This window comes from Micromonospora sp. NPDC005257 (assembly GCF_042872445.1).
GTDB lineage: Bacteria > Actinomycetota > Actinomycetes > Mycobacteriales > Micromonosporaceae > Micromonospora.
The window spans coordinates 169,778-277,576 of record NZ_JBIAKL010000004.1 but is presented as its reverse complement, the minus strand read 5'-3'; the positions used below and the strand labels follow the sequence as shown (position 1 = coordinate 277,576).

Here is a 107,799-nt window from a genome sequence, read left to right as displayed (position 1 = left end):
GCTGAACGGCCAGTACCCGTAGAAGTGCACGGTGGCGACCAGGTTCGGGTCGTTCAGCGTGTTGAACGTGCTGACCAGCTCGTCCACCCGGGCCTGCTCGGCGGAGGTGTGCAGGGTCGGCAGGACGAGCAGCCGGGTGGCGTTGTTGCCGCCGGACTGGCGGACGATGCGGTGGAACGAGGTGTTCAGCTCGTTGAGCAGGGTGGCGTTCTGCGCGTCGCCGGAGCTGCCGGTGAACTGCGGCTCGTTGACGCTCTCGAAGGTCAGCTTCGGCGAGGAGTCCTTGAACGCGGCCGCGATCTGGGTCCAGAGCGCGTTGTAGCGGTTCAGCACGCCTGCGCGGTCGGTGGGCATCGTGTTGATCCACTGCCACGAGTCGTGGTGGATGTTGAGCACCACGTAGAAGCCGTCGGCGAGCGCCCAGCCGACCACCTCGCGTACCCGACTCAGCCAGGCCGCGTCGATCGTGTAGTTCGGCGCGGCGCCGTGGTGGTTGCTCCAGGTCACCGGGATGCGGATGCTGTTGAAGCCCTGCGCCCGGACGTTGTCCAGCAGCGCCTCGGTGACCCGCGGGTTGCCCCAGGCGGTCTCGTCCGCGCCGACCGCGTCGAAGGAGTTGCCGAGGTTCCAGCCGGGCTGCATGGCGGCGACCGCGGCCATGGCGTTGCCGGCCGGCGGCGGGGTCGTGGGCGGTGGCGTGGTGGGCGGCGGGGTGGTCGGGGGCGGCGTGGTCGGCGGTGGCGTGGTCGGCGGTGGCGTGGTGGTCGGCGGCGGGGTGGTTCCGCCGACGCCGCCGGTGCAGGCCACGCCGTTGAGCGAGAACGCGGTGGGCGCGGTGTTGGTGCCGGTCCAGGAGCCGTTGAAGCCGAACGAGACGGTGCCGTTCGTGGCGACGGCGCCGTTGTAGCCGACGTTCGTGGCGGTCACGTCGGCGCCGGAGGAGGTGACTGTGGCGCTCCACGCCTGGGTGACCCGCTGGCCGGACGGGAACGTCCAGCGCAGGTTCCAGCCGTTTATCGGGTCACCGAGGTTTGTCACGTCGACGTTGGCGGTGAAGCCGCCGGGCCACTGGCTGGCGGTCGTGTAGGTGACGCGGCAGCCGGCCGCCGCCTGGGCGTTCGTCGCCATCAGGGCGGTGCCGGTCACGAGCGTGGCGGCGGTCGCCGCGACGAGGCCGACCCGCAATCGGGCGGTACGGGGAGAGCGGAACATGGTGGTTCCTTCGCGGTGGGTGGGCGCGTGGACGGGGAGGGCGGGGCGCGCACCCGCCCAGCGCGAGAGTAAGTTTGGATTCCAAACATTGTCAATCAACAGACGTGGATGTGGCAGGCGCGTCAGGTGGCCGGCAGCGTCTCGACGGTGAGGTGCGCCGACAGCGCGCCCAGGAAATCCGGCGCGTCGAAGATCCGGCCGGCCGAGGCGACGCCCTTCGCCCGGGTCCGCCCGGTCAGGACCCGGTGGACCGCCTCGACCGCCAGCGGCGCGCTGATCGCGTAGATGTCCTGCCCGTGGGCCACCACCCGCCGCCGGACGTCGCCCGACCGCACCACCACGTCGACGGTGAACGTCTGCGCCGACCGGCCGCGCTCGTCCACCGCCGCCGGGGCGTCCCCGGCGGCCAGGTCCAGTGCCGCGTTCGCGGTCATGTACGTGCACACCTCCGGGATGTCCAGGTGACTCGGGACGGTGACCCCGTCGGCCATGGTGAACTCGCCGAGCACCGGCCGCACACCCAGTGGCGCCGGAAACTCCCAGTCCAGCCGGGGCAGGTCGCCGTCGGCGTACACCAGGCGCCCTTCGGTGAAACGGACCCGCCGGCCGCCGCGGCGATCGCGCGAGACGACGCCGGAGGCGACCGTCCCGGCCGTCGGGTGCCAGCTGCTCAGCCCGTACGCGACGTGCGCCTCGTCGGCCGCCGTCCAGTCCCCCATCGCGGCGGTGACGAGCAGGTCACCGAGCCCGCCGAAGAACGCCATGGCCGGCACCACCGCGACTCCGGCGGCCTCGGCACGCTCGGCGTACTGGGCGAACGTGTCCCGGTTCGCCTCGATCTCGGCCGCCACGTCCACGTAGGGGATCCCGGCCCGCAGTGCGGCCTCGATCAGCGGGCCGGCGGTCGAGGCGAACGGCCCGGCGCAGTTGACCACCGCCGCCGCCCCGGCCAGCGCCCGGTCCAGCGGGGCCGGGTCGTCGACCGACGCCACCCGGTGCTCCACCCCCGGGAAGGCGGCTGACAGCTTCCCGGCGTCGCGCCCGACCGGCAGCGGCTCGTATCCCCGCTCCCGCAGCTCCGCCACCACGAACCGTCCGGTGTGCCCGTACGCCCCGAACACCGCCACCTGCATGACGCTCCCCCTCGAAGATCGATTGGAACGATCCTCGCCGGGGCGCGTGGGCCGGGCCAGTGTCGCAAACGACAATGCCCGTACAGTTTCGGACATGGCCCTGATCGCGCTCGCCGCCACCGACGGGATGCTGCACTTCGAGGTGTCGGCGGCCTGCGAGATCTTCACCCGCGACCCGACCGGCCTGGCCGACCCCTGGTACGACCTGGTGGTCTGCGGTCCCGGCCCGGTCGGCGTCGGCCGGTTCGCGATCACGCCCGACCACGGGCTGGACCACCTCGCCCGCGCCGACACGGTGATCGTCCCGGCGATCGAGGACACCGCCGCCGAGCCGCCGCCAGACCTGGTCGACGCCGTCCGCGCCGCGCACGAGGCGGGCGCCCGGATGGTCTCCTTCTGCACCGGCGCGTTCGTGCTCGCCGCCGCCGGCATCCTCGACGGGCTGCGAGCCACCACCCACTGGGCACACACCGAGGCGTTGGCCGCCCGCTACCCGAGCGTCCGTGTCGACCCGGACGTGCTCTATGTGGACAACGGCGACGTGCTCGCCTCCGCCGGCAAAGCCGCCGCCATCGACCTGTGCCTGCACCTGATCCGCCGCGACCACGGCTCGGCGGTCGCCAACGCCGTCGCCCGCCGCCTGGTGGTGCCGCCGCACCGCGCGGGCGGCCAGGCCCAGTACGTCACCACCCCCGTCCCGGCCCGCGCGGACCATCCGATCGCCGCGCTGCTGCCGTGGGCGATGGCGCGGCTGGACCGCCCGCTCACCGTCGCCGACCTCGCTCGCCAGGCGACCATGAGCACCCGCAACCTGGCCCGGCACTTCACCGCCGCGACCGGCGCCACGCCGTCGCGGTGGCTGGCGACGCAGCGCATCCGGCGGGCGCAGGAGCTGCTGGAGAACACCGACGACAGCATCGACGCCGTCGCCGAGGCATCAGGCATGGGTACGGCGACGACGCTACGCCGGCACTTCCAGCGCGCCGTCGGCGTGCCGCCGGACACCTACCGCCGCACGTTCCGCCGCGGCTGACCGGGTTGCCGCCGTCTCCCGCCGGGCGGCCTGAACGAGATGCCCGCCTGCCTGCCTTTCGGGGCCCGGGCGTTCCGGCACGAGGGCTATGGTCGGTTCGTGCCGCCCAAGGGGACGGTCGCCTGACACTCGACACGGGGGAAAATGTGTTCGACGTGATCGTGGTCGGCGGTGGGCCGACCGGCATGATGCTGGCGAGCGAGCTGCGCCTTCAGGGCGTCGGCGTGCTCGTGCTGGAACGGGACGCCGAACTGCCGCCGTACGTGCGGTCGCTCGGGCTGCACGTCCGCAGCATCGAGGTGATGGACCAGCGAGGGCTGCTGGAGCGGTTCCTGGACAACGGCGGCACGCACCCGATCCGGGGCTTCTTCGCCGGCATCGACAAGCCCGCGCCCGCCGATCTGGACACCGCCCACCCGTACGTGCTCGGCATTCCCCAGACACTCACCGACCGGCTGCTCGCCGACCACGCCGCCGAGGTCGGGGCCGAGATCCGGCGCGGCCGTGCGGTGACCGGGCTGGAGCAGGACGACGACGGCGTGACAGTCCACCTCGACGGCGAGCCCTCGGAGGCGGTGCGGGCGCGGTTCGTGGTCGGCTGCGACGGCGGGCGCAGCACCGTCCGCAAGCTGCTCGGCGTCGGCTTCCCCGGCGAGCCGTCGACAGTCGACACGCTGCTGGGCGAGATGGAAGTGACTGCCTCCCCGGATGAGATCACCACGATCATGACCGAGGTACGCCGCACCGAGAAGCGGTTCGGGCTCGGGCCGTCCGGCAGGCCCGGCGTGTTCCGGGTGGTCGTACCGGCGGCCGAGGTGGCCTCGGCGCCGCCCACGCTCGACGACGTCAAGCGGCAACTGACCGCGTACGCGGGCACCGACTTCGGCGTGCACTCCCCCCGCTGGCTGTCCCGGTTCGGCGACGCGACCCGCCTGGCCGAGCGGTACCGGGTCGGGCGGGTGTTCCTGGCCGGCGACGCCGCGCACGTCCACCCGCCGCTGGGCGGGCAGGGGCTCAACCTGGGCATCCAGGACGCGTTCAACCTGGGCTGGAAGCTGGCGGCGGCGGTGAACGGCTGGGCGCCGGGCGACCTGCTGGACACCTACGAGTCCGAGCGGCGTCCGGTCGCCGCCGACGTGCTGACGAACACCCGCGCCCAGATGCTGCTGACCAGCAACGAGCCCGGCCCGCAGGCCGTGCGTGAGGTGCTGGCGCAGCTCATGGAGTTCGACGAGGTCAACCGCTTCCTGATCGAGAAGGTGACGGCGATCGGCGTGCGGTACGACGTCGGCGAGGGTCACCCGCTGCTCGGGCGGCGGCTGCGCGACGTACCGCTGCCACAGGGACGCCTGTACGAGCTGATGCGTACCGGCGGCGGGTTGTTGCTCGACGGGACCGGGAGGCTGTCGGTGGACGGCTGGGCCGACCGGGTCGGGCTCGTCGCCGGCACCGGCGACGAGCTGGACGTGCCGGCGGTGCTGCTGCGGCCGGACGGGCACGTGGTCTGGGTGGGTGACGGTCAGCGGACGCTGGAGGAGGCGCTGACCAGGTGGTTCGGTAGCGCGACGAGGTGAGCTGCTGCCGAACGCCCGAGGGCGTTCATGGTCCGGTCGTCTGGTAGCTGCGGAGCGCGGCTTCGGCGAGCCGGGTGAGGTGATCGTCGCCGCCGGGCTCGTTGCCCTGCTCATGAACGATCACCAGGGTGGTGCCGATCCGGACGAGGGTGCTGTCCCATTCCAGCGTGATCGATCCGGAAGTCGTGCTGGAGTCGACGCGCATGTTCTCGTCGCCCAGTCGCGGCCCCGGTACCACCGCGAAACGGTAGCTGCCTCCGTCCCGGCCCGGTGACGCGACGGTGGGGCACCGGGCGATGAACGTCCGCAGGTCCGCCATCGCGCCTCGGGCGCCGTCGTCGGCGTACGTCCTGAGCACTTCGCTTGCCACCCACGGGTAGTCGGTGCCCTCGGCGGAGCCGACGGTGGCAGCGGCCATCGCCGACGGAGTACCGGTCAGCCGCTTGGCCGACAACAGCGGAATCATGTCCGCACAGGGCGCCTCGGGGCCGGGGCGCTGCCGGCCCGCGGTCCGCCTCCGAGACGAACACGACGCTGGCGTGGTCACCGTGGACCGCGCCGTGACCATGGCTGCGGCCATGCAGGCGCGCGGCTTGACGCAATGCGCCGTTGCCGACGCCCACCGACTGCCGTTCCTCGACGGCGCCTGGTCCGACCGCACCGTGCAACACCTCGCCGATCCCCATGCCGCGATCGGGGAACTCGTCAGGGTGGTCCGGCCGGGTGGCCGCATCGTCCTCGCTGACCCCGACTACGACACGCAGGTGCTCGACATCGCCGACCAGGATCTGGCGCGACGCGTGCTGCGGTTCCGGGCCGACGTCCTCCTCCGCAACGGCACCCTGGCCCACCAGCATGCCGGCATTCTCGCCACGCTTGGCCTGACCGACGTCACCGTCGAACCCCGAACGCTGCTGGTTCGCGACCCGGCCGCCGCCGACAACGTTCTGGGTCTGCGCAGCTGGGCCGCCACAGCGGCTCAGCGCGGCGTACTCGAACCCGGCCGAGCTCGCGCGTTCGAAGACCAGTTCGACCATGCCGTAGACACGGGCCGGTTCACCTACGCAGTCACGTTCTTCCTCACCGCGGCGACCGTCACCTGGGACGGAGGGCAGTAGCAGACTGTCGCCATGCCGCCCGAACCGGAGTCGTGGACCATCAGGCACTTCTCGCAGGCCAATCCGGTGGGTCCAGGACAGGACAGTGTCCCGGCGTTGCTACGCCGCATCGCCGACAGCATCGAACAGCGGCCGGGCATCGAACCCAACGGCTACCTCGGCACCCTCGACGAGGTGATCGTCCCGCTCCCCCGAGGCACTCGCCTAGTGTCCCACTTCCGCAATGGCAACGCGGTCGATCACTTCTTCTGGCTCGACGACGGAGTCTTCCGGCTGCATTTCGAGCCGTTGTTTCCTGCCCAGCGGGACGGCAGCGACCCCGACGGCCTGGTGGAGGTGATGCGGCAGGTCGGTTTCGACCTCAGCGAGGACGATGACGCCGACTACGGTCCACACCGAGGCGGCGTTCGCCCTCGCTGAGCACCTCACCGGGGTCCGGCTGACTCCTGAGTTCCTGGAATCAGCGACCTACGTGTGCGGCACTGCCCCAATACCTGGGAGACCAGCTGCCGTCCGAGAGTCCCCACCTGCGGGCTGAGCGGGCCTCCCGTCCGGGCCAGTGAGCGGGCCGACACCTGTCGGGGTGTAGGCAGGCGGGGCGTCGGGTACCTCGCGCCCAACCCCTTACCCCTGCCCAGGAGGACCCCACATGACCGTCGTACTCGCCATTGTCTGCAGCGACGGGGTGGTGATCGGCGCGGACTCCCAGATCACCGAGAGCGACCGAGGTCTGAGCTTCCCCGCCCAGAAGCTGCACCCACTGGGCGACTGCGCCGCCTGGGGCGGCAGCGGCGCGCGGGGAGTGCTCAACGACCTGCGCCCCCTTCTCCAGGACTCGGCCACCGCCATCCTCGAAGCGCCCGACATCGGTGACGAGCTGCAGGAGCGCGTCCTGCCCGTCTTCAAGAAGCACTACGAGAACTACATCCCGGACGTACCGGGCGAGGGCAGCGGCGGCGGGGTGTCGGCGTACCTGCTCGCGGCCGGCTACAGCCAGGGCGGTCCGTGGATCGTGGAGATCAACCCGAACGGGCTGATCGGCCGCTACGAGGACGTGGGCTTCCACGCCATCGGCTCCGGCGCGCCCATGGCCCAGCAGGCCGGCACGCTGCTGTCCCACTTCCGGATGACCACGCGCACCGTCGAGTTCGGCGTGGTGGGCATGGTACGGGTGCTGGAGGCGCTGGAGCGGACCTCGCCGTCGGTCGGCCGGCCGTTCAGCGTCGCGTGCATCCGCGAGGAGGGTGCGCACCACCTCGACGAGAAGGAGATCGCCAAAGCGCTGAAGGACGCCGAGCGCTGGCGCGACCTTGAACAGAAGGCGCTCGACGGCCTGTTCGACTGACGGCCGCGGGTGATCCGCCGACGACCGGCACGGTGGCGGCCCGTCGGGGTTGTCCACCGTGCCATGGGGCGGGTTCGAAAAAGGCCGTCTCCGACTGGCGGAAACGGCCTTCGAACTGGGTGGAGCTGAGGGGATTTGAACCCCTGACCCCCTCGATGCGAACGAGGTGCGCTACCGGTCTGCGCCACAGCCCCTCCGCCGGCGAACCGGCGTCGGTCCCACCCAGCTTTCACCGGGTGGGCCGGCGACAAGGCTAACAGGTCGCGCCCCCGCGACGCGAACCGCCCCACCGCCCCCGTAGATCTTGGAAGAAAGCAGCCCTCAGAGGGGCCCAATTCTTCCAAGATCGCCCGTCACGGGCGACGCGAACCGCGCGAGTGGAACGCCATGGGTGTCATGGAGGGCCGGAGACACCCATGGCGTTCCACTCGCTGAAAGATCACACGCGGACCAGGGCCGCACCTCGCGGAGGCGCGCCCCGGTCAGCACGGAACGGGGGCGTCAGGCGCCTCGGCCGGACTGGTAGGGGCGTCCGCGCAGGCCGCCCGCACGCCGGTAGGACACCGAGCCGCCGCTCGCCGCCGGCGGCAGGTCCGCGGGGCGGTCCAACCCCATCGCCGTACGCCGGACCGCCTCGCGCTGGGCGGCCAGCCGGCGCTGCGCCTCCCGCCGGGCCGCCGCGCGCCGGGCCTGCTCGCGGCGCACCTCGGCCTGGCGGGCGGCCAGCCAGGCCGCCTCGCGGGCGTCCGCGCGCCGCCGTCGACGCTCGGCCAGGGCGCGCTGCCGCAGGTGTGCGACGTACACCATGAGCAGTGCGCCGGTGACCGAGACGCTGATCCAGAACCCGGGCCCGACGAGCACCACGCCGCCCAGTTCCACCAGGTTGAGCAGCAGCAGCGCGGCGAGCACCCGGCGCCGCCGGTAGATCGCCGGGGTGTGCCGCCGCCGGGGCGGGTTCCGTCGGCGGGACTGGGCCGGGACGGCGGAGACGGGCCGGAGCCGCCCGGAACGGCGGCGCAGCGGTGGCGCGGAAACCGGGCGAGCAAGACCACCCGTATCGGAGTCTTCACTCAGGGTCACAACCAGGGAGCGCGGCGGGTGCACCGGTCGCCGCCCGGGCACGGTGCGCCGTCGACGCTGGCGCTGGAGCACCCGCGCCGTCGACTGCGCCCGCTCCGCCACCTGCCGCTCGGTGGCGTCGTACCGGCGGACCAGCGCCGGAGCGAGGGCGAGCAGACCGGCGGCGGCGAGGACGGCGAGGAGCACCGACGTGGGCACCCTCACCCCTCCCGTCACCAATGTTCGGGGCGAGCGTCACACCGCCGCAACTTCTTCCGTCGACCGTCGTTTACGGCGCACTTCGTGCGGGCGGGCAGCGCTTGCCACAGCTTGCAGTTACTTGAGGTTACGGGCCGCCGACCCAGTTCACAGTGCGCCGCGCCGGGCGCTCGCCTCAGCGGCGGTTGTCACGTGCGCGGTGCCACCGCGCCAGCAAGCCGCCCTCGGCAGCCACTTCCTCGCCGGTCATCGCATATCCGATGTGGTCGCGCCAAGCACCGTCGATGTGCATGTAACGCACGTGATAGGCCTCCTCGCGGAAGCCGAGCTTCTCCACCACCCGCCGGGACGGCATGTTCTCCGGCCGGATGTTCACCTCGATCCGGTGCAGGCCGCCCGGTCCGAACGCGTGATCCACGGCGAGCGCCACAGCGGTCGGGATCACGCCGCGACCGGCCACCCGCGAGTCCACCCAGTAGCCCACGTACCCGGAGCAGAACGCCCGCCGCACGATGCTGCCCACGTTCACGTGACCGACCAGCCGCTCCCGGCCGTTCTCACGCAGGCAGACGGCGAACGGCATGCCCTCGCCGGTACGCGCGGACCTGCGCTGGTCGGCGTGCACCAGGCGGAACGCGGCGGGCGAGTTCGTCTCGTACCAGCCGCCGGGCACATGGGACTCCCACGGTGCCAGCCACTCCCGGTTCGCCCGCCGGATGTCCGACCAGGCGACGGCGTCCGAACGGCGGTACGGCCGCAGCACCACCGGACCGTCCACCAGCACCGCCGGCCACCCCGGAGCCCGCCGGAACATCACCGAGTCGGCCTTCCGTTCGCGACTGCGGGGCTCGCAAGCTCACTCCTCGCGCTCACCGAGCCAGCCTTCCCTTCGCGACTGCGGGGCTCGCAAGCTCACTCCTCGCGCTCACCGGCGCCGGTCCAGCAGGAGAACGTCCACCGTGGACCCCGCAGCGGCTGTGGTGACCCGCTCGCCGAGCACCAGCAGGCCGTTGGCGTCGGACAGGCCGGACAGCGTGTACGGGCCGCCGGCGAGCGGCTGCACCGTGTACCCGCCGCCGCGCCGCTCGGCCACGTGCGCGGGCCGGAACTCGCGCAGCCCCACCGGGGACGAGACCGTCTCCAGCAGATGCGCGCGGACGCTCGGCCGGAACACCGGCTCGGCGCCGGCCAGCAGCTGAATGGCCGGGCGGGCCAGCACCTCGAAGCCGATCAGCGCCGCGCCGGGCTCACCGGGAAGACACACCACCGGCACCTCCTCGGCGCCGACCGTACCGAACCCGAGGGCCGTGCCGGGATAGAGGGCCACCTCTGTGAAGGCGACTGGCCCGGCCCGGCCGCCGTCGCGGCGGGACAGGATGCGGCGGACCATGTCACCCGGGCCGGTGCCGGTGCCGCCGGTGGTGATGATCAAGTCGGCGCGCAGCGTCTGGTCCTCCAGCAGCCCGCGCAGCGCCTCCGGGTCGTCGTCGCAGATCCCCACCCGGTACGCGAGCCCGCCCGCCTCGGCCGCCGCCGCGGTCAGCGCGTGCGAGTTGGTGTCGACCACCTGCCCGGGCTGGCTGCCCCGGCCCACGTCCACCAGTTCGTCGCCGGTGGCCACGATGACCACGCGCGGGCTGGGCCGTACCACCACGTGTCCGATGCCGGTGGCGGCGAACACCGCGACCAGGGCCGGTGAGACGTACGCGCCGGCGCGGGCGAGCAAGGTGCCGGCGACCAGTTCCTCCCCAGCGCGGCGCAGGCCGTACCCCCGTTTGGGGGCGCGGAAGATCTCGACGGCGGCCATGCCCTGGTCGGTCCACTCCACCGGGACGACCACGTCCGCGCCGATCGGCAGGGGCGCGCCGGCCGCCACCGAGAAGCACGAGCCGGTGGTGAGCCGGACCGGCCGCCAGCTCGCCGCGCCGAGGTCGCCCACCACGTTGAGGCGGATGCTGCGGCCGCCGGGCATACCGGAGGGGGCCGGGACGTAGCCCGGCCCCCGACTCCCACCGGAGATGTCCTCCCAGCGCGCGGCGTACCCGTCCACCGCCGCCTGGTCGAAGGCGGGGTACGAGTGCGGGGCGACCACGTCCTCGGCGAGCACGTTGCCGTACGCCTGGGTCAGGTCGAGGTCGAGCGGAGGCAGCGCGCGTAACCTGCGCAGCACACTGCCCAGGTAGTCGGCGAGCGGCGTCAACTCGTTCGCGGCCGCCTCGGCGTCGGCCGTCGAGGTCATGTATCGGCACCGCCGGACGCGTCGCGGATGCCGTTGAGGACGGCGGCGGTGACCGTCTCGTCGCCGTTGTTGACGAACTCGACGAGCCACTTGCGGAACTCGGCGCCCAGGTCGTCCCGCTCGGCGGCGATCTGCACCACGGTCTGGAGGTAGCCCAGCGGCATGCCGGTGTCGTAGCGGGTGCCCCGGTAGACGATGGCGTGCACCGGCACCCCCTCGGTACGCAGCAGCTCCATCGCGTCGGTGAGCTGGATCTCGCCGCCGCTGCCCGGTTCGGTGCGCCGGATGGCGTCGAAGATCTTCCCGGGCAGCACGTACCGGCCGAGGACCGCCAGGTTGCTGGGGGCGTCCTCCGGGCTGGGCTTCTCCACCATGCCGGTGACCTTGACGACCTCGGCGATGTCGGAGTATTCCGACTCGCCCGGCTCCACCGAGGCGATGCCGTAGCGGCTGGTCTCGGCCGGGTCGACCTCGAAGAAGGCGAGCACCACACCGCCGGTGCGGGCCTGGAGTTCCAGCATGGCCGGAAGCAGCGGCTCGGAGGGCTTGACGAACTCGTCGCCGAGCAGCACCGCGAAGGGCGCGTCGCCGACGTGCGACTCGGCGTACCCGACGGCGTGGCCGAGACCGAGCTGTTCCGGCTGGCGGACGGTGTAGATCGCGGCGAGCTCCTCGGTGCGCTTGACCTCGGCCAGCAGCTCGGGCTTCTTGGCGAGCCGTTCCTCCAGGTCCGGCCGGCGGTCGAAGTGGTCCACCATCGAGGTCTTGCCGCGACCGGTGATCAGCAGGACGTCGTCGATGCCGGCCTGGGCGGCCTCCTCGACGATGTACTGCAGCACCGGCCGGTCGACGACCGGCAGCAGTTCCTTGGGAACCGCCTTCGTGGCCGGCAGGAACCGGGTGGCCAGGCCGGCGGCCGGGATCACGGCCTTGACCGCGCGGGAGCGACCGGGGGCCGCTGAGGGGTTCGCTGAGTGCTCCGACATGCCGCGAGACTATCGGCCACGGCTCTGCCGCGGCGGGTGAGGACCGGAAGACGCGCCGCCCTGGGCGGCGCCCGCCGGGTCCGCCGCGCCGGCCCGGGGCAGCCCGTCCGGCGGGCTGACCCCGGCGGCCACCGCCGGGATCTCCTGGGTGGGCACCGGATCGGGCGCCGGGGCGAGCCGGTAGCCGTCGCGTCCGGCGGCCTTCGCCGCGTACAACGCGTCGTCGGCGGCGTCGAGCACCTGCTGGCCGTCGGCGGCGTGGTCCGGGTACACGGCGATGCCGATGGAGACGGTCACCGGCACCCGCACCGGCTCGTCGCCGCTGCCCTCGACCGCCACCGGCTGGTCCCGCACCACGGCGCCGAGCCGTTCGGCGACGATCGCCGCGCCCCGGGCGTCGGTCTCCGGCAGCAGCACCACGAACTCCTCGCCGCCCTGCCGGAACGCCAGGTCCACCTCGCGGATCACGCCGCGTACGCGACGGGCGAACTCGACCAGGACGGCGTCCCCGGCGGCGTGGCCCCAGGTGTCGTTGACGTTCTTGAACCGGTCCAGGTCGAGCGCGAGCACGCTGAGCATCCGGCCGAACCGGTTCGCCCGCTCCACCTCGCGGCGGATCGACTCGCGCAGGTAGCGGTAGTTCCACAGCCCGGTCAGCGGGTCGGTGAGGGAGAGCCGCTGCGCCTCCTCGTGCACCCGGACGTTCTCCACCGCTACCGCCGCGTGCCCGGCGAACGTCCGCAGCGTCACCACGTCGTCGTCGTGGAACTCGTGCACGCCGAGCCGGTCGTAGAGCACGAGCACGCCGAGCGCCGCGCAGGCCGACCCGGGCGGGTCGCCGTCGGCGGGCGGGTGGCCGGGCCGGTCCGGGCCGCGCGGCTCGGCGCCGCCGGGGGTGGCGAACGGCACCGCCACGTACGTCTCGCAGGACGGCTCCCCGGTCGGTGTGTCCGGTGGCGTCCACCGTCCGCGCAGCGGTTCGCCGGTGGCGGCCACCGCGCCGAGCACCCCGGCGCCGACCGGCACCCGCAGCGTCGCCGGGTCGGCCGGGTCGTCCGTGGGCCAGCGCCCGGTCAGCCCTTCGACGCACCGGCCGACCAGCACGCCGTCGCCGTCGACGAGCAGCACCGCGCCGGCCCGGGCGCCGGTGGCGGCGATCGCGCTGTCCAGGATCACCCGCAGGATGCGTTGCAGGTCGTGCGTGCTGGCCAGCGTGTCACCGAGCACTGCGAGGTGGTTGCGGAGCTGGTCGCGGCTGCTGGTCAGCGCCGCCACGTAGCTGCCGGTCTCCCGGGTCATCCGGTTGAACGCGCTGGCCAGCCGCCCGATCTCGTCGCGGCTGCGAACCGGCACCCGGGCGCTCAGGTCGCCGCGTGCCACCCGGTCGACCGCGCCGGCCAGTTCGCCCAGCGGCCGGGTGGTGACCCGGGCCAGCCGCCAGGCGGCGAGCACGGCGAGCAGGGCGGCGAGCGCCCCGGCCGCGATCAGCGCTCCGTACAGGCCGGCCGCGCGCTCGCCGGGCACCGACAGCACCAGTGGCAGCGGCTGGCCGGGAGACGGACCGACCCGGCGCACGTACCGGCCGTCGCCGGTCCCGGTCACCCGATTTCCGTCGGCCTTGCCGGCGGCGGCCAGCACCGCTGCGCGTACCCCCTGGTCCTCGGTCGTGTGGGTGAGGCCGCCGGGGTCGTCGAGGAGGGTGATCCCGACGCCGGTCACCGCGGCGAGCCGCGCCACGAACGCCCGGTCGACGGGCTGGGCGGCGGCGACCGCGCCCAGGTCGGTGCCGGCCGGGTCGCGGAGCCGGACCTGGGCGGACAGCGCCGCGACGGGGGTGGCCGGCGCGCCGGCGCAGTCCTGCCAGCGCCCGGCCGCCCCGCCCGGTGTGGCGTAGGTGGTACGGCCGGCGGCGTCGGCGATCAGCACGGCGGCGGCCAGGCCCCGCGCGACCACCTGGTCGGCCGCGCGCGACCGCAGGGCCGGGTCGCTGACCAGCGCGACCGCGTCGGCCGCCGCGCGTAGTTGCTGGCAGAGCGCATCGACAGAGGTACGCACACCGGCCGCCGCCAGGCCCAGCCGCTCGGTGGCGCGGCTACGGTCGACGGCGCTGAGCGTGGCCCCGACGAAGAACGCGCCGAGCAGGACGGGGCCGAGGACCACCGCGAGGAAAGCCGCCGTCAACCGCCCGCGTAGCGTCAATCTTCCCCCCGGAAGTTCCGCTCCCTTGGTGCGATGCTGACACAGAGCGACCATTAGGCAAGCGTTGCGTCAGGAGTGTTGCGTGCCGGAATTTTCGGATGAAGCGCACGATGCGAAGCGGGACATGCGCGTCGCGCTGCTCGCCGCCCGCCGGTCGCTGTCCGCGGCCGACCGGGCGGTGGCGGCGGCGGCCGTCCAGGCCGAGCTGGTGACGCTGGTACGCCGGCTGCGGCCGGCCAGGATGAGCGCGTACGTGCCGGTCGCCTCCGAGCCCGGCGGGGACGACCTGCCGGACGTGCTGCGCGCCGCGCTGCCGCCCGACGCCGAGTTGCTGCTGCCGGTGCTCCGCGACGACCTGGACCTGGACTGGGCCCTCTACACCGGTCCGGAGTCGTTGCGCGCCGCCGGCCGGGGCCTGCGCGAGCCGACCGCACCACCCCGGGGGCGATCCGCTGTGGCCGGGGCCGGCCTGGTGGTGGTGCCGGCTGTCGCGGTGGACCGCCGGGGCATCCGGCTGGGCCGGGGCGGCGGCTCGTACGACCGGGCGCTGGCCCGGGTACCCGCCACCGTGCCGAGTGTGGCGCTGCTGCACGACGGCGAGCTGGTCGAGGCGGTGCCCGCCCTGCCGCACGACCGTCCCGTGCACTGCGTGATCACCCCGGCGGACGGGTTGGTGGCGGTTCCGGGTGTGGGCCCGGGCGCTTCCGCTGGACGAACCCGGGGGTGATGACGCACCATTGGCACTCGAAGACCACGAGTGCCAACCGGCCGTGCCAAGATCCGGAGGAGAACGTGCCCACGTACCAGTACGCCTGCACCGCGTGCGGCCACCAGCTCGAGGCGGTGCAGTCCTTCTCGGACGACCCGCTGACCGAGTGCCCGGCGTGTGAGGGGCGGCTGCGAAAGCTCTTCAACTCGGTGGGCATCGTGTTCAAGGGCTCCGGCTTCTACCGCACGGACTCCCGCTCGTCCGGCTCCGAAAACGGCTCCCCGGCCCCGTCGAGCAAGCCGGCCAAGACCGAGTCGTCCCCGTCGTCGGACTCCTCGTCCTCGTCGTCCGGTTCGTCGTCCTCCTCGTCCGGGTCGTCCTCGTCGTCCGGGTCGTCTTCGTCGTCCGGGTCCGGGTCGGGCTCGACGGCCGGCAAGGCGCCGGCGGCGTCCAGCTCCTCCTGACCTGCTTTCGTACCGGCACGTGGCCGTCCCCTCCCGGGGGCGGCCACGTTTCGTCTGGCCGTCCCGTTCGAGGCAGACGCTCGCCACCTCGGCGAGGTCGCCGCATCAGCCCGTCCGGAAGCGGCCACCTCCCTGGTGACGGCGCGGGCCGCCCGGGGAGCGGTTTTCCACAGGCCGGCGGGTTATCCACAGGGACGGGCGGTGGGGCGGCGAGAGGCGGGAACCGGTCCTAGCCTGCGGGTCGGACGGTTGGTCGGCGGAGGGAGGCAGCGGTGACGGATGGCGAGGCGACGTTGCGTCCGGTCCGCTGGCGCGGGCTGCCCCGGCGCCGGCCCCTGCTGCGGGTGACGCTCGTCGCGGTGCTGCTCGGGTTGGCCGCGGCGGTGCTCCAGACGCCGCAGTCCTGCCCACCGCCCCGCGTGCCACCGGCCGCCTCGGCGTCGGCGTCCGCGTCCGGCGGCATCCGCGCCCTACCGGCCGGCACGGTGGGCGTGCCGATCCGGCTGGCCGAGCCGGCCGCCCTCTCGGTGCTGCGCCCGGGTGCCCGGGTCGACCTGCTCGTCGTACCGGCGGGCGGCACGCCCGACCCGGCGCTGCTGGCCCCGCGCGCTTTGGTGCTCGACGTGGTCGGCGCCACCGGGGCGGTCGACGGCTCGTCGGCGCTCTACCTCGCGCTGCCGCCCGAGCAGGCGCGGCGGGCGGTCGGCTTGCCGGAGGGCAGCCGCTTCGCCGTGGTGGTGCGCGGCTGACGGGACCCGGCGGTCAGCCCCGATGCGGCGCGATCAGCCCCAGTGCGGCGGGCGCTCGGCGAGCAGCCAGTCCTCGTTGCCGCCGGGGCGCTCGCCCCAGCCGCGGTCGGTGTCGTCGCTGGTCTGCTCGGGCAGCACGACGAAGTCTTCGCTGAGGTCGACCACGCGGTCGTCGTCATCGCGCGGTGTCCGGATACCGGGTTCGGTCACGAGCAGCAACGATACCGCCGAACCGGCCACGCTTCGGTCCCCGGAACGTGGCGGGGCCGGACCGGCGTCCCGCCGGCACCTCACATCGGGCGGGCGGCGGTGATCGACGCGTCGGGCGGCCGACCGGCCGGGGCGTTGGTAGCGTCGGACGGCGTGACGACGCCGAGCGGTGGAAGCCCCGACGACGAGACCTGGCGACGCCCGGAGCAACCGGCCAGGGACGGGGAGAACCCCTCCGTGGCGGTCCCCCGGGAGGGCGTGGGCGCGCACCCGGCCGGTTCCGAATCAAGGCCCGGTGACATCGGTGACGGCGGCGGGGACCACGACCCGGACCGCACCGACGGTCCTGCCGTGACCACCGGGCCGCCCGCACCGGGCACTCCCACCGCGGACCCGGCCGTCATCGGCGGGATCGACACCGCCGGTGCCGCCACCGGAACAGCCGGAGCAGCGCCGGAGGCGGCCGGAAACGCCAGCCCGTGGTCACGCGATGCGGCCACCGACAGCCCGTGGGCCCGGCCGGAGGCGGCAGGCGGTTGGACGGTGGCCGGCGGCGCGTGGCCCGGAGCATCCGGCGGTGGCCCGCCCTCGGGATACGCGGGACCGCCGCCGAGCACGCCTCCGCCGCCCGGCTGGCGGCCACCGGTGCACGTGCAGCCGGCGCCACCCCGCAGCCTGCCGCCGCAGGACATGGCTGCGATGGACCAGGCGGAGCAGCGCGCGCAGCGGCTCACCTACGGCGTCGGGGCGGTCGTCGCCGTGGTGCTGGTGCTGCTCACCTGCCTGCTCTGCTCACGGGTGCTGTTCTGAGCCGCACCGGTCAGACGATGCCGTCCCACACCATCTTGGCGCCGCTGTCACCGGTCAGGTAGACGTACACGAGCGCGAACACCGCGAGCACTGCCACCACCACGGTGAGCACCACCGGGACCCAGCGGGGCACGTTCCGGCCCGCGACGAAGCGGCTCGTCGACAGCAGGAGCAGCAGCGCCGCGACGCCGAGCCCGAGCGAGAACCAGAACAGCGTGTCGCCGTACTCGGCATGCTCGTGGATCTTCTGGAGCCCTTCCGGCGGGTAGCCCCGCGCGCGCAGGGTCTCCTCCAGCTCCTCGCCGGACTCGGTGGCGACCCAGGTGACGGCCGGGGTGACCACGGCGAGCGCGGCGACCGCCCAGCCGAGGCGGAGCCGCCACCGGGGCAGCACCCCGTACCCGACGGCGAGCAGTGCCAGCAGCGGCACCAGCACCACCGCCGCGTGGATGACGAGCACGTGGAGCGGCAGACCGTTGATTTCCCTGAACACCGACACCTCCGGCGAGTGGGTGGTTAGCGGGCCCAGCGTACGGCGTGACGCTGTGTACCTCGACACACGCAGACGCGGCGGCAGCGGTTCACGTGCGGCCCCGGCCACCCGCGAGAACGCTCGCTTGTCGGCCCGCCGCTCCGGTCGCGGGGCCTACGGGTCACCCGGCCGCGTCTCGCCGTGCTGGACGTGCTCTCCGCCGACGACTGACAGCCGGGCCGCCACGACTGACGGCCACGCCGAGGACGGGCGGCGCGACGCGTGGCACTCTTGATCGGTGGACACCGAAGACCTCGGCCTCTTCGGTCCGGGATCGGTCACGTGGAAGGTGCACGAGGAACCGATCCTGATCGTCGCCGGCCTGCGCTCCCTCTACCTCCAGGCGCTGCACCCCCGCGCGATGGCCGGTGTGGCGCAGAACAGCAACTACCGCTCCGACGCGTGGGGCCGGCTGGTCCGCACGGCGACGTACGTGGGGACGACGATCTACGGCACCACCGCCGAGGCGGAGGCGGCCGGGCGGCGGCTGCGTACGCGGCACGCCCGGATGCGCGCCACCGACCCGTTCACCGGTGAGGAGTTCCGCGTCGACGAGCCGGAGTTGCTGCGCTGGGTGCACGTCACCGAGGTCGAGTCGTTCGTGAGCACCGCCCGGCGTGCCGGTCTGGCGCTCACCGACGACGAGGTGGACGGCTACTACACCGAGCAGCGCCGGTCGGCGGCCCTGGTCGGGCTGGACCCGGACGACGTACCGGGCACCGCCGCCGAGGTGGCCGACTACTACCGGGACGTACGCCCGCAGTTGCGGATGACCCGGGAGGCGGCCGAGACCGCGCTGTTCCTGACCGCGCCGCCGATCCCGTGGAAGCTCAGCCTGCCGGCGCGGGTCGGCCTGAACCTCGGGCCGCCGCGCTGGGCCTACCTGGGGATCGCCGCCACCGCGCTGGGCATGCTGCCACCCTGGGCGTTGCGGCTCTACGGCGGGCTGGGCCTGCCCACCACCGCCCTGTCGGCCGACCTGAGCGCGCGGGCGCTGCGCCTGGCGCTGGCCGCGGTGCCGCGGCGCTACCGGGAGGGGCCGTTGCAGCAGGCCGCCAAGGAACGCGCCGCCCGCCTGGCCGCGGCCTGACGGCGGGACCGGTCAGTCCGGGTCGGCGAAACGCTCGACTGCCGACCAGGGCTCCTTGCCCGGGGTCTGCGCGCCGGTCGGGCACGTACGCCGGTAGTCGCACCAGCCGCACCGGGGACCCGGCTCGGTCGGGAACGCCTCGTCGGGGTCGGCGCCGTCGGTCACCGCGCGCTCGGCGGTCATGATGTCGCGGGCGGTGTCCTCGGCGCGGGTCAGCTGCCGGTGCAGGGACTCCGGGGTGTGCTCGTGCGCGGCGACGGTGCCGGTGGGCAGGTGGTGCAGCTCGACCCGGCGGCACGGCTTGCGGAACACCCGCTCGGCCGCGTACGCGTAGAGCGCGAGCGCCTGCGAGCCGCGCGCGTCGTCGGCGTCGAGCCCGGTGCGGCCGGTCTTGTAGTCGACGATGACCAGCTCGGGCCGCCCGTCCGGGCCGGGACGCGAGTCGATCCGGTCGGTGCGGCCGTTGAACGCGAGCACAGCGGTCTTCACCGCGACGACCCGTTCCACGCCGACCGGCTCGTCGGCCGGGTCGAGGCCCGCGACGTAGCCCTCCAGCCAGGTCAGCGCCCGCCGGAAGGCGTCGCGCTCCTGCTCGTCGTCTCGGTAGCCCTCGCGGACCCAGGTGCCCTTGAGCAGCGTGCCGAGCACCTCGGGACGGCGGCGGTCGGGGGCGAGCGCGTACCAGTTCTTCAGCGCCGTGTGGACGCTGGCGCCGAGCGAGTTGTGCGCCCACGGCGGGCCCTTGGGCGGGGCGGGGCGGTCGACGTAGGCGTAGCGGTAGCGGCGGGGACAGTCCGCGTACGCGCCGAGCTTGCTCGGTGTGCAGACGAACAGGCGTTCCGGCATGCCCTCGAAGCCGAGCTGCTCGGACTGCTCGGCGCGGGGTCGGGGAGCCCGGGAGCCGGTCGGGCCGGCTGCTGACGGTCGTCGCACCCCCTGGATCCTGCCATCCGGGTACGACAGCGGGCGGACCCGCTCAGGCGTTGTTGAGGTACTGGGTCACGAACGCGGCGATCGCGTCGGCGATGAGCTGCACGGCGATGGCGGCCAGCAGCAGGCCGGCGATGCGGGTCAGCACCTCGATGCCGCCGGGTCGCAGCACCTTGACGATCCCGCCGGAGAAGCGCAGCACCACCCAGACGGTGACCATCACCGCGACGATGGCCAGCCCGATGGCGAGGTAGTCGACGGCGCCGCCGGCCTGCTGCACGAACAGCATCGTCGCCACGATGGCGCCCGGCCCGGCCAGCAGCGGCGTGCCGAGCGGCACCAGCGCGATGTTCGAGGTGACCTGCTGGCTCGGGTCGTCCGACTTGCCGGTCAGCAGCTCCAGCGCGACCAGGATCAGCAGCAGGCCGCCCGCAGCCTGGAGGGCGGGCAGGTCGACGTGCAGGTACGCCAGGATCGTCTGCCCCGCCACCGCGAAGATCACGATGACCCCGAGCGCCAGCGCGACGGCCTGCCAGGCGGCCCGGTTCCGGTCGCGCGCGGGCAGCGGCCCGGTCAGCGCGAGGAAGATGGGCATCATTCCGGGCGGGTCGACGATCACCAGCAGGGTCACGAAGACCTCGCCGAAGAGCTTGAGATCCACGCGGACACGGTAGCCGTGCCGTCGGAGCGCTTCAGCCTGAAGCGACAGGGGTCACCCCGCCGGCCAGCGCAACGATCCGCTCGTACGCCTCGGGGTCGGTGGTGTGCGCGCCCAGCCGTACCGTCTTGTGCGTGCCGTGGAAGTCCGACGAGCCGGTGACCAGCAGTCCCAGGTCGGCGGCGAGCCCTCGGACGTGCGCCCGCTCGTCCGGGTCGTGGTCCTCGTGGTCGGCCTCCAGCCCGGCCAGGCCGGCCACTGCCAGGTCCGCGATCAGCTCGTCCGGCACGATCCGGCCGCGCCTGCTGGCCCTCGGATGGGCGAAGACGGGCACGCCGCCGGCCGCCCGCACCAGCGCCACCGCCCGGAACACCTCGATGTCGTCCTTCGGCAGCCGGTACCGCTCGCCCAGCCAGTCCGGCCCGAACGCCTCGGTGGTGGTGGCGACCAGACCGGCCCGGATCAACGCCTGCGCGATGTGCGGTCGGCCGACGGTGCCGCCGCCCGCTCCGGCCAGGATCTCCGTCCAGCTCACCGGGATCCCGTCGGCCTGGAGCAGCCGGACGATGCGCTCGCCGCGTTCCTCCCGGGCCCGGCGGACCCGGGCCAGCTCGGCGACGAGTTCCGGCTCGGCCGGGTCGAACAGGTACGCGAGCAGGTGCAGCGGGATCGCTGGTTCGGCGCCGAACCAGCGGCAGGAGATCTCCGCGCCGCGGATCAGGGTGAGGCCCCGCGGCAGGGCGGCGACGGCGGGTGCCCAACCGGCGGTGGTGTCGTGGTCGGTGAGTGCCACCACGTCCAGCCCGGCGCCGGCGGCGGCCCGGACCAGCTCGGCGGGGGTGAGGGTGCCGTCGCTGGCGGTGGAGTGGGTGTGCAGGTCGATGCGGGCGGGGACGCTCACCCGCCCGACGCTACGCCCCGTCCGGCACCGTGGGGACGCCGGCCACCACCACCGGACGCTCGTGCTGCGCCAGTCCGTCGACCGGTGAACCCGTGGGCCGGTCGCCGGCCAGCACCCGCTCGGGCTTGACCCGGACCAACCCGCCGTTCGCGTCCACGTGCAGCGCCACACCCGTCCGGGTCCACGCCACCCCGCCGGCCAGCACCGGGCCGGCCGGGTGGAGGGTCGGGCTGGCCGGGTCGGCCAGGTCGACCAGGAGGGCGGTGCGCGCCGTGCCGTTGGCGAGCAGCCACCGGCCGTCGAAGGAGAGGGCGCCGCGTCCGTCGGCGGCAAGTCTCGGGCCGCACACGACACGCACCGGAGCGAGGTCCCGGGCCGGGTCGAGCAGGCCCAGGCACGGGTGACCGTCCGAGCCCGCGGTGACCAGGCCGACCGCCCGGCCGTCGGGCCGGGTGCCGTAGACGACGCGTACGTCCGGGTTCACCGGCCCCGGCTGCCCGCCCAGCGCGCGGTTCCAGACGCTCATCCCCCCGCCTCCGGGTTGCTGGATGAGCACGGCGTCGCCGGCGAAGCCGACCGGCACGGCGCCCTCCGGCGCGGCGGTCCGGACCGGCGCGATGAGCTGACCGGCGACCACACCGGCGGCGATCACGTCCGGGCCGTCCCGCCAGGCGACCTGGCGCCCGTCCGGAGAGACGGCCACCGCGTCCGCGGCGGCCAGCATGACCTGTGGCGCGGCGCCATTGACCGGCGCCCACCAGAGGGTACGGCCGGCGGCGGTGGCCGCCGAGGTGAGCAGCCAGCCCTCCTCGTCGTGGATCCGCTGCGCCCGTTCGACGCCGCTCACGCCGGTCAGCTGACGCCGTTCGCCGCCCCTGGTGTCCAGCCGGTCACCGACGAGCAGGTCGACCTCGGCGCGGATCGGCCCGTGACGGGTGACCGAGGGCGGCTCGGTGGACAGCGGGGAGGGCGCGAGGACGGCAGGATCGCCGAGCACCACGGTGGGGGTGCCGCCGTCGCCGCCCGGCGCGGTGAACTGGGCCACCCCGAAGGTGATGAACACGGTGGCGACCCCGGCCAGGGCCAGGCCGCTGAACGTACGCCGCCGGCCCGCGCGCCGCGCCCGGCGCAGGACCTCCCCCGCCGGGTCGGCGGGCAGCGGGCGGGACGTGGCGACGCGGCGGTTCAGCGTCTCCCGCAGCGCCCGCTCCAGCTCGTCGTCGCTCACGACCAATGGACGCTCCGGGCTGCCCGTCCGGTTGTCACAGTCGTGCCGAGTGCCGCTCATCGGCTCTCCGCCGCGATCGGGACGGCGGGACGGACCGGCGCGGGGCGGACCGGCGCGGGACGGACCGGCGTCGGGGGTGGGACCGGGCGGGGCACCCGGGCGGCGGACCGTGGCGCCGGGGCTCGGGTCGGCTCGGCGCCTGTGGCCGGCGGGACGGCGCGGCCGGCCGGAGCCGGGGCGGACGGGGTCGCCGCGGGCGTGTCGGCCGGCGCGGGCAGGCTCAGGGCCGCCTCGGAGCCCAGCCGGCGGCGCAGCGTGTTGAGCGCCCGGGAGGTCTGACTCTTGACAGTGCCCGGGGAGATTTCCAGCAGCGCGGCGGTCTGCGCCTCGGACATGTCCTCGTAGAAGCGCAGCACCAGCACGGCCCGTTGCCGGGCCGGCAGCGCTTGGAGGTGCCGCCAGAGCGCATCCCGGTCGAGTTGCTGCTCGATCTCGTCGACGCCGGCGCGCTCCGGCAGCACCTCGGTGGGACGCTCGCCGTGCCAGCGGCGCCGCCACCAACTCGTGGACGTGTTGACCATGACCCGGCGGGCGTACGGCTCGATGGCGTCGATCCCGCCGAGCCTTTTCCAGGCCAGGTAGGTCTTTGTGAGCGCGGTCTGGAGCAGGTCCTCGGCGGTGGCCCAGTCACCGGCGAGCAGATACGCGGTGCGCAGGAGCGCGCCGGACCGGGCCGCGACGAATTCGCAGAACTCCTCCTCCAGCGGGTCTCTGCTCACCACAGTCATCTCCCCCCGTCCTGCCTGGCAGAATGCCACGGCCACGCCGGTCGGGTCGATGGCGGAAGGTGTGCAGTTCATCCGATGTTCGGACGAAAACTTTCAGGCCCCGTCGTCGGCCTTGGCCTCGTCGGCTTCCTTGCCCAACCGCGCCTCGACCGCCTGCGGCTCGTACATCTCCTCGACCACACGCAGGTAGAGCTCGTTCGGGTTGGGCAGGTTCTTGATCACCCGGAGCGCCTGTTCCTGACCGGCGGACTCCAGGACGAACGTGCCGTAGTTGAGGGCACGGCCGGTCGGGCTCTGCTCGTACTTCATGTCGGTGACCCGGGTGAGCGGCATCATCGCGACCTGCCGGGTGATGATGCCGGCCACCACCATCACCCGTTTGTTGGTGAGGATGAACCGGTCGTACCACCAGTCGGCGACCTTCCACGCGACCCAGCCCATCACGGCGAACCAGAGCAGCACGGCGACGGTGGTCAGTGCGCCGACGTCCCGCCCGGCTAGGAACCCGGAGAGGTAGCCGAGCACGAACGTGGCCGCGACGCCGACGATGATCGGCGTGGTGAGGTGGATCCAGTGCCGCTTCCACTCGCCCCGGTAGCGCTCGGTGGGGAAGAGGTAGCGCGCCACGAGCGAGCTGGGCTCGTCCTCCAGCGGCAGCACCCGGCGGGGCGCCATGCCGGTGGCGTCGGACCGTAGCCCGACCAGCTCCTCCTCGGAGATCGGCTGGTCGGGGAAGCCGTCCGGGTCCCGCGCCCAGGCCCGGCCGGACCGCCCCTCGGCGGCGTAGGCGCTGCCGTAGCCGGCGTCGTCCGGGTCCGCGTAGGGGCCGGGGCCGTAACCGGCCGGGTCGTCCGGGTCGATCCGGGGGATCGGCTCGGTGTCATGCTCCCGTCGCGCCCGGTCGGGATCGTCCGGGTCGAAGGGTGGACCGGAAGGGCTTCCCATCGGCGGCTAGGCGACGAGGTTGGTGAAGAAGTCGCCGAAGCCCTGCGCGATGTCCATGATGCCGCCACCGAGAGACTTGAAGACGTCGGCGGCGGAGTTTGGCCGGTACGCAACGAAGAAGATCAAGAATGCGATGCCGGCCCAGGTGAGGACCTTCTTGACCATAGCGGGCCATCCTCTCGCGCGGCGTCGGGTCCGTTTACCGCAGCGGCACCCAGAGTATCAGCATGGTGTCTTACCGTGAATATCTGCGTCCGCTCTCTCCGACCCGTCGTGGCGAGCCGGTCAGGCCCGCCCGTGCAGATACGGAGACGGTGCGCCGTACACGAGTTCGGGCGGTGTCCACTCGGTGAGGTCGTGCAGCACGACTTCTTCCGCGAGGAGGTGACCCGCGCTCGCCGGCCAGGCTATCGCATGGAGCCACATTCCCCGAGCCTCGCCGGCGTACGCGCTTCGATCCGTTACGGAACGGACGAGCCACAGTGGAGTCGGATGGCCACCTACCCGGATCTTCGCGTGCGGCAGACGCTCGGGATGACCAGGGCCGGGGTCGGTGAGCGCCTCCTCCACCTGCGGGCCGGGATCGGGTCCGGGCAGTCCCGCGAAGCGGGAACCGAGACCGACGCCGGGCTCCTCGGCGACGAAGATGAGATCGGCCGGCCCACCGTCCAGGGGGGCCGGACCGGCGCAGGAGACCAGAGTGGCCCGTACGCCCGACCGCTCGTCGCCCGCCCACGCGACGCCGGTGAGCGTCCAGCCCGCCGGTAGCGGCCACGGACACCACAGCGGCATCCGGAGCCGGTCGGGCGGGTCGGGATCGGCTGCCACCCGCTCCACCACGCTGGCCATGATCTCGGCGCTGATGTGCTCCGGCACGTGCAGCGGCGCGACCGGGCCGCAGCGCACGCACCGGTGCTCGGCGTGCATCAGGTCCGGCTCGCGCACCGGCCCCGCGCACTTCGGACAACTCACCGCGACAGTCACACCCTCACCGTCACCCCGGACCCGCGAGGCGTCAAGCAGGGCGCGTGGGATTTCCGTCCGGTGGCGGACCCACGCGGGTTTCAGTCCGGCGGCGGCCCGGCGTACGACCGGATCCAGGCGTGCATGGCGATGCCGCTGGCCACGCCCGCGTTTATGGACCGGGTCGAGCCGTACTGGGCGATGGAGAACAGGGCGTCGCAGGCCGACCGGGCCACCGGCGACAGCCCCGGCCCCTCCTGGCCGAACAGGAGCACGCAGCGGCGCGGCAGCACCGCCGTCTCCATCGGCCGGGAGCCGGGCAGGTTGTCGATCCCGACCACCGGCAGCCGCTCGGCGCGCGCCCACGCGACGAACTCCTCGATCGTGGCGTGGTGCCGGACGTGCTGGTAGCGGTCGGTCACCATGGCGCCCCGCCGGTTCCACCGCCGTCGCCCGACGATGTGCACCTCGGCGGCGAGGAAGGCGTTGGCGTTGCGGACCACGGTGCCGATGTTGAAGTCGTGCTGCCAGTTCTCGATCGCCACGTGGAAGTCGTGCCGGCGCCGGTCCAGGTCGGCCACCACGGCCTCACGCCGCCAGTAGCGGTAGCGGTCCACCACGTTGCGCCGGTCCCCGGCGGCGAGCAGCTCCGGGTCGTAGCGCGGGTCGGCCGGCGGGTCACCGGGCCACGGCCCCACACCCACGTCGAGCTGGTCGTCGGTCACGGTTGCCGAGGGTACGGCCCGACGTCGTCCCCGGTCAGCGCAGGTCGAGCGCGCCGCCCAGCCGGTCGAGGAAACGCGTGTCGGCCGGGCTCGGCGTGCTGTGCCCGGCCCGGCACACCCGGGCCGCCACGGACTCCACCCACTGCCGGTACGCAGCCGAGTCGGCCGGATCGGCCCGGCGGCGCAACACCCGTACCGCGGCCCGGGCGGCGGCCAGCAGGTCGACCAGGTCGGTCAGGCGCTCGTCCCGCTCGGCGGCCCCGTCGTGGCGGGCGTAGATCGCGGCCACCACCGCGCGGACGAGGTCGCTGTCGAACGCCCGGCCGGCGGCGACCGCGTCCAGGCCGGCCAGACCGGCGGCGACACCGCGCGGCGGGCGCCCGGGTCCGGGTGAGGCGGCGGCGACGAGGACGCGGCCCGGCAGGTCGGTCAGCAGGTCCCACTCCGCCGCGGAGTAGGCGGCGGTGGTGAGCGGTGCGGCACGACGACCGGCAGAGGGCGGTTCTCCGGCTACGGAGTGGCTCATGGGAACCTCCGGCCCGAGCATATGCCCCCGCACGAGGTCCGGGCCCCGTCCCCGCCGAACGGGGAACGAGGCCCGGTGGCCGGACGGACGCGAGGTCAGCGCGGCTCGGGGAAGCTGGGGCGCTCCGGGTCGACGCCGTCCGGGACGGCGGCGGCCGCGTACTCCCTCTTCGGCACCATGACCTTGCGGCGGAACACGCAGACGAGCGTGCCGTCCTGGTTGTAGCCGCGGGTCTCGACCGCCACCACGCCGCGGTCGGGCTTCGAGGCCGACTCCCGCTTGTCCAGCACCGTCGTCTCGCCGTAGATGGTGTCGCCGTGGAACGTCGGCGCGACGTGCCGCAGCGACTCGATCTCCAGGTTGGCGATCGCCTTGCCGCTGACGTCCGGCACGGACATGCCCAGCAGCAGCGAGTAGATGTAGTTGCCGACCACCACGTTGCGCTTGAACTGCGAGGCGGACTCGGCGTAGTGCGCGTCCATGTGCAGCGGGTGGTGGTTCATGGTGAGCAGGCAGAAGAGGTGGTCGTCGTACTCGGTGACCGTCTTGCCCGGCCAGTGCCGGTAGACCGCGCCGACCTCGAACTCCTCGTAGTAGCGGCCGAACTGCATCCTTGTCCCCTTCACGGGCGGCGATGGAGTGCGGACAGCATGCCTTATCGCTTGTTAAGGCGAGGTGCGGGCCGCTCGTCCGGCGGAAATGTCACACCGGGGGGCCACCGAGGTCCGGACGCAATGAGCGGCGGGGCCCTCCCCGGCACCCGCCGCCCACGCTCTGATGCGAAGAATTCTGCCGTACCACCACCCTCCGCCGACAGAGACGGAGGTCACATTTATCTTTTCGTAACATTACTGAAAGTAACCGACATGCGGTCGGTAAGCTATCACCGCAGCCTGCATAGATGCTCGTCAGGGCCAAAGTTACCGATGCGTAGCGGACACTGAGCGTGATCTCCTTGGAAACGCTCCCATCACGGCCCGTCACGCAAGTGCGGCATGCATTTGCGTTCCGCACGGCCGGGGTGAAGAGATGGCGTTCGATGTGCCCAGGGTCACCGTCCCGACGCTCAGCGTTTCGCCACCCGCACGCCGGGAATTCGGACGGACCGACCCTGGTTCCACCGGACGTACGACAATCCGCGGTGATCGGAGAGAGCAAATGGCAACGGTTGAGCTGACCACGGCCAACTTTGACGAGGTGACCGGGCGCGACGGGATCGTCCTGCTCGACTTCTGGGCGGACTGGTGTGGCCCGTGCAAGCGCTTCGCCCCGGTCTACGAGCGCTCCTCGGAGAAGCACCCGGACATCTCCTTCGGCAAGGTCGACACCGAGGCGCAGCAGGAGTTGGCGGCGAAGTTCAACATCAGCTCCATCCCCACGATCATGGCGATCCGTGACGGCGTGATCGTCTTCGCCCAGCCGGGCGCGCTGCCGGAGTCGGCGCTGGAGAACCTCATCGAGCAGGTCCAGGCGCTGGACATGGACGACGTCCGCAAGAAGCTGGCCGAGCACAACCACTGACGTTCCGCATGCCGCCGGCCGGCGCCCTTCCGGGTGCCGGCCGGCGGCGTGCGATGAGCAGTGTCCCGGCCCTGGAGAAGGTGCGCCCGGTGGCGTGCGTCAAACGCCCGCTCGGCCGCCCGCCGCGCCGACGTCCCCCGCTCCGGCGACAGCCTGAGCGCGGGCACCCCGGTCAGGCGGTCGGCCCCGGGCGGCCGGCCGGGCCGTAAAGCCGCTCCCGGGCCTCCTGCGGCAACGCGCAGGCGGCGGTGCCGCCCGGCATCCGGTGCCGGTTGCGGGCCACCCAGCGGTACGCGGGCCAGGCCGCCGCGCGGACCGGCGCGAGGCGCAGCCCGGCCCCGGCGAACCGCCAGAGCGGCCCGCTGTCACCGAGCAGCCGGGCGACGGCGTCCGGACCCGCGGCCCGGGACCCGGCGGCGCCCACCCACTGGACCGCCTCCTCGCACTCGGCCTCCGTCAGGCCCAGCGCCGCCAGGTCGGCGAACTGCCACGGCACCACTCGGGCGCCGGTCGGGACACGACGCTCGATGAACTGCGCGCAGCTGGTGCAGAAGGCGCAGTCGCCGTCGTAGACGAAGGTCGACGTCTCCATGCCTCCATCCTGCACCCGCCCCGGGGCGCGGCGGCGCGGGTGTCCGGAGCATCACTTGCGCTTTATTCGTACACATGTTCGAATAGCTCCCATGCGCTGGGACAACCTCTCCGCTCCCCCGGACGAGGGGACTCCCGATCGGGCGGCGCCGGCGGCTCCACCCCTGCCGCTGGCGCTGCCCGGCGCCGTCGCCCGCACGTTCGACACGCCGGGCTTCGCCGGCATGACCTTCTACGAGGTCCATGCCAAGTCGATCATCAACCGGGTGCCCGGCCGGTCGCATGTGCCGTTCGAGTGGACGATCAACCCCTACCGCGGCTGTTCGCACGCGTGCGTCTACTGCCTGGGCGGCGACACGCCGATCCTGATGGCCGACGGCCGCACGAAGGCGATCAGCGAGCTGGAGCCCGGCGACCGGATCTACGGCACCCGCCGGCGCGGCGCCTACCGTCACTACGTCGTCACCACAGTGCTCGACAAGTGGTCCACTGTGAAGCGGGCCTACCGGGTCACCCTGGCCGACGGCACCACGCTCGTCGCCAGCGGCGACCACCGGTTCCTCACCGAGCGCGGCTGGAAGCACGTCACCGGGACCATGCGGGGCGGCGGACGCCGTCCGCACCTGACCACCCGCAACCGCCTGCTGGGCACCGGCCGGTTCGCGGTGGCGCCGAAACGCTCGGCCGACTACCGCCGCGGCTATCTGCACGCCCTGATCCGCGACGACGACCGGGCCGGCTTCGGTGCCCGCTTCCGGCTGGGCACCGCCGAGACGGAGGCGCTGGACCGCGCCGAGCGCTATCTGACCGACGCCGGGGTCACCGTCGAGCGGGCCGCAGTCGCCCGGGCCGGTCGCCGGGCGACGACCACAGTGGTACGCACTGCCGGCCCGGCCGAGGCCGTCACCGGCCTGTTCGAGGCGCCCGACGAGACCACCGACGACTGGGCGCTCGGCTATCTGGCCGGCATGTTCGACGCCGCCGGCACGTGCCACCGGGGCGTGTTCCGGATCAGCGTCGCCGACGACGAGAGCCGGGCCCGCACGGCCGGCGCGCTGGAGCGGTTCGGCTTCCGGTGGGCGCTCGACGTGCCCGGTGCCCCGGGTGCGGCGCGTCAGCTCCGGCTGACCGGCGGGCTGCCGGAGCGGCTGCGCTTCTTCCACCTCACCGATTCGGCAGTCACCGCCCGGCGCTCGATCGAGGGCATGGCGCTCAAGTGCGCGGCGCGACTCCAGGTGACAGCGATCGAGGATCTCGGCCTGGAGCTTCCGCTGTGGGACATCACCACCGGCACCGGCGACTTCATCGCCAACGGCGTGGTCAGCCACAACTGCTTCGCCCGCAACACCCACACCTATCTCGACCTGGACGCCGGCGCCGACTTCGACCGCAGGGTGATCGTGAAGGTCAACGCGGGCGAGCTGGTACGCCGGGAGCTGGCCGCCCCACGATGGCGCGGCGCGCACGTCGCCATGGGCACCAACGTGGACTGCTACCAGCGGGCCGAGGGCCGCTACCGGCTGATGCCGCCGATCATCGAGGCGCTGCGGGACTTCGCGAACCCGTTCTCCATCCTGACAAAGGGCACGCTGCTGCTGCGTGACCTGCCGCTGCTGCGCCAGGCCGCCGAGGTGACAGGGGTCGGGCTGTCGTACTCGGTGGGGTTCGTGGACGAGGCGCTCTGGCGGGTGGCCGAGCCGGGCACCCCGAGCCCACGCCGCCGCCTGGACGCGGTCCGCACCCTCACCGACGCCGGCTTCTCCGTCGGCGTGCTGATGGCGCCGATCCTGCCCGGTCTCAGCGACGACGAGGAGTCGATCGACGCCACTGTCGCGGCCGTCGCCGCCTCCGGCGCGGCGAGCGTGACGCCGCTGCCGTTGCACCTGCGGCCCGGCGCCCGGGAGTGGTACGCCCGCTGGCTGGCCCGGGAGTTCCCCCACCTGGTGCCCCGTTACCGGCAGCTCTACCAGGCCGGCTCGTACGCGCCGCAGGCGTACCAGCGGGAGGTGACGGCGCGGGTGCGGATGGCGGCACGCCGGCACGGGCTGCACCGGGGCGAGGCCGGCGACAACCGACCGGCCGGTCCCCCGGCCCCGCCGGCGAGCGAACAACTTTCGCTCCTGTAGTACGTATCGACTAACGTGCCGACCATGCGGGAGACCTTCGGGGCGGCGCTGGGCCGGCAGCGGATCGCGTTGGCGGTCGCGCTCATCGCCGGATGGTTGACCGCCGTTGTCGACCTGCGCGCGGGCGAGGCCGGCGGGCCGGTGACACTGGTCCGCCTGGTGCCGCTCGCCGTGTTCTTCGGCGTTGCCCTGCGGGAACTCCGCCGCCCGCTCAGCACTGCCGAGCTGCGGGTGGACGAGGAGTCGCGGGCGTTCTTCGCCCCACCACGGGCGGGAGTCAGTTTCCTGACCGTCCTGGTGGGCTTCACGTTCTACCGCGAGGCCGTCACCGCCGACAGTCCGGGGAGGAACGGCTGGGACTCCTTGCTGGCCGCGTTCTTCCTCGCCTGTGCGATCGTCTTCATCGCGGTCAGCTGGTTCCGGGTGCCGGGGTCGAGCTGACCACGGAGGGGATCACCCACCGCCGCCTCGAACGGCAGTGGTTCGTCCCCTGGGCCGCCCTCGACCCGCAACGGCCGGTCGGCTGGCGGCAGGTCGGCCGGGCGATCTCGCTGCCCGTCGTCCGGCCGGACCTGGTCCGCGCCGGTCGCGGCGTGGGCCGGGACGGCACGACGGTTGCGGTACGCGAGGTGGGCGCCGCGCCCGCGCTGATCGCCGGGGCGATCCGGCACTACCTGACCCACCCCGAACACCGGGCCGCGATCGGCACCCGGGAGGAGTACGCCAGGCTGCGCCGCACGCTCGCCGGCGAGGAGTGAGCGGCGGCGCTAGAGTTTTCCCGTGCGCTCCGCTCAGCAGATTCTCGCCGACTCCGCCGTGATCGCCGTCGTGGGCGCCTCCCGTGACCCGGGCAAGGCCGCGCACCGTGTGCCGCTGGAGATGCAGCGGCACGGCTGGCGGATCATCCCGGTCAACCCGACTGTGGACGAGTTGTTCGGCGAGAAGGCGTACCCGACGCTCGCCGACATCCCGCACCCGGTCGACCTGGTCGACGTGTTCCGCCCGGCCCGGGACGCGGTCGACGTGGTCCGGCAGGCGGTGGCGATCGGCGCCCCGGCGGTGTGGTTGCAGCTCGGCATCTTCTCGGACGAGGCACGCCGGATCGCCGAGGAGGCCGGCCTCGACTATGTCGAGGACAGGTGCCTCATCGTCGAGCGGGCCGCCGCCGGGCTGAGCCGGAAAACCGGCGGAACGGCCGCCTGACGACGCGGCACGCGCCGCGTACCCTTCCGGGCATGTCCGGTCCCGGCCCGGTAACGGCTGCCGCGGTGCCCGACCGCGCCGGGCTCTGGTCCCGAAGGCTGCTGGCGCTGTCGGCCGGCGCGGCGGTGGCCGCGGTGAGCGGCCGGGTCCTCCTCGCGCTGGACCCGTCACACCTCGGGGCGGTCCGGGACGTGGTGTGGCTGGTGATGCTGGGGCACCTGGCGCAGCGGTACTGGCGGCCACGGCGGACCGGCCGGCTGATCTGGCGGGCCCGGCTGGCCGGGCCGCACGGCGCCGCACCGGGGTTGGTGGCCCGGCGGTCGGTCCGGCGAGCGCGGCGGCGGTGTGCACCTCCGTCTGGAGCCGGAGCGGTTGCCCCGACCGGTGATCGGCGGGCGCGACCTGACCGTGCCGGACGAGCGGCTGATCGCCGCGATCGAGCGGTTCCGGACCACGCCGGAGGCACGGGCGGTGGGGCTGCCGGTCACTGCACCGGAACCGGCCCCCGGCGTGGCGGAACGTTGAGCCCTACTGCTTGTACTGCTTGAGCAGGCCGCGCGAGATGATGGTCTTCTGGATCTCCGAGGTGCCCTCGCCGATCAGCAGGAACGGCGCCTCGCGCATCAGGCGCTCGATCTCGTACTCCTTGGAGTAGCCGTAGCCGCCGTGGATCCGGAACGCCTCCTGGACCACCTCGGCGCAGTATTCCGAGGCGAGCAGCTTGGCCATGCCCGCCTCGACGTCGTTGCGCTGGCCGGCGTCCTTGAGCCGGGCGGCGTTGACCATGAGCGCGTGCGCCGCCTCGATCTTCGTGCCCATCTCGGCGAGCTTGAAGGCGATCGCCTGGTGCCGGGCCAGCGGCTGGCCGAAGGTGTGGCGCTGCTGGGCGTACGCGACAGCCAGCTCGAACGCCCGGATCGAGATGCCGCAGGCGCGGGCCGCGACGTTGACCCGGCCGACCTCGATGCCGTCCATCATCTGGTAGAAGCCGCGGCCGACCTTCTCCTCACCGCCGAGCACGGCGGAGGCGGGCACCGTGACGCCGTCGAGCACCATCTCGGTGGTCTCGACGCCCTTGTAGCCCATCTTGTCGATCTTGCCGGGGATGGTGAGGCCGGGCGCGGTCTCGCCGAAACCGGGCTCCTTCTCCAGCAGGAAGGTGCTCATGTTGCCGTAGACCGAGTCGGCCCCGGTGTCGGTCTTGACCAGGGTGGCCACCACCGAGGAGTACGCCCCGTTCGTCAGCCACATCTTCTGGCCGTTGAGGACGTAGTTGTCACCGTCGCGGACGGCCTTCGACTTGATCGCCGAGACGTCGGAGCCGCACTCGGGCTCGGACATCGAGAAGGCGCCGCGCACCTCGCCGGTGGCCATCCGGGGCAGCAGCCGGGCCTTCTGCTCGGCCGAGCCGTGCTGTGAGATCAGGTACGCGACGATGAAGTGGGTGTTGACGATGCCGGAGATCGACATCCAGCCCCGGGACAGCTCCTCGACCACGAGCGCGTAGGTCAGCAGGGACTCGCCCAGGCCGCCGTACTCCTCGTCGATGGTGAGGCCGAACAGCCCCATCTCGCGCATGCCGTCGAGGATGTCGCTGGGGTACTCGTCGGCGTGCTCCAGCCGCTGCGCGTGCGGGATGATCTCCTTGTCGGCGAACTCCCGGACGGTTTCCAGGATCGACCGCTGCACGTCGGTCAGTCCGGGTGTCTGGGCGAGTCGGGCCATCTCAGCCTCCGGGGTCGGCACCTTACTCATGGGTAACTGAACGTTCGGTCAGTATCGGCCCCGGGACCGGCCGCGCCAAGGTGACCAGTCCACACAACCGCTGTGAAAAGGTTCACCGCTGCGGGTAGCGTCCGCAAGAGAAAGGGCCGTCGACCTGGGGAAAGGGGCGCGCGTGAGTGACGAGCAGCCACCGTCACCGTACGAGCCGCCGTCGCACGGCCAGCCGTACGGGCAGCCGCAGTACGGCCAACAGCACCCCCAGTACGGCCAGCAGCCGCCGTACGCGCCGCAACCGCCCTACGGCCAGTACGGCCCGCCCGGACAGGGACCACGAGCCGGTGGCACGAACGTGCTCGCCATCCTGTCGCTCGTCTTCGCCTTCGTGTTCGCGCCCGCCGGCATCGTCTGCGGCCACCTGGCCAAGCGGCAGATCCGGCAGACCGGCGAGGACGGCGACCAGCTCGCCACCTGGGGCCTGATCCTCAGCTACATCTTCACCGCGCTCGCCGTGCTGGCCTGCTGCGGCTGGATCGGGCTGGCGTTCTGGGCCAACTCCGACAACAGCGGCTACTGACGGTCAGCGGAACTGCGCCTCCCGGACGCTGTTGCCGCCGTCGACCACGAGCATCTGCCCGGTGATGTACGAGGCGGCCGGCGAGCAGAGGAACGCGATGGCGGCGGCCACCTCGTCCGGGGTGCCGGGGCGCCCGACCGGCGTACCGAGCCCCTGCTTGATCTCGACGATGGTGGACGCCGCGGTGTGGATGATGCCCGGCGCCACCGCGTTCACGGTCACCCGGTCGGCGATCATCTCCATCGCCAGCGCCCGGGTCAGCCCGACCACGCCGGCCTTGGCCGCCGCATAGGCCGCCTCGGTGGGCAGCGCGTTCACCGGCCCGGCGGTGGCCGCCAGGTTGACGATCCGGCCCCAGCCCCGCTCGGCCATGCCGCCGATGAACGCGCGGCTGCACAGGAACGCGGTGGTCAGGTTGCGGTCGATCTCGCCGCGCCACTCGTCGTACGTCAACTGGGCCACCGGACGCAGCACCTCCGGGCTGGCCCGGCTGGCCAGCCCCGCGTTGTTCACCAGCACCTCGACGTCGCCGAGCTGCTCGGCCACCGCGTCGGCGAGCGCGCCCACCTCCGACTCGTCGGTGAGGTCGGCGACGAAACCGGTCACACCCAGCTCGCCCGCGCGTTCGTGAATGCGCCTCGTGGTGGACACGATCGCCACCCGGGCACCCAGGTCGGACAGCCGGCGCGCGGTCGCGTACCCGATGCCGTCCGGGCTGCCCGCACCGGTCACCAGCGCGACCCGGCCGTCCAGGCGCATGGTGGCCGGTTCGGGCAGCGTCGCGGGCCGTTCGGAGTCGGCGACGCCGGCCGGCTCGCCGCCGCGCGGGCGCCGCACCGCCCCCGGCCGGCTGATGTCCCGTCGCGACCGACCCCCACGCGCGTCAAGTGCCATGCCGAGGATCCTGCCCGCTGCCGACCCCACGGGCAACGCCGCGGCCGGAAAGGGGAGGTCCGTGTCGCGCGCCGGGTGGCTACCCTGGGCGCGACCACGTACCTGGAGATGATCAGATGACCTATCCCCCACCGCCCGGCGGCTGGCAGGACCCGCTGGCGGCCGGGCCGCAGTCGGGCCCGCCGGCCGTTCCGAGCCAGCCGGGCCCGGCGGACCCGTACGCGCCGATGGACCCGTACGCGCCGATCGCGGATCCGAAGTCGCCGTACGCCCCGCCCGGTGGCGAGCAGTACGCCCCGCCGATGCCCGCCTACCCCCCGCCCGCCTATCCCGGCTACGCGATGCCGGCGGCCGCCACGAACTCGCTGGCCATCGTGGCGCTGGTGCTGGCGCTGGTCGGCATCGTCTCGTGCATCACCGCGCCGATCGGCGCGATCATGGGCCACGTCGCCCGCAGGCAGATCCGGGAGACCGGTGAGCAGGGTGACGGCATGGCCCTGGCGGCGATCATCGTGGGCTGGCTCGTGAGCGGGCTCGTGGCCGCGTTCATCCTGCTCTACATCGTTATCGGCGTGATCGTGATCGGCGCCGCCACCAGCAGCAACGGCGGCTACTGAGGCCGCCGGGCCGCCCCGGGCGGGGGCGGCCCGGCGGGCGGTCAGGACGCGGGCGGCGTGAACGAGGAGGTGCGGGACATGCCGGCGGCCCGGCCCTTGGCCGCGATCACCAGCGCCATCTTCCGGGACGCCTCGTCGATCATCTCGTCGCCGAGCATCACCGCGCCGAGCTTCCCGCCCGCCTCCGAGGTGTAGTAGTCGTACGCGTCGAGGATCAGCTCGGCGTGGTCGTAGTCGGCCTGCGCCGGCGAGTAGACCTCGTTGGCGGCGTCGATCTGGCCGGGGTGCAGCACCCACTTGCCGTCGAAGCCCAGCGCCGCCGAACGCTTCGCCACCTCCCGGAACGCGTCCACGTCCCTGATCTGCAGGAACGGGCCGTCGATGGCCTGCTTGTCGTGCATCCGCGCGGCCATCAGGATGCGCATCAGGATGTAGTGGTACGGGTCACCCGGGTAGTCCGGGATCAGCGCGCCGACCACGAGCGACTTCATGTTGATCGAGGCCATGAAGTCGGCCGGGCCGAAGATGATCGTCTCGACCCGGGGCGAGGCGCCGGCGATGGCGTCCACGTTCACCAGCCCGGCCGCGTTCTCGATCTGCGCTTCGATGCCGATCCGGCCCACTTCCAGTCCGAGCGTCTTCTCGATCTGGGTGAGCAGCAGATCCAGCCAGTGCACCTGCTCGGCGTTCTGCACCTTCGGCAGCATGATGCAGTCCAGGTTCGCCCCGGCGCCCTCGACCACCTCGATGACGTCCCGGTAGGTCCACGGCGTGGTCAGGTCGTTCACCCGGACCACGCGGGTCTTGCCCGTCCAGTCGCCCTCGTTCAGCGCCGCCACGATGTTCTTGCGCGCGTCCGGCTTGGCCAGCGGGGCGACCGCGTCCTCCAGGTCCAGGAAGACCTGGTCGGCGGGGAGGCCCTGGGCCTTGCCGAGCATTTTGACGCTGGAGCCGGGTACCGCCAGGCAGGATCGGCGGGGACGACCGACAGCGGTCATGGATGCGCTCCTTCCAGCGTCAAGCGGGGGTGCCGACGCAGCGGTGGATTTCGAGAACTTAACGATCCCAAAGGGCGTGGTGACGCCACGGTAACCTCGTGCCGTGACCGGGGTGAATGGACCTGTGGAAGATCTCACTGACCGTCGGATCGTGGTGCTGACCGGCGCGAGCTCGGGCATCGGGCTGGCCGCCGCGGAGGAGCTGGCTCGCCGTGGTGACCAGGTGGTGCTGGTCGGCCGCGACCCGGCCCGGCTGCGCGCCGCGGGCGAGCGCGTCCGCGAGTGCTGCGGCGAGCAGCCGGAGCTGTTCCGCGCCGACTTCGCCGTGCTCGACGACGTACGCGGGCTCGCCGAGCGGCTGCGCCAGCGGTACGACCGGATCGACGTGCTCGTCAACAACGCGGGCGCGATCGTGCTGGAACCGATCACCACGGTCGACGGTTTCGAGCTGAGCATGCAGGCCAACCACCTCGCCCCGTTCCTGCTCAGCAACCTGCTGGCCGACCGGGTCCGGCGGATGGTGGTCACCGGCTCGGACGCGCACCGCAGCGGCGTGCTCGACCCGGACGACCTCAACGCCGCGTTGCGCTCGTACCGGCCGTTCCGCGCGTACGGCACCAGCAAGCAGGCGAACATCCTGTTCACCGCCGAGGCGGCCCGGCGCCGGCCGGAGGTGCCGGCGCACGTCTTCCACCCCGGTGTGGTGAGTACCCGCTTCGGCAACGAGAGCCGGATCGTGGCGCTCGGCATGCGGCTGCTGCCGTTCCGCAGCCCGGAGAAGGGCGCGGAGACGCTCGTGTGGCTCGCCTGCCAGGACCCGTCCCGGCTGACGAACGGCGGCTACTACGCCGACCGCAAGCCGCACCGGCCCCGGCCCAAGGCGGCCGACCCGGCGCTTGCGGCGCGGCTCTGGACGGCCAGCGCGAAGGCGGTCGGCGTCAACGCCTGAGGGCGGCGCGACCGCCGGTCCGCTGGGACACTCGACGCCATGACGACGGGGAACGAGATCCTGCTGGTCGCGCTGGTCGACCTGAGCGCCGACGCGCCGGCCGGGCGGCGGTACGAGGACGCCGTGCTGGCGCTGCTCGGCCGGCACGGCGGCGAGTTGGAACGGCGGCTGCGTACCGGCGACGGGGAGACCGAGGTGCACGTCATCCGGTTCGCCGCCCGGGCCGGGTTGGACGCGTTCCTGGTCGACCCAGAGCGCGCCGCGCTGCGCGCCGAGCTGGGCGCCGCCGCGCCCGCCACCCGGGTGCTGGAGGTACGCGACGTCTGAGGTCACGACACGTGCACCGGGACGCTCGTGACCACCACGCCGGGCAGGGCCCGCAACGCGGTCCGCAGCCGCTGCTCGGCGCGGCTGTGCAGCAACCGGTACCGCCGTCGGCGCAGCACCACCTCCGGCACGATCACGGTGAGCGTCAGCTCCGGGCTCGCGGTGTGCAGCGCCTCCAGGTAGTGCGCGAGCGGCCCGATCACCGACCGGTACGGCGACACGATCGTCTCCAGCTTCAGGTGATCCCCCCAGGTCCGCCACTGGTCCCGGAACCGGTCCGCCTCGTCCTGCGCCGGAGCGATGTGCACGGCGAGCGTCGGCCGCCCGAGCGACGTCGCGTACGCCAGCGCGCGCAGCGACGCCCGGTTCAGCCGGGCCACCGGCACGACCACCAGATGGCGTACCTGCTGGGGCAGTTCGTCGCACTCGGCGGGCGGCGCGGGCGGCGGCGAGTGCAGCGCCAGCGCGCCGTGCAGCCGGTCGTAGTGCCTGTGGATCCGGCGGAACAGCAGCACCAGCAGCGGCACGGCGACCACCACCACCCAGGCGCCCTCGGCGAACTTGGCGACCGCCGCGGTGAGCAGCACCAGCCCGGACAGCGCCGCACCGACCGCGTTCAGCGCGAGCCGGCGGTGCCATCCCTGCCCCCGGCGGCGCCGCCAGTGCACCACCATCCCGGTCTGGGACAGCGTGAAGGCGAGGAACACACCCACCGCGTAGAGCGGGATCAGCCGCTCGGTGTGCCCGCCGAACGCGACGAAGACCAGCGCGGCGGTCAGCGCCAGCGCCACCAGCCCGTTGCTGAACGCCAGCCGGTCGCCCATGTGCAGGAACCGGCGCGGCGCGTGGCCGTCCCGGGCCATGAAGAACAGCAGCCGGGGGAAGTCGTTGAACGCCGTGTTCGCGGCCAGCAGCAGGATCAACGCGGTGGTGGCCTGCAGGATGGCGTACCCGGGTCCGCTCGGGAACGTCACCCGGCCGAGCTGGGACAGCAGCGTCTGGTCCGCCCGGGGCGCCAGGCCGTCGAGGTGGATCAGCCCGACCAGGCCGGCGAAGAGCGTGACCAGCATGGCGACCATCCAGCCGAGTGTGGTGCGGGCGTTGCGCCACTCGGTCGGCCGGAACGCGGGCACCGCGTTGGAGACCGCCTCGATGCCGGTCATCGACACCGCGCCGGAGGAGAACGCGCGCAGCACCAGCAGCAGGCCCAGGCCCTCGGCGGCGGGCACCGAGGGTGGCGGCAGCGGCGCGAAACCCCGCGAGGCGGCCTTCGCGTACCCGACCGCCAGCACCGCGACCAGCACCACCACGAACGCGTACGTGGGCAGCACGAAGATGTTCCCGGCGGTGCGTACGCCGCGCAGGTTGCCGGCGAGCAGCACGGCGATCACCAGCACCCCGAGCGGCACGGTCCACGGGCCGAGCCCGGGTAGCGCCGACGTGACCGCGTGCAACCCGGCCGCCACCGACACCGACACGGTCAGCACGTAGTCGAGCATCAGCCCGGCCGCGGCGGCCAGTCCCGGCGTACGCCCGAGGTTGTCCCCCGCGACGATGTAGGAACCGGCGCCGTGCGGATAGGAAGGGATGGTCTGCCGGTAGGACAGGCCGACCGCGACCATCAGCACCACGAGCACTGCGGCGAGCGGCAGGGCCAGTCCCAGCGCGGCGCTCCCGGCCAGCACCAGCACCGCGAGCATCGCCTCCGGCCCGTACGCCACGGAGCTGAGCAGGTCCGAGGAGAGCACCGGCAGCGCGACCAGCTTGCGCATCCGCTCGTACAGCACCGACGCGCTGGACAGCGGCGGCCCGACCAGGGCCCGGCGGACCCGGGTGGCGGCCCGACCGGCCCGGCCGCCGGGCAGGTCGGCCGCCCCGGTGGCGACCAGCTCGCCCGGCTGCGCGACGGTGAACATGTCGATCGGCGCCAGCCGGCCGAACCGGGTGGGCGCCGGATGGTGGTCGTGCCGCCCGAGTGCGGGGTCGACCGGCAGGTCGCCCGCGTCGCGCGGGCCGCGCCAGCGTGCGCCGATCCGGCCGAGCGCCACCCGTTCCTTGTCGCCGAGCGGCGGGAACTCGGCCGAGGGCGTGACGACGGTGCCCGCCTCCGCCGCGTCGTCCCGGTCCGCCCCCACCCTGAGCACTTTCGTGCAAAACGGACCGCGCGGTGGCCGGAACGGCGCGACGCGTAGCAGTCCGACACCCGACCGACACGCAACGTCAACGAACCGTTACGATCGTGCGCGTCCCGGCGATGCCGGACAGACGTCCGGAGGCGTCCCTCATGCCCAGGTTCCAGGCGGTGCTGTTCGACTTCTTCGGCACCCTGACCCACGGCGCGCGGCGCGCAGCCGCCCACCGCGCCACCGCCGAGGCGCTCGGCTGCTCCACCGAGTCCCTGGTGGAGGTGCTGGACAGCAGCTACTACGAACGGGCCAGCGGGTCCTTCGGCGACGCCGAGTCGACGATGCGGTGGGTGTGCGCCCGGCTCGGCGTCCACCCGTCCGACGCGGCGGTACGCGCCGCCGTCGCCACCCGCCACCGGGCCGTGCGAGCCGGCACCCGGCTACGCGCCGAGGCGGTGCCGGTGCTGGCCGCGTTGCGCCACCAGGGCGTACGCACCGGGCTGGTGAGCGACTGCACGCACGAGCTGCCGGCGTTCCTGCCGCAGCTCGCCGTCGCGCCACTGCTCGACGCCCAGGTCTTCTCGGTACGGCTCGGACGCTGCAAGCCCGATCCGGCGCTCTACCTGGCCGCGTGTTACCGGCTCGGCCAGGAGCCCGCCGACTGCCTCTACGTCGGCGACGGCGACAGTCAAGAACTCACCGGGGCGGAGCGGGCCGGGCTGAGCGCGGTCCGGTTGGCCGCGCCGGACCTCGCCGACCACATGGTGCTCAACGCCGACCACGGCTTCCACGGGCCGTCGCTGGCCTCGCTGACGGACGTGCTCGGCCTGCTCGACCCGGTCCCCGTCGCCTGACCGCCTCGTCAACGGCTTCCGGCGGTCAACGGCGGCGGACGCGGTGCAGGCGGAACGGCTTGCGGACGGCCCGCACCACAGGCGCCGGCCGGGCCTGCTCACTGAGCGAACCGTCCGGCAGGTCGGCGCCGGTCACGGCGGTGCCGGCGGGCGCGAGCCGGTTGAGCGCGCAGCCCCGCGCCGCCCACCGCTCGACCAGCTCCGTGGCGGAGCCGGAGGCGTTGAGCCGCTTCGCCGCGACCAGCGGCGCGACGGTGTCCCACTCCTCGGTGCCCGGTCGCAGCCGGGTCACCCGCGCCGGCCAGGTGACGATCCGCCCGCCGTGATCGCCGCGCAGCGTCACGTCGGCGGTGTCGCTGTCGGCCAGCCCTGGCGCGGCCTGCTCACCGGGGCCGGTGACCACGAGCAGCGTGCCCTCCACCGGCAGGCACCACAGCGCGTACGCCGGGTCGCCGCCGGTGCTCACCCAGCAGACCGCGGCCTTCTTCACCGCCTCGTCCACGAGCGGCGGCGTCACCCGCTCGTCCACCTCGTCACTCACCCCGCCATCCTCCCCCATTCCCACCCCGGCTAGCCCCACCCCGCCCACCCGGCCCGCGGTGATCAAGGAGTTTGAGGGCGGAGGGCGGGGCGGTCAGCCGATGAATGGGGGGACGCTGATCTCGCCCCGGGCCACCGGCATCACCTGGCCGGAGACCGTCGCGCCCACCGCCAGCCCGCCGGAGGCGGTCACCGTGCAGTCGAGCGTGGAGGGCCGGTTGATCTCGATGCCCTGCCGGACGGTGTACTCCGCGCGGCCGTCGCCGGGAAGCAGGCCGCTGGCGACCAGCCACACGCCCAGCCCCAGGGCGGCCGAGCCGGTCGCCGGGTCCTCGGGCACGCCGAGCCCCGGCACGAATACCCGGGCGTGCGCGGTTTGCGAATCGGCGTCCCAGGAGAAGAGGCTGACGTGCTCCACTCCGTACCGCTGCGCCGCCGTCGTGTTCAACCGTGCCCGGGCCACCGCGTCCGGGCGTACCGGAAGGTAGGGGAACTCAAGGCCGCACCCGGCGACCCGGGGTGGTGGGCCGACGTGGTCCGGCCCGGTGAGGCCGACCATCTCCAGCAGCGGCTCCGGATCCAGTTCCGGGCCGAGCGTGGGCGTGCCGCCGGTGAGCGTCGCGCCGGTGGCCGTCACCTCGATCGGCAGGACGCCGGCGCCGCACTCCTGGGCGACCCGGCCGGCGCCGAACACCCCACGCCGGCTCGCGGTCACCGCGGCGCCGACGCTCGGGTGCCCGGCGAACGGCAGCTCGTCGGCCGGGGTGAAGATCCGGGCCCGGTAGGTGGCGCCCACCTGCGTCGGGGGCAGCACGAAGACCGTCTCGGACAGGTTGAACTCCAGCGCGAGCGCCTGCATCTGCTCGGTGGCCAGCCCTTCCGCGCCGAACACCACGGCCAGCGGGTTGCCGGCGAACGGGCGGTCGGTGAAGACGTCCACAATCTCGTAGCCCAAGGTCGACATGTTGCTAGAGAGTAGGCCCTTAGGCTGGTGCCCGTGAGCACGCCGAACCGGGTCTACCTCGCTCGACTCGCCGGAGTCGCCGTCTTCGACCCGAACGGCGACCAGGTCGGCCGCGTCCGGGACGCGGTGGCCCGGATACGCGCGACCCAGCGACCGCCGGAGGTGGTCGGCCTGGTCGCCGAGATGCCGATGCGACGGCGCATCTTCCTGTCCATCAACCGGATCACCTCCATCGACCCGGACGCGGTGGTGCTCGGCAGCGGCACGCTCAACCTGCGCCGCTTCGAGAAGCGCCCGAACGAGCTGCTGGTGCTCCAGGAGCTGCTCGACCGGCGGGTCCAGCTCGACAGCGGGCAGGCCGGCTCGGTGGTGGACGTGGCGATGGAGCACAGCCGCGGCGGCGAGTGGGCGCTGAGCCGGGTCGCCGTCCGCGAGCACACCGGCCGGCTCACCCGCCGCGGCCACCTCCACCAGGTCGACTGGGACCGGGTCCGCGGCCTGGGCACGGTCGGCGACAACCGGGGTACGGCGAACCTGCTCGCCGTACTGGAGGACCTGCGCCCGGCCGACCTGGCGAACGCCCTGCAGGACCTGCCGGACTCCCGGCGCAACGAGGTGGCCGCCGCGCTCGACGACGAACGCCTGGCTGATGTGCTGAGCGAGCTGCCCGAGCGCGACCAGGTGGAGATCCTGGCCGCGCTGGACCGCCAGCGGGCCGCCGACATCCTGGAGGAGATGGAACCGGACGACGCGGCCGACCTGCTGAACGAGCTGCCCCTGCCGGAGCAGGACGTGCTGCTGGACCTGATGGAGCCAAACGAGGCCGACCCGGTACGCCAGCTGCTGCGCTACGCCTCCGGCACCGCCGGCAGCGTGATGACCTCGGAGCCGGTGATCCTGCCGCCGGACGCCACGGTGGCGGAGGCGCTGGCCCGGATCCGGGAGGCGCAACTGTCCCCCGCGGTGGCGGCACAGGTCTTCGTGGCCCGCGCCCCGCTGACCACACCGACCGGCCGCTACCTGGGCATGGTGCACTTCCAGCAGTTGCTCCGCGAACCGCCGGCCGACCTGCTCGGCGGCATCGTGGCGAACGACATCGACCCGCTGCGCACGTCGACCCCGCTGCCCGAGATCACCCGCCGGATGGCCACGTACGACATGGTCGGCATGCCGGTGGTGGACCGGAACAACCGGCTGGTCGGCGCGGTGACAGTGGACGACGTGCTGGACCACTCCCTGCCGCGGGACTGGCGGGACCGGGACGCGGCAATCCCCTCGTCCGCCACCGACGACGCAATCCTGGACGGCGACGATGAGTGATCAGCGACGGGGCGACCGGCTGGACCAGCCACGCGCCCCGCGAAACCTGCGGCTGCCCCGAGTCGACGCGGAGACGTTCGGCCGCTGGGCCGAGGGCATCGCCCGGGGCATGGGCACGGCGAACTTCCTCGTCTACATGACGCTGACCCTGGTGGCCTGGTTCCTGTGGAACACGCTGGCCCCGGCGGATCTGCGCTTCGACCCGTACACCTTCACGTTCTTGACCTTGATCCTCTCCCTCCAGGCGTCCTACGCGGCGCCGCTGATCCTGCTCGCGCAGAACCGGCAGGCGGACCGGGACCGGATCGCGATGGACGAGGACCGGCGGCGGGCCACGCTGCAGAAGGCCGACACGGAGTACCTGGCCCGGGAGATCGCCGCGCTGCGGATCGCGATGGGTGACGTGGCGACCCGGGACTTCCTGCGCTCGGAGCTGACCCGGCTGGGTGAGGAACTGGACGAGGCGGCCGAGCGGCGGCGCAAGCGGGAGCGGCGGCACCAGGAGCGCGAGGGCCGGCGGACGGGCGGCGGTGAGCCGCTGGACGAGCCCCGGGACGAGCTGGACAGCGACTACGCGCGCGACCGCTGACCGGTCATCGAATCGCTCACACCGCCCCCGCCAGCGGCGGTGGCGGATGACCCGCGACGTAGCATTGCGGGCATGTCAGCACCCGTCAGCACCGTCTCCGACGCGATCCAGGCCGCCCTGGCCACCGTCAACGACCCGGAGATCCGCCGGCCCATCACCGAACTCGGCATGGTCCAGTCCGCCGAGCGCGACGAGGACGGCGTGGTCCGGGTGGAGCTGCTGCTCACCGTGGCCGGCTGCCCGCTGAAGGACAAGCTGCGCAGTGACATCACCGCCGCCGTGGGCGCGGTGCCCGGCGTGAGCGGGGTCGAGATCATCTTCGGCGTGATGAGCCCGGAGCAGCGCCAGGAGCTGCAGTCGAAGCTGCGCGGCGGTGGCGCCACGGCCGAGCCGGTGATCCCGTTCGCCCAGCCCGGTTCGCGGACGCGCGTCTACGCGGTCGCCAGCGGCAAGGGCGGTGTCGGCAAGTCCAGCGTCACCGTCAACCTGGCCGCCGCGCTGGCCTCCCGGGGCCTGTCGGTGGGCGTGGTGGACGCGGACATCTACGGTCACTCGGTGCCCCGGATGCTCGGCGCCGACGGTGCGCCGACCCGCGTCGAGGACATGATCATGCCGCCGCAGTCGCACGGCGTGAAGGTCATCTCGATCGGCATGTTCACCCCCGGCAACGCCGCCGTGGTCTGGCGCGGGCCGATGCTGCACCGGGCGCTGCAGCAGTTCCTCGCCGACGTCTACTGGGGTGACCTGGACGTCCTCCTGCTCGACCTGCCGCCGGGCACCGGCGACATCGCGATCTCGGTGGCCCAGTTGCTGCCGAACGCGGAGATCCTGGTCGTCACCACGCCGCAGGCGGCCGCCGCCGAGGTGGCCGAGCGGGCCGGCGCGATCTCGTTGCAGACCCACCAGCGGGTGGTCGGCGTCATCGAGAACATGTCCTGGCTGGAGATGCCGGACGGCTCCCGGATGGAGGTCTTCGGGGCCGGTGGCGGCGCGGCGGTGGCCGAGTCGCTGACCCGCACGATCGGCGCTCAGGTGCCGGTGCTGGGGCAGATCCCGCTGGACACCCGGGTCCGCGAGGGCGGCGACGCCGGTCAGCCGATCGTGCTGGCCCAGCCGGACGCCCCGGCCGCGAAGGCGCTGTTCCAGGTCGCCGACCGCCTGGCCGTGCGCCGTGAGTCCCTGCTCGGCAAGCCCTTGGGCCTCAAGCCCGCCGGCCGCTAGCCCGCGCCGCTCCCCCGCTTCCGTCGCCCCTTCCCGCCAAGCGGGAGGGGGCGACCCCTTTTCAGCAGACGATCATGAGGTTGGCGGTCGCCGGAGCGGCGTGTCGCGCCGTCAACTTCATGATCGACCGCGAAGGAGTGGCGCTCAGGTGGCGTCGTCGTAGGACGGGCGGGGGGCCGGGGGCGCGGGGGTGGATGCGGGGGCGCTGGTGGCGACCCTCGGGGTGCGCAGGTCGGCGGCCTTGGCCACGTCCTTCAGCTCGTCGTGCACGCCTGTGACGTCCGAGCGCAGGTTGTCGTACATGCCCTGGAGCGGCTTGCGGATCGCCCGCTCGTCTTCCTCGCTGAGCAGGTGCTTGCGGATGAACGCCTTGGGGTGCAGATCCTCCAGCTGGATGTCCGTACCCAGCTCGCGACTCAGGTCGCCGGTGGCGTCGCGCGCCATGTTGCGCAGGTTGCGGACCATCCGGAGGCCGTCGCTGATCACGTTGGGCAGCCGGTCCCCGAAGATCAACAGCGCCAGGAGCAGCAGGACGCCGATCTCCCACCAGTTCAGGTTCTCGAACACCGCGGCCTCCTCGTCCGTGTCAGGGCAAGACTACGCACGTCAGGTGACCATCCGGGAGGGGGTGACCGCTGCTTACTTCGCGTCAGCGGCGAGCGTCACCGACGCGTTCTGCCGCGACGAGCCGCGCCGGTACTCGACAGTCACCACCGAACCGGGCGCGTACTTGCGCACCAGGGCCACCAGGTCGGTCGGATCGGTCATCGGGTGGCCGTCCAGCCGCAGCACCACGTCCCCGGTACGCAGTCCGGCGGCCGCCGCCGGGCCGGCCGGCTCGACCGCGTTGAGGCGTACCCCGCCGCCGGCGGCGCCGGTGCCGCCGACCTGGGCGCCGATCACCGTACGCCGGGCCTTGCCGGTGCCGATGATGTCCTCGGTGATCCGCTTCGCCTGGTTGATCGGGATGGCGAAGGCGAGGCCGATGTTGCCCGCCTCCTGCCCGTCGGCCACCAGCGACTTGATCGTCGAGTTCACCCCGACCACCCGCCCGGCGCCGTCGACGAGCGGGCCGCCGGAGTTGCCGTGGTTGACCGCGGCGTCGGTCTGGATCGCCGCGTAGTAGCGGGTCGGCCCGCCCGGCTCACCGGCCTGCATGGTCCGGTCCAGCGCGCTCACGATGCCGGCGGTGACGGTGTTGGCGAGCGACAACGGTGACCCGATGGCGAGCACCGGGTCGCCGACGGCGAGCGCGTCGGAGTCGCCGAACTGCACCGGGGCCAGCCCGGTGCGGGAGACCTTGATCACGGCGAGGTCCGACTCCGGGTCCTGCCCGACCACGGTGGCGGCCGCGGTGCTGCCGTCGTTGAAAACGACTGTGGCCTTGCCCGGGCCGTCGGCGACCACGTGGTCGTTCGTGACGATGTGGCCCTCGCTGGTCACCACGAAGCCGGAGCCCTCGCTGGTGCCGCCGAGGCTGACCACGCGGATGGTGACCACGCTGGGCAGGACCCGCTCGGCCACCCCGGCCAGCGACTCGGGCTTGCGCTGGGCCAGCGCCGGGGCCTGCCCGGACTGCGCGCCGATCGTCGGCACGTCGCCGCCGCGCAGGAACGCGTACGTCAGGGCGCTGCCCAGGGAACCGGCCAGCAGCGCCGTGACCAGCGAAATCAGCACCACCTGGCGCAGCCCTGGCCGGGTCGGCAGATCGGGGTCGACGACCGGCTCCGGCTCCCCCGCACCGGGTGCCGGCGCCGCCGGAACCACCACTGCGGCGGGCGCGTACGGGTCTCGCCAGGGGTCGGCCAGCGCGTCGGACCACCACGGCGAGGGCGCCTGACCCGGGGCGTCCTGCGGCGGTCGTCCGGACGCCGGCCCACCCGGTGCCGGCGATCCGCCGGGCCGCCGCCAGTCCCAGCCGTCGGTCACGTCGGTGCCTCCCACTCCGTCCCGCTGGCCCCGCGCCGGCGGCCGGCGGAGCCGGACGACAGTGACGCGCGGGACGCATCCAGGATTACACGGATGGCGCGGATGGGGTCAGGGGTTGCCGTCGGTGAGCACTCGGCGGCGGACTCGCGGCTGCGCCGGTACCGGCCCGCCTCTACGCTCACAGTGCATACCGCCCCTCGCACCAGTCCGCCCCTCGGAGGTGTCCCATCGCCACGGTCGCCGGTCACGGCAGTTCGACGGCCCAGGCACTTCACTTCGCCGAGTCTTTCGTCCCCGAGGATCTCGTGCTGCGCACGGCCCGCGCCCTCGCCCACGAGGTGGGGGTGGAAGCGGTCACGCCCGGCTCGGGCGCCGCGCTGCGGCTGCTCGCCGCCGCCGGCAACGCCCGGGCGGTGGTGGAGATCGGCACCGGCACCGGCGTGAGCGGCGTGTGGCTGCTGCGCGGCATGCGCCCGGACGGGGTGCTCACCACGATCGACGTCGAGGTCGAATACCAGCGCATCGCCCGACGGCTGTTCCAGGAGGCGGGCTTTCCGTCGGGGCGTACCCGGATCATCACCGGCCGGGCCCTCGACGTGCTGCCCCGGCTCGCGGACGGCGCCTACGACCTGGTCTTCGTGGACGCGGTCGCGACCGGCTTCGCCGCGTACGTGGACGCGGCGCTGCGGCTGCTGCGCCCCGGCGGGGTGCTCGCGCTCAACGGCGCGCTGGCGGCCGGCCGGATCAGCGACCCGGCCGCGCGCGACGTCGAGACGGTCACCGTGCGGGAGACGATCAAGGCGATCCGCGAGTCGGAGCAGTGGGTGCCCGCGCTGCTGCCGGTCGGCCCCGGCCTGCTCGCCGCCGTGAAGGCCTGACCCAGGCCCGACTCAGTCCAGCGTCGCCAGCCAGCGCAGCAGCCCGCGCACGCCCCAGCCGGTGGCGCCCTTGACCAGCTCGCCGTGCGTGTCGTCGGACCACGACGGCGCGGACATGTCCAGGTGCGCCCACCGGTCCCGCAGGTCGCCGGTGAACTCCCGCAGGAACAGCGCGGCCACCACCGAACCGGCGCCCTGCGCGGGCGAACTGTGCAGGTCGGCGACGTCACTGGCCAGGTATTCCAGGTAGTCGTCGGCGAGCGGCATCCGCCAGGCCCGCTCGCCGGCCGCGGTGATCGCGTCGAGCAGGCCGGCGGCGAGCCTGTCGTTCTCGCTGTAGAGCGCGGCGTGCCGCTTGCCCAGGGCGACCGCGTTCGCGCCGGTCAGCGTCGCCAGGTCGATCAGCAGGTCGGGCTTCAGCTCGCGGACGGCGTACGCCAGCGCGTCGGCGAGCACCAGCCGGCCCTCGGCGTCGGAGTTGGTGCTCTCGCTGGTCAGCCCGCCGTAGTGCCGGATCACGTCGCCGGGGCGGAACGCCGAGCCGCTGACCATGTTCTCGGCGAGCGGGGCGAGCGTGGTGATGCGTACCGGCAGGCGCAGCTCGGCGGCGCCGAGCGTCGCGGCGATCACCGCGGCGGCGCCGGCCATGTCCTTGCGCATCAGCCTCATGGCCGGCACCGGCTTGATCGAGATACCGCCGGTGTCGAACGTGATGCCCTTGCCCACGAGCACCACGTGGGTACGCGCGCCCTCGGGCCGCCAGTCCAGCTCCACCAGGCGCGGGCCGCTCGCGGATCCGCCGCCGACGGCCAGCAGACCGCCGAAGCCCTCGGCCGCCAGTTCCTCCGGGCCACGGACCCGCAGGTGCAGGCCGGGGTGTCCGGACGCGGCCTCGGCCACCTGCGCGGCGAACCACTCCGGGTTCTTGGTGGACGAGGGCATGTTGGTCAGGTCCCGGGCGAGCCGGGTCGTCTCGGCGGTGGCCCGGGCGGCGGCGAGCGTGCCGGCGAGCGCCTCCGGGTCGTCGACGAGCACCGCCACCTCGGCCAGGGCGGACCGGCCGCCGGCCTCGGTCAGGCGGAACCGGTACGAGCCGAGCAGCAGCCCTTCGGCCAGGCCGCGCAGTGCCGCCGTCGCCTCGCCGGGAAGCGCGATGGTGATCTGTGTCTCATCCTTCGCCGCGCGAGCCAGCGCCGCCCCGGCGGTACGCCAATCGCGCTCGTCGCCGTCGCCGACACCGAGGAGCCACAGCCGCGCCGGTGAGCCGCCGGGACGCAGGTGCTCCCGCACCTCACCTGCCGCGCCGGTGAGCCGGGTGGCGGGCAGCACGGCGGCGGCCTCGGCCCGCACGTCGTCGCCGATCGGCACGTCGGTCGACACCAGCCGGGCCGGGGAGTCCGCCGGGGCCGACGAGTCCGGGGAGTCCGACGAGCCCGGGGAATCCGGCCCTCCGGGGCGGACGGGCAGGACGAGAGCGTCGGGCCCCGCGGGCCCACTCACCAGACGAATGACCAGCACGCTGGACCGTACCTCCGAAAAGGGGTGAACAGGCACGTTTTATGGCGCACCCGTCGAGAAAGACCCTGAGCCACCGGGCAGCCCGGTGGCTCAGGGTAGGACGAACCGCCCGCGCGGCGGATGCCGTGCGGGACACTCCTCGAATCAGCCCGCGGCCGCCTTCAGCGCGTCACCGAGCGCGGTGGCCTCGTCGGGAGTCATCTCGACGACGAGCCGGCCACCACCCTCCAGCGGGACCCGCATGACGATGCCCCGGCCCTCCTTGGTGACTTCCAGCGGACCGTCGCCCGTCCGCGGCTTCATCGCCGCCATGTTGTCTCCCCTCAGACCTACACCAGGGTCGGTGAGTTGCCCCACAGCCACTTCGCCATCGCCATCCGCAACATCACGGAAGGCTCGACCAACGATTTTCCCTGATGAACACCGCCGGACCCAAACCGAAGCAGCATTGATGTAACAGCATCTAGCTTATCTTGGATAGGCCTGTCACAATGTGCGGTCATGCAGGCACGGTCGGCACTCTTCGACCTGTACGGCGACCACCTCCGGGCCCGGGGTGGCCGCGCACCGGTCGCCGCCCTGGTCAAGCTGCTCGCCCCGTTGGGGATCGCCCCACCGGCGGTACGCACCGCGGTCTCCCGGATGGTCCGCCAGGGCTGGCTGGAACCGCTCCGGCTCGCGTCCGGACCGGGATATTCGATCACCCCGAAGGCGGCTCGTCGACTCGACGAGGCGGCGTCCCGGATCTACCGGACCGGGCGGCACAGTTGGGACGGGCGGTTCGATCTCCTGGTGCTCACCGCGCCCGCCTCCCGACGGGACCGGCAGCGGCTCGCCGCCAACCTCTCCTTCCTCGGCTACGGCACGCTCGACGACTGCACCTGGGTGGCCACCCGCCCGGGGGAGGACGTCGACCTGCTGCTCGACGAGGCGGGCGTGCGCTTCGAGCGGTTCACCGCCGCGCACGCGGCGGGCACGCCCGGCGCGATGGGCGTGGTCCGCCGCGCCTGGGACCTGGCCGAGATCGGCCGGGCGTACGAACGCTTCGTCGCCGAGCAGAAGCCGCTGCTGTCCGGCATCACGGTGCGCAGCAACGACGAGGACGCCTACGCAGCCCGGTTCCGGCTCGTGCACGCATGGCGTACGTTCCTGTTCCGGGATCCGCAACTGCCCCCGGCACTGCTGCCCGAGCGCTGGCCGGGCACCAGCGCGGCCGCCTTCTTCGACCGGCACGCGGCCCGGCTCCGGCCGGCCGCCGACCGGTACGTCGAGCAGTGCCTCGACGCCAGCAACCGCCTCGCCCGACAGAAGGGTCGTTAGAACGTGACCGAGCCGCTGCTCGTCGACCGCACCGACGCCGTCGTCACCCTGACACTGAACCGCCCGAAGGCGATGAACTCGCTCGACGTGGCGCTCAAGGAGGCGCTCCGGGACACCCTGGCCGAGCTGGAGACCGACCGCTCCTGCCGGGCGGTCGTGCTCGCCGGCGCGGGCGGCTCGTTCAGCGCCGGGCAGGACCTGCGCGAGCACGTGCGGACGCTCGAAACCGCGGACGCCGACCCGCTGGGCACGGTCCGGACGCACTACAACCCGATCGCCGCCCGGCTGGCCAACCTCCCCAAGCCGGTGATCGCCGCGGTGCGCGGGATGGCCGCCGGGGCCGGCGCCTCGCTGGCGTTCCTCGCCGACTTCCGCATCGGCGGCCCGAAGACCCGGTTCCTGATGGCGTTCGCCGGGGTGGGGCTCGCCGCCGACACCGGCGCCTCCTGGACGCTGCCCCGGCTGGTCGGCCACGCCAAGGCCGTCGAGCTGCTGATGCTCGCCGAGCCGGTCGGCGCCGACGACGCCTGCCGGCTCGGCCTGCTGACGAAGCTGGTGGACGACGACGAGCAGGTGCTCCCGACCGCGCAGGAACTGGCCGCGCGACTCGCCGCCGGCCCGACCGTCGCGTACGGGGCGATCAAGCGCCAGCTCTCCATCGCCGACGCGGGCACGCTCGCCGACGCGCTGGCCGCCGAGGCGCAGGCGCAGGCGATCTGCGGCGCCACCGCCGACCACCGGGCCGCCACGAAGGCGTTCGTGGAGAAGCAGAAGCCGGTCTTCCAGGGCCGCTGACCGCGCCGGCCAGGCGGGCGGGTCAGTCGTCCTCTTCCGGATCCTGGTTGGCCTCGACGCCCAGCACGAACGCCTGCATGGCCAGCTCGTCGCCGTACGGCGAGACGAACGCCGGCAGCTCCCGCGGGCCCAACTCCTGCACGTAGGACCAGAAGATCCGCACCGCCTCGGCGCGCGACGCGGCCTCGATCGGCAGGTCGAGGCTGACCAGCCAGGTGCTGCGGGCCGGCGGCGGGCCGAGCCGGTCGACCAGCGACCGCCAGCGGGCCGGGTCGAGCGCCACGACCGGGCCGTCCGGCGCCGGGCCGTCGACCGGCACCGGCTCGTCGAGCACCCGCCGGGTGTACGTGACCACGAGCGGCCCGTCCACCGGGTCGGACAGCGGATCGTCCGGGTCCTCCCGGGTCCCGGACACCGCGGGCGCGACCCGGCCGAGCGCGACCAGGCGCAGCGGCTCGTCGACGAGCACCGCCACCTGGTCGCCGGGCCGGGGGCGGGCCGCCTCGGGCAGCCCGGTCAGCTCCAGCAGGTCGTGGTGCACCAGCCGCTCGGCCTCGAAGCGCTCGGCGGGCAGCAGCACCCCCCAGGCGCCGGTGGTGGTCGCACCGTCTGTCGTCCCGCTCGTACGCGGCTCGGTGTCGGTCATGCCCCAATCCCATCACGCCGGAGCGGGGCGCTCCGTCACACCCCGGCCCGGTCACCGCTCACGTGGCAGTCGGCCAGGTGGTCGTCGACCATCCCGGTGGCCTGCATCAGCGCGTAGGCGGTGGTGGGGCCGACGAACCGGAAGCCCCGCTTCTTGAGCGCCTTGGCCATCGCGACGGACTCCGGGCTGGTGGCCGGCACCTCGGCGAAGGACCGGGGACGGGCCGCCCGGGGCGGGGGCGCGAAGGACCAGAGCAGGGCGGAAAGACCCTCGGGCAGCTCCAACGCGGCCCGGGCGTTGGCGATCGCCGCCTCGATCTTGGCCCGGTTGCGGACGATCCCGGCGTCGGCCAGCAGCCGGGTCACGTCGGCTTCGCCGTATCGGGCCACCGACTCGATCCGGAACCCGTCGAAGGCGTGCCGGAACGCCTGCCGCTTGCGCAGGATGGTCAGCCAGGACAGGCCGGACTGGAACGCCTCCAGCGTGAGCCGCTCATAGAGCGCGTCGTCGCCGCGCAGCGGCCGGCCCCACTCCTCGTCGTGGTAAAAGGCGTAGTCGGGGGTGCTCGCCCCCCACGCGCAGCGCGGCAGCCCGTCGGCGCCGGTCACCAGGTCAGTCACGCCGTCCACGGTAGGTCAGCCCACCGACAGACCGGCTCAGGGCAGGCGGCCCTGCTCGACAAGCCGGGCGAACTTCTTCAGCGCCTGGGTGAGACTGAACTTCGAGCCGGGCCAGAGCACCGGCCAGGCGACCCGGCCGGCCGGCCCGCCCGGCAGGTGGAACCACTCGTGCCAGATCACCTGCGTACGGTCGCGGTCCATCGGGGTGCAGCGCAGCACGCCGGGCCCGCGCAGCAGCCTGCCGCAGTGCACCACGCCGACCTCGTACGGCGCGTCGACCCGGACCACCCGCATCTCGTCGCGGAGCACGGCCGGGCCGAGCGTGGTGACCGCCTCGACCAGGCTGCCCTCGCCGCCGTCGCCCTCGACCACCCGGACCCGGGTCAGCGGGATCCAGTCCGACTGCCGCTCCCACGCGGTGAGCGCGGCGAACACCCGCTCGGCCGGCGCCTCGACGATCACCGTGGCGGTGACCTCGGCGGCGCCGCGCCGGGACGCCTCGGTGAAGTCGTCCGCCGGTCGGCCGGCGCCGGTCACGCCGACTCCGAGCGGACCACCGAACCGCGCTCCCGGTCGCCGTCGGCCGGACCCGCGGCGCTCCCGCCCGCCGGGGAGACGGTGTCCTCGGTGGCCGCGGCGGCCGGGGCCTCCGCCACGCCCGCCTCGGCCGGTGCGCGTCCCGACTGCCCGTCGGCGTCGGTCCGGGCCGGCGGCTCCGGCGCGGACAGGTCGATCATCACCGGCTCCGGGGCGGACGGGCCGGGCGCCGGCTCGGTCTCGGGGCGGGTCGCGGCGGCCTCCTCGCGCGCCTGGCGCAGCGCGTCGGCGTCCTCGGTACGCCCGTCCCGCAGGGCCGCGTTCTCCGCCTCCAGGACGCCGATCAGCTCGGCCTTGTAGCCGATGTCGTACGCCGCCCGGCGCAGTGCCGCGTCGACCTGGCTCATCCGGTAACCGCGCAGCGCCGTGTCGAAGCGGACGCCTGACACGTCCGACTCGTCGAGCGGACGGCTGCCGGGCAGTGGCACGGCCCGACCGTCCGGCTCGGCCGGCGTGAGGCCCGGATCCTTGCCGGAGACCAGCACAGTCACCCCGAACACCACAGCCGCGACGGTCAGCGCGACGACCAAGAGGAGCAAAACCTCACCCATGCAGAGATCGTGGCATGCGGGGCGGGATCGGGCGAGCCCTCTGAGGCGTCCAGTCCGCGAATGCGGCCGCCTCGCGGTACCGGCACGGGTGGCGCGGGCGGGACCGGATAGCGTCGGACCGGCCGGTGCGGTCCGGCGGCGAGGAGGCGGGCATGACCGGGGCGTTGCGGCTGGGCGGACGGACGTTCGGCCCCGGTGAGCTGGTGGTGATGGCGATCGTCAACCGCACGCCGGACTCGTTCTTCGACCGGGGCGCCACCTTCGCCCAGGACAGCGCGCTGCGCGCGGTGGAACGCGCGGTGGACGAGGGCGCGGAGATCATCGACATCGGCGGGGTGAAGGCCGGGCCGGGCGACGAGGTGGACGTGACCGAGGAGATCCGGCGGACGGTCGACACCATCGCCGCGGTCCGGTCCGCCTTCCCCGAGGTGGTCGTCTCCATCGACACCTGGCGTGCCGAGGTGGCGGTGGAGGCGGTCGCGGCCGGCGCGGACCTGCTCAACGACACCTGGTCGGGGGCGGACCCGGCGCTGGCCCGGGTCGCCGCGGCGACCGGCGCCGGGCTGGTCTGCTCGCACGCGGGCGGGCTCGCCCCGCGTACCCGGCCGCACCGGGCCGCCTTCGACGACGTGGTGGCCGACGTGCTCGGCACGGTGACCGGCCTGGCCGAACGCGCGGTCGGCCTGGGTGTGCGCCGGGACGGCATCCTGATCGATCCGGCGCACGACTTCGGCAAGAACACCCGGCACTCGTTGGAGATCACCCGGCGGCTGGCGGAGCTGACCGGCACGGGCTGGCCGCTGCTGGTGGCCCTGTCGAACAAGGACTTCATCGGCGAGACGCTCGACCTGCCGGTGCCCGAGCGGCTGGAGGGGACGCTCGCCGCCACAGCGGTCTCGGCCTGGCTCGGCGCCCGGGTGTTCCGTGCCCACCAGGTCCGCGAGACCCGTCGCGTGCTGGACATGGTGGCGTCGATCCGGGGCGACCGGCCGCCGGCGGCGACCCGGCGCGGGCTGGCCTAGCGGGCCGGGTCCGGGGCCGGCCCGCCGGTCAGGTCCAGCGCAGGACGCCGCGCCGCCACGCGTAGAGGATGCCGAGCGCGACGATCGCCACGAAGACGCCCATCTCCACGACCGTGGTGGCGCCGAAGCCGGGCCGGTCGAAGACCAGCGCCCAGGGGAACAGGAAGACCGCCTCGACCGCGAAGAGCACGTAGAGATATGCGTAGACGTAGTACCTGATCTGCATCTGCGCCCAGTCGCCGCCGACCGGGTCGATGCCGCACTCGTACGTGGCCCGCTTGCCCCACGGCTCGGCCGGCCGGCTCGGACGTAACACCCGGTTCGCCGAGAACGCCGTCACGAAGAAGAGCACGGCGGCGAGCAGCAGCAGACCGAGCGTGGCGTACGAGCCCAGGTATCCGGTCACGAGCGGAGCGTACCGGTTTCGTCCAGATGCCCCGGACACGTTACGAATTTGTTTCCTGGCAGGACTAGTGCCCGATGGCAAGTGTCACCGAATAATGGGATTCCCTTGATCGCCCGGAGGACAGATGCCCCGCCCCAGCGTTGCGCCCGATCGGCGGGCCGCGTTCCGCCGTACCCTCGCGGTGCTTGCGCCCGCGCTCGTCGCGGCGATGGTGGCGGTGGCACCGGCCGGAGCGCTCGCCCACCCGGGTCCGGCCGCCGCGCTCCGGGTGGTCGAGCCGGTCGAGCCGGGCGGCGATCCCGGCGGCGAACCGAGCGACCCGGCGCCCACCGGCGAGCCGGAGACCACGGCGACGGCCCCGCCGCCCACCGAGGCGCCGCCGCCACCGACCACGCCCCCGGCGCCGGTCCCGACCTCGCCGGCCGCGCCGCCGACGAGCGCGCCCGCCGATCCGGCGCCGAGCACCGCCGCGCCGGCCACCACGGCGCCGGCGCCGCCGCCCGTGGCGCCGCCGGTCAAGCCCCCACCGCCCCCTCCGGCGCAGCCGGCCGGCGGCCCCCTGGGGGTACGCGTGAACACCGGCGACGTGGTCCTGCCGCCGGCCTACTGGAACGCCGACGCCACGGTGGCCGAGCTGCGGGTGACGGTGACCAACACCGGCGGGCGGGCGGAGCGGATCAGCCTGGGCTACACGCTGCCGCCCGGGCTGTCCGACGCGGGCACCCCGGGCTGTGAGCCGGCCGGTGGCGGCAACCACCGCTGCGTCGGGTGGGACGCGGAGCCGGGCGCCCGGTTCAGCGCGACCATCCGGGTCCGGGTCGACGGCGACGCCTGGCGGACCATGCCCCTGGCCGGGTCGGTCCAGGTCACCGCCGTCGCGCCCGGGGTCAGCGGCGCGGCGTACGACGACGAGGGCTTCGCCGTGCTCTTCCCGCCCGGGCCGCCGGTACCCGGCATCTCGCTGCTCGCCGAGGAGGTGCTGTTCGACATCAGCGGCGCTCCCGCGACCCTCACCGTCCGGCTCGGCAACACCGGCCAGGTCGACGCGGTCGGCCGGATCGACGTTCTCCTGCCCGCCGGGGTGACCGTCGCCGGCGACGAGCCCGGCTGTGGCCCGGTCTCGGCCGACCGGACCCGCTGCGATCTGGGCGTGCTGGCGGCGGGGCGGACCGGCGGCGTACGGCTGACGCTCGCCGCCTCGGCGGAGGCCCAGCGGCTGGCACCGCTGTCCGGCGCGGTGATCGGCCGGCTCGACCCGCGCAGCGGGCGGGACCGGCAGGTGCAGATGAGCTTCCGGATCAGCGCCGCCGCGGCGGACGCCACGCCGCCGGTCGCCGCGCCGGCCCCGACCGGCTCGCAGGGCGTGCTCGCCGCCGCCGGCGAACGGAACGGTGACGACACCTCGGTCCGGGGGGCCGCCATCGCGTTGATCGCCGTGTCCGGTCTCCTGGTCGTGCTCGCGCTGACTCTGGCGACCCGCTCGCTGCGCCGCCGCAGCGACATCACCGCACCGGAGCGGCCCGTCACCGACAGGTGATCATGGATGTGTGGTGATCTGGGTTACGGACCCAGGTACTAAACGCTGCAAAGCAGGGCATACAGCAGCCCGTTCCAGTCCCATACGTCGGACCTGGGCCAAGGTGGCCCTAACGTGGCGACGTAGGCTCTGACGTGAGAATCCGAGCGGGCCGGGCCGGCGAGGGTGACGGCGCTCAGTTAAGCGAGGTGCGGGTGTGACCAAGCAGATCCGTCAACTGGACCGGGTGGTGATCCGGTTCGCCGGTGACTCCGGCGACGGCATGCAGCTCACCGGCGACCGGTTCACCTCGGAGACGGCGCAGTTGGGCAACGACATCTCCACGTTGCCGAACTTCCCCGCCGAGATCCGCGCTCCCGCCGGCACCCTGCCCGGCGTGTCGAGCTTCCAGGTGCACTTCGCCGACTACGACATCTTGACCCCTGGTGACGCGCCGAACGTGCTGGTGGCGATGAACCCGGCGGCGCTGAAGGCCAACCTGGCCGACCTGCCGCGCGGGGCGGACATCATCGTCAACACCGACGAGTTCACTCGGCGCAACCTGGCCAAGGTCGGCTACGCCGCGAGTCCGCTCGACGACGACTCGCTCGCCGGATACGCGGTGCACCCGGTGGCGCTCACCTCGATGACCGTCGGCGCGCTGGCCGAGCACGACGTGTCCAAGAAGGACGCCGAGCGGGCCAAGAACATGTTCGCGCTCGGGCTGCTGAGCTGGATGTACTCCCGCCCGTACGAGTCGACCCTGCGGTTCCTGGAGCGCAAGTTCGCCAAGCGACCCGAGCTGGTGGCGGCGAACGTGGCCGCGTTCCGGGCCGGCTGGAACTTCGGCGAGACCACCGAGGACTTCTCCGTCCGGTACGAGGTCAAGCCGGCCCGGATGCTGCCGGGCACCTACCGCAACATCACCGGCAACGCGGCGCTGTCGCTGGGCCTGGTGGCCGCCGGGGTGCGCTCCGGGCTGCCGGTGTTCCTCGGCGCGTACCCGATCACGCCGGCCTCGGACATCCTGCACGAGCTGAGCAAGCACAAGAAGCTCGGCGTGGTCACCATGCAGGCCGAGGACGAGATCGCCGCGGTCGGTGCGGCGCTCGGCGCGTCGTACGGCGGTTCGCTCGGCGTGACCACCACCAGCGGTCCGGGCGTGGCGCTCAAGAGCGAGACGATCTCACTGGCGGTGGCGCTGGAGCTGCCCCTGGTCATCGTCGACGTGCAGCGGGCCGGGCCGTCCACCGGCATGCCCACCAAGACCGAGCAGGCCGACCTGAACATGGCCCTGCACGGCCGGCACGGTGAGGCGCCGGTCGCGGTGATCGCGCCGAAGTCCCCGTCGGACTGCTTCCACGCGGCGCTGGAGGCGGCCCGGATCGCGCTCACCTACCGCACCCCGGTCATTCTGCTCTCCGACAACTACGTCGCCAACGGCTCCGAGCCGTGGCTGCTGCCGGACGTGGAGTCGCTGCCCGACCTGCGGGTCGAGTTCGCCACGAAGCCCAACGGCGAGGACGGCACCACCTTCCTGCCCTACCTGCGCGACCCGCAGACCCTGGCCCGCCCGTGGGCGGTGCCCGGGACGCCCGGCCTGGAGCACCGGATCGGCGGCCTGGAGAAGGCCGACAAGACCGGCGACATCTCGTACGACCCGGCCAACCACGACTTCATGGTGCGGACCCGGGCGGCCCGCATCGAGACCATCCCGGTGCCGGACGTCGAGGTGGAGGACCCGGACGGCGACGCCCGGGTGCTGGTGCTGGGCTGGGGCTCGACGTACGGGCCGATCGGCGCGGCCTGCCGTGGCCTGCGTCAGCGCGGGCTCTCGGTGGCCCAGGCGCACCTGCGGCACCTGGCCCCGATGCCGGCGAACCTCGGCGAGGTGCTGCGCCGCTACGACAGGGTGGTCGTGCCGGAGATGAACCTCGGCCAGCTCGCCCACGTGATCCGGGCGAAGTACCTGGTCGACGCGATCGGCTACAACCAGGTCCGCGGCCTGCCGTTCACCGCCGCCGAGCTGGAGACGATGCTGGAAGAGGTCCTGAAGAATGTCTGAGCCCGTCGCCCTCAAGCTCACCGCCAAGGACTTCAAGTCCGACCAGGAGGTGCGCTGGTGCCCCGGTTGCGGCGACTACGCCATCCTGGCCGCCGTGCAGGGCTTCATGCCGGAGCTGAACATCCCCCGGGAGAACATCGTCTTCGTCTCGGGCATCGGCTGCTCGTCGCGCTTCCCGTACTACATGAACACGTACGGCATGCACTCGATCCACGGCCGCGCCCCGGCGATCGCCACCGGCCTGTCGGTGTCCCGGCCGGACCTGTCGGTCTGGGTGGTCACCGGTGACGGCGACGCGCTCTCCATCGGCGGCAACCACCTGATCCACGCGCTGCGCCGCAACGTGAACCTGAAGATCCTGCTGTTCAACAACCGGATCTACGGGCTCACGAAGGGCCAGTACTCGCCGACCTCCGAGGTCGGCAAGATCACCAAGTCGACGCCTGCCGGCTCGGCGGACGCGCCGTTCAACCCGCTGTCGCTGGCGCTCGGCGCCGAGGCCACGTTCGTGGCCCGGACGATCGACTCGGACCGCAAGCACCTCCAGTCGGTGCTGCGGGCCGCCGCCCAGCACGAGGGCTCCGCGTTCGTGGAGATCTACCAGAACTGCAACATCTTCAACGACGGCGCGTTCGACCCGTTGAAGGAGCCGGCCACCCGCGACGACTTCCTGATCCGGCTGGAGCACGGGCAGCCGATCACGTTCGGCAAGGACGGGCAGTTCTGCGTGGTCCACCCGCCGGGCGGCTTCGGCCTGGAGGTGCGGGAGACCGCGAACACGCCGGCCGAGCAGATCGTCGTGCACGATGCCACGGTGGCCGACCCGGCGTACGCGTTCGCGCTGTCCCGGCTGCCCGGCCTGGACCTGAGCAACACCCCGATCGGGGTGTTCCGGTCGGTCGACCGCCCCTCCTACGACAGCGTGGTGCAGGAGCAGGTCGCGGCGGCCAAGGCCAGCGTCGACCAGACCCCGGAGCAGCAGCTCGGCGCGCTGCTCGGCAGCGGCGACACCTGGACGATCCTCTGATCCGCCGCTGAATCCGGCACGCGAAAGGGCGGGCCGTTCCCCCGTGGAGCGGCCCGCCCTTCGCCTGTGACACAGCCCGGTCAGGCGGCCGCCGAGGCGGGCACCCACAGCTCGTCGACGGCCCGCTCGGCCGCGGCGAGGCTCTGCTCGAACAGCGGGATCAGCTCGGCCATCGCCGGGTTGACCGGGGCCAGGGTCAGCTCGGCGCAGATGAACCGCGGCTCCAGGCCGGTCAGGGACAGGCCGTGCGGCAGCCACGGCTCGGCGTGGTCCCAGCCCTCGCGCGGGGTGCCCGGACCGTACCCGCCGCCGCGGCTGACCAGGACGACGAACTGGCGGTCGCCGAGCAGCCCGGCGTTCGTCACCGGGTCGTAGGCGATGCCGGGGGCGATCAGGTGGTCGACCCAGGACTTCACGCTGCTGGGCGCGCCGTAGTTGTAGAGCGGGAGCCCGAGCAGGACCGTGTCGGCCTCTTTCACCTCGGCCACCACCTCCTCGGTCAGCTGCCAGGACGCCTGCTGCTCGGGGGTGTGCTGATCCGGCGGCACCATGCGCGCGAGGCCGCTCGCGGTGTTCAGGTGCGGCAGCGGGTTCTGGCCCAGGTCGCGGTAGGTGACGGTGCCGTCCGGGTGGGCGGCGCGCCAGGCGGCGGCGGCGCGGGCGCTGAGCCGCCGACTGATCGACCGCTCCCCGGTGATGCTGGAGTCGACGTGCAGTAGGTGTGCCATGGGTGGTTTCTCCTCCGACGATCGTTCGTGTAGAACCAACTATTTATAGCAGGTCGATGTTCCTCGGAGTGCGTAAACTGGGTCACATGTCCGCCGCACCGGTCGAGGAGTCCGAGCGCCGCTCCGGGCCCCTGCTCGACCACCTGGCCCGGCGGATGCGGCTGCGCTCGGAGTCGGTGCTGGCCCCGCTGGGCCTGCGCCCTCGCCACCTGGTGGCGCTCACCGTGCTGCGCGACTCCGGCGGCATCAGCCAGCAGGCGCTCGCCGGCACGCTCCAGCTCGACAGCACGAACGTGGTCGGGCTGCTCAACGACCTGGAATCGGACGGCCTGGCCGAGCGCCGCCGCTCCCCGGAGGACCGCCGCCGGCACGAGGTACGCCTCACCGACGCGGGCACGAAGCGACTGAGCGAGGCCGAGTGCGCGCTCGCCGGAGCCGAGGAGGAGGTCCTCGGCGCGCTGGCGCCCGGCGAGCGGGACCTGCTCTACGACCTGCTGCGACGGGCCACCCAGGGCCGGTCGTCGACCTGCGGCGAAGTGATGGCGGAGGGCGGCCCGGGCGCCTGCTGACCGTCGGCGCTCAGCGGGGCCTGGTCAGAGCGCGGTGGTGGCCTGCGGCCGGTCGTCCCGGACGTGGACCAGCATGTCGCCGGTCTCGATCACCGCGCCGGCACGGTCGTTGAGCGTGACCACCTTGCCCCGGCGGACCAGCGCGATGACCAACGACTCCAGCTCACGCGGCGGGCGGCCCACCTCGTCGCGCTCGGCCGACCGCATCGCCAGCGCCATGCCCTGACCCGGGGTGAGCAGGTCCTCCACCACGTCGATCAGGGGCGGGGCCGAGGTGGAGAGGCCGAGCAGCCGCCCGGCCGTGGCCGACGAGACGATCACGTGGTGCGCCCCGCTCTGCTTGAGCAGCGGCGCGTTCTCCGCCTCGCGTACCGCCGCGATGATCCGCACCTGACCGGCGGTGAGCTGCCGGACGGTGAGCGCCACCAGCACCGAGGCGTCGTCGCTGTCGGTCGCGATGATGACCGCCTTCGCGGTACGCACGTGCGCCTGCTCCAGCACCGACGAGCGGGTCGCCGAACCCTCGATCGTCACCAGGCCGTTCGAGGTGGCCTGCCGCAGCGCCGGCCCACTCCGCTCGACCACCACGATCCTGGCCTTGTCCGTACCGTTCTCCAGCAGGGCGGAGACCGCGCTGCGGCCCTTGGTGCCGTAGCCGCAGATGATGACGTGGTCCTTCACGGTTCTCCTCCACCGCGACAGGCGACGGCCGGTGCGGTACTGCTCGGTCAGGACTTCCAGGGTGGTGCCGACCAGGATGATCAGGAAGAGCACCCGGGCGGGGGTGACGAACAGGACATTGGCCAGGCGCGCGGACGAGCTGACCGGCGTGATGTCGCCGTACCCGGTGGTGGAGAGCGAGACCACCACGTAGTAGAAGCAGTCGAGCAGCGTCAGGCCGCTCTCGTCGACGTCGCGGTAGCCGTCGCGGTCGAGCCACACCACGAACACCGTGGCGAAGACCAGGCCGAGGGCGGCGAGCAGGCGCAGACTCAGCGCGCTCAGTGGCCCCCGCCGCTGCGCGGGAAAATGGATCACCGTCGGTCCCGCTCCGCCACCGTCGCCTGCACGCCCTCAAGATAGCGGGTACGCCCCGAGCCGGCTGGTCGGCAGGGTCGGTCCGTCGCCGCAAGCGGTAAGGATTTCGTCACATCCATCGACGCCGTCACGGGTGAGACTGTGATCCGCACCTGCCCGGTCGGTACCACGGGGGCCGACCGGGCAGGTGCCGGGGGCGTGGACGGGGCATGATGGGGACGTCCGGGACGCCCGACCGCGAGGAGACCGGCATGTCGTTGCTGCGACGCGTGATCGGCGGGGTGCTGCGGCGCATCCGCCTGCGCCAGGGCCGCACGCTGCGCGAGGTGGCCCAGGCCGCGGGCGTCTCCCTGCCCTATCTGTCCGAGGTCGAACGCGGGCGCAAGGAGGCCTCCTCCGAGGTGCTTGCCGCGATCTGCCGGGCGCTCGGAATCCATCTCGCCGACCTGCTCGAAGAGGCCCGCGACGAGCTGCTCCGGGAGCGTCCCGCCCCGGTCGGCCCCGGGTTCTCGGCGGCCCGGTTCGACCGGGTGCCGGTCGCCCGCACCGGGCCGCACCTGCGGGTCGGCCCGCCGCGGCTGTCCGTCACGCGCCGCCCGGCCGTGTCGCCCCGCCCGCCCGTGACGCGACGGCCCGCCGTCTTGCTCCGGCCGCACCTCGCCCGCCGGCCGGTCACCGCCACGCCCCTGGTGGGCGGCGCGCTGCGGCCCGTCGGGCTCGGGCCGGCGCCACTCGGTCCGGCGTTCGACGCCGCCACGCCGATCGGGTTCTCCGGCGGCATCCGGATCTGGCCGGCTCCCTCCGCCCCGGCCGTCCGCCCCCGTCCGCGTACCTCCGTCACTGTCGCCCGGCGGCGAGCCCGCGCCGGCCGTCGGCGGCCGGTCGCCGCGTAGCTTCTGCCCAGGGCGAATCTGCCCCGGGCAGAAAGCCTGGGCCGCGCGGGTGCGCCCGGCGGACGCTGGAGACCGCCGGGTTCCCGGGCGGTCCCCCGCCCACCGGCGGCACGGAGGTGGGCGGCGATGGGTGGCATCTGGATGCTCGACGAGGGACAGCCGGCGTTCGGCGACCGGGTCTTCGAGCGGCTGCTGAAGGAACGGATCATCTTCCTCGGCACCGAGGTCACCGATGCGTCGGCCAACCAGATCTGCGCGCAGATCCTGCTCCTCGCGGCCGAGGACGCGGAGCGGGACATCTTCCTCTACATCAACTCACCCGGTGGTTCGGTCAGCGCCGGCATGGCCGTCTACGACACCATGCGGTACGTCAAGAACGACGTGGCGACGCTGGCGCTCGGGATGGCCGGGTCGATGGGGCAGTTCCTGCTCTGCGCCGGGGCGGCGGGCAAGCGGTTCGCGCTGCCGCACTCGCGGATCATGATGCACCAGCCGTCCGGCGGGATGGGCGGCACGGCCGCGGACATCACCATCCAGGCCGAGAACATGCTGCACGTGAAGCGCACCATGCAGGAACTGATCGCCCAGCACAGCGGGCGCACGCTGGAGGAGATCCAGCGTGACTGGGACCGCGACCGCTGGTTCACCGCCGAGCAGGCCCGCGAGTACGGGCTCGTCGACCAGGTGCTCACCCGCGTCGACCAGCTCGCGGCGTGAGCGGGTGCGGCCCGGCCGGTGCGGCCGGCCGGGCCGCCCTCGCGGTCAGGGGTAGCTGATCACCGGGCTGGTGCCGTACGAGCCGACGACAGGCGTGCCGACCTCGTTGATCGTGCGCTCGATGCCGCCGCTGCCGTCCAGGAACACGGTGATCGCGTCGTGGAACCGCACGCCCGCCCGGCGCGGCGCCTCGATCGCCCGGTCGCAGCGGATGTCCACGCCCTGGTTGAAGTACGAGTACACCCCGAGTCCCCACGCCTCGTGCGTGCGGACGTGGTCGGCCACCTTGTACGAGGCCCAGCCGTTGCCGGTCGGGCTGCGCCAGGCGGCCTGACTCGGTGGGTCGTAGGGCAGCTCGCTCTGGTAGAACACGGTCCGGCCGCGCTCGCCGTTCCAGATCGTCTGCCAGCGCTGGTAGTGCTCGACGAACAGCCCGTACGCGGTCACGTCGTCGCCGTTGACGATCACGCCGGTGGCAGCGGTGTTCACGGTCCAGCCGATCGTGCCGGCCCGGCCGTGGTCGCCGCGCCAGGCCCAGATGTTGTCGATGAGCGTGTGCCGGCTGTGCACCACCAGGCTGGTGACCGCCCGCCCGGCGTACGGGCCGCCGATGCGGAAGAAGACGTCCTGCAGCGAGATCGGGTTCGTGGCGTGCGACCGGTGGCAGCGCCGGGTGCCGACCTCGACCAGCACCGGCGACTCGACCGGTCCGGCGTCCACGAGCACCCCGGCGATGCGGACCCCGTCCACGTCCTCGATCCGCAACGCCGCGTCCCCCCGGTCCGGCACCAGGCTCGGCATGCCGAGACCGAGCACGACGGTGTCCGGACGGCGTACCCGCAGCGCCCGGTCCAGGTGGTAGACGCCCGGGGTGAGCAGCAGGTGCCGGCCGCGGGCCAGTTCCGCGTTGATCCGCTTCGCCGAGTCGGTGGGCCGGGCGAGGAAGAACGCGGACAGCGGCAGCGACGGCACCGGAGCGCCGCCGGCGGCCCAGGTGGTGCCGGCGGTGTTCCGGCGCAGGCGCGGTACGGCGACCCGCCAGGCGCCCCGGGCGTCGACGAACAGGTACGGCTTCTCCCGGGTGACCGGGCTGGTCGGCAGCGTGGTGTACGGCGGGTCGGGGAAGCCCTGCGCGGGCGCGCCGAGCACGCCGGAGAACACCTGGTTCCAGACGCCGTTGGTCCACTCGCCGCCGAGTTCGCTGTCCCGGGTGAGCCACTGCTGCTGGGAGCCGTTGATGGTGATGCCGTCCACCTTGGAGTCGGCGATGTAGCCGCCGCTGGAGTAGCCGCCGTTGCCGGGCTCCAGCCACAGCACGCCCTTGACGTGCACCCGGCGCATCGGTGACGCCTGCGAGACGGCCCATTGGTTCGACCAGTCGGTCGGGGTGACCGCGAGGTTCTCCGCCGAGCGCCAGAAGTTGGTGAGCGCGGAGATGCCGGCGGGCGAGTTCGGGTCCGGCTGCCCGACCACCCGGACCGCACCGTGGATCTCCACGTCGTCCGGGTGCGCGCCGAGACCGGCGACAGTCGTGTAGTAGCCGAGCCGGGCGTCCACTTCGTAGCGGCCGGGCTTGAACAGCACGGCGTACCTGTCGAAGCCCATCTCGTTGCGTTCCTGGGCGGTGAACAGCCGGTCCAGCGTGGACTGGATCTCCTCGACCGGTGTGCTCGGGTCGTACACGAAGACGTTGGGGCCGAAGTCGGGCTCGCGGGCCGGGCGGCCGGGCGGGGACGCGGCTGCGACGCCGGCCGGGAGGCCGAGGGCGGTGAGTGAGGCCGCGGAGGCGGTGAGGGTGAGGAAACGGCGGCGGGAGGGGTCGGGTGATCGCATCTGCCTGCCTGTTCGGTGGTGGGCGGGACGAGAGAGCGCTCTCTCGGCTGTTCCTACCTCATCGCCGTCGATACCGCCAGAGCCCGCCGGTTCGGGCGAACCGGCGGGCTCTGCCGCGTGCTGCGCTCAGGCGCGCTCGGCGCGCCGCTTCACCAGGTCGTCGACGAGCTTCTCGACGTAGTCGGCGGTGTCCTCCCAGCGGGTGACCTCGACGCAGCGGATGCCCATCGCCTTGACCGGGTAGTCGTTGCCGCCCACGTCCAGGCGGTCACCCACGAAGAGCACGTTGTCGAGCTTCAGGTCCAGGTGCTCCAGCAGCTTCCGCATGCCGTACGCCTTGTCCACGCCCTTGCGGGTGACGTCGATCGAGGTGGAGCCGCCGCCGCGGACCTCCAGGTCGGGCAGCTTCGCCGCAACCGCGTCGCGCAGCCGCCGCTTCTTGTCGCCGTCCGGGTCCCAGCCGTACTTCTCGGCCGGCGGGGCGGACTGCCCCAGCGCGGAGAACGTGATCTGGCTGCCCCGGTCCTCGATGATGTCGCCCCAGGTCTTCGCCTCCCACAGACCCAGCGCCTGGGCCGACTCGGTGAGCGCGGCGACCACACGGGCCTTGTCGGCCTCACTCAGGTCCTCGGCGTACACCTGCCGCCAGTCCCCGTCGGACCAGCGGTAGTAGCGGGTGCCGCAGGTCGGCATCAGGTGCAGCTGGTCGCGCTGCTCCTCGGTGAGGTCGAGGTGGGCGAGCACCTGCGACTGGAACTGCTCGAACCGGCCACCGGAGATGACCAGTACGTCCACCTCGGTGAGCAGGTGGCCGAGCAACTCCGCCATCCGACGATCGATCCGGGACTTGGAAATCGCCAGGGTGTCGTCGAGATCGAACGCCACCACTCGAAGATCGTTCACGAATACCTCATGTCGTCGCGGACAGGCCAGGACCTGCCAGGGTACCGACGGGTCCTGGCGCCGACCTGACGGCCCGGCAGACGACAGGGCCGTCCCGACGGAGCGTAACGCGAGCCACCCCCGGACGACCGGCTTCCCGAGCCATTGACCGCATCGCCGGGCGTCGATAGCCTTCGGCGACAATATCTTTCATCAATGGAGGCAATCCGGTGAGATTTCTTCGAAAGCGCGGAGGGCTCGTCGTCCTCGCCGTGACCGCCCTGGCGGCGACCACTGCGGGTGTCGTGCCCGCCGTCGCCGCGCCCGCCGACGACCTGTCCACGCTGGCCAGCTCGTCCACCTTCCCGCTGGCCGACCCGGACACGTTGCTGGCGAGGGACGGCTCCTACGTCACCTACGGCACTACCATCGGCGACGGGATCGGCGCACGCTGCGGCGCGACCGGCAAGCTCTACGTACCCGTCCTCGTCCACGGCTCCGGCGACGACGTCGGCATGGCCGACTGCGCCTCGTACGACGCCCTGCCGTCCGGTCCGGGCGCCTGGGCCGAGCCCGGCGGCTCGGTTTGGGCCCCCGGCGTCGCGCGCTTCGACGGCCGGTTCTTCATGTTCTACACCGCCTCCCGCAAGGGCTCCGGGCAGAAGTGCATCGGGCGGGCCATCTCCGACAGCGCCCGCGGCCCCTTCCAGAACCAGGGCGAGTGGGCCTGCCCGGACGCCGGCCGGTGGGCACTGGACGCCAACCCCTTCGTGGCCGGCGGCAACCTGTACGTGACCTACCGGGACGACGCCATCGCCTCCGGCGCCGAGACCGGCATCTCCACCGTCCGCACGGACAGCGAGGGCCGCGCGATCTGGAACACCCGCCGGGACATGCTCAAGAGCACCGACATCACCTGGGACACCGCCAAGATCAGCGGCGGTACGCACGTGGTCGAGAACCCGTCGATGTGGAAGGCCGCCGACGGGGACTGGTACCTGATGTACTCGGGCAACAACTGGGACAGCGCCCGCTACGCCACCGGCATCGCCCGCTGCGGCGCCAGCCCTCTGCCCGGCACCCGCTGCAACCCCGTCCGTGAAGGCGAGTCCCGCCCGTTCTTCGGCTTCACGGGCGACGCCGGGCTCAACCCGATCCGCGGCCTCCCGGGCAACCACCAGGGCCCCGGTGGGATGGACGTCTTCGCCGCCGCCGACGGCACCGACCGCGTGGTGTGGCACTGGTGGAACGGCACCAGACGCTTCCCGATGACAGGCGTCCTGACCCGTCCCTCCACCGGATTCCTCGTCTCGTAGCCGGCCGTCCACGTAGCAGCCGCCGGGGCGGCTACCGGTCGATCTTCGTGTGGCGCGGCGCTCCGGCTCCGCCGCGCCTGACAACACAGCTGCTCACCATCTGCGTTGACTCAGTCACGCTCGGTTGATCTGCTTCACGGAAAATTGCATTTGGCAAGAGCTGGCACCGGAATTTTCTCGATGCGATGCATCTGCTTGTCAGGTACCCGACAGTGAAATGCCGACTCTTGTGCTAGCCGTGCGCCGGGAGGATGCTCGAAACGTCGAACGGCACTGCGTCGCCTCACACAGAGGGCGGCGCCCGGCTGCCACCGGACGCCGCATTCGACTCCACCGCTGCAACGGAAGGAGTCACGTTGACTGTAATCCCTCACGGGTCAGACTTCGAGACGCCAGAGGACGAGGACGAAGCCGTTGCCGAACTGACAGCCCGGCACCGGATCATCCTGGCGTACATCAAGACGCTCAGTCCGATCATCGCCGCCGTCGTCGCCTGCATCGGGACGCTGGTGGCAGCGCTGGTCCGCTGACCCGCCGGCCCCGCGCTCCGGCTCCGGCCGGACGCGGGGCCGTCCCCGTACCAAAAAAGGATCTGGCACACTGCGGCGATGCCGACCTTGGATCGTCTCTTCGCCGAACACGTCGGCACCGGGCTGGCCCGTCAGATGGCGCTGGCCGATCTCCTGGGCGAACGTGAATGGCAACTCAACGTGGCCGACGGCACCGTGACATTCGGGGACGACCTGCGATACCGCGTCCAGCTCCTCGGCACCGAAAGCCACGACGACGGCACCTGGCTGTGGGCCTGGGCCAACGAGGCCAGCAACCTCCCGCCGGCGGTGCTGCACCTTGCCGGCTGGCTCCGCGAGTACGGGCATCGCCAAGGGGTCGCCGAACTGACCGAACCCACGTTCCCCCTCCAGCGCGCCGACGGACACCGGCTCGCCCTGCTGGCGTCCGGCCTGACCGGCCGCTGCTACTACCGCGGGCCGTACCCCGGCGGCGCCGTCTTCTTCCACCTCGACGACGCCCCGGCACAGATCACCGCGCCGGTCCGCCCGGAGCGGGTGCCGACCGTCCTGGCCCAGGTCCTCCAGTCCTTCCCGGTGGAACACCGCGTCGCCGTCGAGGCGTTCCTGCACCAGGAGGGATGGCGCTTGGATCGGGCCCCGATGTCGGTGACGGCACAGAGCCGGGACGGTTCCGTGCTGCGCGTCGACTTCGACGCGATGGGTCGCGTCAGCAACATGTCGGGAACGCTGCGGCCGTAGCGGGAACTGCGCCGCGGATCGGCTGACGTGGGATGTGTGGTGCCCCCGGCAGGATTCGAACCTGCGACACACGGTTTAGGAAAACTCCTAGGCGCTCCGGCTACCTCTCCGGCTAACCCGCCGTCGAGGCTGGTCCCGGCCTTAACATTTGCAGTTTCCGCAGGTCACGTGCTGTTTCTGCATACGTAGCCCTGGCTCCTGCACGCACCTCTACCTGCGCGGACTCCGGGACGGCTCCGGACGCTCGCCGGACGCTCCTGCATAGTCGAGCGGTACCGGGCAGGGGTATCAGTCGCCCTCTCCGCCAGAGACGTAGGTGCCTCGCTGCGGCACGGTGAAGACCAACCCGCGCTCCCGCAGCAGGGCAACGGCCTGTCTGACCGTGCCCCGCCCGACGGCGTACTCCCCGCGTAGCTGGGACTCGCTGGGGATGGGACGACGGGGCGGGAGCTTGCCCGCCTCGATCTGCTTGCCGATCAGGTCAGCAAGCTGCACGTACATCGGCACAGGCGACAGCGGATCGAGCATGTCATCAATCCTCACCCGACGTCCTGAGACGTTCGGATTGAGATACGTCGGGCGACGTGCCGGAACGTAGGGAGACGAGACAGGACGAGTTGGATTACCTTCTGTAGGCGACTGCAAACCCACCGGCAGGAGGACTGACTGATGAAGCTCTGGCCCTTCAAGCGCCGTCGCCCCGCTCCGCTCGACCGGACCGGCCCGGCGACCATCTACCAATCCCGCACCGGGGCGTACCGGGCGGTTGGCGTCGCCCGGGTCATCTACCCGCCGGACCCTCCGTTGCTGACCCTCGCCGGGGAGTACCGGGCAGGGATGTGGCGGTGACCCTCAAGGCGGGGGACCTTCTCCACGTCACCCGCTCCGCCAGCGTCCAGTTCACCAAACCCATGGTCTTCCGGCTGATCCGGGTGCTGCCCTACGTCACGTACGACGGGTGGGCCTGGCTCGACGGATACCAGTTGAATGAGAAGGGTGATGCCGTCGAGCGCCGGGAGATATTCGTGCAGCCGGCCAGGCTACGGAAGCTCGCAGAGGCCAAGCCCTCTCCCGCCCCGCTCGCTCCACGCCTCGCGCCCCGGAAGGCTCCCGCCCAGGCCTCGCCCAGGAGGCTCCGCGCAACGTCCGTCTAGGGCCAACGAGAGGCCCAGCAGCCCGGCTCCCGTCGAGGAGGAGCCGGGCTGCCGGGCGGAGCGGGGACTACCCGGCCTCCTCGATCCGGCGGAGGGCGGCAGCCACGTTCAGGACCTTCCTGCCGCCGACCCGGCTGGAGCGGTGCTGGAAGCGGCCCTGGAGGTCCCAGAACAGCTCGACCGCAGCGCCCATCTTCGTGGTGCCGGTGAGGCGGGTGAAGCCCTCGCTCGCGGTGATCTCCGACTTGACCAGCTCCTTGGCGACCTTGCCCGCTTTCTCCGCTGCCGTCATCCGCCGGGTGACGTTGACCTGCATCCCCGCGCGGGAGACGGAGTACCGGCCGCTGGCGGCGTAGCCGGGGCGCTTGTTGAACCGCTCCGGGTGGCAGATCGGGCAGACCTCGATGCACTCGCGGATCTCCGCGAGGTACTTGGCGTCGATGCCCTCAACCTCGCCCTGGGCGATGGCGTCGTGGCCCTGGTCGCTGTGGCCGTTCTCCTCCATCGCCCACTCTTCGGCGGTGAGGGAAACCTTCTTGGCCTTGGCGGGCTCCGCCTCGCGCGGCCCGCAGTTGTCCGGGTGGTTGCTGAGCTGCTGGATGCGCTTCTGGGTCTTGGGCTTGGCCTGCTCCGCGAGCGGGAGCGCGGTCAGCCGGGTGAACTCCTCGCTGGCCGCCTTCTCCGCCGCGAGCTTGGCAGCGGCCAGCTCCTCCGCGTTACGGCGGGTGACCTCCGCCGTTACCAGCGGCAGCAGGGTCGCCTTGTTGGCGGAGCCCATCCCCTTGATGCCCAGCTCCCGGGCCAGCTTGCGGAGGGCGACGGTGGTGGTAGCGATCTCGATCATGGCTGCGGTCCCTTCTCGGTGGCCCCTCCGGGCCGCTCAAGATCAACTATCCGCCAGTGCAGTGCAAATGAAAACCCTTTTCAGCAAGCTTCTTCAATGCCGGCAGCCGACCCCGGATCAGCCCGGAGGTCGGCTGCTGGTCGAGCTGGGCCTTAGCGATCGAGCGGCACCGTCTTCCAGTTGACCCTGCGCGTGACTAGACCGATGGTTGCCTTGCTGACGACGTACTCAGCGGCTAGCTGCCGGTGCGTCACCCCGCCCGTCGCGTATCTGGCCCGGATCTCCTGGACCTGATGCTCAGTCAGCCTGCTCATCCCGTGGCGCTCGCCAAGCCCGCGTGCTGCTCGACCTTTTGCGGCCATGTCAGCCATGTTGCAGGCGTGCGTCCCGAGCCACAGATGGCGGACTTCATAGCAGGCCGGGTTATCGCAGTGGTGGCAGACCTCCAGGCCATCCGGAATCGGCCCGCTCTGGCGAGTCCACTCCAGCCGGGTAACGCGCCACCTCTGGCCCTGGACCTTGCACACGCCGTAACCGTGCTCGGTCTTGCCGGTCCACTCCTTGCATGGGATGTCGCGCCAGCTCACAATTCCCACCCGTTGTAGTCGGCGTGGAGCGGTGGCCGCTCGTTGACGGGCATCGCCCCGTACTGGCGGGAGTGCTCCCGGGCCAGCTCCTCCGCCCGGCGCTGCTCCGGGGTGACCGCCTCGCCGGGCAGCGGGTCGAACTCACTGCCCGGTGTCTCCGGCTTGCTCATGCTTGCCTCTCTCAGAAGGGCTGGACGATCAGGGTGCGGTTGGCGAACTTCGCGTCATTGCCGAGGTTGTAGTACTTCATCGTCACCTTGTACTCGCCGGATTCCAGGCCCTCGATGAGGTTGACCCGCGTAGCTGACGATCGGAGGTTGAAGGCCGGAGTCCATCCGATGTGCGATCCGTTGTCGTACCCGAACTCTGCCATTGCCGACCGGTTTGTCGTGGCAGGGATTGCTTCGGAGCCATCCGACAAGCGGGTCATGACGAAGCCAGCTTGACCGGCACCTGCCTCGTTGCCCAAGTCCTCCCGCAGCTCTACCTCGATTTCAGCTGACACCGTAACGATGCAGCGCCCGGTGTTGCCGACCTTGACAGTGACCTCCGGCCCGTAGCTGCCAGGGATGTCACGCATCGAGCCGGAGCCGCTCAAGACGCCGGTCGTGGTGACCACGTCCGCCTGGACACCGAACGCGAGAGTGGCGAGGTCGACCAGTCCACCCGTCTGCGGGTTGTACGCCGCCAACCCGTACTGGCCATCGACCAGCTCACCGGCGAGCACCTTCACCGCGCCCGTCTCGTCGCAGATCTCCATGCCGACGCGGCCGGTGCCGTCGGGTAGCTGCCCGAACCGGGCCATGACCTGACCGTTGGGGTAGTAGAACTCCAGCCCGACACGGGGCGGCTGGCTCTCACCGTCGAGCCGGTGCCCTAGCTCGATGACCTTTCCAGGTTCGGCAACCATCTCAGATCTCCTTCAATAGGTGACTTGGTGTGGGATACGGCCAGGTGGCGGCCGTGGTCAGGGTCGGAGCCGGCACATCGAAATCAAGCCGGGCAACGGCTGCCGCTCCAGTCGCGCAGAAGGCAGAGCCGTGCCCGTCGGAGCCGTCGGCCTGGTAGCAGGCCTGATGTGTCATCTCGTGCAACACCACGCCGAACAGGTATTGCGGGTGGTCGAGGAGCGCGCGATCAAGCCCAATCGCCCACGCCTCCGCGTCCCAGGCTCCGGCGAGCCTGCGGCCGTCGGTCCGGCTGAGAATCCACGGCACCATCCGGATCACCACCGGCCGCAGTCGCCCGCCGAAGCAGACCGCGTTGAGCCGGTCGTACAGCTCCGCTACCGCCTCCGGGTTCACTGCGCCCTCCTCAGCGGTAGGACGTTGCTAGACGCGGGAGCCGTCGGGCGGGCAGCGAAGATGTGCGGCGCGTCCGGGTCTGGCGGGATCAGGTGGGCGTAGAACTTCTGCGTGGTCTCATAGCTCGCATGGCCCATCTGCTCAGACAGGCGCTCGATCTGGCCGCCCGCTGACAGCCACAACGCGGCGAACGTGTGGCGGAGGTCGTGCAACCGGGTCGCCTCCGGCAGTCCCGCGGCCTGCACAGCCTTCTTGAAGATGTTGCGGTAGAACGCGCCCGGCTCGACCGGCTCCGCCCAGTTGAGACGGAAGCCCTCACGGACCTTCTTGCCGTCGGCGTTGGTTGCGTAGGTCGCGCCCGGCTTCCGGTTCGGGAACAGCGGAGCGGTGGGCTCATCTGCGCGCTCGTGGGTGCCGGTCAGGTAGCTGCGGAGGTCTTCCGCGAGCCACGGCGGCAGCTCAACGCGGCGGGTGCTCTCCTCGCTCTTGGGCGTGTCCACGACCCACGCCCCGCCCTCTTTGCGGCGGGTGCGGTGCACGTCTACGTACCCGCGCCAGATGCCCTTGACCTGCCACAGCTTGACGTCGGCAACGTCCAGCCCGGCCAGCTCCGCCGCGCGCAGCCCTGTGTAAGCCAGGAACCGGATCACCAGCCCATACGGCTCCGGCGCTGCGTTGGCCGCCCGCTCGACCTCGCCCGCGTCGAGGAACACCGCGCGGAACTTGGCCTCACGGTTGGGCTTCCGCCCCGGCAGCTTCCGCAGCACAGCCGGGTTGGCCGGCAAGGCGTTGTCCTCGACCGCCAGCTCAAGCACCGCCCGGAACGTGTTGTAGACGTTGCGGACGGAGTTGCCCCGCGTCATCCGCCGTCGGGCACGCGTTCCCTCCGGCAGGCACCCGCCGTCGGTGAGCTTCGCGCGGAACGCCCGACAGTCGCTCGTGCGGATCTCCGACACCGGCCGACCACGGAAGAACTCCCGTGCGTGCAGCAGCGCCGACCGGTACCGCTCGACCGTGCGCGCCTTGACGTTGACGGCCACCTCATTGAGGTACTGGTCCGCGTAGGCGTCAAAGGTGAGCCGGGCGGCGCGCGGGTCGCGGTTACTCTCCCCCGCCAGCACACTGAGGATGAAGCCGTTGGCCTCCGCCTCCGTCGGGAACAGGCGCGCGGGGCGGTGCTCCCGTCCGGCGAGCCGGTACCGCCACCGCACCTCCCACTGACCGTCCGGCCGCTGGCGCGGGGCGGGCAGCTTCTTGGGCTTGTGGATCATCGCCCCGCCTCCTCGACCTTGTGGCTGAGTTGACGGGCGCGCATGATGCTGCGGACGCTCACGGTCCGGTAGTCGGTGCACCCGTAGCACCAGACGGTGTCCCCCAGACGCGGCACGGGGTCAAAGGTGACCACGTGGCCGCAGGAGAGCTTCGACTCATGCATGTTGTTCATGCGAGGCCACCCTGCGTCGCGGTCCGGTAGACCCAGCGGATGAACTTTGCGTGCCAGGGCTGGCCGTCAGGGCTCAGTAGACCCTCCCCGTTCAAGGTGGTTGCGATGGACTGGAACGATTGCCCCGCCCGGCGCTCGCGGACGATGCGGCGGATGAGGTCTGGGTCGAGGCTCATGCCGCCACCTCCCAACCGGGGCAGACGTGGCGCCACTTGTCCCGATGGGCTTTCTGCGCCTTGTCCTGGCCGACGTGGAGCTGCCAGCGCTGCCCGGTGTCCCGCTCCTCGCGCGGCACCACGAACTCAGTGAGGTAGTCGACCAGCTTGGCCCGCGAGGTGAGCGTCACCTTGATTCCGGGGATCGGTCGAGCTGTCGCTACCAAGCACCACATCTCAGCGGTGAAGTACCGGCTCGTGGTCCGCTCGACGTCAAACCCCTCCGCCGCAAGGCGGTGCTCGATCTCGTGCATCAGATCGTTGGCCTTGTTGAGGCTCATGCTGCGGCCTCCCAGATCCGGGCGACCGTCGAGGCGTACCAGCGCTTGCCGCCTCCGGGGGTGGGGACGCTGTCCGCGTCGAGGGCGGAGGCGACAGCAGCGAAGCTCTTGCCCGCGTCGCGCTCCTGCTTGATCCGGGCCACGGTCGCGTCGTCTGCCTGGCGGGAGCGACCGAACCGCGCGCCTTGGGCCTTGGCCTCCGCCATGCCGTCGGCGGTGCGCTGCCCGATCATCTCGCTCTCCCACTGCGCGACCGCAGCGAGGATGTGCGCCACGAGCCGTCCGTTGGGCGAGCCGGTGTCAAGGTCAAAGTCCAGCACCACGACGCTCCAGCCCTGCCGCTGAGACGCGGCGATGAAGGAGGTGAAGTGCTGGACTGACCGGGCGAGCCGGTCGAGCTTGCACACCATCAGCCCGTCCGCCTCGCGGCGCTTGAGCCGACGCAACGCCTCCTGGAGGCCGGGCCGGTTGTCGGTCCGCCCGGAGTAACCCGCGTCCGGCACGATCTCCAGGTCATAACCCCGGCGCTCTGCCTCCTCGCGGAGGCGTTCTGTCTGCGCGTCGAGCGAGTAGCCCTCCTTGGCCTGTTCTCGCGTCGAGACGCGGACGTAGCCCAGCATCAGCGGCCTACGTGGGGCATCCGGTGCTCCCGTTCCACGCCTCGTGGGCTGCCGGCGCTCGCGGGTCGATCCGGACGCCCCCATGCCTCCGGCAGCGCTACGGCCACAAGAGCCGGTCACCGCCCCGCCCCCGCCCGGCGAGCGCGACCGAAGAACACCGGCCAGGCCACCTGGTTGATGACGAACAGCACCCCCAGCAGCGCGGCGATGAGGTGCGCGTTGGTGGCGAGGCTCCCTGCCCCAACCAGGATCACCGCGACACCCGCGATGATCGCCAGCTCAGCAAGGGCGACGCTGACGCCCGTCGGTACGGCCATCTCCTCCTCCTTCCGTAGCGTGAAGGTTCCATCACGCTCCGTAGCCGACGGTACGCCAGGTCTACTGTGGACAGTTACAGCAGAGACTCGCCCCTATGAATCCCTTGCAGGGCAAGGGGTCTAGCGCAGGCGAGCGCGCCCGTTGGTCGCTCGACGCTGCGGCATCAGCTCCCCGATGTGGACCACCTCCGGCTGCCCGCCCGCCTCCGGCTCCCAGGACAGCGCCGGGCGACCGGCAGCCGGGAGAGCGGCTGGAGACTCCGCCGCGTCGTCTGCGTCGTCGTCCCAGATCCCTTCCAGGACCTCTCGCCACGCCGGGTTGACGCTGACCGCCACATCCACCCCGCCCTTGAATCCCGCCCGCTCCAGCGCCCAGGTGATCGCCTTCAGCCGGTCGGAGGCGGAGAGGTCCGCGTCTCGCGCAATCCCCAACAGCAGCTCCATCAGCTCATCCCGTGCTGCCTTCAGCTGCTCCTCCGCCTTGAGTCGAGCCGGGGTGCCCTTGGCCGCTCCGTGCATCGGGCAAACGGTCGCCCCGTTCACCGCCCACCGGCCGCACTGGTTCCCGGTTCGCTTGCTCTTGGCCTTGCACTTCAACTTCCTAGAGGTCACCGTCACCGAGAGGTGTTTGTCTGCCATCGCCTTCTCCTCCTCCTTGGGTTTATGCACTTCATTGATTGATGCTGATCGTCTTATTTCGGTGTCCCGTCCGGGTCGTCCTCCTCCGGCCGGTCTCTAGGTAGACCGGACCGGGAGGACGGGTGGGGCATTGGCACGAGGACGAATGAGGACTTGTGAGGACCGCTCCCCTGAAACCCCTGGTCAGGGGCTGTCTCGATCAGGACGGGGAATCAGGACGGATCAGGACGCTGCATAAGGACGCCCACGAGGACTCGATCTTGAAAACGTCCTCATGCCGGCGCTAACCTCCTTCGATGCCTGCGAGGCGGTAACGGGCCGACTTCCCGACCGGAACGATCAGCCCGCGCTGGATCACGGCGTCCCACGCGGCTGCGAACCGTTGCCTGTCGCAGGACTGGGTGAAGACCGAGCGGACCTCTGCCTTGGTCATCCCGGCGAACGGAGCATCTGAGATGATCTCGATGATCTTGCGCTGGTACTTGGACTTGATGTCCTCCAGCCGATCCAGCTCTGACAGCAGGTCGTCAGCTGCCGGCACCAGCACCAGCGAGGTGATGGGGTCGCCGTCGGCATCCTTCCCCAGCGACACCACGACCGGGTCAAACCGCAGGTCCCCGGACGTGGCGTTGTCCTTCTGCTTCTCGTCGGTAAAGACGGTCTGCTGGGTTTCCTTGTCGGTAAACACCCTGAACTGGTGCTCTAGGGCACCCTTCTGGGCGCTCGACCCACGAGCCCGCCCCACCGCCAGGCCCTCGTGGTGGACGACCGCAACACAGGCTCCCGTGGCCCGCCGTACGTCATCCAGCCGGTCGATGAACGGGCCAATCTCCTTGGCGCTGTTCTCGTCAATCCCGGAGGTCAGGCGAGCCTGGGTATCCCCTACCACCAGGACTGGCTTGACCCGCTTGAGCGCTGCCACCAACACCGGCCACTCATCCGCCGAGACCGGGCGGGGCAGCACCAGGACGTTTGGCCGCTTGCCGTGGTGCTGCGCCCAAGCGCGGAGGCGCTTCCGAACACCCCGCTCGCCTTCTGCGGCGATGTAGACCACCGGGCCGCTCCGGACCCTCCGCCCACCCCACGGCAGGCCAAGTGAGATGTGGCAGGAGATGTCCAGCATGACGAACGACTTGCGGTGGCCGGACTGGCCGAACACCTGCGCCAGGGAGTCCATGTCAAACAGACCCTTGATCAGGTACTCCGCCTCCGGGATGGCGTCGAGCGCGTCAAAGTCCAGTAGCTCAGCGAGCATCGCATCAACGGCGTCTTCGCTGGGCTCCTTGGCTTGCTCGATCAGCCTCTCCGTCTCCGCGTCGGCGTCACAGCCGTCGGCGGAGCTGATCGACTTCACCTCTTCCACTGCCTTTGCCACGCCCCGGTCCACGATCCGGCCCCACTCCGCCTCATCCCGTCGCCGGTCGGCGGTTGCGCTGAAGAACGCTTCCCTGATGGCGTCGAGCGTGGTGGTCACGCCCCGGTGGCCCTTCCGCCCGTCGAGGATGACCGCCCACGCCGCGTCCCGCGCTACGTCGTGCGCCCCGCCGTCCGCTCCGGCCTCCGCGAGCTTCCGTAGCCAGAGGTCGAGCGCCCATCGCATCTGGGAGCAGGGCTGGCCCCCGGCGTCCGGGCACGCGGCGATGGCCGCCTTGGTATCCGCCTTGCTCATCTCCGCCGCAGGCCGGTCGATGAACTTCCGGCGGTCGCTGGTCAGGTAGTCGACCCACGCGTCAGGCAGCACCGCGTAGTCCTCCAGGGCTTTGCAGAACGCCTTGACGTCGCAGGCCGTGCCATCGGGCCGGATCCAGCGGTACTTGCGGCCCTCCGGGTGGATCGACGGAGGCGCGACGATGAACCGGTGGTACCAGGTGATGATGTCGATGCCCGGACCGGCGGCACCCTTCCAGCCCAACCCGTCTGGGACTTGGTAGAGGCGAATACCCGACACGCCGTCATCCCGGTTGGTCACGATCCAGGTAGCCGGAAGCGGACCCAACTCCCGCTCCAGCTCCGCGAGCGTGGCTGCTCCCGCCTTCTTGCCGTAGGCGTCAACGTCAATGCCGACCAGCGCGTCAGGCAGGCGGAGCGCGACGTTGCCGCCAGCGTGCTCGGGCATCCAGCGCTCGACCTGACGGGGACCGGCCACCTTGCCAGCCGCCCCGGTCCAGCCCGTAGGCGGTGCCCACTTCTGCCGGGGCGGTAGCGGCAGAGGTGACCAGTCGGCAGCGGCGTACGCCCCGGCAGCGGCTCCGTATGGACCGCTCATTCCGCTCGCCTCGCGTTCACGAGCGTCCGGATCTGGTCCTTGGTCAGCTTCATCGACCGGCCCCAAGAGCACAGACGCTCCTGCGGGCCAAGGATGTCATCAAGCGCGCGGACCAGACCGGCGACCACAACGTCAGCCGACCAGAGCTTGGCCTTGACCTGACAGATCCGGTCGAGCACCTGAGCGCTGGTAACGCAGCCCTCCAGGTCGATGTCATACCACTCCCGGCCGGTCGGGTCACGGAGCACGAGCACGTGGTGCTCAACATCGAGCTGCCATCCGCCCCAGTTCCTGGCGAGGTCGGCCCAGGTCGTTCGCTCATCCTCATCAATCAGATCACCGAGAGTCTTGACTGACGCCTTGAACATCTCCGGATCGAATGGCTTGGGCTGCCACCAATCGCTGCTGAAAGCCGGATCTTGCTGATTCACGGTATGGTTCTCCTTGTCGGTTTGTTGCTGTGCCCCGGTTGCCCGCCGGGGCATTGCTTTTCTCAGGCCTTTTGGTTCTGCTTGGCGGCGATGCCGGCGGCCAGTAACTCCCGGATCACAGCCGACTCCGGGCAACCCGCTCGCGCTGCCTCCGCGCGGACGTAGGCGCGCTGGTCGTCGGGCAGCTTGATTTCGAACCGGTCGCCAATTCGTGGCCTGCCCCTCCCGCGCTTCTCGCTCACGCTCAACCTCCTCAGATAGACGGAAAGGACCAACCACCGGATGATTAGTCCGGCTGGTTGGTCCCTTCAGCGTTGAGATTACTACCCGTGCGCTATTCGCGGTTTTCTACAGAAACTCAGGGCCGTGCAGCTACAGAGGTCTTACGCTTCCCGCCCTTGCCCCGCTCGATCTCCCGGAGGACTTCCCACCGGTGCGGCGTCCGGCCCAGCCGCCGGTAGAGCCGCGTCGCAGCCCGGCACCAGGGCGAGTGGATGTAGTACACGCGGGTCTTGCCGTAGACCTTGGAGCAGTTGCTGAAGCTCATCACGGCGCAGCCTCGATCTCCGCCGGTCCGGCCTCCGCGAGGTCGCAGTCAACCCCGTGCTCCAACGTGAAGTCGATGGCTCCGCCGTCCTCCGCGTCCTCCGTCGTGACCCACCGACACCCCGGCTCGCATGGGTAGAGGTCCGCGACGCGGGCGAGGATGGCGGTGGTGTCAGGTAGCCGCACTTCCCAGAAGGTGTCGCTGAGCCGATGCAACAGCTCACCGACGTCAAGCCCGGACTTGTACCAGGAGAGCGGCAGGGGCAGGAGGATGTGCCGCAGGGTCTGGCTGCGGTAGTCCTCCGCCCGGCGGTCGTACGAAGTGGCGGAATCCTCGATGAGCAGGTGCAGCCCGATCGGCTCCGCCCGGAGGTGGTCGACCTCCAACATGTACAACACGACGCGGCTACTGTCAGCCGCAACAACTGAGACGATTCGGTAGGTTTGTCCGTACGACATTTCCACCCTCCTCCAGGGGGTTGACGGCCCGGCTGGCTCGCCTCCAGCCGGGCCGTGTCGTTTACAGGTTGGGTAGGTAGGGGCGCGAGTGCGCCATGGCGGGGAACCGTTCGTACTGCTGCTCCGCGACTGCGATGGGGTCGAGCCCGGCCAGGCCCGCAGCCTCCTCGCGCAACCGCTCGACCTCAGCAGGGATTCGCTGGCGCTGCTCGATGAGAGCGCGGGCACCCTCGCGGAATGCCGCAGCCCCGATCCGTCCCTGCCGGGCGCGATCCTGGAGCACGTTCCAGGCGTTGAGGACGTTCTCCGCCTGGGCGGCCAACTCCTCGACGCGGTGGTTGAGCGCCTGCCGTCGGGCAGCGATGAGCTTCTGACCGGCGGCGCGGTAGTGGGCCTCCGCCGCGCGCTCCGCCGCGTCGAACTCCTTCCACTGCGCCGGGCTGTACTTGGCGGGCGGGGTGTCCTCCTTGGAAGCGCGGTACTGCGCCAGCGTGGTCACAGCGCCTCACTCCCGCCACGGCGGTGCATGCCGGGGAACCGGGCGGCCAGGTCCTCCTTGGGGGCGGTCAGGAGGTTGTCCGCCGCGTCGAGCGCGGGCAGCGCCTCCGTGAGCGCGGTCCGCTCGATGTAGACGATGTTCTCCAGTTGACGGCCGACGCTGTCCAGCGCCGCACCGAACGGGTCAGTGCTCACCTTCACTCCTCGTGTCGTTGGTGCTCTCACCGAGCAGCGAGGCCAACCCGGCCTCGATCACTGCCCGGCACGTCTCGTTGCGCCCCTTGCCGCGTAGCGCCGTGACTAGCTCGACCCGGCTCCACGTCTCCTCCGTGACCGGGACCTTGATCGACCGGCCGTACAGCTTGGGCGCGCTCATCAGGACCAGCCCCACTGGCGCTCTCGTGGGTCCCGGTCCAAGATGGCCTGGCCTTCCGGCGTCTCACTGAGAGCCGCGTCGATCTCCGCCGCGCGACGGGCCAGTTGTGCCTTCTCCGCGAGTCCCATCGGGGTGCCGGGTCGACCACCGCCGTACGACCGGCGTGCCGTCGAGCCGGATGCGCGGCTGGACCGCAACGGCGGTGCCGTCTTGGGCGTCTGCCCCGCCTCGCGCAGGATCTCTGACGCTGCGTCGTTGGACATCTCTCCACCTCCCATCACGGGGGCGATACCGCCCCCAAGATCAACTAGACCGTACGCTGAGGCGCGGCTGTTGATCCTGAGATGAATGAGCTGGTGAGGCGGCAACGAGACGGCGCTTGAGCCTCGATCCCTCAAGGGGAGGTCGAGCGAGCCGGAAGGTGCAGCGAATCGCCGCTGCAAACACATACCCGGAGGGGGTACGCAACTCAGCGGGCAGTCTCCCGCCCTGCAACGGACGTGGAACGGACTTTCGATCTTGGCGAGCGCCAACGATCAAACACCTGACCTGGTGCCCCCGGCAGGATTCGAACCTGCGACACACGGTTTAGGAAACCGATGCTCTATCCCCTGAGCTACGGGGGCGCGAGGGCCTAGTCTAGCGACCTGGGGGTTCACCTGGGGTGGCAGGGAGTGGCCCACGTTCACCCACGTTCCCCGGACCCCCGTTCTCCCAGCCCAGGACCACACCCGGAGCACACGAACCCCGGTTTGCGACCGGCGGTCGTCCGCAGCGACCCGGGTTGGCACCGGTTCAGCTGGGTTGGCATCCGCTGGAGAGCACACACCGCGCACATCATCGAAGATCGCGATGCGCGCTCCGGGCTACGGGCTCGGCAGGGTGGTGCACCAGGCGGCAGTGAGTGCTGCCACGTCGGGGAATCGGTCGGCAGGTGTCGTGGCGGTGGCGTTTACAGCTACCTGCATTTGGTGGTGGGAGCCGCGCCAGCCGGGTGGGGAGTCGAGGAGGTGGTAGATGGTGCGGCCGAGGGTGTAGACGGTGGTGCGCTGGTCGATGACGGCGCCGCGGACGAATTCTTCGGGGGCCATGTAGCGGCGGGACCCAGGGAGGCGGTCGGTGTCTAGGGTGAACGGCCCGGGCCGGTACTCGTCGAGGTCGATCAGGCGTAGTCGGCGGGCGTGGAAGTCGTAGAGAAAGCAGCCGTCGTAGAGGTCGACCGCGACGTAGCCGGCGGCGGTGACGGCCAGGTGCGCGTCGAGGATCGTGGCGATGGCCGTTTCAACGTCGGGCAGGGGTAGTTGCTGGAACCGGTGCAGTGCGCTGCGGTCCGAGCCGTGGACGGTGGCGTGGTTCAGCACGCTGCCGTCATGCCACGGGTAGACCAGCGTCGGCCCGTCGAGGGCGTGCTCGGGGCGCACGATCGCCGGGTGCCGGACCGCGGCGTGGAACCGGGCGGCCCGCAGCAAGGAACAGCGACTGGGCGCGGTGGTGGCTGTCTTGACGAACCAGCGGCGTCCGGACGCCTCGACGCCGTAGGAGACGCACCCGGAGTCTTGGGCGTCGAAGACCGCGAACGCAGAGTCCAGGGATAGTTCCACGCAAGGAGAGTAAGGCGTCCCCTTCACCGAGCGCGGATGCTACCCGCAACGGACATGGCGGGCCACATGCTTGTGGCGTCGTATCCCCGGCTGAAACGTTTGACGCAGGTGGATGTGTCGTCGGCGCCGACAAGGTACGCCGAAGTGTTGCTGTTGGCCGCTAACGTGGTCGATGCGACCACCCGCCCTGCAGGCGTGACCGCGAGGGATTGCTGCGCGATCCCTACGTGCGGGAGATGCTGCGACATCAGAGTGACTGGTCGTGGCGCAACAGCCGGCAGGATGTCGACCTGGCCGCCAGCGGGCCGCTGCGCGCCACCGTCGAGCACGTCGGCCGTCGTCACGCTACGGCGCTGCCCGACCACACCGGTCGCGCCGGCGAACACTGACCTAACGTCGACGCCTGCCTTGCCCGGCTGGCCTCGGCGCTGCGCTTCGCCGCCGGAAATCGGCCGGGCAGGCCCGGCCGCACCGGCGTAGGCAGGTCCCGGCTCCTGGGTGCACCAGCGTCTCGCCGCGCTGCTGACCGCGACCGACCAGGCGACCACCCATAGCCGATGAGAGCGCGACGAATTGCAACATCAAGTAGCGCTGGTTGCCTCAGTCTATGTTCAAGCCGTCAGTATTCAAGGCGCCAAGGTTGTTCCTCAGGAACCTTCTCGTTTGGTCCTCGTCAGCTATGAACTCGTTGTCATAACGACTGTCCGCCCATGAAGTGTTACCTGTTTCGCGGACACGTAACTCTCCACTCACAATCTGATAGTGCCTATCATTGGTGTTGTTTCTGTCGCTATAGTGAGTCGATGCCTTGAATCCTTCATTCTGATTCAACAGTTGTTGAATCACCTGCTTCGTCAGGCGCAAGGTGCACATCCTTGGGTAATCAGATCAACGCTTGCCGACGGGGCGTGTCGGAATATTAGTCCAGCGATCGAGAGCCCACCTGGGCAGCTCTGCAGGCTTACAATTTCAGGAGGCCGCTTCGTAACAGCGCTCGCGTTCCTGCTCCCACAACTCGTCGTCACCCAGCGAGGCATACTCGGGCCGTATCTTTCGAGCCAGGCCGTAGAAGCCCGAACTCGGTCGGTTGGTGCTACGGGAGACGACCAACGCGCTCCACAGCGGCTCACCCTTGTCGAACGCTCTACGGGAGACCTTGTCGAGCGGCTGGCTCAGGAAGTCCGGCCTTGTGTCCACCCGCTTCGCGAGGGGGCCATAGCCGATCAGTCCCTTCGCTGTCGCGACGCCGAAAAGGATGTCCGCGATTCGGTCGACTCGGTCGACCTCGAACGTCTCAGGCATCTGGTCACGGTAGAACAGGTTCAACCCGCGACGGTTCAGCTGATCCGCCACACTTCTGGCCATCCAGGCCCTTCGGAGCGTCCCTATCTTCGGCTATCACGAGGCCTTGCGAGCCGCCGGTCGCCCTCCGGGCAGTCGCCATGCCGCTGACAGACATACCTGTCAGGGGTGAAGAATCCTGTCGTAGTCTTCGTCGTACCAGCCGTCAGTGTTGTGCTTTTGAAGGGTGCCCGCGACGCGCGTCAGCATCAGGACATCGCCGTTGAGGGTCAGGGCGGCGTCCTCGGCCCTGCCGGTGAGGATTTTGGCCACGGCCGCCAGCATGTGGGGCTTGCCCTTGTCGACCAGGGTGTCCTTGCGCATGTAGAAGCTGACGTCGACGTAGGTCTCCGGCTCCCATTCCCACAGAGCGCCACCGTCGTCCTCGGCGCTGTAGTAGCCGTGCCGGCCGCCGGTGATGTCCACGACGTACCCGTGCTCGTCGTTCAGGTCGGCGCTGAGCATCCTGCCGCCGGACGCCGTGGACGTCTCGACCGCTCCGGGAGCAGCCAGCTCCGCTACCTGTTCGAGTGGGATGTTGCCCGCCAGCGTCAGCCGGTACTCGACAGCCATCTGCATCCCTTCATCAGTCTCGCCGGATGATCTGAATGATCGCACCGTCGCGCGTTACCGCTGCCAGTTCCTTCAGCCCTGTGATGGGCCAGTCGTGGAACTGCTTGTGCAGGGCGGCGAGGTCTCCTCGCCAGTCGTGGAGGTTCAACATCACGCGTTGGGTCTGCTCCGTGTCAACCTTCCTGGACACGGCGCTCCAGACGGCGCGGGCCGGCACAGGAGCAGTGGGCGCGTAGCAGTCGAACACATGCCCCTCGATGAGGAAATCGGGCGCTTTCTCCGGCCTCCCAGAATCCCCGGTCTCGCGTCGAGCGTCCGCGACCTCCTGCCTCGTGGGGTTCTGGTGAACCCGGTACCCCTTGCTGGCGACCCTGTCGGCACACTCGTTCTCCAACTCCAGGGCACGCCGCTCCCGAGGCTTCTCGTTCGGCGAGATGCGAGTTCGACGTCCGGTAGGTGACCCGCCGGCGACGCCGGTGGGACGCCTGGCCCACGGGGTTACTGCGTCAGCGTCGGTGGAGACGGTGCCGCCCAGGGTGGGGGCCGTCGGGGATGGGCCGCCGGTGGTAGCAGGGGTAGGGCTGGCCGGTGGATGACCGCCAGCCCCCGTCAATTTCCCGAAGACCCCAACTGCCGGGCCTGCGCGACCGCCCCTTCGACGGCCTGCCGGGCCCCGCCGGTACGCTGCACGACCAGCACCAAGACCTGCTTGATGGCCTCCAAGGCCTGCAACAGCGGCCCGGGCTGCCCGCCCTGCAGAACCACGGCGACGAGTTGCTGCGCCTCACCGACTCCGGTGATGGCACCAGTCGCCGCGTCACGAGCGGCGTCCACGGCGCTCTGCACCGGTGCCAGCCCGGCGATCGTCTCCTGCGGGGTGGCTTCGTTCGGCACCGCCGCGGTGGCCTTCGTCGCCTCACCGATCGAACCGGCGAGACTTCCCAGGCCGCCCTGGATGCCCGTGATCGCGTTGCGCACCCGCGCCACACCCGCCGCCACCGCGAGGAAGCCCGCGCTGGCGGCCCGCAACGCCACCTCCTGCGCCTGACTGTCGGCGGCGGCTGCCAACCCCTGCGCGCGTTCGACCCCAGCCATCAACGCGCGGAGTTCACCGGCGATCTTCTCGATCTGCGACACGTAGCCGGCATCTCCAATCGAGGGTAATGAAAGTCTTGATGCCTGAACCTACCGGGCTACTCGCGAGGCAACCAGACCCGTAGAGCGGTCGTTGCCCCAGGCAGCCGCCGTCAGTGAGCACTCGCACAGACGATCGAAGGAACGGCGATGCAGGTGTTCGCGTCGGGAGGATCGGTAGGAAACCCCAAGGCGCAGTGGCCGCCGGCTGCGACGGGAGACGATCTGCTGGCTGATCCCGCTCACCCCGCGTGCATAGTGCCGCGTCAGGCAAGGTTTGCCTCGCTCCTGTCAGACTGCTCGGGTGATCGTCAGACTCGCGGGGGAGCAAGACTTCCATGGTTTCCTTAGCCTGGCGGCTGAGGTCGAGTGCTGGTTCGGCCCGATGACCGAGGATCTCGGCTTCCATGACGCTGTCCGCAAGCACGTTCGCCGGTCCACGGCGATCGTCGCTGTTGATTCGGGGCCGGACCTCCTGGGTGGGCTGTTGTTCGCGGCGAAGGCCCCGACCTACCACGTCCACTGGCTTGTCGTATCTGAGCAGGCACGGGGAAAGGGCGTCGGCCGTACGCTGATGGCGGAAGCGATGCGCCGGTTTGTGAGGGGCCCCGGCACCGTTGAGGTGGTCACCTTCGGGGCCGATCACCCTGGTGCCTCCGTCAGCGGTGCACGTGTCTTCTACGAACGCCTTGGATTCACCCCTGCCGAAGCCGTCGATCCCGGTCCGGAAGGCGGTTCCCGGCAGGTCTTTCGCCTGGCCGTCACCTGATCAATCGACATTGGCCCGGGACATCCCCCAGCGGTGCAACGCCCCTCCTTGTTCAACCGATGTAAGGCGTCGCTCGTTCCTTAAGGGCGTGGCCGATACGCAGCCGCATCGAGGGGTGGATGTCCAACTGGTTGAGCTGGGCGGGGGTCACCCAGCGGACCTGACGCGACTCGCTGGAGGTCGTCAGTTTCCCGCCGACGGGTCGGGCTGTGAAGCAGATCGAGAACTGCTGGCGTACTTCACCGTCGTCGTAGGCCATCACGTGGTGGGGGTTGCTGTAGATCCCGACCAGGCCGGTGACCTCCACCTCGATGCCGGTCTCCTCGCGCACCTCCCGCACCACCGTGTCGGAGATCGACTCGCCGATGTCGTGGCCACCGCCAGGTAGCGCCCATAGGTTGTTGTCGGTGCGGTGGATCATCAGCAGCTCACCGCGCTGGTTACGCACTGCCGCCACAACCGACGGCACCACGCTGTTGGCAGCTGGCGCATTGGGGTCGTTGAAGTAGTCACGGCGCGCCATCCGTCATCTCCCGTCGAACGCAGCTACCAGCGCATCGATATCGCAGTGAGCTCCGCCCAGCTCAGCTGCATCCTGAGTAGGGTCAGCTTCATGAATGAGGTCCCTGTATGTCTACACCGCTGCGGGCAGTCTGGAGGTCGCGCGGCGGGTGGTGCAGGGCGCAGTGCAGGAGCGGTTCGCGGCTGGTGGCCAGGTCGTGGGGCCGGCCGAGTCAGCCTTCTGGCATGAGGGGTCCTTCGGCACCGGCCAGGAGTGGCAGGTGGTGCTCAGATCCGGTGCCGGAGCGTATCCCGAGTCGGAGAGCTACCTGAGGAAGCATCACGAGTGGTCCAACCCGGAGATCGTCACGCTGCCAGTGGTCGCTGGCTCACGGCCGTACCTCCAGTGGGTGCGCGGTGTCACCGAAACCGCCGGTGAGGGTGGATGACGCGGCTGCCCTACAACGTAACGCCCACCGGTAGACCTTGTCTCGACGCTCGATTGGAGGTCAATGGCAGCGGCTGAGCAGCCGCTCTTCAGCGAGGGTCTCCGCAAGAGGAGTTGGTGTGTCGGATGTGAGCCCCGCTGTGCCCGACCGTGTGGGAGCCGGCGTGCACAGCGGTGGTGATGGCGTCGGGTAGCGGGGTGTGGCGGGCGAGGTCCAAGGCAAGAGAGCCGAGGAAGGCGTCGCCGGCTCCGGTGGTGTCGACGACCGGGACGGCAGGTGCCGGCACGGTGCCGGATCCGTGGGGATGGGTGAAGGCTGCGCCGTTGGGGCCTGCGGTGACGACGACGGTACGGGGGCCGAGGCGTTGCAGCGCGGCGGCGGCGTCGAGCGGGTTGCCAGCGGTGGTGCGCAGGATCGCGGCGGCTTCGTGCTGGTTGACCACGAGGACGTCGAGTTCCGCGAGCAGCCGGGGGTCGAGGTCGGGGTTAGGGACGAGATTGCCAACGACGATCGGTGCGCGGCGGTGGCTCAGCAGTGTGGTCACGGGTTCGGGTGGTAGGTCGAGCTGCACGATCACGGCTTCTGCGGCGAGGCCGGCGGTAGCGCGGTGGATATCGTCGGTGGTGAGTTCGGTGGTGGGTGAGAGTGCGAGGGTGATGTAGCTTTCGCCGTCGGGGGTCACCTCGATGATGGCCGCTCCGGTGGTGGCGTCGGGGACGAGCCGGACGCGGCGCGTGTCGACCCTGGCGTCGGTCAGTGCTGTGATGATCTGGTGGCCCCAGGTGTCTGCGCCGACATTGGCGATCAGGGCGGCGCGCCCGCCACGGCGGGCGGCAGCGATGGCCTGGTTGAGGCTTTTGCCGCCAGCATTGACGGGCAAAGCCGAGCCGATGGCGGTGCGGCCGGGTCGGGCACGGTGGGGTACATGGATGGTCAGGTCGATGTTGGCCCGGCCGACGAAGGCGGCATCGACCTGTTCACCGGCCCCACTGCTGTCGGTCACGAGGTCGCTACGGCAGCGGCCAGGGCGGCATGCAACTGCTGCACTGTGGGCTCGGTGGGAAACGCTGCGAGCTGGCGGCCTGCGATCGCGACCTCGCGTTGGATTCGTACCGAGCGGGTGAGGTTGGCCAAATTGAGCGCGGCGAGGGCGGCGCCAGCGGCCAGCTCGGGTTCAACGGCGGCGGCGTAGGCGACGGCGGTGCGCGCCAGATAGCGGCCCCGTTCACGTCGGTACGTTTCCGGCCACGCGTCGAGAGCCTCGCCGAAACACCGGACAGCGGCGCCAGGGCAGCCCAGCCGAAGCCAGCCCTCGCCCTCCTGCGCGCTGATGTACGCCGTGGTGCAGAACGCACCGAGCCCACCGCCGTCCGTTCCGGTGGCGGCAGCGAGGTGGTGAGCCTCGTCAATGGCGGCCCGGAACGAGCCAGTGTCACCTTCGACCGTGTGCCCGTGGGCGCGCTGCACCGCCGCGAACGCGCGCACCTGCTCCCTGATGCTGCCAGCGCGCTCGGCGGCACGGGCGAGGCCGAGTACGCGGTCCTGGTCGGCGGCGTCGCTGGCCCGCTGCGCCATGCGAGCGAAAACGTAGGCGGTGAACTCCATGTCGCCGGCTTCTTGGGCCATGGTCAACGCTTGGGCGAGCCACCATTCGCCGGCGTCCCGGTCGCCCAGATCGTCGCTGAGCCAGCCGGCGAATTCCGCCCACCGGGCCTCGGTACTCAACAGCGCGTCGCGCAGGCTGCCTCGTGCGGCTCGGCGGTAGTCGGCGATGTGACCGAGCTGCTGTCGGGCCGTGGGAAGGATGGCCGCGGCGCCGACCCGGTTGTCGGATTCCACGAGCACCGACCGCAGTGCCGCGAAGTGCTCCAAGACAGCCGGATCAACCTGCGCCGCCCGTGTCGCTGCGGGCAGCGGTTCCGCACTCGCCAGGGACGCCACCACACTGCCGGGGACCGCCTGTAGGAGAGCCCGGCGGCTGACCTGAACGTGCCGTCCTCGCCCGTCTGCCACAGTCATCACGATATCCGCCTCCCCTGCGGGCTGGCCGTTCGTGTCGGTCACCGGGGTGGTACCGGCCGCGGTCAGAGCGGTGGTGAATGCTGCTGTTCCCCTGGCCCGGCGGTACTTCTGCTCAATGGCCACGACCCGGTCGTACCCGGCGGTGAGGGCACCGTCGGTGTCGAGGACCTCGTCGCAGCGGTTCCAGAAGGCCCGGTCTGGGTGCTGGCGCCCGACTTCAGTGTTCGCGATTGTGCTGCGGCCGTTAAGGATCCTGGGCGCCAGTGAGTGCTGGGTGTGGCCGGCCGCCTTGCGGTACGCGGCCAATTGCTGGCCAAGCGCGCGCCACGCTTCGCTCACCTCGTTCGGGCCTGCCACCGTCGCCTCCCGGGGCCATCGCGCCTCGGCTGGCTGAGCGAGATGAGCGAGCGCTAGCCAGAGGCGGTCTTCGATGTAGATCGTTACCCTACCGTACGGTCGTGGCTGCGTAGGTCGTCTACCCGCCGTTGCTGGTCGAGGCTTGCCCCGCCTGGCAGTGGCCCGCCACGGCCAGGCGAGGTGTCAGTCGATCCGCAGGCCGCCCTGCGCCTGATGCCTTCGACCGTCACGCAGTCGGTGCGCGACGCGGTCACGGGCGTGCTATCGGCCGAGGGTGGTGGAGATGCAGGTGTTGGGCGAGGTAGTCGCTGAACGATGTGGCGCATGGGAGGTCCGGATCATTGGTGGCGCCGGCGGGGACGTAGCGGGTGTGGCGCAGCTCGTCGACGAATGCGACCGCAGGTGTCCCGCCACGCAGACCGGTAGTGATCGCCGTGAACAGGGCGTCGGTTAGTCCGGCCAGGGTGGAACCGTGCTTGCCCACTCTCAGGTCGACGTGGGTGAGGGCACCGTTGGCTGCTGCGGCTGTCATCAGGTGTCCGGGGACACCGTCGATCACGAACTGACTGGTGACGCCGGCCGCACGTCGAGGCACGGTCGTTTCGCTCATAGTGGTCGTGATCCTCTCTGGTGGAATCCGCCTCTACGCGACGTCGGGCGGCTCTTTCGTGTAAGGGTTCGGGGTGACCTGTGCGGGTGCGCTTGGTCAGCTGGTCGTCGCAGCGGCGGGTGGGGTGTCGGCTTTGCGGGCGCAGTGTCGGCAGCGTCGTGGGCAGGGCGTTTGTGGTGCGGCGCTGATGAGGCCGCTGGCTTGCAGGATCGTGGTAACCGTCTGCTCGAGGGTCTGGGGTTCGGGGATGGTGGTTTCGCCGGGGACGTTGAGTAGGTCTCGGTGCGTGTACCAGCGGCGCATCTCGTCGGGGGTGACGGGGATGGGTTCGTCTCGGTTGAGGTGGCGGCGGATGGTCTCGTCGATGGAGACGTCCAGGTAGAACACGGCGGCCGGACCGGGGTGGTTGTCGATGAGCTGGTGCAGCACGGCGGCGTAGCGCTCGGTGTGCAGGATGCCTTCCAGGATGACGTGGTAGCCCAGCTCGAGGGCGGTGCGGGCGGTCGCGGTGATGAACGCCGGGGCTACCGGGTTGATACGGGCGCTGTCGTGTTCGCGGAGCAGGGTTCTGCGCAGGTAGTCCTGCTCCAGCAGCGCGGCCCCGCGTCCGTAGCGGCGTCGGACCTCGCGGGCGGCCGTGGTCTTTCCGCTGCCGGAATTACCGCGGATGATCACCAGCGTTGGCGCGGGCTCGGTGGCGTGTGGTTCGTCCATCTGGTGATCCCTCAGGCGGAGGCGGGTTGGCGGGGCAGCGTCGGAGCGTGCGCGGTGGGGCTGTCGTAACCGGCGGCTTGGAGGGTGAACAGCTCGGCGTACCGCCCGTCGGCGGTCATGAGCTGGTCGTGGGTGCCGGCTTCGACGAGGCAGCCTTGGTGCAGGACGTAGATGCGGTCGGCGTGCCGCACGTTGGCGAGCCGGTGGGTGATCAGGATGGTGATGCCGCGCCCCTGCCGGTCGCGGATGGCCTGGAACAGGGCATCCTCGGCGCGAGGGTCGAGGGCGGAGGACGGCTCGTCCATGATGAGCACGTCGGCGTCGCGCAGGAACCCGCGGGCGGCGGTAATGCGTTGCCACTGTCCACCGGAGAGGTCCTGCCCCCCGGCGAAGGTGCGGTCGAGCAGCGTCTCGTACCCGTGGGGCAGGTCGGTGATCATGTCGTGGGCGACCGCGCGGGCGGCGGCGGCCTCGATCCGGTCCTGCGCCGCCGTGGTGCTGATGTCCCCGATGGCGATGTTGGTGGCCGCCGTGAACGGCCACTTGTGGTACTCCTGCGTCACGACGCCGATCCGGGCCCGCAGCGCGTCGGTGCCCCAATCGTCGCCGGACCGCCCGTTGTAGCGGATGGCACCGCCGGTGGGGGCACGGAGGGTGGCGATCATGGTAGCGAGGGTGGACTTGCCGGAGCCGTTCTCCCCGACGAACGCCACGGTCTGCCCGGCCCCGATGGTCAGAGAGACCCGGTCGACGGCCGGGGTGTCGCGGTCGGGGTAGCACAGGCTCACCGCGTCGACGGCGATCTCCCGCAGCCGCTCCCCGGCCGGCGCACCGGCGGCCCGGTCGGTGGGCGGTGGCAGGTAGTCGGCAGCTCGGGCCATGAAGCCGGTGTAGTCGCGGAAGTGCTGCCCCTCGGTGTAGACGCGGTCGACCTGGAACGTCACCACGGCCAGTGAGCGTTGCGCGGACTGAATGGCGATCACACAGGTCGCGGCGGCGGAGACCGGGATCTGCCCGTCGATGAGCAGTAGGCCGAGCAGGACGTAGACCACGGCGGTGGCGAGCCCTCCGAGCATGGCGCCGACGGTGGTGGTCGTGGTGACCCGGCGGGCCAGGGCGAGTTGGATCCGCGTCTCGACGTTCATCACCCGGTCGTACTGGTCGAGCAAAAAGTCGCGCAGCCCGTAGGTGCGCAGTTCGGGGGCGGAGTCGCGTTCGGCCATCAGCCGGTGCAGCAGCCATAGCCGGCGGCGGCGTACCGACCCGGCGGCGTAGGTCTGGTAGCGCAGGTGCCCGGCCCGCAGTGACGCCCACCCGTTCGGCACGGTGGCCACCAGCAGGGCGAGCAGCAGCAGCGGGTGGACCACCACCACGGCGACCGCGACAGCGATGACGCCGGCCAGCCCGGCGAGGAGGTTCATCGACGCCTGGACCAGGGCGGTGGTGGAGTTCGCGCCGCGGGAGGCGCGTTCCATGTCGTCGGCGAACGCGTCGGCGTCGAAGGCCTCCAGCCGTACGGCGGTGGTCACCTCGAACAGGCCGCGTTCGACCTCCCGGTCGACCTTCGGGGTGAGGCCGTTCTGTGCGTACCCCATGGCGGTGGCCATGCCGGCGCGCAGCGCGGTGGCCGCCGCGAGTGCGGCCAGGGCGGGCAGCGCGGCGACCACCTTGTCGGCGGTCGGCCCGCCGGCGAACAGCTCCACGAGCACCCGCTGCGCGGCGAGCAACCCGAACGCGGACATCACCCCGGCCACAACGGTGGTCGCCGCGACCACCGACGTCCGTACTCGGTCGGCCCGCCAACTCACGACGAGGGCGGCCCAGACCAGGCGGGGCAGTTCGGAGAAGACGGCGAACAGGCCGGCCTGCGCCCGCGCCCGCACGCCGGTCTCCCACCACACCTCTCGTAGCTCCGGCAGCACCGAATCCCGCTGCGGTGGTGCGGCAGGGGCGGGCGTGCGGTCGGGGTGGTCGGTCTTCGGCATGGCGGTACCTCCCGAAGGTGAGCACGGTGGGCGGTGGCGGTGTCTCGATGCGAACGGCGGAAGCGGAGGTGTCCCGTTGGCGTTCCCGACTGGCGCACCCGACGCTTCGCCCTTCCGAGAGGCGTCCCGGTCGGTGGGCCTGCAGTCAGGTGACTCGGACGCCGTCTTCGAGGTAGTAGCTGCACCCGTCCGCACGGGCGTTCAGCGCCTCGGTGATCCGGTGGTTCAGCAACGGCGGTAGCCGCTGGGCGGCCTCTGGCGGGTCGGAGAAGGCCCAGCCCTTCAACTCGCCGGGCGGCACCACGATCCGTTCGTGCAGGCGGGGTTCGAGGGTGCCGCCGTCGTAGACGACCATGACGCCCTCGGTGCGCCCGGCGCGGGCCGGTACCCAGTCCACAATCAGCAACCGACCGGGTGCCAGGTCCAGGCCGAGTTCCTCCCGGCACTCCCGGATCGCGGCCTGGTAGGGCGACTCGTCAGCCTCAACGCACCCGCCAGGAATCTCCCAGCCCGCCTTGTAGACCGGCTCGACCAGCAAAACCCGCTCATCCGCGTCGGTGATCAACAGTCCGGCGGCCATCCGCTTACGGGGCAGGCCAGCGATGATGTCGCGGCGTTCGGAGGGCATGCAGGGACCGTAGGACGCCGGTCGGTCGACACGCCCGCAGCGCCGTGCGCCGACATTGTCGGCAGATGCCGACACAACTCCGACACCACATCCACCCCGTCCGCGTTTTGGCCCCGCGCCGTTGGAGCCAGCGCCGCGAGCTGGGCATTCATTACCCGCAGGCAATTGCGGAAGGGAGAGTCCTCAGGGCGCAGAAGTGTCACCGGGAGCAGCTACGGTGTCGGCTCATCGTGACTGCGGCACCGGGGGTGGCAGCGATGGTCGACCACGACGAGATCGCCGCCGCTCGCCGCGCGCTCGGTCGCCACCTCGCCCACCTGCGTAAGGACGCCGGCCACACCCAGCACGGGTTGGCCCGGCTGGTGCAGTACGGGCGCAGTTCGGTGGCGAACACCGAGACCGGCCGCCAACATCCCGAGCGGTCCTTCTGGTCCCGCTGCGACGCGGTGTTGCGCACCGGTGGCGTGCTGACCGCCGAATACGACCGCATCGCCAACCTGGACCATCAACACCGCCACCGCCCGGCGCCCCCACCCGCCGGCCCCGGCCCTGCTACCGACGCGGCAGCCGTGTGGTGGGAGCACGAGGAGCGCATCACCGCCCGCCGGTCCGCGCTGACCGTGACGGCCAATGACGACGCACGGGTGGCGCACCTGGAGCACGAAGTGTGGCAGGCGATCGGTGACAATGAACAACTCCCGCCGGCCACGCTCGTGGCCCGGCTGCGTCCGCTGCGGGTCAGCGTCGACCAGCTGATGTCGGCCCGGCAGCACCCACCGCAACGCGCCCGGCTCTACACCGCCGCCGCCCACCTGTCCGGGCTCCTCGCCGCCCTCGCCCTGGACCTGCGAGCCTTCGCGGTCGCGCACGCCTACGCCGCCGAAGCCTTCGACCTCGCCCACGCCGCTGGGCAACCCGACACGCAGGCCTGGGCCCGCGCCACCCAAAGCCTGGTCGCCTACTACACCGGCAAGCACCGCGACGCGCTCGCCTACGCCGAAGACGGCCTACGCCACGCCGGCGCCGGCCCGCACCTCATCCGCCTCACGATCAACGGGCAGGCCCGGGCGCTCGCCCACCTCGGCGACCACCGTGGTGTCCACCAGGCCGTGGACCGCGCGTTCGCCCTGCTGCCCCAACATCCGACGGACGGGCAGGTCAGCACCAGCCTCACCCTCGGCCCGTACTGCCCGACCCGGGCCGCCGCCAACGCGGCGACGGCGTACCTGGTCCTCGGCGACACCACCGACGTCGTCGACCAGCTCACCGCCGCCGTCGCGGCGTTCGACGCGGCGCACCTACGCGGACCGCAAGCGCTCAGCCGCCTCGACCTGGCCACGGCTCACGCGAGGGCGGGCGACCTCGACCACGCCGCCGGGCTGGCGCTGGAAGCACTCCGCCTCACCGCCGAGTACCGCTTCGAATCGGTCTACCAACGCACTCGCCGATTCCTCACCGCCGCCAACCCCTTCGGCCGTCACCCGCGACTACAGGATGTCGCGGACCTGCTCACCGAATCGGCGCATCCCGTCAGCCGGCCGCCACCGGGCCTACGATCGCCGTCATGAGCAGCCCGGAACTGGCCAGCCTGCGGCAGCGGTGGACCGCCTACCAGGACCTGGCCACGCTCACCGAGCACTGGTACTGGCGTCCCGGCTGGCGCGCCGACCGCCACTTCTCTACACCTGGCACCTCACCTTGCAGGAACAGCCCGGCCTCCACCGCCTCGTCAGCGACCGGACGAGGCCCCAGATACGCTGAAGCACAGGCAGCTCGTGGGGATCAGTGATTCGGACATCGCACAGGCGCTCTTGGCCTACCTCGAGCGCTATCCGGACGACGCCGTGTCGCTGTCCGAGCCGGTGAAGCTGCTGGCTGAGGGATCGGGTTTCGCCTCCCGACGAAACTTCTCGATGCATGTCACTGTCGGCGCTCTCCTGGTCCGCGGCGGCACCGACGTGCTGCTCGTCGATCACCTCGCCTACGGGATCCTCTTGCAGCCCGGAGGACACCTGGAGCCGACCGACTCCACGTTGATCAGCGCTGCGGTACGGGAGCTCGTAGAGGAAACCGGTGTTGATCCCATCGGACTCGTCCCCGCGTCGCAGATGCCGGTCTACGTCGAGCACGGCCGAGTTCCGGCCCGGCCGGCGAAGGACGAACCGGAACACTTCCATCTCGACTTCGGCTACTCGTTCCTGACGACGCAGGCCGACGTGGGGCGTATCCAAGAATCAGAGGTGCGAGGTGCGAGGTGGTATCCCCTCTCCGTGGCTGAGCGGCTTGTCGGCCCTCGTATCGCGCGGGCGATGACCGCATTTACATGAAGCGGATGACGGTGCCCAGCGGCCGTCACGTTTACTCGTCGCCGCTCGTGCTGCGGCCGACAGTTGCCCGACGGCGACAGGCAGACCGCCGGCAGAGTCGTACTCCGTCAACATTGCCAATAGGCCAGGACAATCAGGTCTGGGAGCGCGGGGGGATGGCGGGTGCGGTCATGGTCAGGTATCGGTAGCCGATTTCGGTAAGCCTGTCGGCGTCAAGGCAGTGTCGCCCGTCGAGCACGAGCGGTGAGCGCATGGTGGGGGCGAACTTGGCCCAGTCGAGGTCGCGGTAGTGCGACCACTCGGTGGCGACCACGATGGCGTCGGCGTCGTCGAACACGTCTTCGACGCGATCGGCGAGGTGCTCGGCCAGGATGGGCTGTTCGCGGCGGAAGCGATCGGCGGCGACGGGGTCGTGCAGGGTGATCCGGGCACCGCGTTCAAGGAGCAGATTCGCGATGTCGATGGCCGGTGAGTCGCGCAGGTCGTCGGTGTCCGGCTTGAACGCGAGGCCGAGGATGCCGATCTTGCGACCCTTGATGATGTGGAGTTCGTCGAGGAGCCGGTCGACGACCTTGGTGCGCTGGCGGTGGTTGACATCGCGGGCGGCGGTGACGATCGGCATGGCGAGGTGGTACTCGCTGGCGGTGGCGATGAGCGCTGCGGTGTCTTTGCCGAAGCAGGATCCGCCCCAGCCGATGCCAGGGTTCAGGAAACGGGGGCCGATGCGGGCGTCGAGGCCGGTGCCGCGGGCGACCTCGCGGACGTCGGCGCCGACCTTGCCGGCGATCGCGGCGATCTCGTTGATATAGCTGATCTTGAGAGCGAGGAAAGCGTTGGCCGCGTACTTGATCAGCTCGGCCGAGGCCAGGTCGGTGGAGACCAGCGGCACGGCGCTCATGCCGGCGGGGCGGGGCAGCACGGTGGGCGGGGTGAAGGACTGGTTGAGGATGGGGCGGTAGAGCTGGTTGAGGAGGTCCAGGCTCTTCTGGTTGTCGGAGCCGATGACGATGCGGTCCGGGTAGAGGGTGTCGGCGAGCGCGGTGCCCTCGCGGAGGAACTCGGGGTTCGAGGCGACGGCGAATCGGCCGTCGGGGCGGTGGCCGTGGTGGCGTTCGTACGCTTCGCGCAGGATCGCGTCGACCCAGTTGCCAGAGCCGATCGGGACGGTGCTCTTGTTGACCACGACGGTGAAGTCGCCACGCAGGTGTTGGGCGACGCTTTCGGCGGCGGATCGCAGGTACTGCAGGTCGGGGTTGCCGTTGTCGAGTTGCGGGGTCTGCACTGCGATGAACACGACGTCGGCGTCGGGTACGCCGACGGCGTATTCGGTGGTGAAGTTCAGGTGGGAGGACGCCTGCTCGAGGAGCGCTTCCAGATGTGGCTCGTAGATCGGGCAGCGGCCGCCACGAAGGGTGTCGATCTTTTGCTTGTCGAGGTCGATGCAGGTGGTGTCGTGGCCCAGGAAGGCCAGGCTGACGCTGGTGGTGAGACCGACGTATCCGGTGCCGACAACACAGACCTTCATTGAGCGTTTCCTCTCGCCATGAACGATACCGACGCGTGGTGATCCGGATCCAAAAGTGCCGCTGAACAGCGATTTTCTGTTGCGGCAGTCGGCCGGCTTGAAGGCCGCGGCCCGCCTGCTGCCCGCCGGAATGATACCGACCTGAGGCGGGCGGCGGGTCGGTCGGACCGGACATTCGGGTCAAGAAAGGGCGGCGGCTCCGCTGCTGTTCAAATGTCCGAGCAGGGTGTCCTTCTGCCCGAGATAGTCCCGGTTATCGGAGGTGACGAAACCGGAGAGGGGGACACGGTCGACGGTGATCCCGGCGGTACGGAGGGCGTCGATCTTGTGAGGATTATTGGTGGCGAGTCGGGCTGAAGTGACGCCGAGCCAGGCCAGGACGCTCGCGGCGGGTCGGTAGTCGCGGGCATCGGTGGGTGCGCCAACGGCGGCGTTTGCGGCAACGGTGTCGTAGCCCTGGTCCATAAAGGTGTAAGCGCGGATCTTGGCAGCAAGCCCGATGCCGCGGCCTTCGTGGCACAGCATGTAGAGCAGGATCCCGTAGTCGGTTGCGCCGATCATGCGCAGGGATGTGGCCAGCTGGGGGCCGCAGTCACATTTGAGGGATCCGAGCAGGTCACCTGTGGCGCAGGCGCTGTGAATCCGTACCAGCGGATTCTGTTGGCCGGCGGGCTGAGGGCGGTGGACGGCGGCGAGCACCTCCTCGGGGCCGGTCTCGGAGCCGAAAGCATGGAGTTGGAATTGTCCGTACGCGGTGGGGAGGTCACAGCTGGCGAGCCGAACGGTAGTGGTCATCTCGTTTCCTTCGCAGCGGTGCTGTCGGGTGTGGGCTTGTGGGCGATGAGCAGGACGTGTTCAGACATGCCGAGGAGTGAGGGTTCTGCCTCGACCCGGCGGATCGCCCGCAGGAGGAGGTCGCGACGGTGTGGGTCGCGGAGGCGGTCGGCGAGGTCGGGCAGCAGTTTGGCGGCGCCTTCGACCGCGAGCAGGGCGTGCGGGCGCAGGCCTGCGGTGGTGGCTTCTGCAGCGAGACCATTCGGGTTGTGGAAGTAGCCGGTGGTGAACAGCCGTCGATCACCGGTCGGGTTGCGGTGTTGCCCGTCGCGAAGATGTCGGGCCAGGATCGCCTCCACCGCCGGGTCGTCGTAGAGGTTCTTGGCGAGGTACTCCCAGGTGGTGTAGTAGCGGGACGTCGCTGCGGCGGCGACCACGCCGCCTGGGACAAGTACGCGGTACGCCTCGCCCCAGGCGCGGGCGCGGTCAGCGGCGTTGGTGAGGTGATACAGCGGTCCGAGCAGAAGAACTGCGTCGCAGCTGGCGGAGCCGAGCGGCACCTGGCGCGCGTCCCCGCGCGAGATCGAGGCCAGCGGCGACTCGGCGCTGGCGGACGTGGTGGCGGCTTGCTCCAGGTGCAGTGGGACAGGGTCCACGAGGTGGACGCGGTAGCCGTCCGCGGCCAGCTGAAACGCGTACGCGCCAGGTCCTCCGCCGACGTCGGCAACAGTTCCGGCTGGGGGAAGGTGGCGGCCCAGGATGTCGCGGGTGCGCAGGTACTCGATGTGGCGGCGCGGGTCGCTCAGGCGTCCCTGCTCGGCCCCGTGGGCGTAGAAGGCGAGGACCTCCGGAGTGATGCTCGCCGCTGAGGTCACGTCGGGCGGATGGAGATTCACGCTGCTGCCTCCGGCGCGCCATGCTCCAGATCCGCGAGGAAGCCGTCCTGGAACTGTCGACGCAGGCGAGTCTGCTGCGCCGACATGATCGGGCCGCGGAAGCGGTCGAGGATCGATGCGACGCTGCCGCCGATCGCCGGGCTGCTACCGATGGCGCTGAGCAGCTTGAACTGCATTACGAGGTAGACCGGCGGACATTCACGCGAGCTGCCAAGTCGCGCTGGGGACCAGAATCCGAGGTGGTAGTCCAAGCCAGCCAAGGTCAGGCACCGGTTCGCGAGATCCATGTTCGTTCGCAACAGGGCCATCTCGTGGGCGGTGATGTCCCGGAGTAACGCCCTCAGCATCACGAGACCTTGCCGGCCGGGTTCGGACAGCCAGGTGAGGTTGTTCAGGTTCGCCGCGACCTGGCCGGGCGGCAGCAGCCCCGGCCGAGTCCACGGGGGCGACGCCGCCGGGCTGCCGGTGAAGCACTCCCGCAGCTGCGCGTACGCGCCGGTGGCCATCTCATGAAGTTGAACGAGAAGGCGCGCGCAGGCGGTATCGAGGAGGAAGTTCCAGTCCGGAAGAGCGATCTTGAATCCGACTGGGCCACCAGCAGCAGACAGATCTGCGTCGCCCGCGAGGTGGCAGCCGGCGGGCAGCGGCTGCGTACGGGATGCGTCACGCATGACCTGGGCGGCCAGGTGCGCGATGGGGTCCACCAGCGCCCGTCGTCGGTTGAGGTCGCCTACCTCGCCCAGCGGCACGATCGAGGCGTCGCGGTAGGCGGCAGCCGGCCAGCAGTTGAGGTGCCAGTGCATCCGCTTGTCCCACCACTGCCCGTTGTCGCGGTCGACCGTGTACGGGTCGTGGTTCGTGCCGATCATGAGCTGCGCCCCGTCCAGGTCGAACCGGCGCCGAGTCGAGGAGGCGTCGACGTAGCCGACGAACTGCCTACAGAATTTCAGCAGCGCCGTCAGCATGGCCTCGGGGACATCGCTGACCGACGACGCGATGACTCTGTCGTCGCCGACCGTGGCAAGCAGCATCATGTCGTAGACGCTGTGCGGGAACGCCTTGTCGATGAACGCGAGCCGGTCCCCGGATCGTCCGGCGGGATATTCGCGCAGGATGTTGGCGCCGTAATGGTCGCGGTAGTGCGGGCTGAGGTTGCGCACGTCCGGTGGCGGCGCGGCGAATCTCGGCATCGGAAGGCTGGGAATGACCGGCAACGTCATCGCCGACGCCGGGTAGAGCGGCCCGAACCGGTCCGCGACCAGGTGACGAGTCGTGACGGCGGTCATGCCGGCATACCGGTCGCGATGGCGTCGCCGGCGGCAACGCCCATCATGGCAGCCTGCACGATGCCCTGAGCGATCCCTGCGGCGTCTCCGACCACGTAGATCGGCAGGCCCCGCACCTTGCAGTCCTCGTCGACCGGGACCCGGTCCCACAAGAACTCGACCTCAGGCCCGATCACGAGAACATCGTCGACAAGGTCATCCATGGACAAGCCTGCGCCGGCGTGGTCCAGGATCGAGCCCACGACCCGGCGGAGGCTCTCGATAAGGCTGAGGTGCTCGGCGTCGGTGAACAAGCTGTCGAGCCGGGCGGTAGTCAAGTCCTTGACGGACGGCTCGAACGTCACTGCCGCAGCCAACTCCGGCCAATGATGCGGCTCGGTCGTCTTGTTCATGAACGCGCGCAGACTCTGCGCCACCGGCCGGCCTCCGCTGAGCCGCCAGTAATCGGACAGGATCTCGTCCCGGACTTCGGTGCTGGTGCCGGGTCTGGCGAGCTGGCACAACAGGCCGAAGTTGGCTGCCAGTGAACGTTCCCCCGGAAGGCGTTCAGTGGTTTCGTGCCCGTCGAGAGTGATCACCTCCCGCCCGAAGGAGCGCTGGTAGTTGGTGAACTTGATCCGACCACCGTTCGGGCCGCCGCAGAAACAGAACGTCTTCGTCTTACGGTCCACCCGCTCTAACTGGGTGATCTTCAGATCGGGGTGCTCGACGCCGATCGCGGCCAGCACCTCGGCCCTCGTCTCGAGACGCACGCCGAGCGACATGTCCGGCGCGATCGTCTGCACCCCGAATGCCGTCAGGAGGTTGTGAGTGCTGGTCACCCCGTGTCGGCCCGTGGCCAGCACCAGCCGTGCCGTCTCGGCGGTGACGAGGCCACCGTGGGTCGCTACCGTCAGCGTCAGGCGGTCCCCCTCCAGGGCGGCGGTGACAAGTTCCGATTTCTCCCAGACGGTCAGAGCGTCGTTGCGGAAGCCGTGCAGCGCCGTGAGCATGTCCCGCACCTGCGTTTCCCCCAAGACCGCGACCGGGTACTCCCGGATGGCCAGGCCGTTCCCGGCGAAGGCCTTGATGACTGGCGCGCCGAGTCTCGTGCCACTCAGAATGGGCGGCTCTGGCAGTGGAGCGGTCAGGAACTGGAACGCGCGCTCGCACAGTTCGTCCGCGCGGTCCTCACCGAAGTGATCGATCAGGCGGCGGCCGGACGGCAGCAAGCTCAACTTCACCCCATCTCCGTAGTGCACACAGCCGCCAAAGCCACTGATCACGTTGCAGATCCCGGCGCACCCCGTGCAACGCAGCCCTCGGTCGACCGGGCACGGCCGATTCCGCATCCCCCGCCCGGCCTCCAACAGCAGCACCCGCAGGCCCTGGGCCTGGCGCACGACCTCGTGGGCACAAGCCAGACCACCTGGGCCAGCGCCGACGACGACGACATCGAAGAACATTGCAGACATTCCTTCCAACAGTCGCAGGCGATCGGGAGCGAACAGCCATCCCCGCCGCCGGACGCGCTGCATGTCCGTGGCTGAATCAGCAAATCGGCAGCAGCCGCGGCCAGCGCGATGATCACCACGTAGGGCAGCGAAGGTGCCGTCCGGACAGCTATGCGCGGACGATCCGCCCGGGGCCTTTCGGGGAAGGCTCACTCACCGTCGCCGACGTCGGGTGTTGTCGGACAGGCATGTCATCGGACTATGACAATCCACCGACACCCGCTGCCGCGACCGCATCCACCGCTTGGCCTTTCGGTCCGACCGCGAACCCGGAGCGCTCGGCAGGGTTAGCTGCTCGTGCCCGTGCGACGATGGATCTATGAACCACAGCAGCGCCGGCTTGGTCATCTGGGACGTTGACGGGACGCTCATCCCCGCGGACTTGCGTTGGCTGACGCGCGCGATCGCTCGTGCGTACGGCATCGCGCAGTCCGAGGTTGTCTTCCCTGACAAGAAGGTGCATGGGTATACGGACGAGTCGATCGCCGTGGACACGGCGATCGCTTCGGGCGTGGACCCTTCAGCCGCGGAGGCGGGCATACCCGCCTTCCGTCAGGCCATCGCCGCGGTCATGCAGGAGGGTCGGCAGGAGTTGGCTGAGGTCCAGCCGCCGTATCCAGGTGCAGCGGCGAGCATCGCGAAGCTGCACGAACGTGGCTTCATCCAGACCGTGCTGACCGGCAACCTGCGTTCGGCCGCCGAGGTGAAGCTGGACGTGGCGGGCTTGGACGATTTTCTTGATCTTCGCATCGGCGGGTTCGGATCGGACGCGCGAGATCGCTTCCAGCTTCCGGCAGTCGTAGCTCAGCGCTACTCCGCGATCTACGGTGACCCCCTCGATTCCGCTCGAACGATCGTCATCGGGGATGCGCCCAACGACATCGCTTGCGCACGTCACGCCAACTTTCGCGTCGCTGTCGTCGCTCACCGGCTTGGGCGTCGAGAGCTGGCATCCTACGAACCTGACGTGGTACTCGACAGTCTCGACCCGACGACGGTGGCGGCAGCCGTCAGTTCGCTATTGAGTGCGGGCGGGACGCCGGCTGCTCGTTAAGCGGCCATCTGCTCCTCGAGTTCGAGGACAAGCGGCTCATCGCGCCATCGGTCCAACCGTTGTCGAGCTCGTTGGGCTCGAGCGATGCCTCGATGGTTTCCACCGGCTTTCAGCTGGTCGTAGGTGGCGCCAAGCAAGGTGCAGGATTGTTCGAGTTCGCCGGCGTCGGCGTAGGCGCTGGCGAGGTCTACGGCTGCCGCCAACGCGACGTTGGCGTTGGCGCGGTCGTGTTGCAGCATCTGTACCGCACTTTCCAGCACGGTCACCGCTTGGTGGGGCTGACCGAGAAGGAGATGGCACGTGCCCGCGTAGACGTGGAGGCGGGCGCTGCTCCAGTCGCTGTAGAGGCCAACACAGTCAACGGGCGACAATTCGTTGACCGCTTCTTCTGCCCGCTTCAGGGCCGCCGTGGCCTCGCGGGGAAGTCGCAGGGCCGCGAAGGCTTGGGCCTGCTCGGCAGCTACTCGCGCCCGTGCGGGTGGACTGAGATCGGTGGACGCACGGGCGGCCTCATCGAGGAGCCGCAGGCCGATCATAATGTCACCGTCTGCGTCAATCAGTGTGGCAGCCTCCGAGTGGAGGTTGCTCTCGAAGATGCGTGCCGTTGCGCTGATCCTGCGGCTGCCCAGCCTGTCGCCGAGCTGACGGGCATAGGCACAGTGAGCGAGCGCGAGGGCACGGTTGCCCTGCGCGCTCCACAGCCGGCTGGCGACGATCGAGGCTTCGGCTAGCATCCCTCCGATATCAGCGCGGATGGGAGCACGACCCGCTTTGCGATACAGCGTTGACAGGCAGTCACGGTGGGCCTCGATCAGACCCAGTAGCGCGTCGGGTGACACGGCCTGGCGCTGCTGGGCCAACATGCTGGTGAGCGTGGAGAAGCTGTTCCACTCGCCCACCAGGTAGTCCGTTCCCGGTGTGCGGGCGAGCGCCTCCGCAGCCGTGGAGGACGAGGGCTCAGCAGCCACGTGGCACGCCATAGGGGCGGCCGTGCCGCTCAGCACGTGCCGGTTGCTGGCGAGCCGGATGCGATCGTATTCCCGGACCAGTCTGCCGCCGGTTCCCAACACCTCGTCGCTTCGGGCCCAGAAATCGCGGCCCACACGCTGCCGGCCGGTCTCCACGTTCGCGATCGTGCTCCGTCCATAGCTCACCCGCGGGGCGTACGCCTCCTGCGTGTAACCAGCGGCTTTGCGGCTGCGGGCCAGCATTTGGCCAAGAGCGATCCATGCCTTGGCCACGTCTTGTGGTGGCACGCTCGACATCAGCAGCTCCCGATGGGTACGAACGCTCGCGCGAGGCGAGGCAGGTTGGCGTGGGAGCACTGTAGTGCAGGTCTGTGATGCGCCAGCTACTCAGCGGCTTCATCCAGCACTCTTCCGACAAAGTTCCGACATTGGCCTCGCGGTCGTCCGAACTCGCGTGACCTCCGATGCTCGTATGCTCCCTGCTCGTGACCCACGAGCCGGCCAACAATGATCATGAGGTTGAAGCCAAGTACCGCGTAGACGACCTGCAGAGGTTGATCACGGCGCTCGCCCGGCGGCAGGTCGTGTTGACGGAGCCGTCGGTCCAGGACGACCAGGCGTACGCACCAGCCGGCTGGTCGTACGGCATGTCGAAGGTCGGTGTTCCGTTCGCGCGTCTGCGCACGCAGGATGGGCGCCATCTGTTCACCGTGAAGAAGCCGATCGACAACGAGATGGCTTGCCTGGAGCACGAATGCGTGATCTTCGACCGTGACGCGATGCACGCTGCTCTAGCGACGATGGGTTGGGTGCCAACCGTACGAATCGTCAAGCAGCGCCGAACCGGCGATTGGGACGGCGCGACGGTATGCGTGGACGTCGTCGACGGGCTCGGCGCGTTCGTCGAGGTGGAGCGGGTGGTCAGCTCCCGGCACTCGGGTGAACAGGTGCAGCACGGACTCGACGCGATGATTCGCTCACTCGGCGTGCCAGTACTGCGGGTGGCGGACACCTACGACACGTTGATCTGGAATCTGACGAGCGCGGCCGTGAGGGCGTCGGCCCCGGTCTGAGGTGGTCGAGTCCACGGCTGTTGCCGCCCCGGCTGTGACGGCTGGAGACCTGGGCCCCCGCGCTCGACTGGCTTCAGGGGAGCTGCAGGAGTGGAACGTCGTAGAGCTCGGTTTGGCGAACGCGCGTCATCGGTGGCTCGAGGATCTCCACGATGATCATTTCGGTGAGGAACTGGACAGTCGCGGCGAGCAGGTGGCTCGTGTGGGCGGTGGCGCTGTGCGCCTTTAGGCCCACGGTGAGGTGGATGTGCGGCTGGATGGTGTCGGTGCCGGGGTCGTAGGCGAGGGTGCCGCCACCGAGGGCCTCAATGTTGGTCACATGGACTTTGGACCAGACCGGCGCGTCGGGGTTGTCGAGGCGTTCGCAGGTGCCGACGATGTCCGCGGCCGCGAGGCCGGCGATGAAGGTGGGGATGTAGCCCTGGCGGATGTCGTGGGCGCGGCAGGTCCGGTCGAGGGCGTCGTAGAAGTCTTCTCCGTGGTCGAATACCGCGACGATGGTGCGGCCGGGGACGACTTCGTGGCTGCGCAATGTGGGCTCCTTCGAATTTCGGCCGGCGCGCGGTGAGAGCTGGGTGCCACCAGGAGGATCGTGGCGCGTGGCGCGAGTGTTGGCCTATTGACGGGTGAGCGTGGTGAGGGTGTCCGCGAAGCTGCGGGCAAGGCTGGCCAGCACCGCCTGCCCCTTGGCGTCAGTGGCCAACGATGGTTGCCCGACTACTCCGGTGCTCGTGTAGGCAGCCAAGCCGAGCGTCAGGAGCTGTGGCCGTTCGGTGAGGTGATCGGCGGTTTCGAAGTCCGGGCCGACGGCATCCGGCGCGGCGTGGAGAAGGATCGACGTCTCGATCTCCCCGGCGTGCATGTCGTCGTGGGTGGTGCTGTGTAGTCCGGCGTCGCGGCGTGCTTGGTCCCAGTCCTGTCGACCTGGGAAGAGCGCGAGGCGTGGCCCGTCAGTGTTGGCCTCTTGGACGATGTTGGACAACACATAGTTGCCGCCGTGCCCGTTGATGAGAACGAGACGGTCGATGCCTTGCCCATGAAGGGACGCCACGACGTCGTTGATGATGGCGGTGAGGGTGGTCGAGCTGAGACTGACAGTTCCTCGCCACGCGGCGTGCTCGTGGGAGCAGGACATAGTAAGTGGCGGAAGCAGGAACAGGTCGTAAAGTTCCGCGAGCGCGGTGGCGATGGCGCTGGCCACGATCGTGTCGGTGGCGAGCGGTAGATGCGAGCCGTGTTGTTCGAAGCTGCCGATGGGCAGGACGGCGACCGCCGCTTGGCGGCGAGCTTCGTCGGCCGCCGTGGCGATCGTCCAGAGGGTCACGCGCCTATTCTGCCGCTCGTCTAGGAGAACGTACGGGACGTCAAGCAAGCCACGACGTTGCTCGTACCGGCCCCCCGACCACCGGCGGCCGGTGCGTCGATGTCGGCGCTATGCGCCAAGTGGTCGGTGAGACCCTCAAGGCGAGGTTGGTTCAGGTAGGCGGCGGCTGCCAGGTGAGGCAGTAGCCCAGGGCCGGCGTGGAGGTAGTCGAAGCGATATCCGTTTCCGGCACGGCCGATCCAGCTGTGTGTCTGCACATCGGGGTGCAGAGTCCGGTGGACGTCGCAGAGCCCGAGTAAGGCGAGGGCGTCGAGGAACTCGTACTCGAAGGGTCGGAAGCCGGGGTAGCGGGGTTGGTGGTCGCGGCTGATGACGTTGTAATCGCCGCCGACCACCAGATGTGCGCGGTCGGTGGTGGGCAGTCGGGCCAGGGTGTCGGTGACGGTGGCGAGGAAGGTCCGCTTCTTGGCGAGCTTGGCGGGTGCCCGGTCGCTGGAGGGGACGTAGAGGCCGAGGATCGTGACGGTGGGGTCGGTGCCGAGGATGACGGCGGGGGCCCGGCCAGGCAGGCTGATGCCCGCGGTGAGGTGCGGGGCTGGGCGGGTGGGGATGCGGCTGGCGATGGCGCAGCCGCGGTCGCCGTCAGTCGAGGGCTGGTGAGCGATGGACATCCCGGCTGCCCGCAGGCCAGTGAGCAGGTGCCGGGTGCCGGGTCCGTTGCTGGTTTCGGTCAGGATGATCACGTGGTCGTCGCGTTGCAGCAGCCAGGTCAGGAGCTTCTGCGCGCGGGCGA

General features: G+C 71.2%; 128 protein-coding genes, 2 tRNA genes and 2 pseudogenes (2 of these 132 only partly in view). 46 read left to right on the top strand and 86 right to left on the bottom strand.

Annotated elements, in window-relative coordinates; genetic code table 11:
* Together ACFYO8_RS11155 and ACFYO8_RS11150 are read right to left on the bottom strand one after the other, a co-directional pair.
* A protein-coding gene (locus ACFYO8_RS11155) for a cellulase family glycosylhydrolase (protein ID WP_354864642.1) crosses the window boundary here: on the bottom strand, positions 1–1,212 show its 5' portion. 924 nt of this gene lie to the left of the window's left edge; 1,212 of the gene's 2,136 nt are visible here — the first part of the coding sequence; the start codon lies at positions 1,210–1,212; the stop codon falls past the left edge of the window.
* Between the two features lie 122 nt (positions 1,213–1,334).
* Entirely contained in the window at positions 1,335–2,345 is a 1,011-nt protein-coding gene (locus ACFYO8_RS11150) for a saccharopine dehydrogenase NADP-binding domain-containing protein (RefSeq protein WP_354864640.1), read from the bottom strand.
* A gap of 94 nt (positions 2,346–2,439) precedes the next feature.
* On the opposite strand from ACFYO8_RS11150, the gene ACFYO8_RS11145 reads away from it, so the two are divergent.
* Positions 2,440–3,378 carry a helix-turn-helix domain-containing protein gene (locus ACFYO8_RS11145; protein WP_354864638.1) on the top strand — a complete coding sequence of 313 codons (939 nt, stop codon included), beginning with the start codon at positions 2,440–2,442 and terminating at the stop codon, positions 3,376–3,378.
* Between the two features lie 146 nt (positions 3,379–3,524).
* Positions 3,525–4,952, top strand: a complete 1,428-nt coding sequence (gene rox, locus ACFYO8_RS11140; protein WP_354864636.1) for a rifampin monooxygenase — start codon at positions 3,525–3,527, stop codon at positions 4,950–4,952.
* A gap of 25 nt (positions 4,953–4,977) precedes the next feature.
* On the opposite strand, the gene ACFYO8_RS11135 is transcribed toward rox, so the two are convergent.
* A complete protein-coding gene (locus ACFYO8_RS11135) occupies positions 4,978–5,418 on the bottom strand; it encodes a hypothetical protein (protein ID WP_355095723.1) in 441 nt (146 codons plus the stop codon).
* Between ACFYO8_RS11135 and ACFYO8_RS11130 the strand changes: the two genes are divergently transcribed.
* The 3 genes and pseudogenes from ACFYO8_RS11130 (at position 5,417) to ACFYO8_RS11120 (ending at position 7,415) form a co-directional block, all read left to right on the top strand.
* Positions 5,417–6,070 carry a methyltransferase domain-containing protein gene (locus ACFYO8_RS11130; protein WP_355095721.1) on the top strand — a complete coding sequence of 218 codons (654 nt, stop codon included), beginning with the start codon at positions 5,417–5,419 and terminating at the stop codon, positions 6,068–6,070. The genes ACFYO8_RS11135 and ACFYO8_RS11130 overlap by 2 nt on opposite strands.
* 12 nt (positions 6,071–6,082) lie before the next feature.
* Positions 6,083–6,608 (top strand): annotated as a pseudogene (locus tag ACFYO8_RS11125) (DUF6461 domain-containing protein).
* A gap of 111 nt (positions 6,609–6,719) precedes the next feature.
* A complete protein-coding gene (locus ACFYO8_RS11120) occupies positions 6,720–7,415 on the top strand; it encodes a proteasome protein (protein ID WP_355095718.1) in 696 nt (231 codons plus the stop codon).
* A gap of 120 nt (positions 7,416–7,535) precedes the next feature.
* On the opposite strand, the gene ACFYO8_RS11115 is transcribed toward ACFYO8_RS11120, so the two are convergent.
* The 6 genes from ACFYO8_RS11115 to ACFYO8_RS11090 form a co-directional block, all read right to left on the bottom strand.
* Positions 7,536–7,609: transfer RNA gene (locus ACFYO8_RS11115), tRNA-Ala, on the bottom strand.
* A 307-nt stretch (positions 7,610–7,916) separates the two neighbouring features.
* On the bottom strand, positions 7,917–8,699 hold the full coding sequence (locus ACFYO8_RS11110) for a hypothetical protein (RefSeq protein WP_354864628.1): 783 nt from the start codon (positions 8,697–8,699) through the stop codon (positions 7,917–7,919).
* A 169-nt stretch (positions 8,700–8,868) separates the two neighbouring features.
* On the bottom strand, positions 8,869–9,507 hold the full coding sequence (locus ACFYO8_RS11105) for a GNAT family protein (RefSeq protein ID WP_354864626.1): 639 nt from the start codon (positions 9,505–9,507) through the stop codon (positions 8,869–8,871).
* Between the two features lie 111 nt (positions 9,508–9,618).
* Positions 9,619–10,932 (bottom strand): gephyrin-like molybdotransferase Glp, encoded by a 1,314-nt coding sequence (gene glp, locus ACFYO8_RS11100; RefSeq protein WP_354864624.1) that lies wholly within the window; start codon positions 10,930–10,932, stop codon positions 9,619–9,621.
* Positions 10,929–11,918, bottom strand: coding sequence for a UTP--glucose-1-phosphate uridylyltransferase (locus tag ACFYO8_RS11095; protein WP_354864622.1), 990 nt, complete (start codon positions 11,916–11,918; stop codon positions 10,929–10,931). The genes glp and ACFYO8_RS11095 overlap by 4 nt, the downstream gene beginning before the upstream one ends.
* 9 nt (positions 11,919–11,927) lie before the next feature.
* Positions 11,928–14,117, bottom strand: a complete 2,190-nt coding sequence (locus tag ACFYO8_RS11090) for a diguanylate cyclase (RefSeq protein ID WP_357706364.1) — start codon at positions 14,115–14,117, stop codon at positions 11,928–11,930.
* A gap of 82 nt (positions 14,118–14,199) precedes the next feature.
* Here ACFYO8_RS11090 and ACFYO8_RS11085 point away from each other — a divergent pair, with 82 nt between their 5' ends.
* Positions 14,200–14,844 carry a 5-formyltetrahydrofolate cyclo-ligase gene (locus tag ACFYO8_RS11085; RefSeq protein WP_387257163.1) on the top strand — a complete coding sequence of 215 codons (645 nt, stop codon included), beginning with the start codon at positions 14,200–14,202 and terminating at the stop codon, positions 14,842–14,844.
* Positions 14,844–15,050, top strand: a pseudogene (locus ACFYO8_RS11080) (FmdB family zinc ribbon protein); the annotation flags it as partial. The gene ACFYO8_RS11085 and the pseudogene ACFYO8_RS11080, both read left to right, overlap by 1 nt.
* A gap of 14 nt (positions 15,051–15,064) precedes the next feature.
* On the opposite strand, the gene ACFYO8_RS11075 reads toward ACFYO8_RS11080, so the two are convergent.
* Positions 15,065–15,337, bottom strand: coding sequence for a hypothetical protein (locus ACFYO8_RS11075; protein ID WP_354865300.1), 273 nt, complete (start codon positions 15,335–15,337; stop codon positions 15,065–15,067).
* 225 nt (positions 15,338–15,562) lie between these two features.
* On the opposite strand from ACFYO8_RS11075, the gene ACFYO8_RS11070 reads away from it, so the two are divergent.
* Positions 15,563–16,039: a flagellar biosynthesis protein FlgA gene (locus tag ACFYO8_RS11070; RefSeq protein WP_357706361.1), complete on the top strand. Its 477-nt coding sequence runs from the start codon at positions 15,563–15,565 to the stop codon at positions 16,037–16,039.
* Between the two features lie 33 nt (positions 16,040–16,072).
* Here the strand turns inward: ACFYO8_RS11070 and ACFYO8_RS11065 are convergent, their stop codons facing one another.
* A complete protein-coding gene (locus tag ACFYO8_RS11065) occupies positions 16,073–16,255 on the bottom strand; it encodes a hypothetical protein (RefSeq protein WP_355094941.1) in 183 nt (60 codons plus the stop codon).
* 147 nt (positions 16,256–16,402) lie between these two features.
* Between ACFYO8_RS11065 and ACFYO8_RS11060 the strand changes: the two genes are divergently transcribed.
* Positions 16,403–17,059, top strand: coding sequence for a hypothetical protein (locus tag ACFYO8_RS11060; RefSeq protein WP_387188977.1), 657 nt, complete (start codon positions 16,403–16,405; stop codon positions 17,057–17,059).
* A 10-nt stretch (positions 17,060–17,069) separates the two neighbouring features.
* Here ACFYO8_RS11060 and ACFYO8_RS11055 read toward each other — a convergent pair whose 3' ends face one another.
* Complete coding sequence (locus ACFYO8_RS11055; RefSeq protein WP_354864614.1) at positions 17,070–17,552, bottom strand: DUF2231 domain-containing protein; 483 nt, start codon at positions 17,550–17,552, stop codon at positions 17,070–17,072.
* A gap of 277 nt (positions 17,553–17,829) precedes the next feature.
* On the opposite strand from ACFYO8_RS11055, the gene ACFYO8_RS11050 reads away from it, so the two are divergent.
* Entirely contained in the window at positions 17,830–18,681 is an 852-nt protein-coding gene (locus ACFYO8_RS11050) for an oxygenase MpaB family protein (RefSeq protein WP_354864612.1), read from the top strand.
* 12 nt (positions 18,682–18,693) lie between these two features.
* Here the strand turns inward: ACFYO8_RS11050 and ACFYO8_RS11045 are convergent, their stop codons facing one another.
* The 11 genes from ACFYO8_RS11045 to ACFYO8_RS10995 form a co-directional block, all read right to left on the bottom strand.
* Positions 18,694–19,527 carry a PD-(D/E)XK nuclease family protein gene (locus tag ACFYO8_RS11045; protein ID WP_354865250.1) on the bottom strand — a complete coding sequence of 278 codons (834 nt, stop codon included), beginning with the start codon at positions 19,525–19,527 and terminating at the stop codon, positions 18,694–18,696.
* 130 nt (positions 19,528–19,657) lie between these two features.
* Complete coding sequence (locus ACFYO8_RS11040; protein ID WP_354864611.1) at positions 19,658–20,272, bottom strand: MarC family protein; 615 nt, start codon at positions 20,270–20,272, stop codon at positions 19,658–19,660.
* A gap of 31 nt (positions 20,273–20,303) precedes the next feature.
* Complete coding sequence (locus ACFYO8_RS11035; RefSeq protein WP_355094935.1) at positions 20,304–21,170, bottom strand: PHP domain-containing protein; 867 nt, start codon at positions 21,168–21,170, stop codon at positions 20,304–20,306.
* 10 nt (positions 21,171–21,180) lie between these two features.
* A complete protein-coding gene (locus ACFYO8_RS11030) occupies positions 21,181–22,398 on the bottom strand; it encodes a hypothetical protein (RefSeq protein ID WP_354864607.1) in 1,218 nt (405 codons plus the stop codon).
* A 56-nt stretch (positions 22,399–22,454) separates the two neighbouring features.
* Positions 22,455–23,186, bottom strand: coding sequence for a SigE family RNA polymerase sigma factor (locus ACFYO8_RS11025; RefSeq protein WP_355094937.1), 732 nt, complete (start codon positions 23,184–23,186; stop codon positions 22,455–22,457).
* 93 nt (positions 23,187–23,279) lie between these two features.
* A complete protein-coding gene (locus ACFYO8_RS11020) occupies positions 23,280–24,131 on the bottom strand; it encodes a PH domain-containing protein (protein ID WP_354864603.1) in 852 nt (283 codons plus the stop codon).
* A 6-nt stretch (positions 24,132–24,137) separates the two neighbouring features.
* Positions 24,138–24,296: a hypothetical protein gene (locus ACFYO8_RS11015; protein WP_013283898.1), complete on the bottom strand. Its 159-nt coding sequence runs from the start codon at positions 24,294–24,296 to the stop codon at positions 24,138–24,140.
* A gap of 120 nt (positions 24,297–24,416) precedes the next feature.
* Positions 24,417–25,103 carry a DUF6758 family protein gene (locus ACFYO8_RS11010; protein ID WP_354864601.1) on the bottom strand — a complete coding sequence of 229 codons (687 nt, stop codon included), beginning with the start codon at positions 25,101–25,103 and terminating at the stop codon, positions 24,417–24,419.
* 92 nt (positions 25,104–25,195) lie between these two features.
* The gene (locus ACFYO8_RS11005) at positions 25,196–25,819 is read right to left on the bottom strand and encodes an RNA methyltransferase (protein WP_354864599.1); all 624 of its coding nucleotides are present in this window, start codon (positions 25,817–25,819) and stop codon (positions 25,196–25,198) included.
* A gap of 34 nt (positions 25,820–25,853) precedes the next feature.
* On the bottom strand, positions 25,854–26,345 hold the full coding sequence (locus ACFYO8_RS11000; RefSeq protein WP_354864597.1) for a hypothetical protein: 492 nt from the start codon (positions 26,343–26,345) through the stop codon (positions 25,854–25,856).
* A gap of 95 nt (positions 26,346–26,440) precedes the next feature.
* The gene (locus ACFYO8_RS10995; protein WP_018789068.1) at positions 26,441–26,956 is read right to left on the bottom strand and encodes a MaoC family dehydratase; all 516 of its coding nucleotides are present in this window, start codon (positions 26,954–26,956) and stop codon (positions 26,441–26,443) included.
* Between the two features lie 547 nt (positions 26,957–27,503).
* On the opposite strand from ACFYO8_RS10995, the gene trxA reads away from it, so the two are divergent.
* Positions 27,504–27,866 (top strand): thioredoxin, encoded by a 363-nt coding sequence (gene trxA / locus ACFYO8_RS10990; protein ID WP_354864595.1) that lies wholly within the window; start codon positions 27,504–27,506, stop codon positions 27,864–27,866.
* A gap of 172 nt (positions 27,867–28,038) precedes the next feature.
* Here trxA and ACFYO8_RS10985 read toward each other — a convergent pair whose 3' ends face one another.
* Complete coding sequence (locus ACFYO8_RS10985; protein ID WP_387257161.1) at positions 28,039–28,458, bottom strand: thiol-disulfide oxidoreductase DCC family protein; 420 nt, start codon at positions 28,456–28,458, stop codon at positions 28,039–28,041.
* Here ACFYO8_RS10985 and ACFYO8_RS10980 point away from each other — a divergent pair.
* The 5 genes from ACFYO8_RS10980 to ACFYO8_RS10960 all read left to right on the top strand — a co-directional run bounded on the left by ACFYO8_RS10980 (position 28,457) and on the right by ACFYO8_RS10960 (position 32,311).
* Positions 28,457–30,583: an intein-containing Rv2578c family radical SAM protein gene (locus ACFYO8_RS10980; RefSeq protein WP_354864592.1), complete on the top strand. Its 2,127-nt coding sequence runs from the start codon at positions 28,457–28,459 to the stop codon at positions 30,581–30,583. The two genes, ACFYO8_RS10985 and ACFYO8_RS10980, sit on opposite strands and share 2 nt — an antisense overlap.
* A 24-nt stretch (positions 30,584–30,607) precedes the next feature.
* Positions 30,608–31,024 (top strand): hypothetical protein, encoded by a 417-nt coding sequence (locus ACFYO8_RS10975; protein ID WP_354864590.1) that lies wholly within the window; start codon positions 30,608–30,610, stop codon positions 31,022–31,024.
* A gap of 152 nt (positions 31,025–31,176) precedes the next feature.
* Complete coding sequence (locus ACFYO8_RS10970) at positions 31,177–31,341, top strand: hypothetical protein (protein WP_354864588.1); 165 nt, start codon at positions 31,177–31,179, stop codon at positions 31,339–31,341.
* A gap of 22 nt (positions 31,342–31,363) precedes the next feature.
* Positions 31,364–31,786, top strand: coding sequence for a CoA-binding protein (locus ACFYO8_RS10965; protein ID WP_354864586.1), 423 nt, complete (start codon positions 31,364–31,366; stop codon positions 31,784–31,786).
* Between the two features lie 345 nt (positions 31,787–32,131).
* Entirely contained in the window at positions 32,132–32,311 is a 180-nt protein-coding gene (locus ACFYO8_RS10960) for a hypothetical protein (protein ID WP_354864584.1), read from the top strand.
* Between the two features lie 3 nt (positions 32,312–32,314).
* On the opposite strand, the gene ACFYO8_RS10955 is transcribed toward ACFYO8_RS10960, so the two are convergent.
* The gene (locus tag ACFYO8_RS10955; RefSeq protein WP_354865248.1) at positions 32,315–33,511 is read right to left on the bottom strand and encodes an acyl-CoA dehydrogenase family protein; all 1,197 of its coding nucleotides are present in this window, start codon (positions 33,509–33,511) and stop codon (positions 32,315–32,317) included.
* A gap of 172 nt (positions 33,512–33,683) precedes the next feature.
* On the opposite strand from ACFYO8_RS10955, the gene ACFYO8_RS10950 reads away from it, so the two are divergent.
* Positions 33,684–34,085, top strand: coding sequence for a DUF4190 domain-containing protein (locus ACFYO8_RS10950; protein WP_354864582.1), 402 nt, complete (start codon positions 33,684–33,686; stop codon positions 34,083–34,085).
* A gap of 3 nt (positions 34,086–34,088) precedes the next feature.
* Here ACFYO8_RS10950 and ACFYO8_RS10945 read toward each other — a convergent pair whose 3' ends face one another.
* Positions 34,089–34,979, bottom strand: a complete 891-nt coding sequence (locus tag ACFYO8_RS10945; RefSeq protein ID WP_354864580.1) for an SDR family NAD(P)-dependent oxidoreductase — start codon at positions 34,977–34,979, stop codon at positions 34,089–34,091.
* Between the two features lie 116 nt (positions 34,980–35,095).
* Here ACFYO8_RS10945 and ACFYO8_RS10940 point away from each other — a divergent pair, with 116 nt between their 5' ends.
* The gene (locus ACFYO8_RS10940; protein WP_354864578.1) at positions 35,096–35,596 is read left to right on the top strand and encodes a DUF4190 domain-containing protein; all 501 of its coding nucleotides are present in this window, start codon (positions 35,096–35,098) and stop codon (positions 35,594–35,596) included.
* Between the two features lie 41 nt (positions 35,597–35,637).
* Here the strand turns inward: ACFYO8_RS10940 and ACFYO8_RS10935 are convergent, their stop codons facing one another.
* Positions 35,638–36,594, bottom strand: coding sequence for a CoA ester lyase (locus ACFYO8_RS10935; protein ID WP_116503786.1), 957 nt, complete (start codon positions 36,592–36,594; stop codon positions 35,638–35,640).
* Between the two features lie 124 nt (positions 36,595–36,718).
* On the opposite strand from ACFYO8_RS10935, the gene ACFYO8_RS10930 reads away from it, so the two are divergent.
* Positions 36,719–37,543: an SDR family NAD(P)-dependent oxidoreductase gene (locus ACFYO8_RS10930; protein WP_354864576.1), complete on the top strand. Its 825-nt coding sequence runs from the start codon at positions 36,719–36,721 to the stop codon at positions 37,541–37,543.
* A gap of 39 nt (positions 37,544–37,582) precedes the next feature.
* Positions 37,583–37,870, top strand: coding sequence for a hypothetical protein (locus ACFYO8_RS10925; RefSeq protein ID WP_354864574.1), 288 nt, complete (start codon positions 37,583–37,585; stop codon positions 37,868–37,870).
* A 2-nt stretch (positions 37,871–37,872) separates the two neighbouring features.
* Here ACFYO8_RS10925 and ACFYO8_RS10920 read toward each other — a convergent pair whose 3' ends face one another.
* Positions 37,873–40,005 carry an APC family permease gene (locus tag ACFYO8_RS10920; protein WP_354864572.1) on the bottom strand — a complete coding sequence of 711 codons (2,133 nt, stop codon included), beginning with the start codon at positions 40,003–40,005 and terminating at the stop codon, positions 37,873–37,875.
* 149 nt (positions 40,006–40,154) lie between these two features.
* Between ACFYO8_RS10920 and ACFYO8_RS10915 the strand changes: the two genes are divergently transcribed.
* Positions 40,155–40,850, top strand: coding sequence for an HAD family hydrolase (locus tag ACFYO8_RS10915; protein WP_354864570.1), 696 nt, complete (start codon positions 40,155–40,157; stop codon positions 40,848–40,850).
* A gap of 25 nt (positions 40,851–40,875) precedes the next feature.
* Here the strand turns inward: ACFYO8_RS10915 and ACFYO8_RS10910 are convergent, their stop codons facing one another.
* Positions 40,876–41,409, bottom strand: a complete 534-nt coding sequence (locus tag ACFYO8_RS10910) for a hypothetical protein (protein ID WP_354864568.1) — start codon at positions 41,407–41,409, stop codon at positions 40,876–40,878.
* A 75-nt stretch (positions 41,410–41,484) separates the two neighbouring features.
* Positions 41,485–42,354, bottom strand: coding sequence for a PhzF family phenazine biosynthesis protein (locus ACFYO8_RS10905; RefSeq protein ID WP_354864566.1), 870 nt, complete (start codon positions 42,352–42,354; stop codon positions 41,485–41,487).
* A gap of 33 nt (positions 42,355–42,387) precedes the next feature.
* Here ACFYO8_RS10905 and ACFYO8_RS10900 point away from each other — a divergent pair, with 33 nt between their 5' ends.
* The 3 genes from ACFYO8_RS10900 to ACFYO8_RS10890 all read left to right on the top strand — a co-directional run bounded on the left by ACFYO8_RS10900 (position 42,388) and on the right by ACFYO8_RS10890 (position 45,484).
* Positions 42,388–43,674: a magnesium transporter MgtE N-terminal domain-containing protein gene (locus ACFYO8_RS10900; protein WP_354864564.1), complete on the top strand. Its 1,287-nt coding sequence runs from the start codon at positions 42,388–42,390 to the stop codon at positions 43,672–43,674.
* Positions 43,667–44,263, top strand: a complete 597-nt coding sequence (locus tag ACFYO8_RS10895) for a DUF1003 domain-containing protein (RefSeq protein ID WP_354864562.1) — start codon at positions 43,667–43,669, stop codon at positions 44,261–44,263. Before ACFYO8_RS10900 ends, ACFYO8_RS10895 begins: the two co-directional genes overlap by 8 nt.
* A gap of 72 nt (positions 44,264–44,335) precedes the next feature.
* On the top strand, positions 44,336–45,484 hold the full coding sequence (locus ACFYO8_RS10890) for an Mrp/NBP35 family ATP-binding protein (protein ID WP_091415052.1): 1,149 nt from the start codon (positions 44,336–44,338) through the stop codon (positions 45,482–45,484).
* A gap of 144 nt (positions 45,485–45,628) precedes the next feature.
* Here ACFYO8_RS10890 and ACFYO8_RS10885 read toward each other — a convergent pair whose 3' ends face one another.
* Together ACFYO8_RS10885 and ACFYO8_RS10880 are read right to left on the bottom strand one after the other, a co-directional pair.
* On the bottom strand, positions 45,629–46,051 hold the full coding sequence (locus ACFYO8_RS10885) for a preprotein translocase subunit TatB (RefSeq protein ID WP_354864559.1): 423 nt from the start codon (positions 46,049–46,051) through the stop codon (positions 45,629–45,631).
* A 72-nt stretch (positions 46,052–46,123) separates the two neighbouring features.
* Positions 46,124–47,428: a trypsin-like peptidase domain-containing protein gene (locus ACFYO8_RS10880; protein WP_354864557.1), complete on the bottom strand. Its 1,305-nt coding sequence runs from the start codon at positions 47,426–47,428 to the stop codon at positions 46,124–46,126.
* A 290-nt stretch (positions 47,429–47,718) separates the two neighbouring features.
* On the opposite strand from ACFYO8_RS10880, the gene ACFYO8_RS10875 reads away from it, so the two are divergent.
* Positions 47,719–48,291, top strand: coding sequence for an O-methyltransferase (locus tag ACFYO8_RS10875; protein WP_354864555.1), 573 nt, complete (start codon positions 47,719–47,721; stop codon positions 48,289–48,291).
* A 12-nt stretch (positions 48,292–48,303) separates the two neighbouring features.
* Here ACFYO8_RS10875 and ACFYO8_RS10870 read toward each other — a convergent pair whose 3' ends face one another.
* Both ACFYO8_RS10870 and ACFYO8_RS10865 read right to left on the bottom strand, forming a co-directional pair.
* Positions 48,304–49,809, bottom strand: coding sequence for a leucyl aminopeptidase family protein (locus ACFYO8_RS10870; protein ID WP_354864553.1), 1,506 nt, complete (start codon positions 49,807–49,809; stop codon positions 48,304–48,306).
* A gap of 144 nt (positions 49,810–49,953) precedes the next feature.
* Positions 49,954–50,121 carry a DUF3117 domain-containing protein gene (locus ACFYO8_RS10865; protein ID WP_013283866.1) on the bottom strand — a complete coding sequence of 56 codons (168 nt, stop codon included), beginning with the start codon at positions 50,119–50,121 and terminating at the stop codon, positions 49,954–49,956.
* 189 nt (positions 50,122–50,310) lie between these two features.
* Between ACFYO8_RS10865 and ACFYO8_RS10860 the strand changes: the two genes are divergently transcribed.
* Positions 50,311–51,129 carry a PaaX family transcriptional regulator C-terminal domain-containing protein gene (locus ACFYO8_RS10860; protein ID WP_354864550.1) on the top strand — a complete coding sequence of 273 codons (819 nt, stop codon included), beginning with the start codon at positions 50,311–50,313 and terminating at the stop codon, positions 51,127–51,129.
* 3 nt (positions 51,130–51,132) lie between these two features.
* Positions 51,133–51,924, top strand: a complete 792-nt coding sequence (locus tag ACFYO8_RS10855) for an enoyl-CoA hydratase-related protein (RefSeq protein WP_354864548.1) — start codon at positions 51,133–51,135, stop codon at positions 51,922–51,924.
* 22 nt (positions 51,925–51,946) lie between these two features.
* Here the strand turns inward: ACFYO8_RS10855 and ACFYO8_RS10850 are convergent, their stop codons facing one another.
* Genes ACFYO8_RS10850 through ACFYO8_RS10835 form a run of 4 tightly spaced genes read right to left on the bottom strand, consistent with a single transcriptional unit; the run spans position 51,947 to position 54,338 of the window.
* Positions 51,947–52,570 (bottom strand): hypothetical protein, encoded by a 624-nt coding sequence (locus ACFYO8_RS10850; protein ID WP_354864546.1) that lies wholly within the window; start codon positions 52,568–52,570, stop codon positions 51,947–51,949.
* A gap of 35 nt (positions 52,571–52,605) precedes the next feature.
* Entirely contained in the window at positions 52,606–53,190 is a 585-nt protein-coding gene (locus tag ACFYO8_RS10845) for a DNA-3-methyladenine glycosylase I (RefSeq protein WP_354864544.1), read from the bottom strand.
* A 36-nt stretch (positions 53,191–53,226) separates the two neighbouring features.
* Positions 53,227–53,727: an SRPBCC family protein gene (locus ACFYO8_RS10840; RefSeq protein WP_354864543.1), complete on the bottom strand. Its 501-nt coding sequence runs from the start codon at positions 53,725–53,727 to the stop codon at positions 53,227–53,229.
* Entirely contained in the window at positions 53,724–54,338 is a 615-nt protein-coding gene (locus tag ACFYO8_RS10835; RefSeq protein WP_354864541.1) for a DivIVA domain-containing protein, read from the bottom strand. The genes ACFYO8_RS10840 and ACFYO8_RS10835 overlap by 4 nt, the downstream gene beginning before the upstream one ends.
* Before the next feature lie 152 nt (positions 54,339–54,490).
* On the opposite strand from ACFYO8_RS10835, the gene folP reads away from it, so the two are divergent.
* Positions 54,491–55,360, top strand: a complete 870-nt coding sequence (gene folP, locus ACFYO8_RS10830; protein WP_354864539.1) for a dihydropteroate synthase — start codon at positions 54,491–54,493, stop codon at positions 55,358–55,360.
* A gap of 28 nt (positions 55,361–55,388) precedes the next feature.
* Here folP and ACFYO8_RS10825 read toward each other — a convergent pair whose 3' ends face one another.
* Positions 55,389–55,766, bottom strand: a complete 378-nt coding sequence (locus ACFYO8_RS10825; RefSeq protein WP_030501070.1) for an NADH-quinone oxidoreductase subunit A — start codon at positions 55,764–55,766, stop codon at positions 55,389–55,391.
* A gap of 124 nt (positions 55,767–55,890) precedes the next feature.
* Between ACFYO8_RS10825 and ACFYO8_RS10820 the strand changes: the two genes are divergently transcribed.
* From ACFYO8_RS10820 to ACFYO8_RS10810, 3 genes are all read left to right on the top strand, one after another.
* A complete protein-coding gene (locus tag ACFYO8_RS10820) occupies positions 55,891–57,303 on the top strand; it encodes a hypothetical protein (RefSeq protein WP_354864537.1) in 1,413 nt (470 codons plus the stop codon).
* 196 nt (positions 57,304–57,499) lie between these two features.
* Positions 57,500–59,347: a 2-oxoacid:acceptor oxidoreductase subunit alpha gene (locus ACFYO8_RS10815; protein ID WP_354864535.1), complete on the top strand. Its 1,848-nt coding sequence runs from the start codon at positions 57,500–57,502 to the stop codon at positions 59,345–59,347.
* Positions 59,340–60,374: a 2-oxoacid:ferredoxin oxidoreductase subunit beta gene (locus tag ACFYO8_RS10810; protein WP_354864533.1), complete on the top strand. Its 1,035-nt coding sequence runs from the start codon at positions 59,340–59,342 to the stop codon at positions 60,372–60,374. Before ACFYO8_RS10815 ends, ACFYO8_RS10810 begins: the two co-directional genes overlap by 8 nt.
* A gap of 80 nt (positions 60,375–60,454) precedes the next feature.
* Here the strand turns inward: ACFYO8_RS10810 and ACFYO8_RS10805 are convergent, their stop codons facing one another.
* Complete coding sequence (locus ACFYO8_RS10805) at positions 60,455–61,102, bottom strand: NAD(P)H-dependent oxidoreductase (RefSeq protein ID WP_354864531.1); 648 nt, start codon at positions 61,100–61,102, stop codon at positions 60,455–60,457.
* Between the two features lie 86 nt (positions 61,103–61,188).
* Here ACFYO8_RS10805 and ACFYO8_RS10800 point away from each other — a divergent pair, with 86 nt between their 5' ends.
* Positions 61,189–61,671: a MarR family winged helix-turn-helix transcriptional regulator gene (locus tag ACFYO8_RS10800; protein WP_354864529.1), complete on the top strand. Its 483-nt coding sequence runs from the start codon at positions 61,189–61,191 to the stop codon at positions 61,669–61,671.
* 24 nt (positions 61,672–61,695) lie between these two features.
* Here ACFYO8_RS10800 and ACFYO8_RS10795 read toward each other — a convergent pair whose 3' ends face one another.
* The gene (locus tag ACFYO8_RS10795) at positions 61,696–62,709 is read right to left on the bottom strand and encodes a potassium channel family protein (protein ID WP_354864527.1); all 1,014 of its coding nucleotides are present in this window, start codon (positions 62,707–62,709) and stop codon (positions 61,696–61,698) included.
* Between the two features lie 251 nt (positions 62,710–62,960).
* On the opposite strand from ACFYO8_RS10795, the gene ACFYO8_RS10790 reads away from it, so the two are divergent.
* Complete coding sequence (locus ACFYO8_RS10790) at positions 62,961–63,602, top strand: helix-turn-helix transcriptional regulator (RefSeq protein ID WP_354864525.1); 642 nt, start codon at positions 62,961–62,963, stop codon at positions 63,600–63,602.
* 126 nt (positions 63,603–63,728) lie between these two features.
* Positions 63,729–64,319: an ATP-dependent Clp protease proteolytic subunit gene (locus ACFYO8_RS10785; protein ID WP_013283850.1), complete on the top strand. Its 591-nt coding sequence runs from the start codon at positions 63,729–63,731 to the stop codon at positions 64,317–64,319.
* A 45-nt stretch (positions 64,320–64,364) separates the two neighbouring features.
* Here the strand turns inward: ACFYO8_RS10785 and ACFYO8_RS10780 are convergent, their stop codons facing one another.
* Together ACFYO8_RS10780 and ACFYO8_RS10775 are read right to left on the bottom strand one after the other, a co-directional pair.
* Positions 64,365–66,152, bottom strand: coding sequence for an adenylyl cyclase (locus ACFYO8_RS10780; RefSeq protein ID WP_354864522.1), 1,788 nt, complete (start codon positions 66,150–66,152; stop codon positions 64,365–64,367).
* A 126-nt stretch (positions 66,153–66,278) separates the two neighbouring features.
* Positions 66,279–67,055 (bottom strand): HAD-IIB family hydrolase, encoded by a 777-nt coding sequence (locus tag ACFYO8_RS10775; RefSeq protein ID WP_355047301.1) that lies wholly within the window; start codon positions 67,053–67,055, stop codon positions 66,279–66,281.
* 209 nt (positions 67,056–67,264) lie between these two features.
* On the opposite strand from ACFYO8_RS10775, the gene ACFYO8_RS10770 reads away from it, so the two are divergent.
* The 3 genes from ACFYO8_RS10770 (at position 67,265) to ACFYO8_RS10760 (ending at position 69,621) form a co-directional block, all read left to right on the top strand.
* Positions 67,265–68,350 (top strand): family 43 glycosylhydrolase, encoded by a 1,086-nt coding sequence (locus ACFYO8_RS10770; RefSeq protein ID WP_354864518.1) that lies wholly within the window; start codon positions 67,265–67,267, stop codon positions 68,348–68,350.
* Positions 68,351–68,706: 356 nt separating this feature from the next.
* Positions 68,707–68,880: a hypothetical protein gene (locus ACFYO8_RS10765; RefSeq protein ID WP_354864516.1), complete on the top strand. Its 174-nt coding sequence runs from the start codon at positions 68,707–68,709 to the stop codon at positions 68,878–68,880.
* Positions 68,881–68,958: 78 nt separating this feature from the next.
* Entirely contained in the window at positions 68,959–69,621 is a 663-nt protein-coding gene (locus ACFYO8_RS10760) for a DUF6882 domain-containing protein (protein ID WP_354864514.1), read from the top strand.
* Positions 69,622–69,909: 288 nt separating this feature from the next.
* Here ACFYO8_RS10760 and ACFYO8_RS10755 read toward each other — a convergent pair whose 3' ends face one another.
* Positions 69,910–70,149, bottom strand: a complete 240-nt coding sequence (locus ACFYO8_RS10755; RefSeq protein WP_387257159.1) for a GntR family transcriptional regulator — start codon at positions 70,147–70,149, stop codon at positions 69,910–69,912.
* A 141-nt stretch (positions 70,150–70,290) separates the two neighbouring features.
* Here ACFYO8_RS10755 and ACFYO8_RS10750 point away from each other — a divergent pair, with 141 nt between their 5' ends.
* Both ACFYO8_RS10750 and ACFYO8_RS10745 read left to right on the top strand, forming a co-directional pair.
* Positions 70,291–70,470, top strand: a complete 180-nt coding sequence (locus tag ACFYO8_RS10750) for a hypothetical protein (RefSeq protein ID WP_387257158.1) — start codon at positions 70,291–70,293, stop codon at positions 70,468–70,470.
* 62 nt (positions 70,471–70,532) lie between these two features.
* The gene (locus ACFYO8_RS10745; RefSeq protein ID WP_387257201.1) at positions 70,533–70,775 is read left to right on the top strand and encodes a hypothetical protein; all 243 of its coding nucleotides are present in this window, start codon (positions 70,533–70,535) and stop codon (positions 70,773–70,775) included.
* A gap of 67 nt (positions 70,776–70,842) precedes the next feature.
* Here the strand turns inward: ACFYO8_RS10745 and ACFYO8_RS10740 are convergent, their stop codons facing one another.
* The 22 genes from ACFYO8_RS10740 to ACFYO8_RS10635 form a co-directional block, all read right to left on the bottom strand.
* A complete protein-coding gene (locus ACFYO8_RS10740) occupies positions 70,843–71,619 on the bottom strand; it encodes a hypothetical protein (RefSeq protein ID WP_387257157.1) in 777 nt (258 codons plus the stop codon).
* 152 nt (positions 71,620–71,771) lie between these two features.
* Positions 71,772–72,206, bottom strand: coding sequence for an HNH endonuclease (locus ACFYO8_RS10735; RefSeq protein WP_387257155.1), 435 nt, complete (start codon positions 72,204–72,206; stop codon positions 71,772–71,774).
* Positions 72,203–72,376 carry a hypothetical protein gene (locus tag ACFYO8_RS10730; protein ID WP_387257154.1) on the bottom strand — a complete coding sequence of 58 codons (174 nt, stop codon included), beginning with the start codon at positions 72,374–72,376 and terminating at the stop codon, positions 72,203–72,205. The genes ACFYO8_RS10735 and ACFYO8_RS10730 overlap by 4 nt, the downstream gene beginning before the upstream one ends.
* Positions 72,377–72,387: 11 nt before the next feature.
* Complete coding sequence (locus tag ACFYO8_RS10725) at positions 72,388–73,116, bottom strand: hypothetical protein (protein ID WP_387257152.1); 729 nt, start codon at positions 73,114–73,116, stop codon at positions 72,388–72,390.
* Between the two features lies 1 nt (position 73,117).
* Positions 73,118–73,510, bottom strand: a complete 393-nt coding sequence (locus tag ACFYO8_RS10720) for a SprT-like domain-containing protein (RefSeq protein ID WP_387257151.1) — start codon at positions 73,508–73,510, stop codon at positions 73,118–73,120.
* Positions 73,507–74,781, bottom strand: a complete 1,275-nt coding sequence (locus ACFYO8_RS10715; RefSeq protein WP_387257149.1) for a tyrosine-type recombinase/integrase — start codon at positions 74,779–74,781, stop codon at positions 73,507–73,509. The genes ACFYO8_RS10720 and ACFYO8_RS10715 overlap by 4 nt, the downstream gene beginning before the upstream one ends.
* Positions 74,778–74,954, bottom strand: a complete 177-nt coding sequence (locus ACFYO8_RS10710) for a hypothetical protein (RefSeq protein ID WP_387257147.1) — start codon at positions 74,952–74,954, stop codon at positions 74,778–74,780. Before ACFYO8_RS10710 ends, ACFYO8_RS10715 begins: the two co-directional genes overlap by 4 nt.
* A complete protein-coding gene (locus ACFYO8_RS10705; protein WP_387257146.1) occupies positions 74,951–75,130 on the bottom strand; it encodes a recombinase family protein in 180 nt (59 codons plus the stop codon). The genes ACFYO8_RS10710 and ACFYO8_RS10705 overlap by 4 nt, the downstream gene beginning before the upstream one ends.
* On the bottom strand, positions 75,127–75,450 hold the full coding sequence (locus tag ACFYO8_RS10700; protein ID WP_387257145.1) for a hypothetical protein: 324 nt from the start codon (positions 75,448–75,450) through the stop codon (positions 75,127–75,129). The genes ACFYO8_RS10705 and ACFYO8_RS10700 overlap by 4 nt, the downstream gene beginning before the upstream one ends.
* Positions 75,447–76,070, bottom strand: a complete 624-nt coding sequence (locus ACFYO8_RS10695) for a recombinase family protein (RefSeq protein ID WP_387257144.1) — start codon at positions 76,068–76,070, stop codon at positions 75,447–75,449. The genes ACFYO8_RS10700 and ACFYO8_RS10695 overlap by 4 nt, the downstream gene beginning before the upstream one ends.
* Positions 76,071–76,186: 116 nt before the next feature.
* Positions 76,187–76,387, bottom strand: coding sequence for a hypothetical protein (locus ACFYO8_RS10690; protein ID WP_387257142.1), 201 nt, complete (start codon positions 76,385–76,387; stop codon positions 76,187–76,189).
* Between the two features lie 120 nt (positions 76,388–76,507).
* Positions 76,508–77,026: a hypothetical protein gene (locus tag ACFYO8_RS10685; protein ID WP_387257141.1), complete on the bottom strand. Its 519-nt coding sequence runs from the start codon at positions 77,024–77,026 to the stop codon at positions 76,508–76,510.
* 283 nt (positions 77,027–77,309) lie between these two features.
* The gene (locus tag ACFYO8_RS10680) at positions 77,310–79,292 is read right to left on the bottom strand and encodes an AAA family ATPase (protein ID WP_387257140.1); all 1,983 of its coding nucleotides are present in this window, start codon (positions 79,290–79,292) and stop codon (positions 77,310–77,312) included.
* Positions 79,289–79,723, bottom strand: a complete 435-nt coding sequence (locus ACFYO8_RS10675; protein WP_387257138.1) for a hypothetical protein — start codon at positions 79,721–79,723, stop codon at positions 79,289–79,291. The genes ACFYO8_RS10680 and ACFYO8_RS10675 overlap by 4 nt, the downstream gene beginning before the upstream one ends.
* 62 nt (positions 79,724–79,785) lie before the next feature.
* The gene (locus tag ACFYO8_RS10670; protein ID WP_387257136.1) at positions 79,786–79,965 is read right to left on the bottom strand and encodes a hypothetical protein; all 180 of its coding nucleotides are present in this window, start codon (positions 79,963–79,965) and stop codon (positions 79,786–79,788) included.
* Between the two features lie 304 nt (positions 79,966–80,269).
* The gene (locus ACFYO8_RS10665) at positions 80,270–80,728 is read right to left on the bottom strand and encodes a hypothetical protein (RefSeq protein ID WP_387257135.1); all 459 of its coding nucleotides are present in this window, start codon (positions 80,726–80,728) and stop codon (positions 80,270–80,272) included.
* A gap of 61 nt (positions 80,729–80,789) precedes the next feature.
* Entirely contained in the window at positions 80,790–81,227 is a 438-nt protein-coding gene (locus tag ACFYO8_RS10660) for a hypothetical protein (protein ID WP_387257133.1), read from the bottom strand.
* Positions 81,224–81,421 (bottom strand): hypothetical protein, encoded by a 198-nt coding sequence (locus tag ACFYO8_RS10655; RefSeq protein ID WP_387257131.1) that lies wholly within the window; start codon positions 81,419–81,421, stop codon positions 81,224–81,226. Before ACFYO8_RS10655 ends, ACFYO8_RS10660 begins: the two co-directional genes overlap by 4 nt.
* Positions 81,411–81,602: a hypothetical protein gene (locus ACFYO8_RS10650; RefSeq protein WP_387257130.1), complete on the bottom strand. Its 192-nt coding sequence runs from the start codon at positions 81,600–81,602 to the stop codon at positions 81,411–81,413. The genes ACFYO8_RS10655 and ACFYO8_RS10650 overlap by 11 nt, the downstream gene beginning before the upstream one ends.
* Positions 81,602–81,865: a hypothetical protein gene (locus ACFYO8_RS10645; protein WP_387257128.1), complete on the bottom strand. Its 264-nt coding sequence runs from the start codon at positions 81,863–81,865 to the stop codon at positions 81,602–81,604. Before ACFYO8_RS10645 ends, ACFYO8_RS10650 begins: the two co-directional genes overlap by 1 nt.
* Before the next feature lie 287 nt (positions 81,866–82,152).
* Positions 82,153–82,228 (bottom strand) — tRNA-Arg (locus ACFYO8_RS10640).
* A gap of 240 nt (positions 82,229–82,468) precedes the next feature.
* Positions 82,469–83,203, bottom strand: a complete 735-nt coding sequence (locus ACFYO8_RS10635) for a serine/threonine protein kinase (RefSeq protein ID WP_387257127.1) — start codon at positions 83,201–83,203, stop codon at positions 82,469–82,471.
* 236 nt (positions 83,204–83,439) lie between these two features.
* Between ACFYO8_RS10635 and ACFYO8_RS10630 the strand changes: the two genes are divergently transcribed.
* Positions 83,440–83,592 carry a hypothetical protein gene (locus tag ACFYO8_RS10630; protein WP_387257125.1) on the top strand — a complete coding sequence of 51 codons (153 nt, stop codon included), beginning with the start codon at positions 83,440–83,442 and terminating at the stop codon, positions 83,590–83,592.
* Positions 83,593–84,172: 580 nt separating this feature from the next.
* Here ACFYO8_RS10630 and ACFYO8_RS10625 read toward each other — a convergent pair.
* From ACFYO8_RS10625 to ACFYO8_RS10610, 4 genes are all read right to left on the bottom strand, one after another.
* Positions 84,173–84,505, bottom strand: a complete 333-nt coding sequence (locus tag ACFYO8_RS10625; RefSeq protein ID WP_387257123.1) for a hypothetical protein — start codon at positions 84,503–84,505, stop codon at positions 84,173–84,175.
* Between the two features lie 162 nt (positions 84,506–84,667).
* A complete protein-coding gene (locus tag ACFYO8_RS10620; protein ID WP_387257121.1) occupies positions 84,668–85,117 on the bottom strand; it encodes a SitI3 family protein in 450 nt (149 codons plus the stop codon).
* A gap of 13 nt (positions 85,118–85,130) precedes the next feature.
* Complete coding sequence (locus tag ACFYO8_RS10615; RefSeq protein ID WP_387257200.1) at positions 85,131–85,517, bottom strand: hypothetical protein; 387 nt, start codon at positions 85,515–85,517, stop codon at positions 85,131–85,133.
* A 209-nt stretch (positions 85,518–85,726) separates the two neighbouring features.
* Positions 85,727–86,254, bottom strand: coding sequence for a DUF6244 family protein (locus ACFYO8_RS10610; protein ID WP_387257119.1), 528 nt, complete (start codon positions 86,252–86,254; stop codon positions 85,727–85,729).
* Between the two features lie 301 nt (positions 86,255–86,555).
* Here ACFYO8_RS10610 and ACFYO8_RS10605 point away from each other — a divergent pair, with 301 nt between their 5' ends.
* Positions 86,556–87,020 carry a GNAT family N-acetyltransferase gene (locus ACFYO8_RS10605; RefSeq protein ID WP_387257117.1) on the top strand — a complete coding sequence of 155 codons (465 nt, stop codon included), beginning with the start codon at positions 86,556–86,558 and terminating at the stop codon, positions 87,018–87,020.
* 52 nt (positions 87,021–87,072) lie between these two features.
* Here the strand turns inward: ACFYO8_RS10605 and ACFYO8_RS10600 are convergent, their stop codons facing one another.
* Positions 87,073–87,543, bottom strand: coding sequence for an NUDIX hydrolase (locus ACFYO8_RS10600; protein WP_387257115.1), 471 nt, complete (start codon positions 87,541–87,543; stop codon positions 87,073–87,075).
* Between the two features lie 94 nt (positions 87,544–87,637).
* On the opposite strand from ACFYO8_RS10600, the gene cutA reads away from it, so the two are divergent.
* A complete protein-coding gene (gene cutA, locus ACFYO8_RS10595; RefSeq protein WP_387257113.1) occupies positions 87,638–87,970 on the top strand; it encodes a divalent-cation tolerance protein CutA in 333 nt (110 codons plus the stop codon).
* Positions 87,971–88,058: 88 nt separating this feature from the next.
* Here cutA and ACFYO8_RS10590 read toward each other — a convergent pair whose 3' ends face one another.
* The 6 genes from ACFYO8_RS10590 to ACFYO8_RS10565 all read right to left on the bottom strand — a co-directional run bounded on the left by ACFYO8_RS10590 (position 88,059) and on the right by ACFYO8_RS10565 (position 94,286).
* Positions 88,059–88,973, bottom strand: a complete 915-nt coding sequence (locus ACFYO8_RS10590) for a PfkB family carbohydrate kinase (protein ID WP_387257112.1) — start codon at positions 88,971–88,973, stop codon at positions 88,059–88,061.
* Complete coding sequence (locus ACFYO8_RS10585; protein WP_387257110.1) at positions 88,970–90,349, bottom strand: helix-turn-helix domain-containing protein; 1,380 nt, start codon at positions 90,347–90,349, stop codon at positions 88,970–88,972. Before ACFYO8_RS10585 ends, ACFYO8_RS10590 begins: the two co-directional genes overlap by 4 nt.
* A 250-nt stretch (positions 90,350–90,599) precedes the next feature.
* Positions 90,600–90,959, bottom strand: coding sequence for a hypothetical protein (locus ACFYO8_RS10580; RefSeq protein WP_387257109.1), 360 nt, complete (start codon positions 90,957–90,959; stop codon positions 90,600–90,602).
* A gap of 96 nt (positions 90,960–91,055) precedes the next feature.
* Entirely contained in the window at positions 91,056–91,673 is a 618-nt protein-coding gene (locus ACFYO8_RS10575; RefSeq protein WP_387257108.1) for an AAA family ATPase, read from the bottom strand.
* An 11-nt stretch (positions 91,674–91,684) separates the two neighbouring features.
* A complete protein-coding gene (locus tag ACFYO8_RS10570) occupies positions 91,685–93,658 on the bottom strand; it encodes an ABC transporter ATP-binding protein (RefSeq protein ID WP_387257106.1) in 1,974 nt (657 codons plus the stop codon).
* Between the two features lie 145 nt (positions 93,659–93,803).
* On the bottom strand, positions 93,804–94,286 hold the full coding sequence (locus tag ACFYO8_RS10565; RefSeq protein ID WP_387257104.1) for an NUDIX domain-containing protein: 483 nt from the start codon (positions 94,284–94,286) through the stop codon (positions 93,804–93,806).
* A gap of 230 nt (positions 94,287–94,516) precedes the next feature.
* Between ACFYO8_RS10565 and ACFYO8_RS10560 the strand changes: the two genes are divergently transcribed.
* Positions 94,517–95,854 carry a helix-turn-helix domain-containing protein gene (locus ACFYO8_RS10560; RefSeq protein ID WP_387257102.1) on the top strand — a complete coding sequence of 446 codons (1,338 nt, stop codon included), beginning with the start codon at positions 94,517–94,519 and terminating at the stop codon, positions 95,852–95,854.
* A 207-nt stretch (positions 95,855–96,061) separates the two neighbouring features.
* Complete coding sequence (locus ACFYO8_RS10555; protein WP_387257101.1) at positions 96,062–96,613, top strand: NUDIX hydrolase; 552 nt, start codon at positions 96,062–96,064, stop codon at positions 96,611–96,613.
* Positions 96,614–96,746: 133 nt separating this feature from the next.
* Here the strand turns inward: ACFYO8_RS10555 and ACFYO8_RS10550 are convergent, their stop codons facing one another.
* The 5 genes from ACFYO8_RS10550 to ACFYO8_RS10530 all read right to left on the bottom strand — a co-directional run bounded on the left by ACFYO8_RS10550 (position 96,747) and on the right by ACFYO8_RS10530 (position 102,539).
* Entirely contained in the window at positions 96,747–98,138 is a 1,392-nt protein-coding gene (locus ACFYO8_RS10550) for a UDP-glucose dehydrogenase family protein (RefSeq protein ID WP_387257099.1), read from the bottom strand.
* A 180-nt stretch (positions 98,139–98,318) separates the two neighbouring features.
* Positions 98,319–98,933, bottom strand: a complete 615-nt coding sequence (locus ACFYO8_RS10545; protein ID WP_387257098.1) for a GTP cyclohydrolase II — start codon at positions 98,931–98,933, stop codon at positions 98,319–98,321.
* Positions 98,930–99,808, bottom strand: a complete 879-nt coding sequence (locus tag ACFYO8_RS10540) for a class I SAM-dependent methyltransferase (RefSeq protein WP_307867924.1) — start codon at positions 99,806–99,808, stop codon at positions 98,930–98,932. Before ACFYO8_RS10540 ends, ACFYO8_RS10545 begins: the two co-directional genes overlap by 4 nt.
* Positions 99,805–101,094, bottom strand: coding sequence for a hypothetical protein (locus ACFYO8_RS10535; RefSeq protein ID WP_387257097.1), 1,290 nt, complete (start codon positions 101,092–101,094; stop codon positions 99,805–99,807). Before ACFYO8_RS10535 ends, ACFYO8_RS10540 begins: the two co-directional genes overlap by 4 nt.
* Positions 101,091–102,539, bottom strand: a complete 1,449-nt coding sequence (locus ACFYO8_RS10530) for an FAD-dependent oxidoreductase (protein WP_387257095.1) — start codon at positions 102,537–102,539, stop codon at positions 101,091–101,093. Before ACFYO8_RS10530 ends, ACFYO8_RS10535 begins: the two co-directional genes overlap by 4 nt.
* Before the next feature lie 367 nt (positions 102,540–102,906).
* Here ACFYO8_RS10530 and ACFYO8_RS10525 point away from each other — a divergent pair, with 367 nt between their 5' ends.
* Positions 102,907–103,641: an HAD family hydrolase gene (locus ACFYO8_RS10525; protein WP_387257094.1), complete on the top strand. Its 735-nt coding sequence runs from the start codon at positions 102,907–102,909 to the stop codon at positions 103,639–103,641.
* On the opposite strand, the gene ACFYO8_RS10520 is transcribed toward ACFYO8_RS10525, so the two are convergent.
* On the bottom strand, positions 103,638–104,906 hold the full coding sequence (locus ACFYO8_RS10520; protein WP_387257092.1) for a helix-turn-helix domain-containing protein: 1,269 nt from the start codon (positions 104,904–104,906) through the stop codon (positions 103,638–103,640). The genes ACFYO8_RS10525 and ACFYO8_RS10520 overlap by 4 nt on opposite strands.
* A 188-nt stretch (positions 104,907–105,094) precedes the next feature.
* Here ACFYO8_RS10520 and ACFYO8_RS10515 point away from each other — a divergent pair, with 188 nt between their 5' ends.
* A complete protein-coding gene (locus ACFYO8_RS10515; protein ID WP_387257091.1) occupies positions 105,095–105,682 on the top strand; it encodes a class IV adenylate cyclase in 588 nt (195 codons plus the stop codon).
* A gap of 73 nt (positions 105,683–105,755) precedes the next feature.
* Here the strand turns inward: ACFYO8_RS10515 and ACFYO8_RS10510 are convergent, their stop codons facing one another.
* The 3 genes from ACFYO8_RS10510 to ACFYO8_RS10500 all read right to left on the bottom strand — a co-directional run.
* A complete protein-coding gene (locus tag ACFYO8_RS10510) occupies positions 105,756–106,214 on the bottom strand; it encodes a PPC domain-containing DNA-binding protein (RefSeq protein ID WP_387257090.1) in 459 nt (152 codons plus the stop codon).
* A gap of 84 nt (positions 106,215–106,298) precedes the next feature.
* Positions 106,299–107,006 (bottom strand): creatininase family protein, encoded by a 708-nt coding sequence (locus tag ACFYO8_RS10505; RefSeq protein ID WP_387257088.1) that lies wholly within the window; start codon positions 107,004–107,006, stop codon positions 106,299–106,301.
* 20 nt (positions 107,007–107,026) lie between these two features.
* Positions 107,027–107,799, bottom strand: the 3' portion of a protein-coding gene (locus tag ACFYO8_RS10500; RefSeq protein WP_387257087.1) for an endonuclease/exonuclease/phosphatase family protein. It continues 40 nt past the right edge of the window; only the last 773 of its 813 coding nucleotides appear in the window; its start codon lies off the right edge, out of view; its stop codon occupies positions 107,027–107,029.

Excerpts from the sequence above, each read along its gene's own strand:
- ACFYO8_RS10985 (WP_387257161.1), bottom strand. The coding sequence starts at position 28,458 with ATGGAGACGTCGACCTTCGTCTACGACGGCGACTGCGCCTTCTGCACC.
- cutA (WP_387257113.1), top strand. The coding sequence starts at position 87,638 with ATGAGGTCCCTGTATGTCTACACCGCTGCGGGCAGTCTGGAGGTCGCG.
- ACFYO8_RS10580 (WP_387257109.1), bottom strand. The coding sequence starts at position 90,959 with ATGAGCGAAACGACCGTGCCTCGACGTGCGGCCGGCGTCACCAGTCAG.
- ACFYO8_RS10785 (WP_013283850.1), top strand. The coding sequence starts at position 63,729 with ATGGGTGGCATCTGGATGCTCGACGAGGGACAGCCGGCGTTCGGCGAC.
- ACFYO8_RS10975 (WP_354864590.1), top strand. The coding sequence starts at position 30,608 with ATGCGGGAGACCTTCGGGGCGGCGCTGGGCCGGCAGCGGATCGCGTTG.
- ACFYO8_RS10600 (WP_387257115.1), bottom strand. The coding sequence starts at position 87,543 with ATGGCGCGCCGTGACTACTTCAACGACCCCAATGCGCCAGCTGCCAAC.
- ACFYO8_RS10750 (WP_387257158.1), top strand. The coding sequence starts at position 70,291 with ATGAAGCTCTGGCCCTTCAAGCGCCGTCGCCCCGCTCCGCTCGACCGG.
- ACFYO8_RS10940 (WP_354864578.1), top strand. The coding sequence starts at position 35,096 with ATGACCTATCCCCCACCGCCCGGCGGCTGGCAGGACCCGCTGGCGGCC.
- ACFYO8_RS10835 (WP_354864541.1), bottom strand. The coding sequence starts at position 54,338 with ATGGGTGAGGTTTTGCTCCTCTTGGTCGTCGCGCTGACCGTCGCGGCT.
- ACFYO8_RS10805 (WP_354864531.1), bottom strand. The coding sequence starts at position 61,102 with ATGGCACACCTACTGCACGTCGACTCCAGCATCACCGGGGAGCGGTCG.
- ACFYO8_RS11095 (WP_354864622.1), bottom strand. The coding sequence starts at position 11,918 with ATGTCGGAGCACTCAGCGAACCCCTCAGCGGCCCCCGGTCGCTCCCGC.
- ACFYO8_RS10690 (WP_387257142.1), bottom strand. The coding sequence starts at position 76,387 with ATGGCCGTACCGACGGGCGTCAGCGTCGCCCTTGCTGAGCTGGCGATC.
- ACFYO8_RS10620 (WP_387257121.1), bottom strand. The coding sequence starts at position 85,117 with ATGGCTGTCGAGTACCGGCTGACGCTGGCGGGCAACATCCCACTCGAA.
- ACFYO8_RS10700 (WP_387257145.1), bottom strand. The coding sequence starts at position 75,450 with ATGAGCCTCAACAAGGCCAACGATCTGATGCACGAGATCGAGCACCGC.
- ACFYO8_RS11145 (WP_354864638.1), top strand. The coding sequence starts at position 2,440 with ATGGCCCTGATCGCGCTCGCCGCCACCGACGGGATGCTGCACTTCGAG.
- ACFYO8_RS10810 (WP_354864533.1), top strand. The coding sequence starts at position 59,340 with ATGTCTGAGCCCGTCGCCCTCAAGCTCACCGCCAAGGACTTCAAGTCC.
- ACFYO8_RS10905 (WP_354864566.1), bottom strand. The coding sequence starts at position 42,354 with ATGTCGACCTTGGGCTACGAGATTGTGGACGTCTTCACCGACCGCCCG.
- ACFYO8_RS11105 (WP_354864626.1), bottom strand. The coding sequence starts at position 9,507 with ATGTTCCGGCGGGCTCCGGGGTGGCCGGCGGTGCTGGTGGACGGTCCG.
- ACFYO8_RS11150 (WP_354864640.1), bottom strand. The coding sequence starts at position 2,345 with ATGCAGGTGGCGGTGTTCGGGGCGTACGGGCACACCGGACGGTTCGTG.
- ACFYO8_RS10650 (WP_387257130.1), bottom strand. The coding sequence starts at position 81,602 with ATGAGCGCGCCCAAGCTGTACGGCCGGTCGATCAAGGTCCCGGTCACG.
- ACFYO8_RS10630 (WP_387257125.1), top strand. The coding sequence starts at position 83,440 with ATGCTGCGACATCAGAGTGACTGGTCGTGGCGCAACAGCCGGCAGGAT.
- ACFYO8_RS11135 (WP_355095723.1), bottom strand. The coding sequence starts at position 5,418 with ATGATTCCGCTGTTGTCGGCCAAGCGGCTGACCGGTACTCCGTCGGCG.
- ACFYO8_RS10665 (WP_387257135.1), bottom strand. The coding sequence starts at position 80,728 with ATGTCGTACGGACAAACCTACCGAATCGTCTCAGTTGTTGCGGCTGAC.
- ACFYO8_RS10760 (WP_354864514.1), top strand. The coding sequence starts at position 68,959 with ATGCCGACCTTGGATCGTCTCTTCGCCGAACACGTCGGCACCGGGCTG.
- ACFYO8_RS10695 (WP_387257144.1), bottom strand. The coding sequence starts at position 76,070 with ATGCTGGGCTACGTCCGCGTCTCGACGCGAGAACAGGCCAAGGAGGGC.
- ACFYO8_RS11000 (WP_354864597.1), bottom strand. The coding sequence starts at position 26,345 with ATGAGCCACTCCGTAGCCGGAGAACCGCCCTCTGCCGGTCGTCGTGCC.
- ACFYO8_RS10980 (WP_354864592.1), top strand. The coding sequence starts at position 28,457 with ATGCCTCCATCCTGCACCCGCCCCGGGGCGCGGCGGCGCGGGTGTCCG.
- ACFYO8_RS10755 (WP_387257159.1), bottom strand. The coding sequence starts at position 70,149 with ATGCTCGATCCGCTGTCGCCTGTGCCGATGTACGTGCAGCTTGCTGAC.
- ACFYO8_RS10995 (WP_018789068.1), bottom strand. The coding sequence starts at position 26,956 with ATGCAGTTCGGCCGCTACTACGAGGAGTTCGAGGTCGGCGCGGTCTAC.
- ACFYO8_RS10570 (WP_387257106.1), bottom strand. The coding sequence starts at position 93,658 with ATGCCGAAGACCGACCACCCCGACCGCACGCCCGCCCCTGCCGCACCA.
- ACFYO8_RS10530 (WP_387257095.1), bottom strand. The coding sequence starts at position 102,539 with ATGTTCTTCGATGTCGTCGTCGTCGGCGCTGGCCCAGGTGGTCTGGCT.
- ACFYO8_RS10710 (WP_387257147.1), bottom strand. The coding sequence starts at position 74,954 with ATGAACAACATGCATGAGTCGAAGCTCTCCTGCGGCCACGTGGTCACC.
- trxA (WP_354864595.1), top strand. The coding sequence starts at position 27,504 with ATGGCAACGGTTGAGCTGACCACGGCCAACTTTGACGAGGTGACCGGG.
- ACFYO8_RS10745 (WP_387257201.1), top strand. The coding sequence starts at position 70,533 with ATGGTCTTCCGGCTGATCCGGGTGCTGCCCTACGTCACGTACGACGGG.
- ACFYO8_RS10955 (WP_354865248.1), bottom strand. The coding sequence starts at position 33,511 with ATGGCCCGACTCGCCCAGACACCCGGACTGACCGACGTGCAGCGGTCG.
- ACFYO8_RS10715 (WP_387257149.1), bottom strand. The coding sequence starts at position 74,781 with ATGATCCACAAGCCCAAGAAGCTGCCCGCCCCGCGCCAGCGGCCGGAC.
- ACFYO8_RS10850 (WP_354864546.1), bottom strand. The coding sequence starts at position 52,570 with ATGACCGACACCGAGCCGCGTACGAGCGGGACGACAGACGGTGCGACC.
- ACFYO8_RS10820 (WP_354864537.1), top strand. The coding sequence starts at position 55,891 with ATGCCCCGCCCCAGCGTTGCGCCCGATCGGCGGGCCGCGTTCCGCCGT.
- ACFYO8_RS10565 (WP_387257104.1), bottom strand. The coding sequence starts at position 94,286 with ATGCCCTCCGAACGCCGCGACATCATCGCTGGCCTGCCCCGTAAGCGG.
- ACFYO8_RS11020 (WP_354864603.1), bottom strand. The coding sequence starts at position 24,131 with ATGGGAAGCCCTTCCGGTCCACCCTTCGACCCGGACGATCCCGACCGG.
- ACFYO8_RS10550 (WP_387257099.1), bottom strand. The coding sequence starts at position 98,138 with ATGAAGGTCTGTGTTGTCGGCACCGGATACGTCGGTCTCACCACCAGC.
- ACFYO8_RS10520 (WP_387257092.1), bottom strand. The coding sequence starts at position 104,906 with ATGTCGAGCGTGCCACCACAAGACGTGGCCAAGGCATGGATCGCTCTT.
- ACFYO8_RS10525 (WP_387257094.1), top strand. The coding sequence starts at position 102,907 with ATGAACCACAGCAGCGCCGGCTTGGTCATCTGGGACGTTGACGGGACG.
- ACFYO8_RS10800 (WP_354864529.1), top strand. The coding sequence starts at position 61,189 with ATGTCCGCCGCACCGGTCGAGGAGTCCGAGCGCCGCTCCGGGCCCCTG.
- ACFYO8_RS10890 (WP_091415052.1), top strand. The coding sequence starts at position 44,336 with ATGTCAGCACCCGTCAGCACCGTCTCCGACGCGATCCAGGCCGCCCTG.
- ACFYO8_RS10680 (WP_387257140.1), bottom strand. The coding sequence starts at position 79,292 with ATGAGCGGTCCATACGGAGCCGCTGCCGGGGCGTACGCCGCTGCCGAC.
- ACFYO8_RS10915 (WP_354864570.1), top strand. The coding sequence starts at position 40,155 with ATGCCCAGGTTCCAGGCGGTGCTGTTCGACTTCTTCGGCACCCTGACC.
- ACFYO8_RS10705 (WP_387257146.1), bottom strand. The coding sequence starts at position 75,130 with ATGAGCCTCGACCCAGACCTCATCCGCCGCATCGTCCGCGAGCGCCGG.
- ACFYO8_RS10790 (WP_354864525.1), top strand. The coding sequence starts at position 62,961 with ATGTCGTTGCTGCGACGCGTGATCGGCGGGGTGCTGCGGCGCATCCGC.
- ACFYO8_RS11025 (WP_355094937.1), bottom strand. The coding sequence starts at position 23,186 with ATGACTGTGGTGAGCAGAGACCCGCTGGAGGAGGAGTTCTGCGAATTC.
- ACFYO8_RS10730 (WP_387257154.1), bottom strand. The coding sequence starts at position 72,376 with ATGAGCAAGCCGGAGACACCGGGCAGTGAGTTCGACCCGCTGCCCGGC.
- glp (WP_354864624.1), bottom strand. The coding sequence starts at position 10,932 with ATGACCTCGACGGCCGACGCCGAGGCGGCCGCGAACGAGTTGACGCCG.
- ACFYO8_RS10865 (WP_013283866.1), bottom strand. The coding sequence starts at position 50,121 with ATGGCGGCGATGAAGCCGCGGACGGGCGACGGTCCGCTGGAAGTCACC.
- ACFYO8_RS10645 (WP_387257128.1), bottom strand. The coding sequence starts at position 81,865 with ATGTCCAACGACGCAGCGTCAGAGATCCTGCGCGAGGCGGGGCAGACG.
- ACFYO8_RS10945 (WP_354864580.1), bottom strand. The coding sequence starts at position 34,979 with ATGGCACTTGACGCGCGTGGGGGTCGGTCGCGACGGGACATCAGCCGG.
- ACFYO8_RS11045 (WP_354865250.1), bottom strand. The coding sequence starts at position 19,527 with ATGCCGGAACGCCTGTTCGTCTGCACACCGAGCAAGCTCGGCGCGTAC.
- ACFYO8_RS10740 (WP_387257157.1), bottom strand. The coding sequence starts at position 71,619 with ATGATCGAGATCGCTACCACCACCGTCGCCCTCCGCAAGCTGGCCCGG.
- ACFYO8_RS10935 (WP_116503786.1), bottom strand. The coding sequence starts at position 36,594 with ATGACCGCTGTCGGTCGTCCCCGCCGATCCTGCCTGGCGGTACCCGGC.
- ACFYO8_RS10685 (WP_387257141.1), bottom strand. The coding sequence starts at position 77,026 with ATGGCAGACAAACACCTCTCGGTGACGGTGACCTCTAGGAAGTTGAAG.
- ACFYO8_RS11130 (WP_355095721.1), top strand. The coding sequence starts at position 5,417 with ATGTCCGCACAGGGCGCCTCGGGGCCGGGGCGCTGCCGGCCCGCGGTC.
- folP (WP_354864539.1), top strand. The coding sequence starts at position 54,491 with ATGACCGGGGCGTTGCGGCTGGGCGGACGGACGTTCGGCCCCGGTGAG.
- ACFYO8_RS10925 (WP_354864574.1), top strand. The coding sequence starts at position 37,583 with ATGACGACGGGGAACGAGATCCTGCTGGTCGCGCTGGTCGACCTGAGC.
- ACFYO8_RS10860 (WP_354864550.1), top strand. The coding sequence starts at position 50,311 with ATGCAGGCACGGTCGGCACTCTTCGACCTGTACGGCGACCACCTCCGG.
- ACFYO8_RS10575 (WP_387257108.1), bottom strand. The coding sequence starts at position 91,673 with ATGGACGAACCACACGCCACCGAGCCCGCGCCAACGCTGGTGATCATC.
- ACFYO8_RS10725 (WP_387257152.1), bottom strand. The coding sequence starts at position 73,116 with ATGGTTGCCGAACCTGGAAAGGTCATCGAGCTAGGGCACCGGCTCGAC.
- ACFYO8_RS10535 (WP_387257097.1), bottom strand. The coding sequence starts at position 101,094 with ATGACCGCCGTCACGACTCGTCACCTGGTCGCGGACCGGTTCGGGCCG.
- ACFYO8_RS11015 (WP_013283898.1), bottom strand. The coding sequence starts at position 24,296 with ATGGTCAAGAAGGTCCTCACCTGGGCCGGCATCGCATTCTTGATCTTC.
- ACFYO8_RS10895 (WP_354864562.1), top strand. The coding sequence starts at position 43,667 with ATGAGTGATCAGCGACGGGGCGACCGGCTGGACCAGCCACGCGCCCCG.
- ACFYO8_RS10780 (WP_354864522.1), bottom strand. The coding sequence starts at position 66,152 with ATGCGATCACCCGACCCCTCCCGCCGCCGTTTCCTCACCCTCACCGCC.
- ACFYO8_RS10910 (WP_354864568.1), bottom strand. The coding sequence starts at position 41,409 with ATGGGGGAGGATGGCGGGGTGAGTGACGAGGTGGACGAGCGGGTGACG.
- ACFYO8_RS11120 (WP_355095718.1), top strand. The coding sequence starts at position 6,720 with ATGACCGTCGTACTCGCCATTGTCTGCAGCGACGGGGTGGTGATCGGC.
- ACFYO8_RS10545 (WP_387257098.1), bottom strand. The coding sequence starts at position 98,933 with ATGACCACTACCGTTCGGCTCGCCAGCTGTGACCTCCCCACCGCGTAC.
- ACFYO8_RS10625 (WP_387257123.1), bottom strand. The coding sequence starts at position 84,505 with ATGCCTGAGACGTTCGAGGTCGACCGAGTCGACCGAATCGCGGACATC.